The sequence below is a fragment of the Streptomyces sp. NPDC093801 genome (genome assembly GCF_040701585.1).
Lineage (GTDB): Bacteria > Actinomycetota > Actinomycetes > Streptomycetales > Streptomycetaceae > Streptomyces.
On record NZ_JBFBDP010000023.1, the window covers coordinates 57,672 to 161,968 of the forward strand.

A 104,297-nucleotide genomic window follows, 5' to 3' on the forward strand; every position below is an offset into this window, starting at 1 on the left:
CCCGGCAGCAGATGCCGCGCGTGCTGCGCCGGGCCGTACGCGCCGGACACGACACCTCGTTCACGTACATCGTCGGCCTCGACGACCTGGCCGCCATGGAGGACGGCGTCCGCGGCCTCGCCCCGCACATCACCGAGTTCCCGAACCTTCAGGTCTACCAGGCCCACAACCGGATCATGGCCGGGCTCCGCGCCCCCGGCGCCACCGACCTCGCCTTCTACCTTCAGGCCCGCACGGTCCTGGAGGACATCCTCGGCCCCACCGGGCTGCGCCCCAAGGCCTGGGAGTGCTACCGGCCCCTGTGGCACTTCACCTTCGGACCCGAACACCTGGTCGCCGCATGACCGGCCACGCTGATAGGGCGGATCTCCTCTGGCGGGCCCAGGCCTACGTCGCCGCCGCGCAGATCCACCTCCAGGACAACGTGCTGCTGCGCCGCCCGCTCGGCCCAGGGGACGTGAAGGCGCGCCCGGCCGGCCACTGGGGCACCGTGCCGGGGACGGCGTGGGCCCTGGCCCACGTCGCGCTGCTGTCCGGCACCAGCGACATCGACGGCACCGAGCTGGTGGCGCTGCTGGGCGCCGGCCACGCCGGAGTGACGCAGATCGCCGCGGGGTGGCTCACAGGCCACCTTGTCGCCGCCCGTCCGCAGTTCACCCGAGACGAGCAGGGGCTGGTGAACCTGTGCCGGTCCTTCCCCGAGGCGGCCGGCCTTGGCTCCGAGGTCACCCCGGCCCTGCCCGCCGGTGACTTCCTCGGCGGCCGGCTCGGCGGCTGCCTCCCCTTCGCCCAGGGCGCCGCCCTGGCCTCCGGCCCCGGCCGGGTGATCGTGCCGGTCCTCGGCGACGGCGAGTGCGAGACCCCGACCACAGCCGCGGCCTGGCTCGCCGCCCACGCCCTGCCCGGCACCCCGGTGCTGCCGATCGTCCACCTCAACGGCTTCCGCATGGGCGCCCCGAGCCTCCTCGCCGGCCTGGACGAGCAAGCCCTGACCGCGTACGCGGCCGGGCTCGGCTGGCACGCCCGCACCGTCACCGTCCCGGACGACGGGCACGAGGCCTTCCACGCCGAGCTCGCCCAGGGCGTCGCCGACACCCTGGCCGGGCGGCGCACGGTCCTGCTCATGCGGTGCGTCAAGGGCTGGAGCGGCCCCGCCGCCGTGAACGGGCAGCAGGTCCTCGGAACCGCCCGCGCGCACAAGACCCCGCTCACCCGGGCCGCCTCCGACTCCGCCCAGACGTACGCGCTGGAAGCGTGGTTGTCCTCGTACCGGCCCGAGGAGCTGTTCACCGACGGCGGCCACCCCGGCCCCGGCCTTGCCGCAGCCCTGGCCGCAACAGCATGGCCACGCCTGACGGGGCCGCGACGGGCCACGCTGCCGCGCGCCACCGTTCAGCAGCAGCCCGTCTCGTTCGCGGACGCCGTTGCCACCGTGGTCCGCGCCCACGCCCGCGCCGGGGACTTCCGCGTCTTCAGCCCGGACGAGCTCGCCTCCAACCGCCTCTCCGAACTGGCCGGACAGGCATGGACCACCGAGGTCCTCGCCGAGGAGGTCCTGGGCGAGCAGCTCGCCGGATTCAACGCGGCCGGCGGCCGCGGGGTCCTCATCTCCTACGAGGCGTTCGCCCCACTCCTGGCGACCGGACTCATCTCACTGCTCAAGCAGCAGCGCATGCCCGGCGCCGCCCCGCGGCCGAGCTTCAACCTGCTCCTGACCTCCTACGGCTGGCACAACACCTACACCCACGGCGACCCCTCGCTGACGACTACGCTCCTCGCGCTGGAGGACCCGGCCCTACGGGTGCTGACGCCGGCCGACCCGGCCCGGCTGACGGCCGTCCTGGACGACGCCTTCACCAGCACGGGCCAGCTCAACGTGATCGTCGCGGGCAAGCACCCGCTGCCGCCCGTACCCGCCGACACGCTCCGCCAGGAGCTGGACCGCGGGATCGCCGTCTGGCCGCACCTGTCAGACGTCCAGCCGCCGGCCTTGACCGTGCTGGTGTGCGGGGACCTTCCCGCCGCTGTCACCGCCGAGGCACTGCCCCAGATCCGGGCGGAGCTCGGCGTGGCGGTGCGGGTGGTGTCCGTCCTCGACCTGACCGTGCTCGGCGACCCCACCGTGTGGCCCTCCGGCCTCCGCGCCGCCGAGCTGGACGCCCTGCTCGGCGAGGACGCAGCCCTGCTGATCGTCACCCTCGCCCACCCGGCCGCGATCTGGTCCCTCCTGAAGGCACGGCACGCCCGGCCGGTCGAGGTGATCGGCTGGCGCGAGACCGAAGGGCCACGCACCCAGCAGGACCTCGCGGCCGCAGCCGGCATGACCGCCGAGGGCCTGATCGGGGCCGCCGGACGCCTGCTGAAGGCGAGGACGCGATGCGACACCTGGTGATCGACTCCTTCGACTTCACCGATCTCGCCGACCACGCCGGCCCGGGCGACGACACCGTCTTCGTCGCGGTCCGCTCCGGCCGGGCCGCCGGCTGGTACGGGCCCCTCACCGAACCCGTCGCCCGCACCGTCCTCGCCCTGGCCGCCGTCCTCGTCGGCGCCGACGCGACCGACCACGAAGGCATCCAGGACCGCCTGGCCCAGGCGGCACCCCGCTCCCGGGCCGGGTCGTGGGCGGTTGGGGCGCTGGACTGCGCGGCCTGGGATCTGCATGCCCAGGCCGAAGGCTGCCCGGCCGCTGAGCTGCTGACCGGCGAGCCACTGCGGCGCCGGATCACGGCGTACTCATCCTGGCTGACCCGCGACCTTGCCCACCCCGCCACTGCGGACCTGATTCCCGAGGTCAGTGCGCAGGGCTGGGCCTTCACGAAGTGGGGCTTGCGCAACCGCCCGGGCGCGAAGGGGGGAGCGCTTGTCGACCTCCTGCACGCCGCCGCGACCGCCGAGCCGGTCGCGGTCGACGCCGTCGGCACCTGGCCGCAGGCCCTCGCGGCCGAGTTCGCCGCTGCCGCCGACCCGGCGGCGCTGGTGTGGCTGGAGGACCCGGCCCCCACCCATGCCCCTCGCGCCTACGAGCAGCTGCGCACCCTGCCGCTCGCGGTGGGGGAGCGCCTCATCCTGGCCGACGACGCGCCCGCCGTCCTCGCCTGGATCCGGCCGGCCGCGCTCACCCTCGACGTCGTCGGCTGCGGCGGACTCACCGCCGCCCGCCGGATCCTCGCCCGCACCACCACCCCCGTCTTCCCCCACGGCCGCTCCCTGATGCCCGGCCTGCACCTAGCCGCCGCCCGCCCCGACCGTGTCCTGGCCGTCGAGTACCGGCAGCAGTGGGAACCCGGCCGCCAACACCTCTACGCCCACCCCGTCGAACCCGACCGCGGACACCTCACCCTGCCCACCGCCCCAGGCCTGGGCGCCGCCCCGAGGAGCGCACCATGCTGAACCCGCCCCGCGCCCTGCCCGTACGCGGCCGCACCGTCCCCGCCGCCACCGGCCCCCTGCTCCTCCTGGAGGACCGCCTCGAAGGGCACGACACCTTCCTGAGCGGCACCCTCACCCTGGACGGCCACGACATCCCGGTGCGGATCACCACCCTCGACGACAGCACCACCCTCCAGCCCACCCAGCCCCTCCCGGGCAACCTGCCCGAGCAGTGGTCGGCCACGCTCCACCTGCGCCACGGCCAGCGGCCCCGCGAGATCCCCGACGACCTGCGCACCGCCGCCGCCACGGCCGGCCGCGACCTCGACGCGCTGGACGACGCCGAACTGCGCTACGCCCTGACCTTCCTCGGCGAAGCCACCACGCCCACCATCCGCACCGACCGCCTGACCGCGATCGTCACCGGCCTGCCCACCCTCGAAGGAGACCCCGCGTGACCCAACCCGTGAAGCTCATCAGCGTGGACGTCGGCGGCACCATCGGCGAAGCCGACGGCCCCGGCCTCACCATGCAGCTCACCGCCGCCTCCCCCCTCCCCGCCGACCAGGCCCGCGCCGTCATGCGCGGCCGCCTGCACACCCAGCCCGCCATCACCGACGCCCTCGCCGCCGAACTCGCCGACGCCCTCGGCATCCAACCGGCCGACTTCCCCCGCGACATGCCCGCCGCACCGCTCACCCTCTACCCGTACGCGCTCGACGCGCTCCAGCAGCTGGCCGGCATCGCGCCGGTGGTCACCCTGTCCAACGTGACCTGCGTGGACGCCGACACCGAAGGCCTGCGTCAACGCCTCGCGCCCTGGGTCACCGACCTGTTCCCGTCCTGCACCCTCGGCTACGCCAAGCCGGACCCCCGCGCCTTCCTGACCGTCGCCGAACGGCACGGCGTGGCACCGGCCAGCATGATTCACATCGGCGACGACTGGACCTGTGACGTCCTGGGCGCCCTCGACGCCGGCGCGATCCCGGTATGGATCTCCAAAGACCGGCCCATTCCCGACACACCGCCCACCTTCGGGCGGCAGCATGTCCACGTGGCCGCCACCCTCGCCGACGCGGCCGCCCTCATCCGCACCCTCAACACCCCCGAAGGGACCACGTCATGAGCCTGTTCACCGGGACCTCCAGCTACTACCGCCAGTACCGCCCCGGCATCCCCGACGACCTCGCGAACCGCCTCGCCGCCTACGCGCCCGACCGCCGGCCGCGCCGTCACCTGGACGTGGGCACCGGCACTGGGCTGGTCGCCGAAGCCCTCATGCCGTACTTCACCGACATCATCGCCTGCGACAACGACCCCGACATGATCGCCACCGCCGAGGAAGCGCTCCGTCCCAAGGTCCCGCAGGGCACCGCCCTGACGCTGGTCACCTCCTCCGCCGAGGACTTCCGCCCGCCGGCCGGGTGGAAGGCCGACCTGGTCACCATCTGCCGCGCCTTCCACTGGCTCGACCAGGCCCGAGTGCTCGCCCTGCTGGACTCTCAGGTCGCCGAGGGAGGCGCGGTGGCCGTGTTCGCCGACCGCAGCTTCTGGGCCGCCGAGAGTGACTGGAAGGCCGCGGTCAAGCAGGTCATCAAGGACTTCCTCGGCGAGGAGCGCCGCGCGGGCGGCGGCACCTTCCAGCACCACAACCGCCCCTACAGCGAGATCATGGAGGAGTCCCCCTTCAACCAGGTCGAGGAGTTCACCGTCCCGGTCACCAGGACCTGGAACACCGCCGGCATCCTCGGCTACCTGTACTCCACCAGCTTCGCCGCCCCCGCCCTGTTCGGCGCCCGGCTGGAGGAGTTCGAGACCGCCGTGCAGAAGACGCTCCGCGGCTTCTCCGAGGACGACACCTTCCACGAGAGCAACGAGTTCCTCGTCCGCGTCGGACGGCGCAGCGCATGACCGGCCCCGGCGGCGGTCACCGCGAGCTCGACCGCCTGACCGCCGCCGACCTACCCACGCGCGTGCAGGCCGGCTCGGTGCTGTGCCTGCCCGTGGGCTCCACCGAGCAGCACGGCACCCACTTACCGCTGGCCACCGACACCCTGATCGCCGAGGAGTTCACTCGGCAGCTGGTCGCCGCGCACGGCGAGGCCTTCGACCTGTGGCAGCTCCCGGCCGTCCCGTACGGCATCGCACCCGAGCACGCCTGGGCCCCCGGCACCCTGTCGCTGACCATCACCGAGTTCACCTCCCTCCTGCACACCCTCACCGCCCAGTACGTGCGCGCAGCGGGCGCCCGCCACCTGGTCCTAGTCAACGGGCACGGCGGCAACCGCGGCGTCCTCACGGCCCTCGTCTACGAACTGGGCCACGCCCACGACATCAGCGTGTGCGTCCTGCACCCCCTGGCCCTGGCCCACCTCCCCGCCGGTGACCGGCCCGAGATCCACGCCGGCCTCCACGAGACCGCGCTCATGCTCCACCTCGCGCCCAACGCGGTGCACCTCGACCAGCTCGCCGACCACCCGCCGCAGGGCGCCGACGAGATCCGCCGACAGGTCACCGACCGGGGCGTGACCTGGCCCTGGACCTCCGGGGACCCGCGCATCGCCGCCGCCGGGGTCATCGGCAACGACCCACGCACGGCCACCCCCGCCCTCGGCGCCCGCCTCCTGGAGGAGGCCGTGGCCGCCGCTGTCCCCGCTCTGGAAGCCCTCACCGGAAGGAAGAGCCGATGCTCGTGACCGACGACGAGCGCGCCCGGTTCCGGCGCGACGGCATGTTCGTCCGCCCCGGCCTGGCCACCACCCACACCGGCCCGGCCCGCGACCTCATCACCACCTGGTACGCCAAGGACTACGACCCTGACCGGCTGACCGAGTACACCCAGCGCACCTTCGCCCCCGAACACGGGCAACACCCGGCCCTCCTCGACCTCTACACGGTCACCGGCGCCGCCGACATCGCCCGCGGCCTCCTGACCGACCCGGCCCCTGTCACCACCACCCAGGTCCAGATCCGCATCCCCGCCCACCAGCCGGCCGCCGCCCAGCCGGAGAAGACGATGCACGTGGACGGCGTCGGCTGCCCCCACCTCGACCCCGCCGAACTGCGCACCTTCTCCCTCCTCGTCGGCGTCGTCCTCTCCCCGATCACCCGCCCCGACGCCGGCGCCCTCCACTACGTCCCCGGCGGGCACCTGACGATGTCCCGCTGGTTCGCCACCGAATGGGCCCGCGGCATCACCGACCAAGTCCCCCCGGACATCGACACCACCGACGGCGTACCGCTCCTCGCCGACATCGGCGACGTCCTCTTCATGCACCACCTGGTCCCGCACGCCGTCGGCACCAACCACACCACCACGCCCCGGCTGATGGCCTACTTCCGCGTCTCCCACACCCAGCACGCCACACGGCGCCTCGACGCACTGCGCGACCCCTGGCTCGACTACCCGGCCCTGACCACCTGACCAGGAAGGACACCACCATGCAGGTCATCCCGACCACCGACATCGACACCGCCGCAGCCGCCATCGAAGCCGGACGCCTCGTCGTCGTCCCCACCGCCCGCTGGTACATGATCTGCGCCGACGCCGCCAACCCCGACGCCTACAAGGCCATACTCGAAGGCAAGCAGCGCCCCAAGAACAAGCCCCTCGCCCTCGTCGTCCCCGACCAGGACCGGGCCCGCGACCTGCTGCACTTCACCCCCGACGCCGAGCGCCTGGCCGCCGCGTTCTGGCCCGGAGACCTCGCTCTGTTCCTGTCCTGGCGCGACCCGGCCGACGCCGCCCGCTACACCGTCGTCGGCTCACCCGCCCTGACCACCCACGCCCCCGGCCCCCTGGGCGCCCTCGCCCGAGCGGTCCCCGGACTGCTCGCGGCCACCACCGTCAACGTCTCCGGCGACGCCGGGCCCGACGACCGCGGCCCGGCCATCAGCCTCACCGAGGTCGAAGAGTTCCTCACCGGCGCCGACCTCGACGCCGTCGTCATGGACGGCGGCGTCTGCCCGGCGGCCAACCACCTCACCATCGTCGACTGCGCCGACGACCAGACCCACCTCGTCCGCGCCGGCCTCGTCCACCCGCGGGCCGTCGCCTCCGCCCTCGGCCGGGCCCTACCAACTTCGTGACCGCACCACCCGACGGGCGCCTCCCAGGCAGGGAGGCGCCCGTCACCGACAGGACGTGAGCGCCGACAACTCCGCGGCCACCAGCGGATAGGAATCCCGGACGCCAGCTTCGTTGCCGAGCCGGTGCCGCTCCAGACGCAGCGCCCCGAGGTGGCGCACCTCGTACACGTGCCGCCGCCACGCGCCGGCCTCGGTCTCGGCCGTGCGGCGGTAGGAGTCGAAGAACGCCAGGCGGGCATCCTGCTTGGCCCGGGCCATCCGCATCGTCCAGTCCGCCTCCGGATCCCCCCACCAGGTGCGGTCCATGTCCAGGACACCGCAGATCGTGGGGACCGGGGCGGCCGCGAGCATGGTGTTCACCGTCCACAGGTCCCCGGTCAGCAGCCGCGGCACCGCGACCTCGTCCAAGACCTCCGCGCCGGCCAGCGCGGCGTCGGCGGCCTTGCGGAGGTCGGCCGCGTCCAGACCGCAGCTCTCCACGTCCTCGGCGATCAGGTGCAGGGACGTGACGATGGCCTCGCTCCAACGCGTGTGCCCGGGACCGGTGACCGGACCGAACCAGGGCCCGGAGACCGCGTGGACGGCCGCCGTGATCTCCCCCATCTGCCGGAAGAACGCCCCGTGCGTCTCCTTCGGGTAGGACCCGAGGAGTTCCGGCGCCGGGGTGCCGGGCAGGAAGGACTGGATCATCCAGTCCCGGCCGATGACGGTCCGGGTGAAGTCGACTGCCAGGACCCGCGGCATCAGATCGGCGATCGGGGCGAGCCACGGCACCGACGCGTACTCCGCGCGCATCAGCTCCCGCTCGGAGCGGAACTGGCGGCCCGCTACGGGGGCCACCCGCAGGACGACCGGCTCCTCAAGGTCGGCGAGGTCGATGCGGTAGGTCGTGTTGTACATGCCGCCGCCCAACTCCCTCGCGGAACGGACCTTGGCGCCCGGGCCGAAGGCGCGACGGACGACCGCCAGGATCTGGCGCTCGGTCAGACCCTGCTGAAAGGCGTTGGCGGACTGCTTGATGACGTGGAATTGCATGGGACTCCCTTCCGGACTGTGGGGACTCGTCTCAATGAACTCCAGTCACAGGGTGCCGGGCTCCGGGTACGCCGATACGCGCTCCGCCACGTAGGTGCCGTCCGGCAGCACCGCGTCGGTCAACTCGAACTGCTCCGTCTTCCCTGCGGGGCCGGTCCAGGTGACCCGGATGCCGGCGGGGCGGCTGCTGGGCAGGTGCACCGGCTGACCGTCGGCGGCCCGGGCTCCGAGCAGGGTGTAGGTGCGAACCGCTACGGCCTCGCCGGCCGCGATGGCCGGGGCCGTGCCGGGGCCGGCCTGGTTCCGGCGCTGGCGGAGCCAGCCCCAGGCTGCGGTCCCCGCCAGCAGCGTGAGGCCGCCCAGGGTCTCCGCGGTCCAGCCGGTGAGCACGTCGGTGAGCATGGTGGTGTCCTTGTCTCTGTGTGATGACGGGCGGAGCATGAAGAGCCGCGCATTGACGTCGCGTCCTGGGCGGCACAGTGCGGGTGCGGGGGGTTAGCAACGCAACCCCCCTCAGCTCCACGCCATTTGAGCGGACGAGCTCCGAGGTGACCCGGCGGAGGTAGGGGGGCTCTAACGGGGCGCCACCGCTACGTCATGGGGTAGCTCTTTGGCTTCAATTCCGCGGGGAGTCACCGGATGAGGTGAAAGCTCGGTCATAGCCCGGAGAGGCGTCGGTACCTTCCCTGGCATGTCCACTGACACCCCGAGCGCGGCCGATCAGCTGCTGATCGACCACGCGCACCAGCACGGGTTCACCGTGACCGCGAAGATGCTGGAGGTCTGGAGGAGCCGCCGCTTGCTGCCCGGCAATGTCCCCGGCGGAGGCCTGGGCCGCGGCAAGGGCAGCACCTCCACCCCGGCGCCCGATAGCTTCGACCTCGTCCTCGGCCTCGCCCGTCACGCCGGCCGCGGCAAGCGCCCGAACGACGTGGCACTGCTCCTGTTCGGCGAAGAGTTCCCCGTACCCGAGCAGACGGTACGGTCCGCCTTCACCGCCGCGGTGGACACCCTCACCGTCCACGGCGACGGCGACCCGGACACCGACCCGGACCAACGGCTCGACGACCTCGCCGACCACATCGCAGACACCGGCCTGACCGTGACCCTGGTCCCCGCCCGGGCCCGGCGGATCGACGAAGGCATCGCCCGCCTCGCCCGCGCCGCCGGACACACCTGGCCCCCGCCCGAGCTCGCTGCCTTCGACGAGAACCCCGGCCCGTCGACCGCCACGCCCAAGGATGCCGCGCTGACCTCTGCTGCCGCAGTGATCACGGGGACGATGTCCATGGAGGACATCGGCGACATGCTCCGCGCAATGAACCCCACCGCCACGGCCAACCCGATCGCCTCCCTGGTCGAGACCACCCGTAACGACGCTCCCGAGGCTGCCGACGCGGTCCTCACCGAGGACAACCATCTGGCTCTCGGCCCGGTGCGCGATGCCCGCGACCATCTGCGCGACCTGGCCACCACGGCCTCACTGGAGGACCTCGCACGGGCCTGGAAGGCCACGGAGCGCGTACGTCAGTGGGCCCTGGACCTGAGCACACGGGTCGAGGAGGAACTTGCCGCCGGGCACGCGGGCGAGGCCGCCCGCGAGTGGCTGATGAGTCGCTTCACGGCCGCCCCGGCCCTGCTCAGCACGCTGAAGGACCGCGACTGGCCACCAACCCAGCACGCCCTCGACACCTTGATGCTGCTCTACCAGCTCGGGGAGTTCCGGCGGCTCGACCAGCGCATTCCCGGCGGCCAGTGGCACCTCCTCGCCACCGAGGGCATGATGCCGCCACCCGTCCGCGAGCTCATCCAGGACCTCATCAGCCAGAAGGCGGCCGCTGCCCGGTCGGGGGTCGATGTCAGACCGGCCTCGTAGCGTCGAAGGCGAGGCCCCGGACCGGACGGGGCCCCGGAGGACCGAAGGAGCGGGCCATGGGCGAGATCAGCATCGAGCGACAGCACCTTGACCACCTGCTGGCCGACAGCGCGAGCACGTACGGAGCCCCCTACCAGCGGGCCTTCGCCGAACTCGCCACAGCGCACCGAGGCCGGCCCGTCGCCGAGATCCTCCCGCTGCTGCGCCGGGCCGCCGACCAGGCGCTGCTCGGCTTCACGGACGCGGACCTCCGGGAACAGGCGCAGGCGATCAGCACGGGCGAGCCGTACGTCCTGCGCGTCACAGTGGCCTGACCACGACCGTGCCCGTGCAGGAGCTCTCACCACGCGGCGGTCAGGCCTTGCGCCGGGCGCGGCCGGTGTGGGCGAGAGCGTCGGCGAGCTGGTCGTGGTTCATGGACGAGCGGCCCGGGATGCCGGCCGCAGCCGCCTTCTCGTACAGCTCCGCCTTCGTCAGCGCCGCCAGCTCCCGGCCCTTGGCCGCCGACCCGGAGCGCGCCCGCTTCTTCGCGGCCGGCGCCTTCTTTCCGCCGACCGCCCGGGCGCCGGGGGAGGCGGCCTTCTCGCCGGTGTCCTTGGGACTCCGGGCCCGCTCGACGCTGGCGCGCAGGGCCTCCATGAGGTCGACGGCACCGGTCGGCTCCGCCGCCGGTTCGGCCTTCTCCACCGTCTCTCCGGCCGCCTTCGCCTTCACCAGGGCCTCGACCTTCTCGCGGAAGGAGTCGTGGAAGGCCTCCGGATCCCACTCCATGGCCAGGGCGTCGATCAGCTGCATGGCCATCTTCACCTCCGCCGCCGTCGCCTCGACCTTCCTCGGCAGGTCGGGCACCTCGGCGTGCGGATCGCGCAGCTCATCGGCCCAGTGCAGCGTGTGGAGCGTGAGCAGCCCCTCTGCCTCCTCCGCCTTCAAGGCGACCAGGTACTCGCGCCCGCGCATCACGAAGGTGGCGATGCCGGCCTTGTTCGACTCGGCCAAGGCGCGCTCCAGGAGGGCGTAGGGCTTCCCGTACTGGGCTCCCCGGGGCCCGAGGAAGTACGTCTTGTCGAAGAAGACCGGATCGACGGTGTCCAGGTCGACGAAGCCCGCTACGTCGATGGAACGGGACCGGCCGGGAGCGATCTCGTCGAGCTCCTGCGGCTCGACGATCACGTACTCGCCGCCGGTGTCGTAGCCCTTCACGATGTCCGCGAGGTCCACCTCGTCGCTGGTGCGCTCGTTCACACGCCGGTTCCGGATCCGGTCCGCCGTCCCGCGCTGCAGCTGGTGGAAGCGGATCGTGTGGCTGTCCGTCGCCGTGTAGAGACCCACGGGCAGGCTGACGAGCCCGAACCCCAGGACCCCCGTCCACACCGGTCTGGCCATCGCCCGCACCACCCTTCACCGCGGGTCCACCTGGGCGTCTTCCCACCCTGCGCCCCGTCACCCCCACCGGCAACGCCAGCACGGCCCGCCGAGCCGTCGGCCACACGTCCGACGCGGCAGGAAGCCCCGACGGGCGTTGTCAGGGCCCTTCCACCTCGCCGCGCTCCCGTGTCCAGGAGCGCACGGTGCGCTCGCCCTCGGGCCCGTCCGCGACCAGCACTGGTGGAGAGGCGGTATTCCGAACCTGCGCTATTCCTGCCGCTGGGCCTGGTCCCTTCGGGGCTGGGGCACACTGCGTCGGGCCATGGACTGTCCGGCGGCATGGCCCTCGCCGCTGCGCGTCCGGTGACTTTGCCCTAGTCCTCCTCGGAGGGGAGCGAATCCCATTCCGTCCATGCGCCATCGCGCGGCACCATGAACAGCGGACGCGATCGCAGGACTACCCCGACCGGTTGCGCACGCATGACAATCCCGGGATCATCCGGCCCTGCGTGGCCTTCGCACGTGTAGCGAAACTGCACGTCATGCTCCTCGGCATACGCGATCATGTCGCTTTCCAGCTCTTCCATCTCCCTCCCGACCAGCAGGAGGCCGTGGTACGCGACCTGGGGACCCTGCACAGCGTCGCAAGCGACGGCGAACAGACCCGCGTCCTGACTCACGTAGGCCGTGACGGCCGGTGCGGAAGGATCGCCCCCGTGGCGGTGGACTTCGACCTTCCATGTCTGTGAGAAGACCGCGTACTGCCGGCGGCAGTCGCTGACCTTCGCCGGTCCGAGTACCTCAGCCGCCTCGACCACTTCGCTGACGGTCATCCCGAACCGGAGCGGTCCCACTCCGACTGCGGCCGCATACGACCACTCGCCCCGTTCGACGACTCCGAAATCGCCTTCGGTCTTCAATGCCATATCCGCCCCCGAGAACGTCCTGCTATCCATCACCGACGACCTGCTCGAAGGACCGCCTGTCCACGCGATAGCATCACATCCCGCACTGACAGCCGTCGTGTCCATGGCTGGACCTTCAACGGCGCCTCAGGCCGGGACAAGACACCTTTCTGTCAGCAGAAACTCGCCAGTTCCTCGATGCGCACGTCGGCTCGGCTGCCGTAGCGGCCGATGAACCCCCGGAACTTCCTCTCTGCGGTCGCCTCGCTGTCCCAAGTGCCGGTGACGGCGGGGGAGGACGGCGGCCCGAAGCGCAGCCTGACGTGGAACGGCACATGCGGATCATGAGCGGTGCGCTTCCCCGCTGCAAGCCGCGAGACCGAGGACGGCCGCCGCCCGACTCCCTCACCACCCGCGGCGACACCGGCACGCCCTGTTATCGAAAAGATGTTCCGTCCCGGGCGGTATGCGGGTTACTGTCCCTGCACGCAAGATCCCTTCAGGGGGGAGCACCACATGCACGTCATCGAATCCGAAGCCCGCCCTGGGCGTCCGCCCGGTGTCACCCGTCCGGGCCCGGACGGACTCACCGCCCGCCAGGCGGCCATCGTGACCTTTATCGAGCAGACCGTCGCCCGCAAGGGCTACCCGCCCTCGATGCGGGAGATCGGCGAAGGCGTCCGCCTGCGCAGCACGTCCTCCGTCGCACACCAGCTGATGGCCCTGGAGCGCAAAGGCTTCCTCTACCGGGACCCGCACCGTCCCCGTGCCTACCGCGTCCGCAGTGACCAGCACGCCGACATCCCAGACGCCCCGGCCGGCACGCCGCCGGAGGCCGTCCAGGTCCCGCTCGTCGGCCGCATCGCGGCCTGGACGCCGATCCTCGCCGAGGAGTTCGTCGAAGACGTCCTGCCGATGCCGCGGCACCTGGTCGGCGAAGGCCAGCTGTTCGCGTTGAAACTGGAGCGCCGACGGGTTCGTTCCGCTAGCCCGTGCGGGATTCGTGGCTGTTCATGCAGGTCGGAGCCGCGGGCAGACGCTTCACTCGATCGTGTGGGGATCTGACGATTACTCGCAGATTCCAGGATTTCTCTCTGTAATTTGCTTCCTTGTGACGAATTCCGGGACTCGTCGCTTCTCCCTTGTCACGGGCGGCGACGTAGCTGTGGTAGACACTGCCCAGATCGCGATGGAGAACGGCGACCAGCTGTGGTTCGCCCGCCCCCACGCCGCCGGACTGGCCGTCGGACGCCTGCTGCCCGGCACAGCGGCGCTCCAAGGCCGCTTCGCTCTCAAACGCCGCCGCGCCCGGGCCCGGGCCGCATCCGCACCGCAACCGTCCGAGCACCTCCTTGACCCTGCTCAGCTGGAACTCTTTCCGGCTCCACCACGGGACTGGTCCCGTCTGGACACCACCAGGCCGCCCGCCCCCACCTCAGCGGCAGTCGCTCTCGTCGCGGACTTCACCTCGTACATGCGTGGCCGCGGATGGAGCACCCACTCCTTCAACGGCAGCACCCGAACCCTGCGCATCGTGACCGGCCACCTCGGCGCCGATGTTCCCATCCAGGAGAGCGATATTCGAGCCCTGGCCTCCACATACCCAAACCTGCACGGCGCCCGAGTCATCAACTATCTCCGCCTGCGCGGCCTGCTCGACGCCCGCCCGCCCAGCGATCTGTGCACCGCGCGCGCCCGGCACCACGCTACCGCCGTCACACACCCGGCCTTCTCCACCGCCGTACACACGTTCATCGACGTGCTCCTCGGCCAGGGCAGCACCTCCAGCCGAGCCCGCAGCCCCAAGACGGTCGAGAACTACGTGGTCGCCATCCTGGACACGCTCGAGGCCTGGATCGCCGACGGCCTCACCGACCCCCGCGAGGTCACCAAGAAGCACATTGAGGACGCCCTGGACCCGCTCCGCGGCGACAAGGCCCGCCGCCTGCACACCGCGCTGCGCTCCTTCTTCAGAGCCCTCAAGCGCGAACGACTCGTCTTCCGCGATCCTGCCCGAGCCATCTCCCTCAGCAGCACCCGATCCGTGCCGACCGCGCTGCCCTCGGACCGCATCGCCGGCCTCCTCGACCACCTCGACGACCCACGCGACCGTCTCATGGTTGCCCTCGTTGCCATCTACGCCCTCCTCCCCGGACAACTTGTCCACCTCCGGCGAAGCGATCTCGACCGCAGCAGGGGCCGACTGCGCCTGCGCCGGGCGGGACGACTGGATCACGTCATCTATCTCGACGCCTTCACCCTGCGGCTTGTCACCGCGTGGGAACTCCAGCGCCACCGGCGGTGGCCCGACAGCTCCAACCCCCACTTCTTCGTCACCCGCAACACCGCCGTCGACGAATCCGGCCCGTCCATCAGCGCGGGCGTGATCCAGCACCTCTTCCAGTGCGTCGGCCTGCCCGCTGGCCGTCTCCGCGTGGACCGAATCGTCGATGAGGCGCGTCACAGCGCCGACCCGGTCCGGCTGATGGAGCTCTTCGGTCTGTCCAACCTCTCCGCAACCCGCTACGTCTTGTCGGCACACCCAGATAAGAAGCACGACCCCATCACCCCGTGATGTCAGCCCACAGCTGGTCACGGGTAGCGCTGACCAGGGGCTCACGAAGCGCTTGAAGATCACTTCCCGGCTGGGCCGGTGATCATTTCCCGGCCGGGGGATGGATCAGTCCCACCAGAAGTTCCAGCTGTGGGCCCCGGTGATCCGCTCGGCGTACGCGGTCAGCGTGTACGGCCTTCTGCCCTGCCAGACGTTGTCCGGGCAGAAGGCGAAGTGCTCGGCCGCGACCAGGAGGGCGTCTTCCTCGTTCATCGGTGGGGTGGCGACGCTGAGGTGCAGTGTGGAGAAGCCGACCGCGATGACCCGGGCGCCGAATCGGTGCTCCCAGTCGCTGATGACCGCAGAGAACTTGGCGGTGTCGTTGTCGTGATTGAGGGGGCCGCACCAGCCTGCAACAGTGAGGGTATCGGAGCCGGATGCAGCCGCGACCAGTCCCAGCCGGGACTGCGGACGGTCGGCGAGAAACGCCTGGGCGTACTCGGCTGCCAGTTCGTCTGGGTCGGTCGCGGCCGACCGAGTGGGAGCGATGCCGGGCCAGGCTTGCCCGAAGGGGGCCGTGACGGCGAGGCGCCGTTTGGCGTCGAGCATGTCGTCGCCTTCGTCGAGGGCGGTGTATGTCGCCCACCACTCCTCGAGAAGACCAGCCGGATCGTGGATCGCCGGAGAAGACATCCGCTCGGGCATGAGCTCGCCCGATCCCCACGGCCGGAACTCATCATCATTCGGATCCAGCGCGTCAAGCAGCAACGGCCACAGCCCGGAGCGAGTGTGCTCGGCATGTAGCTGAGTCCATAGTCCGGCCGTGGCCGGCCGGTCACTGAGCCATAGGGGCTGCACGTCTCCATCTCCTTCATCGGATGTGATCATCCGGCCGGGCGGGAGCGGGCTCTCAAGGCTCAGTCGGGGTTCAGGGTGCACGGGTGGATGCTAGTTCTGTGGCTCTGCGGGGTCGGACACGCGGTCGCGGAACTGCTGGAACGCATGCCAGCCCGACGTCTGCCCGGCAGTGATCAAGTCGCCTTCGGCACAGTCGATGACCTTGCAGCCCAGAGTTTCGGCAAGCCGGAAGACGGGTGTGAGCACGTCATCGCCGGATCCCCGGATGTGGAGCATGATCGAGTCCACTGGGTCCTCATCGCCGATGTTGAGTTCCATGGACCAGGTGGGTCCGAGTAGCTCTCCCCAGGTCGGGTCCGAGAGATCGGCGTCCGGGGCGGCCTGGGCGACGGCCGCGAGCACGTCGTGGAGGCGGCCGAGCGGGGGCGAGGTGTGATCGACTGGGATCTCTTGGACCGAGGTCACGTTGTCGGGTAGGCGGAGGAGAAGCACATCCCAGCTCATGGCGGCCTTCCGGATGGAGTGAGGTAGTGGTTGCGGTGCGGTCAGATAAGGCTGAGCTGCTCTCCGGGCGGCTGCGGCAGGAGCACCCCCCGCAGGCGGCGGATATTCGCGCGCCAGGGGCCGCCATCCGATTCCGCCCATAGTTCCATCAACTCGGACGGGTCGGTCATGACGCGGTCAAGGGCCTGAAGGGCGAGATCGCGCAAGCCGGTGAGATCAGGAAGCGGCTCTTCCGGCCCATACACGGGATCGGCAGGCTCGCCGCCAGAGCATTGCGCGGCGACGAGGGCGGCCGCAGCAACGGCTTGCTCAGATTCGGGTGCTTCCAGATCGCCCGCGGTGTCGATCACACGGGTGAGGATGCCGCGGACGATGCCTTCACGTTCGCCTGCGGCTGCCTCGTCGAGGTCGTCACAGAAGTCCGCTGCGGTGTCGTTGTCGAAGGGGCCGACATCCCAAGTGCCCATGGTCTCTCCAGATCAATCTTGGTCTTGACCGAGGCAGCCTGACAGAGGCCACTGACAGGAGCAGCCGCGCAGTCCAAGGGATGCCTGCGACCTTCTCCCGTGGTGCCTCATTCAGAGAGGCAGAGCACCCACCCTTATGCGGATCGTCCGCCTCATGGAATGATCGCGGGACCGGTCTGGATTGGGGGGCGTGATGGCAGACGGGGGAGAGCAATACGAAGCGTCGGCGTCCGCTTTGGGCTACCTGTTCCAGTTCGCCAAAGCTCTGCACATGTGCATCGAGCAGTGGATGAGCGCTGGGCCCGACTGGAGCATTGCAGTTGAGGCCGCCGACGATATCGAACAGCACATCGGCTCCGTGACTGACCTTCTTCAGCTCAAACAGCGTGCCGAGGGCGTTCGGTTGACTGATACGTCTAAGGATCTCTGGAAGACCCTCCGGATCTGGGCAGAGGCAGCTACGGCAGGACGCATCGACCTGGAGGAGACGAACCTCTACCTGCTCACCACCGCTGAGCTGCCTGCGGACAGCGTTGGCTACCTCCTTCAGCATCGCACCACGGGGCACCGCGATGAGGAGCGAGCCCTGAAGCAGCTCTGTGCTGCGGCCGAAGCCTCAAAGACCAAGAGCCAAGACCTCCTGAAGTCATTCGCTGCGCTGACCGGCATGGCCAAGCCGCTGCAGAGCGCCTTGCTCGCGCGGATCCAGGTCGTCGGGGGTACCGAGGACATCGCCGACGTCCGTACCGCAATGCTCCGCCTCGCCGCAGTGGCCGCCGGCCACGACGCGGCGAAAGCCTTCTTGAACCGGCTGGAGGGCTGGTTCTACGACCGGGTGATCGAGCAGATGCGTACGCCGGGCGGCAGCCCCGTCACCGGTGTCGAGTTCGACGAGGTGTTCAGCAGCCTCCAGCGGCAGTTTCAGCACGACAACCTGCCGATCGACGGCGACATCACTCGTATGACCGGCGACCCCACGGAACAGGCAGAGAAGATCTTCGTCCGACAACTGGGGCTCATCGGAGTGGGCTCTACACGCATCGGCTTCGCTGTCCGGGACTACGTGCGCGCCTTCGCACAGCGCTCGCGATGGACCAACGAGAACCTGCTACGCCCTGGCGAGATCGGCGAGTACGAGCGCCGACTGGTGGAGGAGTGGGAAGCCCGCTTCGCCGTGATGGAGGAAGAACTCGGCCCCGAGGCCACCGAGGAGCAGAAGAAGGCCGAAGCCAAGCTGATCTACCGATGGGTCGACCAAGAGGCCCGCTTCCAGATTCGCACCGGATGCGACGAGGTCTTCGTGACCAAGGGCTCCTACCACATGCTCGCCGACGAGCGCCGAGTCGGTTGGCACCCCGATTTCGCCGCCCGCCTGATGCGGCTCCTTGAGCCCGTCGAGGTCCTTGGATGAACCTGAGCCGCGAAGAGCGCGCCCTCTACAACCCCGCCTTCACCGCGCTTCTGTGCACCCGTGCCGTCCAAGGCCACGAGCAGCAGTACGGCACCCCCTGCCCGCTGCCCGTGGCCGTCGTGGCAGGGATCATGGCCCTCCAGCCCGCGATCAGGGCGGTACTCCCCAGCACCCTGAACAGCGGCCTGATGAAGTGGCTCGACACGAATGACGCCGTGCGCGTGGCCATGACCCGCAACGCGGCCTCCCTCGCCGCTGTGGTGCGCCCCGGCGTCCTGTTTGCCCTCCAGACCAGGACTCTGAGGGCCACAGAAGAGGGACTCACCCTGGCCCTGGGCCCCACCACCAAGGGGATCAAGGGAGCAACCGATCAGACCATCGCGATCCAGCAAGCCGCCCAGTTCCTCGGGCGCTGGCTGCCCAGCACGGGCAGCCTCAGCACAGTCCTGACCCTTCTCGGAGTCAAACCGTGACGTTCCAAATTAAAGCGGTCACCATCTACGGCAAGAAGCCCGGTGAGATGCGTACCGTCCCCTTCCAGCTCGGCGCCCTCAACATCGTCACGGGTGACTCCCGACGTGGAAAGAGCGCGCTGCTGACGATCATCGACTACTGCCTCGCCAGCTCTGACTACCCCGTCAAAGCGGGCAAGGTCCGTACCTACGTCAGCACCTACGCCATCACCCTCGTCAAGTCCGGCGAGCAGCTCTTCGTAGCTCGTCAGGCGCCCAAGGACAACGCCAAGACCAGCACCACGATGTGTGTGCTCACCCAGGCTCCCGGCAGCCCGCCGCCAGCCTTGGAGGATCTTCGGTTCACGACGCCCGAGGACACCGCCAAGGCCTACTTGAGCGACTTCTGCGGCATCGACAACACCGTCCGCGTGCCAGCCGTCGGCAAGAACACGCTCATAGCCCCGTCCATCCGCCACGCCCTCTTCTTCTGTTTCCAAGCTCAGAACGAAGTCGCTAACCCTGATGTTCTCTTCCACTCGCAGGGCGAGGAGTGGAGACCGAACACCATTCGCGGAGTTGTCCCGTACTTCCTCGGCGCGGTCGATCCCGAGCAGGCACTGCTTCACAACAAGCTCCGCAACCTTCGCCGGGACCTGGCCGACAACGAAGCCAAGCTCGCCGTATCCGCAGACCGAACTCCCGCCAGCGGCCAGGCTCAGGCTCTCCTGACTGAAGCCGTCGAAGTCGGCCTGCTGCCCCCGCAGACCGGCGCGCAGACCGCAGATGATGTTCTCCAGCTCCTCCGTCGTCTCCGCAATGAACTGGCTCACGGCGGCGCGCTGCGGCCTCACGAGACCGGCGGCGACCCCCTTGCAACCCTCCACGCCCGCCGAGCGGACCTGCGCCGAGATTTCGCGCTGGCTCGGGCCCGGATCGCTGACCTCAAGGGTGCCCTCGCTGAGAACGACGAATTTAGCGACCAGGCCATCGAGCAGCGTGCCCGCCTTACCTCCCTCGGCCTCCTCCGGCAGGACGCAGAAGCCGGGGATCTCGACCACTGCCCCGTCTGCGACAGCACCATCCCCTCGGCGAACGACACTATTGCCAGCCTCACACGGGATCTCGCCCTCCTCGACGGCGACCTCGGGGTCATCCGAAACGACACCCCCGCTATCCGCCGGCTCATCGCCGACCAGGAAGACCGCCTGCAAGAGCTCCGTTCAGAACTTGCCCGCAATCAGGAGCAGGTTCAAGAACTCACCACGGGCCTGCGCACGACCCAACAGGAGCCCGATGACCTGCGCCGGGCCGCCATCGTCCAGGGACGCATCAGCCTCTACGTCGATACGATCGCCCAGCAGGCCGCGGCGCCTCGTGTCCTGGACCGCCGTGAGGAACTGCGCGACCAAATCGCGAGGCTGGAGGAACAGCTCAGCGGGAGCACCCAGGACGAGCGTCTCGCCAGCTTCCTCTCCCTGATTAACCAAGACATCAGGGAGAAGGCCAGGAGACTGGACCTGGACTTCGCGGCCTCGCCCATACGGCTCGACCTCAACCGGCTCACGGTTATCGCCGACACCACCGACGGACCCGTCCAGCTCAAGGACATGGGGAGTGCCGAGAATCATCTGGGCTACCACGTTTCCACTCTGCTCAGCCTCCATGAGTGGTTCACCAGGCACCAGAGTCCGGTTCCCCGCATCTTGGTCCTCGACCAACCGTCGCAGGTGTACTTCCCAGCAGAACCGACAGGCGAGGAAGTCCTGCAGACCAACGACCGCACGCATCTGCTGAACACTTACGAGGCCATTCACCGCACGTTGCAGCAACTCGCCGGCAAGATGCAGGTCATCGTCATGGAACACGCCGACCTCGACGACCCAGCCTTCAGCCAGCACGTTGTCGAGCGCTGGCGGTACGGCAACGACTCAGGACTCGTGCCCTCGACCTGGATGGAGCCAGATACCCCGGAGAGCTGATGAGTGGCCGACTACCACCTCGACCGCCCGCCGCAGCGGCGGCGGGCGGTCATGAAATGAATCAAGCGACCGCTGACACGGTGTTCTCGCGAAAGATCTGAGTCCCTACGGCTGTATCAGTGCACATACCCGGGCGCGCGAACTCAGGTCAGACCGCACGCGATCGGGCGCAGTCTGCCATCGGTTCCCTTCCTGAGCCCTCCAAGATTCGGCGAACCCGTCGGATTCCGGTGGTCGGCGACAGCATGATCGAGGCCGCCATCTGCGACGGCGACATCGTCACCGTGCGCAAGGCCGACAGCGCGGACCACGGCGACATCGTCGCCGCCATGCTGGACGGCGAAGCCACCGTCAAGCGCCTGCGCCGCGAGAACGGCCGGGTCTGGCTCATGCCGCACAACGCGGCCCATCAGCCGATCCCCGGCGACGACGCCGTTATCCTCGGCAAGGTAGTCGCCGTCCTGCGCGCGCTCTGAAACCAGAGCGCCCCGCCGCCCATCGGGACGTTTCCCTCGGCACGGCGTCCCCCTACACCAGCCCGGCAGAACGCCGGCACGTACCAGCCTAACGACGGGACCCGACTTGACCCAGATGCCCGGAGCACGCGTGCCGGGACGGACCTGGACGGTCCGCCTCACCGGCCACCCCGACCACACCGTCTCCGTCACCTGCAGCACCGCCGCGTGCCGGATGCCGCCCCGTACGAAGGACGCGGCGAGCATGCGGCGCTTCGCCGCAGAACACGCCAAGGCCCACGGCCGCCTCGCCAGCGCCCGCCCCAACGCCGCCTGCAGCTGCGGCAGCGCCCAGTGCGCCCTCCACGAAGCCCGCGTCCACTGCACCGGCCCCAGCCTCCTGGTCCTCGTCCACAACCCGGCCGTCGGCCAGGTCTGGACACTGGCCGAGGTCTGCCAGACCTGCGCCCAGAACATCCCGCACATCACCATCCTGGCCACGGGCAAGCCCGCACTCCCCAACCCCGCGGCCCCGGCCGTCGAGCAGCCGGTGCATCGCGCCGCGGTGCCGGGCGGATTCTCCTCACCGGAGGCCGCTCCCGATCCGTCACCGGGGCGCCGCCGTCCCCACCGCGCCCAATGGCAGCGCCGCTCGGGAAGCTGAGCCCGCCGGGGCCAGCCGCCGTGCCGCGCAGACGGGCGCTCGGGGCGCGGCTCACGAGGGCTCGGCGTCAGGTTCGGGTCACGCTGTAGCCGGTGTCGTTGAGAGCGGCCGTCCAGACCTCCCGGTTGAACCACTTGGTGATGTCCGGTTGCATCGCCGTGATGGCGGCCATCCGGGCCTGCCAGTCGGCGCCGGTGGGCCGCTTGTCCTGGCAGCCGGTGCAGCCGTCCTCTCCGTGGATGTGCCCGGCCATCCAGGCGTTGACGGCGACGTTGACGATGACGTTGTAGAGATCGCCGCCGCTCTCCTCCAGGGCATCGGGCACGCCTGCGAGGATCAGCGCGAGCTCCGGATTGTCGACCGGAGGCATCGGCGCGCGTCCCACCTGGCCGGGCGCGCTGTCGTCCTCGGCGGCCTGCCGCTGCTGGGCGATGCTGGCCGCGAGACCGGCCGGGTCGAAGTACCGCCAGGCGGACCGTTCCTGAATCCCCAGTTGGGCGGCGACGGCGCGGATGTTCCGCTCGATGGTGTCGGCGACCGTACCCGGGCGGACGGTCACACCCTGGCGGGCCAGCTCGGCCAGCGTGTCGGCGACGGCTTCGTTGAACGCTTTGGTGTTCCTCATGGACGCCATCCTTCAGGAACGCCCACGGCCCCGGGATCCCGATCCATCCTGCTTCATGCTTGGGGAGTGCGAGTTGACCACCCTAGGCATCCGAGGGTCAGCCGCTGCGCGGCCGCCCGAGCGGCCACTGTCCGGTGAACTCCCTGAGCCGGTCGCGCTGGCGGTCCTCCTCCGCGATGACGTCGTTGAGCACGGCCTGATCGACGTGGGGAGCGACGGCGTCGAGGACCAGGCGCTGGAGCTCGGCGGGGTCGAGCGCCTCGACCTCCCACTGCACCGGCTGGGCGGGGTCGAGCCCTTACCGGCGGGCGAACCCGGCCCAGCGCGGGTCGCCGGCCTTCCCCGCAGCGGCGGGCAGGTCGTACGCGCGGACCTGGTCGTGCGTGAGCAGCACGCTCTCCACACGGGTCCAGCAGGCCGTCCGGGCGACCCAGTCCCGCTCGATGTCGGCCCCCGAGGCGTCGAAGTCCCCGACGTTTCTCCGGGGCGCCGCGAGCGTGCAGTTCAAGTTCACGCAGCTCAGAAGCGGTCGCGCTGACGATAGCGCGTGCGACACCTGTGGTGCACGCGGCTGGCTACAGAGTCACCTGATCGCACTGCTATGAGTCCGAGTCGGCGGGTTCGCTGCCGTCCTCATCGGAGTTGTCCTCTTCCCCGGACCCCCTTCGAGCTGGCCCAACATGATCTTCAACAGATCGAGCTGGAAGAGGTACGAAGCCATCGGGCAACCAGGGCGCCTCGAACGAGGTCGTCCAGCCGAGAGGAAGTTCCGGCGCTAGGCTGCCCAGGATGGCCCCCGGATGCCGAAGGCGGTAGTAGCGCTTCAGCATCGCGCCAACCACGTTGAGGGCGGTGTCGAGCTCTTCCCAGGACAGCGAAAGCCCGAGGGTTGCACCATTTCGCTGGCGGTGCAGCAGGATCTTGTTGGTGTACTTGCGGACGGTACCGAACGTCGTTGCAAGGGTGTCGATGTCCGCCTGCACCAGCTGCGCGTCGATGTGGGACTGCCCAGGCCTGGAGAACAGGTCAAAACCCGGCTTAACGCCCGCCTTCAGTTCATCATCCCGCGAGGGGTCCGCGTCAATCGCCGCCTCGTAGCGGACCCGGCTGGCGATCTCCGGGAACTTCACGAGTTCGTCGAGACACCACCGCAGGCTGGACGTATCTGCGCCGGCGTCGCACTCACGCCTGACTCCCGCAACCTGATTCACCACGTAGAGCCTTGTAACCCAGTTGGTCACGATGGTGTTGAGCTCGACTGCAGTCGGCGCCTTCCACATCTCCTCGATCGTCAACCAAACGTGGCGGTTGTGAAAGAGGGTGATGACGTCCCTGTACGAGTCGTCGTATGCCGCGCACCAGCGCTCCCAGCGGGCGTCCAGATCCATAGTCATGCGGCGAGGCTATGGGCCCTCGCTGACCTCTGCGCGCACTTTTGTGCGACTGGAGCAAGGCCGACCAGCAGTGGCCCGTGGCGGTTCACCCGGTGGTCGTGGGAGCAGTGTGGCTGCCACTGCAGGCTCCGAGGGCTGGCCCAGTGCAGAGTTCCATCTTTCGGCCAACCGGCGGAGCAACCACTCCGACCGTCCGCTGTTGTCGGGCTTTTCCCGTGTTGCCGCTTAGCGTGACTCGGGTGGGAATGCAGAGGTACCAAGAGCACCGGCTGATGGACGAGCTGCATGACGCTAGGCGGCTCACGCGCCGACCGCACCCTCCGCCGCTCGTCTACTGCGCCGTCGGCGCGGCGCTGGCACTGGCAACAGCGTCCCTGCTGGCGCTGGTATCGGTCTACGGTGCCAAGACCGTGGGCTCCCGAATCGCCTACGGGGCCAGCGGGCTGGTGGTTGCCATCACAGTTGGCCTCCTGATCACCGGCATCAATCACCGTCGACGCTGCGTCTTCGCGGCCTACGCTGTTGGTCTTCGACTGGCCGCAGCGTTGAATCCGCGCGTCGAGGGGCAGAGGCTGGACCCAAACTTTTGGCCGCACGCTGATGAAGAACTGGATCGGCTTCAGGGATTTCTCGCCCGTTCAGGCGCCTACCGACAAGCCGAGGCGCTAGTCAAGGCTCGCTCGGGAGCAATGGATGGCTAGCGCCTGGCGGTGGTACCTACAGTACGTCGCCGTACCCGTTGCGGGTTCGGTGGCGGTCGTCGTGGGCGCCATCTTCGGGGCCGAACTCAGCCATGACGCGCCGAGCACGCCGGACTGCATGGTTCAGCTGACGCAGGCGACCAGCCTCATCGACAAGCACCCGGAGCTGCAACCTTTCGTGAAGGGCAGCCCAGAGGTTGAAAAGGAGTGTCGCCTCAGCGAGGTGGTCCGTCGGCTGAAGTCTCATCCCTCCAAGTGACCGTCGCACCTGACCTCGACATACGACACTTGCCGACTGCCTCGACAGGCCGTCTACCCTCCGGCTTGGCCCACGGATAAGGTGACCTGCTGATTCATCCCGAAGGTGGGGGCGCGTCGCGTCCGCGGTTGAGCTGGGCCATCAGCTCGCGGTTGGCCCCGCGGGCGGCGGCGCGGTCGTCGTCGCGGTCCTGGAGCGTGAGCTCCAGGTCGACGACCTGCTGTTCGAGGGTGGTGATCCGGGCCTGGAGCTGTTCGGCATCGTCTGGGCCGCCGATGCCGGACTCGCGCCAGACCTGCTCGCCCAGGACCTCGCTGAGGCGGGCTTCGAGACGCCGGATGTGTCCGGCGAGGCGGGCAGTGCGGGCGTCGGCTGCCGCCAGGTCGGCCTGCAACGAGGCTCGGCTGACCGCCGGGCCCCGGTCGCCCGGGACCGTGGGCGGCTCTGCGGCCTGCGCGTGGATCTGCCCGAGCAAGTCGCGGTGGCGGTAGAGGAAGGTGCGGTCGACGCCCGCGCGGCGGGCGATTGCCGCGACGCTGGCCTCAGATCCGTCCTTCGCGGCCTCGGCCAGTGCGGCGAGGACCCGCTGTCGGCGCCGGCCGGTGTCAGCCCGGCGGCCTTCCAGCATGGCCTGGACGGCGGGGTCGGTCGGGGTCATGCGGGGCGCTCCGGTCGTAGGTCGGGCAGAGGCTGGGGAATGCGGGGCATGCCGAGGAAGCCCTGGCGGGTCTTTGTGAGTAGTGCATGGTATAGTTTTCTTGTTGGTCGGTGGTGGCGGCCGGTCAACAAGCCGATTCCACACCTCACTCTCCAGGGAGAGCCATGACCACGTCCGGAACGCAGGTCGCTACCTCCAGCGCAGCAAAGAAGGAGGAAAAGGAGTCCGTAGAGCCGACCGCGAACTTCGCGGGAATCCACGCGGAGATCATCGACGCTCTGAATTTCGCTGAATTCGGAATTGCCCCGAAGGCGCAGCCGCCCGCTCAGCGCGGTGTGCTGATCAAGACCGGCGGCAACCACGTCGTCTTCAGCGCCTACGACTTCGACACCGCGGTGTCGGTCATGGTCCCGGCCGCTACGCCCGCCGGGAAGGGCTCCTCGCTCCTCGACTTCCCGGAGCTGAAGAAGACGCTCGCGGCCATGGTCGCCGGGGAGACGAAGGCGGTGGCTGCCCGGACCCGCGTCTCGCTCGCCGGAGACCTGCTGGCCACCGAACACCTCACGGTGCCCATCACGACGCACGACATCCACGCGTACACTCAGCCGCTGGAGGCCGTGCCCGCCATGGCCACCATGGACGCGCGAACCTTCCTCGCCCAGCTCAACCGCGTACTGCCCACGGCGGGGACCGACGACACGCTGCCCGTGCTCACCGGCATCCAGGTGACGCTGGACGGCGAGACGCTCACCATGGCCGCCACGGACCGCTACCGCTTCGCCGTCGCGGAGGTCCCCGTCACCGCCACCGTGCAGCCGCTGGAGAAGCCGCTGACCGTGCTCATCCCGGCCGCCACCCTCTCCGCCCTGGCCAAGCGGCTGAAGACGCACGAAGGCCCCGTGGGCATCGGTCTCCTCACCGCCGATCGAGCCGAAGGGGAGCCCGTGGTCATCCTGCCCACCGCCCGCGCCACGCTGTCGCTGGGCGCCATCACCATCACGATGCGCTCACTGGACGGCAGTCTCCCCAAGTACGGGAAGTTGTTCCCCAAGGCGTGCGAGACGTCGGTCCGGCTCGACCGCGCCACGACCGTTCGGGCCGTCAAGAAGGCCCAGGGAGTCCTCGCCGCCAAGGGCCTCAAGAACGTCCCCGTCATGTTGGCCTGGGACACCGACGGCAACCTCACGCTCGCCCCTCTGCTGGACACGGCCGAAGGGGATGCCCGTACCAAGGGCATGCCCATCCCGACGACCATCACCCACGGCACCGGCGAAGGTCTGCGCGGTGGCCGCGGCGCCTTCAAGCCGAGCTTCCTGCTGGACGTGCTCGGCACGTTCACCGGCGACACCATCACCCTGCACCTGGATGAGATGAAGGACGGACAGATCAGCAAGCCCGGACTCTTCACCGAGGGCCCCGAAATGGCTGGCCAGGGCTACAGGCACCTGTTGATGCCCGTCCGCCTCTCCTGATCGAACAACCACCCGCGGGGGTGGGGCGCGCCGCCCCACCCCCGCCCCCGGCGGGGAGTGGCACCCCGCCGACCCGAACACGCCCACAGGAGGTACCCCCATGGCCTTGATGCTCGACTGGCGAGGAACCCCGATCACGCACCGCGCCTACGTCCTCTTCCCCCGGAAGTGGGGCCCCAGCGCCCACTCGACCGAGATGGTGGAAGGCGTCGTCCAGAGCTTCAGCCTCACCGGACAGATCACCGTCGACGTCCTTCGAACCTCCCGTCCGCGCGCGACCGGAGGCACCGGCCGCACCCGCTACGCGGTGCCGGCCCACAGCGTGACGGTCGTGCCCGATCCGGCCGGCCTTCGCGCCGGCGACTCGGGTGACGCCGCACCGCCTCCAGCCCCCAGGCGCCTGCCCCAGCCGCGCCCCTTGAGCTCTTGACGGTCGACGGGACGCAGTACGGGCCTTACCCCGGACAGCCCACCACGGCGCCGCGATCCCCGCACGGCACCTACCTGTTCACCGGCGAGACCGCGCAGCGCATCGTCGAAGACCTGCACCGGGACCACTGCGGCCTCACGGCAGCGTTCGAGCACGACGGCACGCTCACGTTCACCTGGGACGCCACCTATCGGGACGAGCCCGGCGCTGAGCGCGTCACCCCGGACGCCCAGGGCCGCTACGCGATCGGCGGACTGTGGCCCTGGGACAACTGGCAGGAGACCGGCGAGGCGACGCCCCAGCCCTGACGCTCCACCCGACCAGACCCCTGCCCGTGGAAGGACGTGTCTCGTTCCGCCACGGGCAGGGCCCGAAGCGGGGCGCGTCCAGCACGCGCCAGCAGCCCGCGGGCGGCCGGGACGCTCCGCAGCTCGCGACGGCCGGCGCGTCGTACACCGGCCTGTCCGACGACGGCTCCGGCCTCACCCGCAGGAGTGAATTCACCCCTCGCGTACGCGGGCGGGGATCTGACGATGCGCCCCCAACTGCCGCTCAAAACATAGCCATTGACAGTAAATGGGATCTTTCGCAATCTTTCGGACGTGGCTCCAGACGGGGGCCCGGAGAGGAGTTCGTGATGGGCAAGCGGGAGTTCTACGACGAGCAGGCAGCGGCCGGCAGGCTCGGAGTCCCGGTGGCCGCCTGGCATTGGGCGGCCGGGTCCGGACTGGTCCCGCCGGCGGACGCGGGGCCGGGGCAGTGGTCGCGGTCAGCGGTCGACGGGGCGGACGCGGAAGGCGTCCGCGCCGCCCTGCGCGGGCCGATGGCCGCGGGGCAGGCGGCGGACCGGCTGACCGAGGCCCTGGGCCAGCCCCTGCCGCGGTGCCGCCCGCGGGTGACAGCTGCAGCGGTCGGCCACCTGGTGAAGGCTGGCTTGCTGGTCTGGCTCGGCGGGGAAGCGGCGTGCCCCGACGTCCATCCGGACCAGCTGGCCGCCCTCGCCCGCCGCCGGGACCTGCCTGCCCTGCTGGACCGCCACGTCCCCTTCGGCCCGGACCAGGCCGCGCTCCGCCTGGGCGTGCGCAGGGTCGACTTCGACCAGGTCGTCAGGCTCGGATGGATCTCCCCGGCGGGCTCCGTGATGATCGACTACAAGTCCCACGGCGGCTTGACCAGGGTCCCCCTCTACTCGGGGGTCGATCTGGCCCTGCTCCCGGTCCTGCGGCCCGGAGTGGACTGGGAAGCGCTGCGCACGGTGCCCGCAGGCCGCCGCTCGCCGCTCGCTGGCCTCGCGCCGGTCGCACCCGGGCGAGACGTGGTGCTGCTGGCAGAGGTGGCGAGGATCGCCCGAGTCGGCCGCGCCGCGGTGGTGAACTGGCGCCGGCGGCACGCCGACTTCCCGGCCCCGGTCGGCGGGACGGACATCCACCCGGAATTCGACCGCAGCGCGGTGGCCACCTGGCTCCTCGACCACGACAAGATCGAGATCCCGTCCCAGATCCCGCCCGCCATGCTGCTCCTCGGCGGCGGCGAAGGCGCGACCAGGCTCCGGCTCGACGGCCCGCTGCTGCTCCTGGCGGACGACGCCCAGGACGAGGACCAGGACGAGGACCAGCTGACGGGCTGGACCACCGAGGACGACGCCGACACGCTGGCCAAGCTCACGGCCGGGGAGTTCGGAGCGTCGCTGCGCAGGCTGGCGGTGCCCGGAGCGGCGCCGCTGGCGGTGCCCGGCGAGGTGCGGCTCATCGACCTGTTCAGGAACGGATCGGGGGGGGGGGGGCTGAAGGTGACCCTGGCGTGGCCGGCCGCCCTCCGGGGCGCCGCCTCAGACAGTCAGGCGGGCGGAGTGGAGCGCCACGGCCTCGCGTACGCGGGATCGGGAGAGGCCTGCCCGTGCAAGCGGCACGCCTGCGGCGGCGTTGTTCCCGTCTCCTGGTGTGCAGAGCGCGGGGCGTCGGTCGAGCCGGTCCTGGAATGGCACCCGGGCGGTGGAATCCGGTGCGCTCACCTGGCTCGCAGCCGGAGCGGTGCCGCCGCAAGCGTTCCGTCCGGGGTCTGATCAGGCTGTGGCCGGGGCCTGGCGGCCCCGGCTCCGGGCAGCGGGTCCCGCTGGTGAGGACACCAGCGGACCAGGTGCCCCAGGAAGCGCACCACGCCCCGAAAGTGATGCATGCATGGTATAGTTATCTCAATGGTTGGTGGTGGCAGCCAACCAAATCCGAAGACACGATCGAGAGGATCTCAGATGACCATGACGACGGATCGGTACGACCCCGCACCCGGCACCGAGTACCCGTTCTCCATCTCGGACATCGCCCGCCTGGCGGTGAAGCTCCTCGGCGACGACTGGCACGCCGAGTCCGGCTACTGGGGCGTTGTCGGCGAGATCACCACCCGGGACGGCGCCCGGTTCATCGTGGGCGTGGACCATGAGGGAGACCTCTACGTCCACGCGGACAAGAACGCCGAGCCGACCTTCCTCATGGAGTACTTCGACTGCACCAGCGCCTTCGACGGCCTGGAAGAGGTCACCAAGCGCGTCGTCGCGGTGATCCTCGACATCGCCTGATTCGCGTTCTCAGGCACGCCCTGGGGCGCCAGGCGCGCCCCAGGGCTGGCTCTTCGAAGGAGCCCCTGATGCGATTCCGATCACGACGACGACGGGGCCGACCCCGCCACGGTCCAGGTGCCCCTGGAGGGTGGCCGTCGCCGTCGAGACGGCCTCGATCGCCCTGAGCTGGGGCGGGGCGGCGAGTATCTGCACGTTCGCTGCGAGACCGTTTACAGCCCGTCGGTGTTCAGCTGGTCCAGATACTTCCTTAGGAACCGGTGCACTTGCTCGTCAGTGGCGACGTCCTCGCTGTCGAAGCGGCTGTCTGCCCACGAGGTGTTCCCGCTGGAACGGATGCGCAACTCCCCGCCCGTGATCCGGTAGTGCCGGTATTCAGAGATGTTGCGCGCCTCATAGCTGGTCTTGCGCTCGAAGCCCTCGTTCATCTCCAGCAGCTGCTGGCGTACTTCCCTCGTCAGGCGCACGGATCCCTCCACCTCTCATAGCAGTGGAGGGATCCTGTCACGGCTCAGGTGCAGCGCCGGCCCTGATGGGTGATTTTGCGGAGACGATGGGCCGGAGACGCGCCCCCGCGGGTACACATGTGGACCAGCTGGTCCCTCAGCCGTGCCTGCCCGTCCACCCGTGCCCGAGGCCACGGCGTTGCGGCGGAGACGGTGTGGCAGCGAGGGCCGCCGCCCGTTCTGGATGGACTTGCCCGCCAGGTCAGCCCTTCTGGGCGGCGAGTCGGCGTACGGCGCGCTTGATCGAGCCAAGCTCTTTCAACACCTGGTCCATCGCGGAGTCCATCAGCATGACCGGGTCGTCAGCGGACCAGAAGCGCACTGCCTGCGCTACCTGATGCTCCCAGAACCCGGCGTCCTCGGCGGCTTCGAAGCCGAGCTGTGAAGCAAGTTCGGCAAAGCCGTCCCCGGGTCGGCCGGTTGCCTTGGCAACGACAAGCGCCGACAGCAGTGGCCGGCCGTGCTGGTGCTCGTAGACGCTGATGTGGCCGAGCTTTGGGTAGAGCCCGTGCATCTGGTTCCGCGACGTGTAGGGGTCCAAGCCATGTGGGTCGACGCGTTGCGCGAATTCCTTGTAGCCGATGCAGGCGGAAAGCGGATCTGCTGGGTCGCCAGCCTGGGCAAGGGAGCGCAGAAGGCGGTGCATGTCGCGTTCGATGGGAGTGAGAGTAAGCACGCGAGCTCCTCGTAGGGAGGGGACCCGTAGGTCCGAATGTCCGTGGACGTAGCGTCCGTAGACGCGCTTTGACGGTAGCTCACGTGAGGCCGACGGCGCTACGCCCCTTGCCCTGGGCACAGTTGGGTGGGCCCAGCTCGACACCGTCGGCATGGTGCGATGCCGAGATAGACGCTAGTGATGTATCTGTGGTATAGTTGTCTTGTTGGTCGGCGGTGGCAGTCGACCGAGACCGGACATGCATCTCTATGAGGAGAGTTCCATGGCGCACCTGATTGAGCAGTTCAGCGACGGTACGGCGGCATTCGTGAGCGCGCAGAAGAGCGCCTGGCACCGGCTGGGCACCGTGACGACGGAGGCCCTGACGGCTGAGGACGCGATGCGTCTGGCCGCGCTGGACCGCTGGAACGTTCGTCTCGTCGGCCTGCACGCGACCGAGGTGACGGCCGAGGGCGCGACGCTGCTGGACGTGCCGAACCATCGTGCGAGCGTCCGTACCCACCCGAAGACCGGGCGCCCCGAGACGCTCGGCGTGGTGGGCCCGGATTATGTGCCGGTCCAGAACGAGGAGCACGCGGAGTTCCTGAACTACCTGGTCGACGAGTCTGGGGCTCACTTCGAGACTGCGGGTTCGCTGCGTGGCGGCCGTCAGGTGTTCCTGACGATGAAGCTGCCGCAGTCGATGACGATCGGCCGGAGCGACGAGGTGGACCTCTACATCGCCGCGTTCAACTCCCACGACGGCTCCAGCGCGTTCCGGATCGTCGTCACCCCTGTGAGGGTGGTGTGCGCCAACACCCTGCGGGCCGGGCTCCGCAACGCGAAGAGCAGCTACACGGTCCGCCACACCTCCGGCGCCCGCGGTCGCATTGCCCAGGCCCGCCAGGCTCTGGGACTCACCTTCAAGTACGCCGAGGAGTTCGAGAAGGCCGCCCAGCGCATGCTGGACGCGGAGATGACCACCCCCATGCTCCGGTCGGTCGTGGAACAGCTGTGGCCTGTCGCCAACGGCGACAGCACCCGGAAGAAGAACAACCAGCTCACCCGCTGGAACACCATCCGGAACCTCTTCGACAACGCGGACACCCAGGCAGGTATCCGGGGAACGGCGTGGGCGGGCTACAACGCGATCACCGAGTACGCCAACCACGTCGCTCCGGCCCGCGGGGCCAGCCCGGAACTGAAGGGCGCGGCCAGGGCCGAGCGGGTGATCACGGGGACCGCTGACGACGTGATGGAGCGAGCCTTCCGCCTCATGGCGGTCTAACCCACCCTGGGGTGGGGCCCAGACCAGGCCCCACCCTAAGGGAACGGGTTGCTACGCAAGAGCGTTCGCTGCCCGGACCTGTATCGCCGTGTGCTTACCGCCGCGGACGCGGCCAGCCCCCATGCCACTTCAGCGCCCCGGCCGCCGCGTCGATCCCTGCTGGCGGGGTCACCGAGTGCCCTCCGACGCATCGCGAAGCGCGTCGTTCTTCAGGTGGGCAGAGCCACTCGGCATCTCACTGCCTTCGCCGCCTCGCGCGACCTGGCGCACCTGCTCGCCCAGGAACCGGTACAGCGACCAGGCCAAACTGGTGTCCGCCGACTTGGGATAGCTCCACGGGTGGCCAACGTTGAAGAGCGCGTCGATGACCTGGACCAGATGGACGCCGGAGATAGCCACGGTCACGGTGTCGTCTTCGTTCAACGCGACCCGGCCGTGCCAGGGGTGGGCGGGGTCGGTCCAGCTGCCGGAGGCGAAGGCGATCCGGGCCAGGGAGTCGGCGGTGTCCTGGTGGCAGGTGACCCGCAGCGTCGAAAGGGTGGCCGCCACATGCTTGGTGTCGACCAGCTCGCGGACGATCACCTGCATGACCTGGTCCGTCTTGGCGTCCTTCTCGGCCTGAGCGTCGGCGGTCTCTCGCGCCTTCGACTCGGCCTCGACCTTCGCCATGGATTCAGACATGGCCTTCGCATCGGCCTCGGCGGTCGCCTTTTCGGCGGCGGCCCGCTCACTGGCCTTGCGCTCGGTGCGGTCCTCCTCACGCCATCGACGCTTCTGCTCCTGGTTGGCTGTCCACTGGTCCAGGATCTGCTTGAGCATGAGGTCTTCTCCTCCGAGCTGCGGTCGGCGGTGATACTGGTCGTGACGATGTTGCGCGGCGTAGTCACCGAGTGCCCGTGTTTTCGGAGAATTGACCCCGACCGTGCATGTTGGTTGACGCAGGCCTCCCCGCCCGCCCGAAGCCGGTCCTGGCCGCGTCCGGGAGGCCGGGATCGCTGGGGTGCGGGGGATCGCCGCCGAGGGCTTGCGGGAGGTCTACCTGAGGGAGCCGGTGTCTCGGATGGCGCGCAGAGCGGCTCGCGCGTATTCCGCAGGAGATGCGTCCGGACAATGTACGGCGGAGATCGCGGCCAGGACGGCGAGGTAGCACGGGTCTTCGTCGACCGTGTCCTCAAGGAGTTCGAAGGCCCGGGAGGCGAGCCGCACCACGCTGGTGTGGGTGGTCTTCCCGCTCTGTCCGTTGAGGTCGTGCTCCACCACGAGCCGCGCGCGGGCGTCGCCGACCTCGACCACGCGCAGCCGCCGGTCCCGGGCCCGCATGTCAGGAGCCATATCCCGGTCCAACTGACCCGTGCTGACGCCCGCCATGATCGATCCCTCCGCTCCATGGAGCCCCGCGCCCCGCCCGCACAGCACCCTAATCCGCCCCGCGGGCCGCGCACACCGCCGGTGACCTCGCAGCGGTACTGCTCGCCTACCGCCTGGAGAGGCTCACGGCCCCGGCCTGGCTCACCCTCTGCCAGCGCACCGACCCCGCCGCCACCGCCGACCTGCTGATCACCACCACGCTGCGCCGCCACGCCGCCGGGACGCGGCCGGAGACCGGCACCCTCCATGCGGCCCGCAATGCCCACGCCCTGTGGGCCGCCCTCAGAGGACCGGATCCGCAGGCCGCGGCCGCCCTCGCGGGCCCGCTCGCCGACATGCTCGCCACCCTCGGCGAGATCGGGCTGCACGACCACGTGCACAGCCGGCCTTCGGCCCTCGCGGCGCCCGCGTAGCGGCCATGGCCCCGCTCGTTGGTGCACAGTTACGGCTTACGCGGCTGCCCTCCGGTGTGGGAGTGGTGTGCACAAACGCACATACACCCATGCACTCACCCACACACTCACCCATGCATGTCCCCATGCAACGACCCATGCAACGAGCGAGCGAGCGATGCAACGAGCGATGCAACGTGGCGACGTTCCCTGTCCTGGATTCGGCAGATGGACAGGTATGTCTCCAGGCCACTCCGGTCCGGTGTCCGGGGTCCAGACGGCGGGGCCGCCCCCGCGCCACTCGATGAGCAGCGCGTCGGCCAGGTCTACGTCGTCGGGGTCGAGGCCGGCCCGGCGCAGGAACTCGAAGATGTCGCCGGGGCCGAGGGCGCGGCCGAGGATTTCGCCGTCCACGCGGACGCGGCGGCCGCCTGGTCGTCGGGCGGGTAGACGATCACGCGCAGGTCGGGGCTCATCCCTCCACCCTGAGGGGTGGCGTTCAGTCGAGCATGCCCAGTGCGGTGTCCGGGCGGCACTGCGGGCACGCGGGCACGCCCTCGGCGAGCGCCCGCCGGGCGGCGTCTACGGTGGCCGCCTTGCAGCGGGTGCGGGTGTCCCAGCACCCGCCGGTGTGGACGCGCACGGCGGGTCGGCCGGTGCCGATCCCGTGCTCGATCAGCCACTCAGGCGGCGTCGGCGCAGGCTTCCGGTCGCCGTGCGCGGCGAGCAGGCGCTCCTCGGTGGCTATCCAGTCCCGGGTGCGCCGCAGGTCCTGAAGCTGGACGCGTTCGAGGAAGCGCAGCTGCTCCAGGCGGGAGGCGCCGGGGGAGTGCTGGTCCATCTCAGGTTCCGTACTGCGCCCGTCGCTCCTCGCGGCAGGTCTCGCAGAGGGGGTTGGCCGGGGCTCCATATCGCGCACAGGTTCGATGGCAGCGTGCGCAGGGGCCGGCCTGGCTGGGCGCCCAGGTCGCCGGTCTGGGGCGGGTGGGGGCGGGCGCGGGGGTGGTCACGAGGGCTCCCTCGGGGGTGCGGAGGATGTCACTCTCATTAGAGCGCATGTTTGAATTTCGGAGCGACCGCGACGCGGCCGGTCTCACCTGTGTGGTGTGACTGAGCGGGATAGTTGGCCCTTGAGCACGCTAGTTGGCCCTTGAGCACGCTAGTTGGCCCCTGAGCGTAATGGTTGGCCCGCAGGGTAGCGGGTGGATCATCCTGATCAGGCTGTTTTCTAGGTTCTGCCGGATTCGCGGTGTTCCGTTCTGTGTCCTGGTGGCATGCCTGATGATGGTTCGGGGTGCGTGTGGTCTCACTGCTGTGGCTTCGATGAGCTGGCGGCGCTGTACACAGTTCCGTGCGGGGAAGCCGCCGACCCGAGACCGGATTGGGCGGGGCGCTGGGCTGTGACCTGGAGTGTCGGCGGATCCGAGGTCATCTGCCCCGTGCGCGAACTCGCCGCGTTCCCCTGGGAGCGTGCCCGGCCTGTCCGATCGTTCTCGTGGCGCCCGGGGCAGCGGCATCGCCCTGGTCTGGCGTTTATGGAGTCGACAGGCCGCGGGCACGGCTTCGAGAGCCTCGCCGAGCGCCGGGCGTTGACCGTCCTGGACTTCTGTGGCCAGGTCCGGGAAGTGCTGTCGCAGCCGTTCAGCTTACGGTTCTTCGACTCGGACCACCGACGGGAGCACGTCCCGGACTTCCTGGTGGCCACTGAGGGATCAACGCTGCTGATCGACGTCCGCCCGGCCCATCTGGTTAAGGAGTCGGACGTCGCCGTGTTCGCCGCTACCGGCCGCGTCGCGGCTTCCGCCGGCTGGCGGTACCTGGTGGTGACGGGCTGGCGGGACGGCGTCGCGGGCACAGTAGAGGCCCTGGCGCGTGTACGTCGTCCGTGTACGGATCCGATGCGCCTGGAGGAGCAGCTGCTCGCGGCGGCGGTCGGCCCTCGGCGTTTCGGGGAACTGGTCGAGGCGACGCCGTGGCCGGTGCCAGCCCGATCCCATCTGTTGCGCTTGTTGTGGCTGCGGCGCCTGGCCTTCGACCTGGTCAGGCCGCTCGAAGACAGCACTTGGATCTATCCGGTGGCGTCATGACAGCCGGAGCGCGTGACCGCCGACCGCTCGTCGAGGAGCTTTCCGAGCATGATCTGGGCAGGGCCCGGGTCCGGCTGGAGCACGTGATGGAGGTCGAGACCGGATTCCGCAGCGCCAGCCGCTGCTGGGCCCGGTCGGACGAGCCCCGGCCCGCTTTCAATCCGGCGACGACCAGCGTCGGGGGACGCCGACGGGCGAAGGTCACCGAGCTCGGCGCGCTGTCGGAAACCGAAGCCGCGCGACTCGGGCTGGAGTCGGTGAGCGAACGCACTCTGAAGCGGATGGCCGCCCGCTACCGGGAGTACGGGCTGGTTGGACTGGCCGACGGACGGTGGACTCGCCAGGCCGGCGGCCATCCGTCAGTGACGGCTGAGGTGGAGGAGGCGATCCGTGCGGTTCACGAGCAGTGTCTGCGCCGGTCGCGGATCAGCATGGCGTCGCGGGAGCGGTTGGTCCACCAGTACGTGCGGGAGGTGTTCCCCGGCCGTGAGGTGCGGGTGCCACACCGGACGACGCTCGCGAGGGTGTGGCGGGAGTGGTTCGGCCCTGGAGGTGCCCGCCAGCGGTACGTACGCTCCGCGGCCGCCGTGCCTGCCCCGACCGGTGCGCTGGTGGTTGCGTCGCGGCCGGGGCAGGTGGTGGTGCTGGACTCGACACCGTTGCCGGTGAAGGTCCTCGACGACGTTTTCGGTACCCCGATCACTGTGCACCTGACGATTGCGCTGGACGCGTACACGCACTCGATCGTGGCGTTCCGGCTGACGCCGGTGGCGGAGTCGTCCATCGAGGTGGCGATGCTGCTGCGGGACGTGCTCTCGCCGCTGCCGATGCGCCCGGGCTGGGGTGAGGACATGGCCTGGCCCTACCCCGGGGTGCCCGCAGCGTTGGTGGCCGACCTGGCTGGCGGGCCGGTGGCGGGGCTGCCGTTCTTTACGCCCGAGGCCATCACCGTCGACCACGGCGCCGCGTTCAAGAACCATCACCTGGTGGAGGTCGCCCGCACGCTCGGAGTGGACGTGCTGCCGGCGCGCGCGATGCGGCCGACGGACAAGGCCGCGTGCGAGCGGGCGTTCGCCGCGATCCAGTCGCTGCTGCTGGAACTCGTGCCGGGCTGGCGCGGCATCGATGTCGCCGACCGTGGCGCCGACCCGGAGGCAGATGCGGCGTGGACGGTGGCGGAGATAGAGCACCTGCTCGCCTCGTGGATCGTCGCGGTCTGGCAGAACCGCCGCCTCGACCAGCACGCCCCCGCCTGGGACCCGTCCGGCCGGCACAGCCCGAACACGCTGTTCGCGGCCGCGGCCGCGCGGGACGGCATCAGCCTGGAGATCCCGCCGCCGCAGCTGTACTACGAGCTGCTGCCGGTGCACTTCGTGAAGGTCGATCCCCGGCGCGGGGTGAAGGTCGGCGGCCTCTGGTACGGCGCGAGGAGCCCGGCCCTGGACCCCTGCCGCGGCGTCCCGGCGCCTCGGGGTGGCCAGCAGACGGGGAAGTGGGCGGTACGCCGGGACCCGCGGGACTGCCGCCAGGTGTTCATCGAGCTCGACGGCGCTTGGCACACGCTCCCGTGGAACGCCCTGCCCGAGGGGGAGACGGTGCCCGCCTTCGGTGACGCCCGGGTGGGCGAGGTCCTCAAGGAGGCGGTTCGGGCTGGGCTGCGCCCCCGTACGGACGCCGAACTGCTGCCCGTGCTGCTGGATCTGCTGGCCGCAGTCACCCCGGTCGAAGCCTGGCCGGGCCGCCCCGACGCGCGGAAGAAGGCAGCCACCCGGGCCCGCGAACTCGCCCGCGCCCGCGCCGCCCTCTCAGACCGGCCCGTCGAGCAGCCCCCGCTGGCTCCGGTCCGACGCGCTGCGCCGGGCCGGGAGGTCGCCGACGCGGTCACGGCCGACCGTGCCCGGCGCCGCCGCGCGGCCGCGGGAGACACACCTCCGGTGCCCGCCCGGGCACTCCGCGACGACGTACGCTCCCGCCTCCTCTACCCGATCGCCAGGCCTCGATCCGACCACGATGAACACGACGGTCAGGACGGCCGCTTGACCGGGGACGCCGGAGGCGGCCCGGCGGGCAGAGAGGAGAAGGGGTGATCGGCGAGATTCCGGTGCGGGACACGCTGGCGGGGTGGGGAGCATGGCGGCTTGCGAGGCATGACTTCACGCCCGCGCCGCGCATGTCCCTGGCCCGGTGGCGGGCTCTGTCCCCAGCGGCGAAGGCTGCCCATGATCTGGCCCGGGCCGCCACGCACGCGAACCTGCCGCTGTTGGGCACACCCATGAGCCGCGCGGTAGACCGGCTGTTGTCGGCGCGGATCCGGCAGAACGCGTTCAAGGCTCGGCCGGCGACCCGGTCCGGGGTGATGGTGTCCGGTGGCGGCTACCAGGGCAAGACCGAGACCGTGTGCGAGATCGCCGCAGCCTTCGAGGACTCGTGGCGGGAGCTGCATTGGACGAATCCCGAGACGGTGCCCGGTACCCGAGATGCGTGGGTGCCGGTTGCTTACGTCCAGACGCCCGTCACCGCGAAACCGAAGAGCACGTGCAAGGCGATCCTCGACTTCTACGGCGCCCTGACGAAGGGGATGGACCTACCCGAGCTCGTCGCCCAGGTGGCGGCTTCGCTTACCGATCACGGCACGAAGGTGCTGATCCTCGACGACATCACCCGGCTGCGGATGCACCGCGCCGACGACCAGGACACCTTGGACCTGATCCGGGCGTTCATGAGCATGCACGTCACCCTTGTCCTGGTCGGCGTCGACATCCCCGGCTCCGGCCTGATGGACGAGGGCCGTCCCGCCGCCGGGGTAGCTGTGAACGACCACCGCCGACGGCCCGTCAATGGGTGGGAGCCGACCCAGACCGCGCGCCGTTTTGACCTCGTCGAACTCGACCGGTTCCGCTACGACACCCCCGAGCAGATCACCGCCTGGACCTCCCACCTAGCCGGAGTCGAGGAGCACCTGCGCCTGCTCAAGGCCCGCCCCGGCATGCTCACCACCCGCACGATGCCCGAGTACCTCTACGCCCGGACCAACGGTGTCGTCGGCCTGCTGGAACGGCTCATAGAGGACAGCTGCACCGAAGCGATCACCAGCGGTACCGAGTGCCTGACCGAACCCCTCCTCGACAGCCTGCCGATCACCCTCACCAGCGTCACTGGCCGCGACGCTCAAGCGGGCGAGGTCCCTGCGGTCCCCTCCCGACCTCGCCGACGCCGCAATGGCGCATTCGATGACCAAGGCCCCACCCCGGCCACCGCATGACCGCACCATTACCCCGAAGCCTGGACCCGGCACCGGGCGAGGTTCTGCCGGGCTATCTCCTACGCCTCGCCCACCGGCTCGCCGTCGCTCCCCGGGACGTCGGCCACCTCTGCGGCCTCACCACAGGCTCGAACCTTCCCGCCCGCCACCTGGTCTGCCTCAACGATGCCCAGGCCCAGCAGGTCGCCGACGTCTGCCGCCTTCACCCCGCCGAAGTCCACGCACTCACCCTCGCCGGGCAAGCCCCCGGTTACACAGCGCTGCGCATCGACGACCCCGGGCGGCACCAGAGCCCCACCAGCATGGCGAACGACGGCTGGGTGCTCACCGCCTTCAGCCGCTACTGCCCCGACTGCCTGACCGAGACAAACCATGTCCCCGGCGGCCCCGTCTGGCAGGGCTCCTGGCGTCTCCCTCACACCTACCTCTGCGAGCGGCACAACCGACTTCTGGCCTGGCAGTGCCCTGCCTGCCAAACGCCAGCCTTCTCCAACGGCTACCGCTCGGACGGAAGATGGCGGCCCACACAACTCATCCCCGCCCCCGGGCTGCGCTTGGATCCCGCCCGCTGCCGCCACCGTACGGGAGGCGGCCGAGTCGTCACCTGCGGACAGCCCCTCGACCAGCGGACCGGACCGGCCCCGCGGCCCACCCCTGCCATGACGCACGCACACCGCCGACTGGCAGAAGCCGCCACAGCCGGGACCGATCAAGAGGTGACGAGCCTGGGGCAGCAGGTGTCAGCCCAGCGCTTCTTCAACGACGTCCGCACAACCGTCTCAGCCATCCGGGGCAGCTGGCCCGTGGCCCGCGAGGTCTTGGCGGATCCCGGGTCGATGGACGCGGTCGCGGCCCACATCGACGCTCTTCGCCGCCCGCACCCCGAGCGCACGGCGGCCCTGGGGGACGGACGGGTGGCACGGACCTTTGGACACCCGCCCGCCGACCCTGTTCCGGCGGCGGCCCTGATGGCCCTCACGGTGGCGATTCTCGACGATCCGAGCGGTTACCACACTCTCGCGCGGCTCCTGTCAGCCCTGCCCGCGACCAGCACCGTCCATATCCGGCTCCGCCAGCACGCCCCACACTGCTCATCCACCATGACCGCGGTCATCGGCAGGAGCATCCGGAGCCCCCAGACGGCAGCTGGCCCGCTCCCTCTTTTCCCTCAGCCCGCAACCCACCGGGGTCGGCTTGACCCCCGCACCATCCCTATTGTCTTGCCTGAGCACTGGGTTGCCCCGCTGGACGAACTCGACGCACCAAGGCGGCAACTGTTGCGTGACGCGCCGATCCGCCTTGTCCAGATGGTCACTGGCTACTCCCGCCGCTCCGCCGCCAGCTACCTCGGATTCCCCCTAGGGTCGCTTCACCCGGCCGCCGACCCGCTTCGCGCTTGGCAGATGCAGCCAGGCAACGCTGAGGCGTACCAAAGTGCCCTTCATCGTGTCGCCGAGATCGCCATCGCCGAAGCTCCAAGGCGATAGGGGAGGGGTCCCGAAGCCCTGAGCGTCGGAGTTGTCCATAACCCCCCGTACTCAGTCACAACTGAGCCTGCCAGTAGGTCCAGTTGAGCAAGGGGGCATGCGGCAAGATGCGGACGTATGACCCTCTCATCGCGTTTCACTCTGCCGGGCCAGGTCTGGGCCGTGGCCACCTCCGATCCCTCCGGGCCGTTGACCGTGACCGGCTACGGCGCGAATCCCCTGGTGACCGTGATCACGAGGGTCGACCTCTCAGGCAAGGTGGCGTGGCAGCGGACCTACCCCGGGACGGGCATGCCGCAATCCCGTCTGTCCACGGAGGGCACGCTGTGGGTCGCCTACCCAGATGGCGACGGCCGGCTGCTGGAAGGTGTGCAGCCGGACGGATCCTCTGGGCCCCGCGTCCGCCCGGAGTGCCGCCCCGACGAGGAGATTGGGGCGTTCGTCCTCCTCGACGACGGGTTCGTCATTTCCTGGGTCAGAGCTTCCCGCCTGGTCCGTGGGGAACGAAGCCAGCCCACATCTGTACCGGGGCCTCGCGTGGCCCGGTACACGCGAGAGGGCGAGTGCCTTTGGTCAACGCAGATCGGCCTCGGTGCGGTGTCGTTCGCGGGTGTGGTGAAAATGGGAGACCGGACCGGATGGGAGACCCAGCCGCGGAGACCTTGGATTCCGGAGGAGATCGGCGTAGACCACTGGGAGCCGCTGCTCGTATCGGCCGATCGGATCGCAGCGAGCTTGACCGATACACGGGGCGGCATCGGGCGGACGTTCTTCCTCGACCTGGACAGCGGCGAGACCGTGTCGGCCACCTCTCCCGCCCCCACGGGCCGAAAGGCGATAGCGGGTCCTGGCCAGTTCCTGATCGGATCGCAGGGCTATGGCGCGTTCACGACCGGCCATTTCGGCCGGGACGGCGCTGAAACCGCGCGCTGGGCCAGCCACGGGGCCATGCTCGTCGACAGGAATGGCAGCGTCAGCGGCCCCGAGCTCGAAAATCGTCTGCCTTCGAGATCACGTTTTCGGCGTCTCGCACCGGACAACAGCCTCGTGGACGGTCCGGCGCTGACGGGCTACTACACGTCCTACCCCGCGATGGACTGCGACGGAACCGCAGTGTTCTGGCGCGACGGCAAGCTACTCGCCGTAGACACGGACCTCGCCGGACACGAGCTGTTCGCGATGGACGACAGCCGAGCGGTCGTTGGTCGTGCGCTACTGCTGAGCGAAGGCAGCGTCGCCATCTCCCTGAACAATGAGGTCATGGTTTTCCGTACACCGCTTGGCCCCCTGGCCGAGGGCCCGTGGCCGTGCGGGGAAGGGAACCTCCAGGGCAATCCTCTGCTGAGCTGAAAATGCTGGCGTTACGCGCGCGGAGTCTGCGACTGAGCATGTAGTTGCCACTGAGCGTTGTAGTTGGCCGGAACCGCGCGAGGGGCGTCCGTGTGACGTCTACGGATCCGGCTGCGTCAGATCCTCGACCGGGCCAGGTACGCACGCGCGCGAAAAGGAGGTGCTGGCTCCGGCCTGCGCAGGCAGGATCTCTAAACATGTCCACCGACGTCAGCGGAATGATCGAATGCCGGCCAGGGGCCCGCCTATGGGGCCCCGACGACGAGGACTCCGTATGGGAGGTCGGCATCGATCTCTTCCTCCTTAACAGGGGCAACGCCTACGACGGCCTGGCCTGCCTCTTCGGAGTCCGAAACTCCTTCGGCTTCCGTCCCGTGGCGGAGGACCGTGGCTTCCCGGACGACGCCTCGGATGGGCTGCGAGGCGAGTTCGCCGGCTACGGCGGCCCCCACGATGTGCACGGGACCACCTGGCTGACCTGGGCTGAGCTGGACACCACGGACTGGCAGGAGACTGACGCCTCAGGCACACGAACCCGCGCCTCAGCCGCAGGGATCGACACCGACTGGGGCCGGGTCTGGAGCGTCATGCGCATCCTCAGTGAGGTCCACGGGGCTGAGAACGTGCGCCTTGTCGTTTGGTTCCACTGATTAGTGGCTGCGTACCGGGTTGGTCAGACTGGCCAACCATCGGCGTGAAGGGATCAGCGCAGCTTTAGAGCGCCGGGCACCTGCCGGTCGAGGATCTCCACCAGCCAGTCGAAGACCGTCAGGCCCTCGCCGGCCCGCGCCGCGGCGAGCTCCCTGGCCACGTGGGAGCGGTTCGTGTGGTGGCAGCGCCCCAGGCGGATCTCCAGTTGGCGGGCTGTCTCCGCATACCCGAGGGCCTGCTGGGAGTAAACATGGTCGTGCCACTCGACTGCGAAGTCATCGTTGTCCGGTGTGCCGAATCCGCCCCTCAGGCAGTCGTTGAAGGCGTCGAGGTTCCGTCCGAAGTAGCCGCCGGGGCCGTTGACCGCCTCCCCCATGACCAGCCAGAAGTCCTCCAGCGAGTGGATCCGCCTGCCATCCAGTACGTAGATCATCGTCACGGCGCGACGTTAGACGATGCCCTTGCATCTGAGCATCGGAGTTGTCTATCCAGGCCATCTATCGTGCTCAGTCACACGCGCGGCCGTGTCGCAGGTCACATCGGCGGGGGTTGCGGGGCTAAGGGGCCGGTGGTGTAGCGCGTGCGCGAAATCTTCCTCCATGTGCTCTGACCTGCTGATTTCTCAAGCTTGCGAGGTTAACCCCTGCGCGTTCCAGAGTGTGGATCGCACCTCCGGCCGGAGGCTGTCATGGGCATGTCTGAAATGGGTGGGGAGCCGGCTGGCGAGGAGTCGGGGCGCGCGCTGGCAGGGCCTTCGTCGGGGGAGTCGGCCCCGCGCCGTAGCCCGTCGGCCGGCCGCCGCCTGGCGGCCGGGCTGGTCAAGGTGCTCGCTGCCGAGGCGGTCGAGGCCGCGTTGTCGGAGTGGGCGCCGGGGTGGGAGGCGGCGGCTGCGGTGGGGGTTCTGGCGGCGGTCGTGCGCGTCGCCCTCCAGCTCCGCCGGGGCCGGGGCGGCCGCCCGCGCAGCTAGCCGCGCAAGGGCGCCCTGGCCGGCCCTCCCGAGGGCCGGCCGGGACGCCGGGAGTGCCACTGCGCGACGGCGCCCCCGCCGGCTGGCCGATGCCGCTGTGGTTCACCCGGCCGGGTGATGTGCGGGCCTCGCGTACGCGTAGGCGACTTGTGCGGTGGGTGTCCAACTCACGCCGAATTCAATGCTCTTGACAACTTTTCATGCAGTTAGTCATGGTTTGCCGCACGGTCCGGTGGTCGGGCCGCCCGGTGTGTGATTGGGGTGTGTTTCGGCATGGGTGTGCGGCGTGAGGTCTACGACGAGTACGAGGCGGCGGGCCGGCTGAAGGTGTCGGTGGCGGCCTGGCGCTGGGCGACGGGTTCGCGCCTGGTCCCGCCGGCGGACGCGGGGCCGGGCCGGTGGTCGCGGGCGGTGATGGAGGCCTGCGACCCCGAGGCCGTCCGCGCGGCCCTGCGGGGCCCGATCGGGGCCGGGGCGGCGGCGGACCGTCTGACCGAGGCCCTGGGGGTGCCGCTGCCGATCCTGCGGCCGAGGGTGACCGCCTCGGCGATCGGCCACCTGGTGAAGGCCGGCCTGCTGGTCTACCTCGGCGGCGAGGCCGAGTTCCCCGACGTCCACCCGGACCAGGTGGCCGCCCTGGCCCGCCGCCGGGACCTGCCCGCCCTCCTCGACCGGCACGTGCCCCTCGGCCCGGACCAGGCCGCGCGCCGGCTCGGGGTTCGTCGTACGGACTTCGATTTGATCACCGGGCGCCTGGGGTGGCTGTCGCCGGTCGGCTCCGTGGACATCGACTACAAGCGGCAGGGCGGGGTGACGACGGTTCCCCTGTACTCCGCCGAGGACGTCGCGCTCCTGGAGGTGGTCCACCCTGCGGTGGACTGGCGGGCCGTGCGCATGGTCGCGGCGGGACGGCGCTCCCCGCTCGCCGCGCTCGAACCGGTCCCCCCGGGTGGGGACCGGTTGTTGTTGGCGGGGGTGGCGCGTATCGCGGGGGTGGGCCGGGCCGCGGTGGTGAACTGGCGCCGCCGCCACCCCGACTTCCCCGCCCCGGTAGCCGGCACGGACGTGCACCCGCAGTTCGACGGCCGCCAGATCGTGGCCTGGCTCCTCACTCACGACAAGATCGAAGTACCTGTCGGGCCGACGGTCGGATCTCTGGTGGTGGCCGGGGCCGACGGCGCCGCGCGCAGTTTCCGCCTTGATGACCCGTGGCTGTCCCTGGCCGAGGACGCGGCCGACACGGACTGCTTGTCGGCGTGGGCTGGCGACGAGGACGCCGACGCCTTGGCTGAACTCGCGGCCGGAGCGTCCGGGGCCACGGTGTCCCGGCTGACCGCGCCCGGTACCGGCCCGCTCGCGGTGCTCGGCGAGGCCCGTCTCACCGAACGCTTCCGTTCGGGGTCGGGCGGCCTGCGGATCAGGGTGGAGTGGCCGGCCCGCCTGCGGGGTGCCGCCTCGGAGCGCCTGGTCGGCGGGGTGGTCCGGCACGGGACGGCGTACGCGGCCCCGGGCGGGAACTGTGGGTGCCGGCGGTTTGACTGCGGCGGGGTGGACCCGGTGGCCTGGTGCCGGGAGCACGGTGACACGGCACAGCCGGTGATTGCTCAGCTGCCCCGAGTGCGAATGGAGCCTTCACGCCAAGGTCTCGAAGTACGGGGGTGCGGGCAAGCTCAGCACTTCTCGTTCGTGTAGCTCGCCAGGTCGCTGATTATCCAGTGACCGTCCACGCGTTCCGCGACGTAGCGGTCGACGGTGGGGGGGTTGCCGGGGAATTTGAACTCGCCCGTGAACTTGTCGATCTTCACATAGTTCGTCGAGTCCTCGCAGTCCCGGATCCTTGCCGTGGGCGGGGCGGAGTCTAGGTCGACGGACTGTACCTTCGGCGACAGAACCGGGCGGCCCTTCATAACGAGGCCTTCCCCCTGAAAGTACGCGATGTTGCGTTGAATGTGCTTCAGGGCCTCGCCTCGGGCGATCGTCTTGATGTCGCCGACGCCGTCCAAGGACCCGGTTGAGTAGATCTTGAGCTCTGCGTCCCGGAACGCCAGGTAGGCGGTCATCGCCTGGTCGCTCGCATCGGTTATGGGATCCGGGGCAACGCGGACCGGCGATGAGGAGCACGACGTCAGTAGGACCGTCGAGCACAGAGCGACGGCATGCCCGGCCAGGCGCTTGCGCAGCACAGTGGAATCCCCCTCCAAAGACGGCCCCGGACCGGGCGCCGTCATCTACTTCGTATGGGTGTTGCATGACCACGATAAGCCCGCGCGCTCTTCGCCCAGAGGTGGAGACCCCGGAGCCTCGACCTCACGGCTGTGTACGGGTCACCGGCCGAGAAGGAAAACGGGTGGCTGGCCACACGAACGATCCGGCCGCCGCCTTCTCCCCGGTGCAGGTCGGTGATCCGACAACCGTGCTGGTCGTTGGTGAGCCAGTCGCCGATGGCGAGCTGACTGGGAACGGCTGGCTTCGGCCTGGCGAGCACGATGCCGTCGTCCAGCCGCACCGTACTCGGCGGTGGCTCAGCTTGTTCTTTATGGTCTGACCTCGAACGATGCCCCGAACGGGATCGCTCGTCCGGGAGTTTGCCGGACGTGGAAACGGCCTTCGTCTGATCATGTGCTCCGACCAAGGACGCACCTGAACTCGACGAAGGCCGTGGGGAATGAGCCTGCTGCACCACGATGTCCGGCGGGAGCCGTTCGCTGAAGCGTCACACTTCCGGGAGGACTTCTTCGGGTGTCTGACCACACGGCGTGACGAATTGTTCGAGCTTGTGGACGCTCTGCTGTGTGCGGATGGGCCGGTTACGGCGCCGGTGGAGCTGACGTTGTTGGCCGAGCACCGCCGTGGGCACGGCGCCCTGTACGACGCCCTCAACCACGGCCGCATCGACATCGACGGGCTGCGACGCACCCTGGCCGCGCTGCCCCAGCCCAAGGCGGCCGACGGGCGGCTCGTCCTGGCCGTGGACGTGACCAACTGGCTGCGGCCGGATGCCGAGTGCAGCGCGGACCGACTGTTCTGCCACACCTTCGGACGCGGCCGGGACCAGCACCTGATGATCCCGGGCTGGCCGTACTCGTTCGTCGCCGCTCTCGAATCGGGCCGCACCTCCTGGTGCCAACTGCTGGACGCCATCCGACTCGGCCCCGAGGACGACGTCGCCGACCTCACCGCCCGCCAGGTCCGCCGGGTGGTGGAGGACCTGGTCGCCGGCGGGCGGTGGTGCGAGGGCAACCCGGACATCCTCATCGTCTTCGACGCCGGTTACGACGCCCCGCGCATGGCCTACCTTCTCAGCGGGCTGCCCGTCGAGATCCTGGGCCGGATGCGCTCGGACCGCGTCATGCGAAGGCCCACACCCACGCAGTTGGAGTACGCCTTGGCTTACTGATCGTTTCAGAATGAATGCGGCCCGTTTTGGGGTTGCTTGGTGTGGTGGTGTGTCATTTCGGGTGGCGGGTTGGTGTGTTGGCGCGGATGAGGGTGTCGTCGGTCGCGGGGTGGGCGAGGGGTTCGGCGGCGGGGCGGAAGCCGGCCAGCACGATGGCGAGGTGGCGGCGCCAGACGCCGGGTACCTGGCCTTCGGTGTCGTCGATGAGGACGCGAAGTGCCAGGAGGCTGGCGTAGACGTCGGTGCGGGTGATCTCTTCGCGGACCCGGCCGGTGTGCTTGGCGCGGGTGAGGAGGTCGTCGACGAGGGCGAGGAGTTCGGCTCGGCGTTCGTCGGCTTCCGGGGGGATGGCTGCCCACAGGCGGGTGAGCCAGCCGTGGCGGACGGCCAGTACCGTGCCGGTGTCCCAGAGTGCCTGTTCCAGGGCTCGGTCGTCCGGCTGCTGTTCGGCGGCGCGGCGGAAGCAGTCGAGGATGGAGTCGAGGATCTCGTCGCTCAGGGCGGCGAGCAGGGATTCCTTGGTGGGGAAGCGGCGGTAGAGGGTGCCCATGCCGACTCCGGCGCGGGCTGCGATCTCTTCGACGCCGGCGTCGGGGCCGAGTTCGGCGAAGACCTCCCACGCGGCCCGCAGCAGCTTCTCCCGGTTCTGTGCCGCGTCGCGGCGCATGGCCTTGGGTTTGGCGGGTGCGGGCCGGTGGGGGGTGGTCATCGCGGGGTCAGGTCCTTGCGCTCGGTCACCGGTTCACCATGGTGAGCCGGGGCGATCCCACATTCTGGTCGCTCCGGCGGCGGCGGGCCGCCGGGATGGCGAAGGCCGCGGCGGCGGCGAGCACGGCGCTGCCGGTCAGGAACCAGAAGGTGCCGGTGTAGCCGGAGTCCTGGGGGAACGGGTGGGTGGCCGTGACCCCGGAGGACAGGATACTGGCGGCCACGGCGCTGCCGATGGCGCCGCCGATGGTGCGGATGTTGGCGTTCATGCCGCTGGCGGCGCCGGTCTGTTCTGCTGGAACGGCCTCGACGACGATGGCGGACATCGCGGAGAACGCCAGGCCGAGGCCCACGCCGATCAGGGCCGAGGCGGCGTAGATCTGCCAGGCGTGGTCGTGCTGCAGGGCGAGCATCGCGAACGGGGCGATGGTGATCAGGCTGCCGGCGATCAGCACGCGCTTGGAGCCGTAGCGGCTGGCGAGCTTGCCGGCCAGCACACCGAGGGCGAACATGCCGCCGGTCATCGGCAGCATGTAGACCCCGGACTGCGTGACGCTCGCGGTGAAGCCGTAGCCGGCGAGGTGCTTCGGGGTCTGGACCAGCTGCGGCAGGAAGGTCATCGAGGTGTACATCCCGATGCCGAAGAGCAGCGCGACCAGGTTGGTGGTCCAGACGGCCGGGATGCGCATCACGCGCATGTCGATCAGTGGGTTGTCCGAGCGCAGCTCGGTCACGATCCAGTAGGCGGCGAAGACCACTGCGGCGGCGAACAGGCCCATGATCCGCAGGGAGCCCCAGCCCCACTTCTGCCCCTCGCTGACGGCGAGCAGCAGGGCCACCAGCCAGACGGAGAGCAGCAGCCCGGCGCGCCAGTCGATCCGGCCGGGGACGCGCACCGGGGACTCGGGGACGAACAGGTAGGTGGCGATCGCGGCGGCGCAGATGAGGATCATCGGCGCCCAGAACAGCCAGTGGTAGTCCAGGTGGTCGACGATCGGTCCGGCCAGGATCAGGCCGAGTCCGGCGCCGACGGCGGTCAGCGCGGCCGTGATGCCGACGGCGCTGCGGACCTTGGCGGGCGGGAACTCGTCGCGGATGATGCCGAACGCCAGCGGCACCACGGCGCCGCCGGTGCCCTGGATGGCCCGCGCGACGATCATCAGGCCGACGGAGTGGGAGGCGCCGGCCAGTGCGGACCCGGCCGCGAGGACGACAAGTGTGACGATCAGCATCCGCTCCTTGCCGACCTTGTCGCCGATCCGGGCCAGGATCGGGGTGGCCACGGAGGCGGACAGCAGGTAGCCGGTCATCAGCCAGGTCGCGGTGCCCTGGGTGGTGTGCAGGTGCTGCATCAGGGTCGGCAGGACCGGGACCACGAGCGACTGCAGCAGCGAGAACGCGCCGACGCCGAGCAACAGCACGGCGAAGGTGAGGTTGTAGTGGGGGCGGGTGCTTGTTCTGGGCATGGGTGTGGGCTCCAGCGGAACACGTAAGCGGAGATTTGATTCCGGATACGAGGCTAGCAGAAGCGGAGATCGGACTCCGCATAGCCGGTTCCGGGCCACCAGGGGCTCATGCCATCCGCAGCCGCCGCAGGCGGATGATGCTGCAGGCGAGTTGGAGCAGGCCCTGGTGTAGGTCGGCCAGATGCTCGTAGCGGATCCGAAGGCGCTTGAACTGGTGGAGCCAGGCAAACGTGCGTTCCACCACCCAGCGGGTACGGCCAAGACCTGAGCCGTGGGCGACGCCCCGGCGGGCGATCAGCGGCTTGATGCCGCGCTTCCACAGCAACCGGCGGTACTTGTCGAAGTCGTAGCCCCGGTCGGCGTACAGACGTCGGGGCCTGCGGCGGGGTCGTCCCTGCCGGCCGCGGATCGGCGGGACGGCGTCCACCAGCGGCAGAAGTTGGGTGACGTCGTGGCGGTTCCCGCCGGTGAGCGTGACCGCGAGCGGGGTTCCATGGCGGTCGACGATCAGATGGTGCTTGGAGCCCGGACGAGCGCGGTCGACGGGTGAAGGGCCGACGTGGTCCCCCCTTTTAGGGCCCGGACGTGGGAACCGTCCACGGCACAGTCATCCAGGTCCAACAGGTCCGCACGACGCAGTTCGGTCAGCAGGGCTGCATGCAGGCGTGGCCAGACACCGGCGTCGGTCCAGTCCCGTAGTCGTCGCCAGGCTGTCACGCCGGAGCAGCCCAAGCTCGCAGGGAGGTCGCGCCAGGCAATGCCGGTTCGGAGCACGTACAGGATGCCGGCAAGGGCCACCCGATCCGGAACGCGCAGTCGCCCTGGGTGCTGGCGGCGTCGTTCGGGAGCGGGCGGCAGCAGTGGAGCGACCCGCTCCCACAGGTCGTCAGGAACAAGATCTGCACGCACGCGGACACACTGTCGACCAAGATCGCAGAGCGCAAGGCGTGCGCCGCAAATCATTCTGAAACGATCAGCTATCCCCAGGGCGGCCGACCGCCGAAGCACGGCAAGGAATTCCGTTTCGCCAAGCCCGAGACCTGGGGCGAACCCGACGCGGCGACCGCCCAGGTCACCGACCGCTACGGCACCGCCCAGGCGATGGCCTGGGATCGTATCCACCCCCGCCTCACCACCCGCTCCGCGTGGATCGACCACGACGGCAAACTACCCATCATCGAGGGGACACTGATCCGGCTGGTAGTCGACCATCTGCCAGGCGGCGGAGACCCGCTGCCGCTCTGGCTGTGGTCCTCCGCCACCGGCATGACCGGCGCCGACGTCGATCTGCGCTGGCAGGCGTTCCTCCGGCGCTTCGACCTGGAGTACACGTTCCGGATGATCAAGCAGACGCTCGGATGGACCCGGCCCAAGCGCCGCACCCCTGCAGCGGCGGACCGGTGGACGTGGCTGATCATCGTCGCGCACACCCAGCTACGGCTCGCCCGGCCGCTCGCCGAGGACGCCCGACGACCCTGGGAACGGCCAGCGGAACCGAACAGAGTCACCCCGGCCCGGGTCCGGCGAGGGTTCAGGAACCTCCGCCCGACCTTGCCCTGTCCGGCCCATGCGCCGAAACCATCACGGCTAGGACCTGGCCGGCCGCTCGGCTCGAAGAACAAGCAGCCCGCCTTCCGCTACGACGTGGGCAAGACCGGCCGACGCCCGGAGACCCTGACCGAACGCGATCGCCATAGACCGTAAGGCAGCGGTTCCGGGCCTGTTGGCTGGGCCGGGCAGAATGCAGCCCTGTGAGCCTCCATTTCGAAGTCGTCTTCACCTGCTTTCTCCAAGGCGGCACCCCCGACACGGTCCTGAACACCCTGCGATGGCACCTCGGAATGACCACTGAGCGCCCGACTGGGCTCGACCCGGACGAGCACACATACCCAGTCCTTGCCCCGGACCCTGACAGCCACCTGCCAGGAGGAGACTTCGCGACCCTGCGGCGTCAGTCCCGCGGTTTCGCGGCTCGTCGCGAGCTCTACGCGTGGGGCCTGTTCAGCCGCAACTACTGGCTCGACGACGAGATGGGCGAGCTCGTCACGATCCTCGACCTGCTCGCACCCCACATCGAGGAACCCGGCTACGGCGGATACTTCCGCGAGGAGTACGACACCGAGCCGACCGTCTTCACCTTCGAGAACGGCACCTATGGACCGCTGAAGCTCTGATCGGATCCGCTGGCTGAGCTGCCGAAGAGGTTAAAGAACAAGCTGAGTACCTGTTCCTGATCCGCCCATGACAGATGCGCCCGCGAGGAGCTTGGCCCTGTCCGGTGGATCATGTGACGACTAGGCTGCAACGATGGAACGCTTAACCGACGTGCCCGAGAGCTTCGACCAGCCTGCAAGTCTGGCCCAGGTGAACGACTACGACAGTTTCGCGGAGGCGTACTCGGCGGAGAACGAGAACAGCCTCGTGAATGCGTACTACGAGCGGCCTGCGATGTTAGCCCTCGCCGGAGACGTGGCCGGCCGGCGGGTCCTGGACGCCGGTTGCGGCTCGGGTCCCCTGTCCGCTGCACTGCGCGACTGTGGTGCGGTCGTCACCGGCATTGACGTCAGCGCCGGGATGCTGGCGCTGGCCCGGCGGCGGCTCGGTGATGACGTAGCCCTGCACGTGGTCGACCTGAGCGCCCCTCTGCCGTTCGCCGATGGTGCGTTCGATGACGTGGTCGCGTCGTTGTTGCTGCACTACTTGGAGGACTGGGGGCCGACGCTTGCCGAGTTGCGGCGAGTGCTCAGGCCCGGGGGCCGGCTGCTCGCGTCGGTGGAGCACCCTTTCGTGGCCTACACGTTCCAGGACCCTCGGCCGGACTACTTCGCGACCACCAGCTATACCTTCGACTGGCCGTTCAACGGGCAGTCCGTGCCGATGAGGTTCTGGCGCAAGCCGCTGCATGCGATGACCGATGCCTTCACCACCGCTGGGTTCCGCCTATCTGGCATCAGCGAGCCGCAGCCTGACCCGGCCGCCCGTGAGCTGTTCCCCGACGACTTCGATGATCTTTCGAACAGGCCCTGCTTCCTGTTCTTCGTCGTCGAGGTACCGCCGTCGGCTTCCGGCTCGGATGAGATGCTGACAGGCCGTAGTACCTATTCCTGAGCCGCGCATGACACGGCGTGCAGTGGCCGGTGACTCACCGAAGACGAGTGGGGCTCTCAGTAGATGATCCATGCCTGCTGGGGAAGGATGTGGTGAGCGTCATCCAGTACGTGCTCAGCGAAGATCACCGGGCGTGTGACCAGGTGATCAGCCATGCGTTGGACGCTGACCACCAACCCGAGGCTCCACGAGCACGGGACCCCGGTCCCCAGGTAACCAAGCTCGAAGTCGTCTTCAGGGAACCGTTCTGCGGCCCGGGCGGTCATCCACCGTTCCACCTCGGAGGGGACGCGGCCCGTCAGAGGCACCCCTTCGGCGAGGACCTGCGGTCCCCGCAGGCCGTCAACAGCAAGTCCCTCGAGCTTCTCGTCGCGACTGTAGAAGAGGACCAGTCCGGACGTCGGGTACTGGCCCACTTCCCTGGCCTGCCGACCGTCACGGAGGTGCGTGGTGATGCACTGCTGGGCCTCTGCTGTCACGTCGGCCAGCACCGCCGATACTTCGTCAGGGTTCATACCGAAGCGCAACGGTCCCACACCCAGATACGGGTCCACGACCCACTGAGGCCGATCGCTCTCGGGCCGTACATCCCATCTGTCATCCATGGGTACACAGTCTGCGGCAGGCCTGCCCGCCTGTGGCCTCAGCCTCTGGGTGGGGCAGCTTCGCGGAGTTCACACCCGCGTCGAGTGCACCCGTCGCGGTCGTTTTGGTGAGGCGGGAGGGATGCGGCTTCGCCCGGAACGAGCCGCGGCAAAGTGGGGGAATGCGACCAGCTGGGGGCGGGGGGTGGCGGTGTCCCGGTCAGTCCCGGGTGTGCTCGCTGGGGGCGGGGCCGTAACCATACGTGCTGCCCGCGGTGAGGCCTCCGACGAACGAGCAGAAGTCACCAGCCAGGACCAGCTCCGTGGCGAGGTCGGTCTCGAACCATGTGACCGAAGGCTCGCCGTCCCGCCCGCAGGTTCGGTAGTCCAGCGCGATCCAGCAGTGCCCGTCGCCGGAGAGCAGCACAAGTGGCGCTGGCATGCCCCACTCGTCGACCAAGTACGGGGTGTCGAGCAACGAAGTCATCCCGTCGCGTCGCCCGATGCCCATCAGGCTCTCGAAGGGGACGTGGTCTTCGCTCCACGAGGTCGGCTGGCTGGTGGGGAAAGCATCGTGCTCAGCAGCCACGATGCCGCCGTTCTGGATCCGCAGAAGGTCAAGCAGGGCCGAGGGCAGCGTCACGCCCAGCGCCCGCTCAGCCTCTCGCACCGTCTCGTTCGTCAGAGGCTGTTGGACGCCGTAATCGCCGTCACCCCAGAACGTCGCCATGACCTCATCGAATCGCGCCATGACACGCAGCCTACGGTTCAGCCGCACTGGCTTCAGCTGCAAGAACACTTCTTAGTCCGGAAAGGCATCCGGACTCACCGAACTCATCGCCCGCGAACTCCGCGCTCGCGGCCGCGAGGTCGTCATCGAGCACCTGCACGTCCGCCTGCCGCGCGTCCTCAAGACGCCCACTGCCCACCCCGAGCAGGAGCCCGCCCGATGATTCGACGCTTGCCAGTCGTCGAGCTGGAATTCACGCACTGCCTTCGGCCGGGCTGGCGTGGACGGCGGCAAGGGCAGGGCGAGCCGTGCGGCCGGCGTGGTTGCCGCGTCGACGGCGGCACGGACCCCCTCGCCGAGCCGCTGCGGCCTCACGGAGGGGATTTCGGGTTGGCTCCGACGGGTTTCCTCACCACGCAGGCAATGCCATCCGCTCAGCTTGATTTTTAACCTCGCTCGTCACCCGACCTGCTGATCTGCGGTGTTTCCCGTGACAGCGGAGGCGGCCGTTCTCCACGCTTCGAGATGTCGAGTAACGAAGCACCAGAGAACGGCCGCTGTGTATGAGTCTGTCTGCTGACCTTTCCGGACGCGAGGCGTTGGGCGTGTTGTCCCGCTTTCGTGTCGAGTTCTACGACTGCCTCTACTCCCGTGCGGATGCGCTCTTCGACTTGACCGACGCGGTGCTGTGCGCGGACGGGCCGGTCAGGTCGCTGGTCGAGCTGACGTTGACGGCCGAGCACCGCCGTGGGCACGGCGCGATGTACGACGCTGTCAATCACGGCTGGCTGGAGCCCGTCCGGTTGCGCCGGCTGCTGGCCTCCACGCCGTTGCCGAGAGCTGCCGACGGGCGGATCGTCCTCGCGGTGGATGTGAGCAACTGGCTGCGGCCTGACGCTCCCACCAGCCCGGACCTGCTGTTCTGCCATGTCTACGGGCGAGGCCGCAGTGCGGACCAGATAATTCCCGGCTGGCCGTACTCCTTCGTCGCAGCCCTGGAAACGGGCCGGACCTCGTGGACCGCGGTACTGGACGCGATCCGTTTGGGCCCGGCCGACGACGCCACCGCGGTCACCGCCGCCCAGCTCCGCGACGTCGTCACCCGGCTCCTGCGGGCAGGCCAGTGGAAGCCGGGCGACCAGGATGTCCTTGTCGTCGTGGATGCCGGCTACGACGTCACCCGCCTCGCCTACGTCCTGGCCGACCTGCCCGTCGAGCTGGTCGGCCGACTGCGCTCGGACCGGGTCATGCTCCGCGACGCCGGCCCACGCCGCTCCACCCCACGCGGCGGGCAGCCCCGCAAGCACGGCGGTGTCCTCACCTTCTCCAAACCCGACTCCTGGCACACACCCGACCACACCACCGCCAGCGCCACCACCCACTACGGCGCGGCCGAGACCCTTGCCTGGGACCGCATGCACCCACGCCTGCAAGCCCGTGGCCCCTGGCTCGGCCACTGCGGTGAACTCCCTTTGATTCACGGCACGTTGATCCGGTTTAAGGTCGAGCATCTCCCTAGTGACCGCGACCCGAAGCCGATCTGGCTCTGGTCCTCCAAGACCGGGATGACGGGCCAGGACATAGACCTGCGGTGGCAGGCGTTCCTTCGGCGCTTCGACCTCGAGCACACCTTCCGCCTCTTCAAGCAGACTCTCGGCTGGACCGTCCCAAAGGTCCGGGACCCGCACACCGCCGATCTGTGGACCTGGCTGATCATCGCCGCCCACACCCAGCTCCGCCTCGCCCGCCCGCTCGCCGAGGACCTCCGCCGTCCCTGGGAACGGCCCGCGGAACCCCGCCGACTCACTCCCGCTCGAGTTCGCCGCGGGTTCCGGCACCTCCGCGCGAAGACCACCCAGCCCGCAGACGTGCCCCAACCATCCCTGCCAGGCCCCGGACGCCCACCCGGATCGAAAAACCGCAGGCCAGCCCCACGATATGAGCCTGGCAAGACAGTGAAACGAGCAGAAACACTCACCGAGCACGTCCGGTTGCAACAACGACGAGGTTAAAGATCAAGCTTAGCGGTGACGACGGCTGCTTCTGAGCTGCCGTGGGATGCGGTCCTCGCTCCGGGGCGTGGGTTGGTGTACGACGTGTTGGCTCGTACAGCGCCTGAGCTGGGCCGGCGGTTACATGGCGAGGGTTTCGGTGCTCCGGCAGCGGACTACCAAACTCCACCACCCCGCCCCCACCAGCCGCATACCGCCCACGCCTGCGCCGCGCAGAGGCGAACACTGGAGCACCGTGCCCGAACGGCACCATCCCGTGATCCAGGCGTACCGGTCCAGGTGCCCCATCCCCAGCATCCTTGGCCAGGCGCCCATGATCGAGTCGAAGGCGTTGTCCGTTGCCTCCTCGGCGTCGGCGTCCGACCCGAGCTGGGTGTACGCGTATCTGCGGTAGCCCTCGTAGCGGTCGGCGCGGAAGGCCCAGTAGGCGATGCGCTCGGCCGGCCTCCACGTGCTCATGACCGCCGGCTGCTCGTCTGGCTCGGGCAGGTCGTCCTCAAGGGTGCCGCGGGTCACCGCTCCACCTCACGGTCGTCACGCTCGGCGGCGGCCTGACGGGCGGCGCCGGCCATGTCGGCGATGCCGATCCGGACCCCCATCGCGAGGACCCTGCGGCAGCACCGGACGGCGTCGGGGCCGAAGACCCTCACGGTCAGCGCGATCTCTACCAACCACGCCGCAGCGCTCTGCTGCACGTGCCCCTCCTACAGAGATGGTCTTGGAAGACACGCCGTACCCCCTCCCCCGGCGCCGAGGCGTCTGCCCCTGAGGCAGCTGCCTCTATGGGGAGATCGCTTGGCGGACCCTGAATCGTGCACGCCAGAACTGATCAATATTCCGATCAGTAGTCGACATGTAACAGTCAGAAACGTCCGAAGTTGTCGCGGATTCGACGCAACCAGGCCCGAGCCTGGGCAGTAGCGTTCTACCGGCGGTAGAATCACTTTCATGAGCAGCGGGAATCCCACCAGCATCAAGACGAGCGAGGCGACGCGGGACCGGCTGCGCCTCCTCGCGAAGGAACGCGGCACGACGATCACCGAGCTCCTGGACGAGCTCGCCCAGAGCCGGCTGACCCGCGCCGAGCAGGAGCAGCGGGCCCTGGAGGCCGCAGCCGAGCTGGGGCTGGAGTACACCGCGCAGGTACAGCAGGCCGGCCAGTCCGCCTGGGACAAGATCCGCGCCCATCAGGGCGGCGCCGCCGCGTGAACCTGACGGCTGTCTTCGACCACACGGCGCTCGTCGCCCTCTACCAGGCCGACCCGTTCTTCACCGGCCTGTACATCGAGTCCTCCCGGGGCACCGGCAGGGTCCTGATCCCGGCCCTGTCCGTCCTCGCCGCCGAGCGCACGGCACCCGGCGCCGGCTCCCACGCCGCCCGTCTGCGGTTCGCCGAGACCGTACCCTTCACCGCGGCCCACGCCCTGGACGCCGCCTCCTGGCCCGCCACCGACTGGGCGGTCACGCATCCGGCAGCCATCGCCTGGCAGGCGGCGAAGTCGGGGGACCCTGTCACGGTGCTCTCGCTGACCCCCAAGGCGTATGAAGGCACCGGGGTCTACCCGCTCGACCCGAGTTAGCGCCTATCGCGGCGCCCCTCTTGGCGTGTGGGCCTGGGCGGGGGCTGTCAGGCGCCGCAGGGGGTGTCGTTGTTACGCAGGCTGTGGGTGGTGTCGTTGAGCTGGTAGGAGCGCAGGTCGTTGATGGTGCCGCCGTCGTGTCCGACGCAGACGTGCCTGCCGAAGTAGTTGTCCTTTTGGTAGACACGGGCGGTGCGGTTGCTGTTGTTGATGACGGAGCTGCCTTTGCCGCGGATGTAGTCCGGCAGGTGCCGTACCGACCCGTCTACGGCGCGTTTGACGTAGGGCTGGCCGTTGAAGTTGATGTCGGGGTAGATGCAGACAAACCCCCGGGGGCACGCGATCTGATCCCGGCCAACAGCGTGGCTGGCTGTTGTGGTTGTGGCGTAGGCGGGTGCGGGGCCCGTCAGTGATGCGGCCAGGATGGTCGGGACGGCGGTGGCAAGAAGCGCGGCCGTCCTCGTGCGGTGCAGAAGCGTCATGGCATGCGCCTGTCCTGGCGGAACGGTTTGCCAATCCGCTTGCCACCGCTGTTCATCCAGATGAGTGAGTCGGCGCTGGCCAGTACGTTCATGGCCCGGTTGGCCCTCGTCAGTCGCCACCGCCGCAGGCCACTCCGTCGAAAGAGCGACGGCGGTTCGAACGGGCCCGCAGGTGATCTTTTGGCTGCGTGAGATCCCGCCCACGGAGGAGACGATCCAGCCCTCGACCGTGCCGCCCAGGCCTGCGTACGCGCGGCCGGCCGCCGCGAAGCTGAAGGATCGCCCCGCCCCCACGTTCAGCTACATCGCTGCGAGCGTGGCTTGCCGTGCAGGAGGTGTTCATCGCGTTGCGCTTCGCGGCGGATCGGGTTGAAAGAGGGGCGCCTCGTCGGCGGTCATGTCCAGGCGGAGGCGGCGGAAGCGTACGGGGTGGCGGTAGACGCCGCCGTGATCGACGGCGGTGTCGGCGCTGACCTCCGCGACGAGGTCCGGGGCGACGAGGGTCACCTGCAGGATGTCCCTGCTGCCCCACGCCGAGCTGAACCGCATGCCCCTCCAGGGGTGTTCCTCCCCGGCCGCGGTCAGGCTGCCCGCGACGAGCCGGGCGGCTTCGGGCCGCAGCGGGCCGGTCCGGCCCACCGGGCGCAGGCGGCCGTGCTGGTCGTGGCGGCCGAGCAGGAGGAGCTGGGGGCGGGCGAAGGTGCCGGTGATGGCGCCGATGACCGCTTCGGTGGTGTCACGCCGCCGCAGTTTGTACCAGCCTCTCGATCCGGGCTGGTAGGGCTGTCGCATGGGCTTGACCACGATCCCTTCGAGGCCGGCGACGGTCCCGCTCCATGTCTCCAGCCACTGCTCGGCCTTCACCAGCTCTGTGGTCATGGGGCACAGCGTCCACGGCGCGCCGAGCCGGTGCGTGGCGAAAAGGCGCTCCAGACGCTGCCGGCGCTGCCAGTAGGGCTGCCGGAGCAGTTCCACGCCGTCCTGCTGCAGGATGTCGAAGGCGATGAAGAACGCGGGCAAAGTGGCTGTGAGGCCGGCGGCGGTGCGGCCGCGGGCGACTGTGCGGCGTTGCAGCCCCTCGAAGGACAGCCGGCCCGCCTCGGTGTCCCAGGCGACGAGCTCCCCGTCGAGGACCAGCCCGCCGGGCAGGCGCTCGGCGGCCGCGAGGAGGTCGGGGAACCGGTCCTGGATCTGGGTGCCCTGCCGGGTCTGGAGCACCGGCGGGCCGCCGGTGAACAGCAGCGCCCGGTAGCCGTCGAATTTCTGCTCGTAGGCGAGCTCGCCCGAGGTGCCGGGGCCGGGGATCGCCTCCACGGCCCGGGCCAGCATCGGCTGTATCGGAGGGCTTAGGACCACCTCGACAGTCCTCCTGCGCCGCTCATGTCCGGGCCGAGGTGAGGGCCTTGACCAGGTCGTCGCGGGACATGTGTGAGCGGCCCGGCAGATTCGCGGCGGCGGCCTTCTTGTAGAGGTCGGCCTTCGTCAGACCGGTCAGGTCCTCCTCGGGCGCCGAGCGGATCCGCTTCTTCGCCGGCGGCTTCCTGCCCGCCCCTTTCGAGGACGTGGAGGCGTGGCCGGAGGCGGTGGCCTTGCCGCCAGTATCCTTCGGGCTGCCGGCCCGCTCGATGCTGGCGCGCAGGGCCTCCATGAGGTCGACGACGCTCGTCGGTTCGGCAGCGGGCTCGGCCTTCTCCACCCTCTCCCCGGCCTTCTTCGCCTCGATGAGAGCGGCGACCTTCTCCTGGAACGTGTCGTGGAACTGCTCCGGGTCCCAATCCATGCTCATGGCGCCGATGAGCTGCTCGGCCATCGTCAGCTCCTCCTCAGACGCCTTCGCCTTGCCCGGCAGGGTGTCGATCTCCTTCTTCGGATCCCGGATCTCGTCCGCCCAGTGCAGCGTGTGCAGGGTGAGCAGCCCGTTCTCGGACTTGAGAGCGACCAGGTACTCGTGCTGGCGCATCACGAAGGTGGCGATCCCGACCCTGCCGGCTTTGGCCAGGGCCTGCTCCAGCAGGCTGTAGACCTTGCTGTACTCCTCGCCGCGCGGGCCGAGGTAGTAGGTCTTGTCGAAGAAGATCGGATCGACGTCCGCGAGGTCGACGAAGCCCTCGATCTCCAGCGAGCGGGAGCGGCCCGGAGCGATCTCGTCGAGCTCCTTCGGCTCGACGAGCACGTACTCGTCACCGGTGTCGAACCCCTTCACGATGTCGTCGAGCTCCACCTCCTTCCCGGTCCGCTCGTTGACCCGGCGGTTGCGGATCCGGTCGGAGGTGCTGCGCTGGAGCTGATGGAAGTGGATCGTGTGGCTGTCGGTGGCCGTGTAGAGGCCGACAGGCAGGCTGACCTTCTCTGAACTAGCGATCGTTATTCAGGGCCTGGGTAAACCGCTGGCAGCTGGGTCGTCCCCGCGTAAGGATGCAGCCATGCGTTATGCCGGCGTCGACCCCGAGCTGATGGAGCTGGTCCGACGATTTGTCACGCCTGGCCGGCGGTACATGCGGCTGGGCGGAAGCTCACTGCGGTTGAGCGGACCTGAGCGCGACTTGTTCGTGAGAGAGCTGGTCCAGGCTGCCGGGGAGATCACTCCCGAGGAACTCGCCATCCTTTTCGAGGGCGGGTGGCGAGAGCGCAGGACTGCCTCCTGGCTGGTTGCCGTGGCCGGGAGGACCGAGTTCCGGAGCCGGATCGGCGACCTGTTGCTGGCCAGCGGAGGCCCTTACCAAGGTTCTCTCTGCATCGCTCTTGCCAGCTTTGGTACCAGCGAGGACGCCGATCTGCTCTGCGAATACCTTGATCGCTACCTGCCTGAACCCGACCTCCGCTGGGACCAAACCTCGGTATTCAGCACCCTGCTTCACCTCGACGCTGTCCTTGGGGCCGAGCGGGCAGCGCCATACCTTGCGCCCGGCGGACTATGGCAACAGTGGACTGCTGCCACGCCGAACGCGGTGCGGGATCCGCAGGAGTACCGGCAGGTCGTAGACCAGCTCTGTTCCTTCGCCAGCGAGTGCGCTGAACTCTTCGCCAGAACGGAACTCAGGTGACCTGACGGCCGGAAGCCGTCTGCTCTGCTCCCCTCTTTCTGGGCGGGGTGAGCCGGGGCCTTGCGCGGCATCCCAAGGTTGATCGCCACTCTGCCCGGCGCGGAGTCGATCTGGTCGATCTTGGATTCGGCGCCGTCGAGGCTGACGCGCAGACCCTCGATCTCTCCGAGCCAGCCTTCGCGCTCGGCTTCTGCAATCCGGTCGAGGAGGTTGTCGCGGATCTCCACCAACCGGCCGCGCTGGGCGGGGTCGGGGCGCAGGAGGGAGCAGCGGACGCAGGCTTCTCTGAACCAAGCAACTCCCGCCGATCGGGAGAGGTGGCCTTCTCGTCCTCGTTCACCAGTCCCGGCCGGCGGTCAGCTCCTCCGCATCTGCGCCCGTGAACCCGTATGCCGACGCAACGAAACAAAACTCGTCACAGATCCACTCACGCGCAACTGTCTCGATCCCGCTCCCTGCCGCCATGAACTCCCTGTCCAGCAGGTTGAACTCCTCCGTCGCAGCCTGGGTGAGGGCATACAAGGTCTCCAGATCTGACGGCTGCTTGGCCTCAATAAGCCCGCACAGCTGCAGCAGGATTGCCTTCCCCCGGTCGACCACGTGATCAGGGAAGTACGGGTCGTCGTACATCGGCTGCAGGAACGCGTGTCCCGCTACCTGCTGGTTTGTGATGGGCATGGCACTTCCCTATCTCGATCTCCGCCAAGAGCTAATGCGCCGATCATGCACAGCGCCACTGACAACGACGCCACCCATGGATGCCAGTGCCCACGCGACCAGGACTTTCACGACAGGCGCTTATCGGGTTGTCGCGCATCGTGAGCGGCGATTTGGTCGAACGTCGGCATGCCGAGGCTGACTGTGGAGGATCGGCGGGCTGCTTCAGCGTCGAGCTGATCCAGCTTGCCCTGCGCGCCGGCGAGGCTGACCTGGAGGCCCTCGACTTCGCCCAGCCATCCTTCCCGCTCCGCCTCAGCGATCCGGGCGATCAGGTTGTCGCGGATGTCAGTCAGCCGTGACCGTTGGGCTGGATCAGGGCGGAGGAGCGAGCATCGGACACAAGCGTGCTCGTGGATGCAGGCGGTGCCGTAGGCGCGGGCGCAGGTGCCGACGGAGAGTTTGCGGCGTTCGAAGTGGCCGAGGAAGTCCTCCCACTCGGCTTCGGTGGGGGTGCGGTACTCCTCGGCGGGGCGCAGGGTGCGGCGGCGGGTGATGAAGGCGCGGTGGGCTTGGATGGTCTCGGTGGGATAGACGGCGTTGTAGCCCATGGTGGTGTTGATGTCGGAATGGCCCACGATGACCTGGGCAATGTGGGGTGGCAGGCCGGAGCGGATGGCGTCGGTGATGAACATCCGCCGGAAGTCGTGGGGTGTGAAGTCCAGGGGCTGGCCGCTGGTGTCGGTGAGACCGGTGAAGTCGAGGACCTCTCCCAGGGCTTTTCGGATCAGCTCCCCGGTCATGCGGGATCGCTCTCCCGCCCAGTCCCACTGGAACAGCAATGGAGCGGGCGGGTTCCAGATGCGCTCCTCGTAGTCGTAGGCGGCCAGCAGGGGGATGGTGCCCGTCTTCGGGTCGCGGACCCGGCGGATGACGGCGGAGAGGACGTCGGCGAGTTCGGGGCTGACCAGCAGGACCCTCTCCTGGTCGGTCTTGGACGGGGCGATCTGGAGAAGGGGGACGATCTCGCCGGTCGTGGGCAGCCGGTACTGGACCAGCCCGTGGTGGCTGGCCTCCAGCATCTCCTCGATGCGGGCGCCCGTGTGGCGGAGGAACTCCACCGCCGCCCAGGCCCAGAACGCGCGGTGCTCGGCGAGGTCGAAGTGGATGAGCTTGCCGGCTGCGTCGCGGGCGCTGTCCCTGCCGTGTTTGGTGCGGACGAAGACGGCGTCGGCCACTGTGAAGGCCGTGCCGCGAGGCACGGCGCGCAGGGCTTCGAGGCAGGCCAGGCGGTGGCGGTGGTGGTCGAGGGCGGCCCGCGCAAAGGTGTCCAGGGCCGGCAGCCGTTCGCGGGTGCGCTGGTCCATGCGGGCCTTGATCCGCTTGGTGCGCTTGCCGTCCAGGGTCTCTGCTTCCTTGATCGGGCACGGGGCTGCCCAGGGTCCCCATCGGGCCGGTTCCTCGGCCGCCCAGCGCGCCACGTCGAGGTAGAGCGCGCGGACGGACATCAGCACCATGGCCCGGTCCGCCCGCTCGACCACCGTCTCCTCCACGGTGCCGTCCCTGCGCCGGCGCCGCTGGATGCGGGTCCGCAGACGCTCCTTCCACGCGGCAGCCACGTCCGGGGGAAGGTCGAGAGAGGCGATGCCGGAATGGTGCCGCTCAAGGTCTGACCAGAAGTTCCTGGTCAGGTGGCGGGCAAGACCGTCCAGTGAGGCGTAGTCCAGCCGGGGGCGGCGCTCTTCCAGGTAGTCGATCAGCAGCCCGCGAATGGGCGCGCACGCCACACCGTGCCGGTCCACCAGCTGCTCGCTGGTGAGCTGGCCGGTGACCCGGCCGAGCAGCCGCAGCGTCGCTGGTGCATCGGTCGGCAGATGGCCGAGCTCGCGCAGCCACGAGTAGAACAGGGTGCTCGCGCCCTCGCTCCGTACGAGTGTGTGGTGCTCGATCGCGTCGCCGACGGTGATGTCCGCGAGGTCTCCGCCCTTGGCGAGGAGGATCCGGGCCAGGGCCCGGCGGGCCTTGCCGCCGCCGAGCTCCTGCCACCGTTTCGGGCCGACATGTGCCTTCAGCTGTGCGTATCCGGCTGGATCGCGAACCTCCTCGACGAAGTCCCGCAGGTGATTGCTGCTGTGGCCGGCCAGCCAGGCCACCGGCAGCCGCAGCACGTCGGATCCGGCCAGGAACAACAGGCCCGACAAGACGGTCGACCGCCGCTTCACCTCGGTGACCGAGGAGACCCAGGTGTGCCCGTGATCGGCCCACTCGCGCGCAGACGCGGATGCGGGGGAGGCTTCCCACCGCTCCTGCCAGCTGCTGCCGGGGAAACCCGTCAGCCAGGTAAGAATCGCGCGTGCTCCCGTGAGCCGGTACCAGCACGTGTTGACGCTCGCCCCCGTGTACGGCGGCAGCTGGAGGGCGGCCAGTACCTCGTCCGCGGACCTGCACGTCATCGGCCACCGTGTTCCCGCCACACGGGCGGGAAACCGGACGCGGGCCTGCTCCAGCGGCCCGCCGGCAGCCTGCGGCGCCGGAAGCCGCTCTCCGGGGCCGGCGACGGGCGAGCCGGCCAGGTGCCGGACGCGGGCCGTCACCAGGATCCTCCGAACAGGTCGTTGAGCGCCTGGGGCCGATACCCGGCCGCCGGTACCGCGGGGATGCGTGCCAGCCGGTCCTGGCGCAGGTGATGGGCCCGTACGGCCTCGACGATCTCGTCGCGCCCGGCCGGTAATGGTGGAGTCGGGTATTGGAACCTGCGGAATAGGTGTGGCTATTCGTCGAGGTACTGGTGTCTGGCATCGGCGGGCGAGACGAAGAGTTGGCCCTCGCGGATCTGCCACTCGGCCGCCCCATCGACCTCGTGGCTGGCAAGGAACAGGCCCCGGATGAGGTCCCCGTCGTCGTCGGAAGCCGGGATCCGGGCGATTTCTCTGAGCTGGTTCATGAACCAGTCCAGGGCCGACTCGCGAATGTCGGCGCCGTAGAAGATGTAGTGGGTCCAGTTGATGTGCTGCCGCGGTGTGCCCCATCCGTTGGAGTAGTGATCGTCGGCGTGGGACGAGATGATCTTTTGGACGGTGACGAGCTGCGTCTCGTCGCACTCCAGCCATCCTCTGACCGATACGTAAACGCCCATCGACATGTCCTTTCTGTAGGCGTCAGTCCTGGTGGGAGAGTCGTCGGCTGACGTCGGCTGCGTAGGTGCCCCAGTCGCCGGCGGCGGCTCGCTGCCATTTGACGGCGACGGTGATGTCGATGCCGAGGGTCCGGGCGAGGACCGCGGCGGGCAGCTCGGTGGCGAGCTGGAACAGGGCGGTCGAGCGGGTCTCGGCGAGTCGGATGTCGAGTTTGCGGAGGCGTTCGCCCATGGCCCAGACGCTGATCGGACGGCCGGGCTGGCCGCCGGGGAACAACCAGGGCGAGTCCGTGCGCGCGAGGACGGCGTGACTGCGGCGAACCGCGACCTGCTGAATGGCCAAGTTCGCGACGAGCTCGGGCAGTTGGACGGGGACGTCGCCGAGTCGGATGCGGACCGCTCCACCGGTCTGCTCGATGTGGTCGACGGTCAGACGGGAGATCGCTGCGGGCCACTGGGCATAGAGGAGCAACAGCAGGCCGGAGAGGCGGTCTTCGGTTCGGATGGTGTCGTCGTGCAGGAGACGGCGGGCTGTGGTCCAGCGGGCCTCGTCGTCCATCGGCCGGGAGGGGCCGTTCCATCTCACGGCCGGGAAGCTGAGGTCTCGGGCGATCTTCTGGGAGAGGGCCCAGCGCACGAAGTTGCCTGCTTCCCGGCGGTGGCGCACGTCGTCGCTGGTCATCCAGCGTTCGAGGTCGATCTGGCGGCAGGTGGCGAGAGTCAGGTCCTGGTCGTCGAACCAGTTGAGGAGGTGGACGGCGGCCCGCAGGTGCTGGCGGACGACGGTGAGCTGGGTGTGCGTGATGTCCCTGCCGCGGCTGCGGCGGCGAAGGCGTCGCAGCAGATGCCAGGTCGCGTATCGGTGCAGGATCTTGCGCCCCTCGACGGTTGCGTGGGAGGTGACGAGATCCTTCACGAGTCGTTCGAGGCGGACCATCTGCTCGTCCCGCTGCGGAATGGCCTCGGTGGCCACGAGCACGCTGCGTATGTGCTCGACGACCTTGCCTTCCGGGAGTTCGTCCAGGGCCTCGTGGGTCAGGGGCCGTCGCCCGGAAGCAAGATCCGACAGGACGGTGGAGACGATGCCCTTGGAGAGCCAGCGCATCGCGGTGCCGGCGCGTTCGCTGCCGTTCAGGGCGTCGTGGAGGGCCTGCAGCTTCGGCGGTATGGCGCCCGAGTCATCGGCCAGGAGATCGTGCAGCCGCTGCTTGAGGGTGCAGCGAGGGCAGGGCCCGGGAGCTCGTAGCCGCTCGGCTTCGCCGCAGGTGGGACAGGGGCGCCAGAGTTCGACGTCCGGTGTCGTGCAGGGACCGCAGATGGGGGTGTCGGCGGTGCCGGAGTGGATGCCGCGGAGCCGTCCGCAGACGGTGCAGTGGGCTCGGCGCCGGTCGCAGCCGCCGCACCGGGGCAGGCCGGTCAGCTTGGAGAGCGTGCAGGGTGCGGTGCGGCCGCAGATCGAACAGGCCAGGATGGGCAGCGGACAGCAGTTGGGGCAGAGGGGACCGTCGGCCGTGCGGGTCTGCACTCGCCGTCGCTCGCCGCAGCTGACGCAGACCTCGGTGTTCGTGGGGTCGGTGACCAGGCAGTTCGGACACAGCGGACGTCCGTGCTCGTCGCGGGTCGCCGGTTCGCGTCGGGCACCACAGCGTGCGCATTCCTCGACACGGGACTTGGCGATGCAGTTGCGGCAGACCCGCTGCCCGTCCAGCGGCTTGTCGATGCGGACGACCCGGTGACACCGGGGACAGGCCGGCCGGACGATCCCGGCGACGCCCGCCTCGTGCAGCAGGTCGATGAACTGCAGGATGGCCCGGTGCGGCGCGAGATAGCCCTCGCCGGTGAGCAGACGGGGGTTGTCCTCCAGAGCCCAAGCCAGCCTCCGCCGGTAGGCGGGGCGGGTGGGCACTGACCGATGGAGGGCTTCGGCGATCACGTCACGGTCGGCGTCCGGGGCGATCGCCGCGATCACCTTGTGGACGACGTCAACGGGATCGCGGTCGTCAGGGTCGGGACACATCGAACAGCGCGGCAGACCTTTGCGGTCCCGGAAGGCCAGACGCCTGGTGTTGCCGCAGGCGGCGCACTCCGCGGTCTCCTGGCCGCAGACCGAGCAGTACCAGTCCTGGCCCTGGCGCTGGAGGGTCCGCAGGTTCTTGCCGCACTCGGCGCAGACCGGTGGCGAGATCGCCGACGCGCCGGCATCGCGGAGTTCGATGAGCAGGTCGCCGATGGCCCGTGGTGCCGGGGACCGACCGTCGGTGAGGATGGCGGGCCGCATCGCCAGGGCCTGCGCGAGGCGGCGGGACTTCGCCCGGCCGCCCGCGACCGCGGTGACCACGGCCGCGATGACGGCGGGCCCGAGTTCCTTCTCGACGTCGGTGATCAGATCGGTCATCAGGCCGATCGGGTCGGTGACGGCGCGGCCGTGATGGTCAGCGGTGGTCACGGCCGGTCAACGCCCCTGATCCTGGCCCGCTTCGGCCGCAGTCCGCCGAGCCCTTCCGCGGGTTCCCCGCCGCCGACTGCGGCCTTCTTCGGCTTCTTCACGGCCCCGGCCACGGTGATGGGCTCGATGAGGTCGTCCATGGTGCAGTCCAGGATGTCGAGCAGAGCCATGAGGATCTTCAGGCTCAGTCGCTCCGGTCGCTCGACGACGAGCCGGTAGACCTGGCTCGACGACAGGGTGATGCCACGTTCGGCGAGCGGCGGGAGGAGGTCGGTGGTGGAGAACATCCCGCGGTCCGCCATGACCTTGCGCAGGTGCCACTGGTAGTCGAGCTTGGCGGCCATCGCCGGATCCCTCCTGTCAGGCCCCGGCGAACGCCGGCGCCAGTGCCTTGTGCAGGGAAGTGTTCATGAAGTCATCGCTGACGTGCGTATAGATGGCCAGGGAGCTGTCGCACTCGTGGCCGACCTGCTGCTGGATGAAGCGCCGGTCCACCCCGTCCTCGGTCAGGTGTGTGACGTACGAATGCCGCAGAGAGTGCGGGACCAACTCCTTCGGCAGCCCGAGCGCGTCCCGGTAGGACTCGAACCGGTCGTTGATCGAGCCGGGCTGAAGACGCCCTCCCCGCTCGGTGATCCACAGAGCCGGGTGATTGGGGAACCCGAAGCGCGGGCGGACGTTCTCGACGTAGTCCGCCACCGCATCGACCGCCCAGTCCATCACCGACAACACGTTCCTCCGACGCGGCGGCTGGCCCTTCTTCGCCTTGCCGTAGCGGACGTTGAGCGTGCCGTACGGGCCAAACTGGCGGGCCTGCGGGTTGCGTCCGAAGTCGACCAGGTCGAGCTTGGAGGTCTCGGTCCGCCGCAGTCCCCAGCCGTAGATGACCTTGAAGAGGGTCGCGTCCCGGTAGGCGGCCAGGGCACCCTTGCGCTTGGCCCGCACCGCTCGGTCGACCTGGTCGTCGGCGTAGTCGAGGAAGAGCTGCAGCTGTTCCCGGGTGAACGGCTTCGCCTCCGGGTCGCCCTCGTAGTCGTTGAGGTGGGCAATGGTGTTCCACTCGTGGCAGACCGCCACCGGGAAGGTGCCGAAGGCTTCCTCGCAGGCCGGCCCCCAGCCGTAGCGGCCGTCGATGAGGAACTCGCTGAACAGGCGGACATCGCCCTGGTAGCTGCGGATTGTGGACGGCGCCAGGTGCTTCTCGCTCGTCAAAGAGAGCGACCACTCGTCCACGTGGGCCGGCGTCCACTGCCACGGGTACTCGTTGGCGAACTCCATGAACCGGCGTATGAGCCGTTCCCGGTCGTCGACCGTCTCGTCCTTCAGGCCCCGCGACTTCTGCTGAGCTCGCCAGCCTCGCAGCATCGCGTCGAACATGGCGTCCTCCGGACGCAGCTGAACGACTCCAGAGACGAGCTCCAGGTGAGCCGACCCGGCCAGGGCCACCTTGCGCTGATGCACCACTCCAGACCATCCCTTCTGGAGGGCAGATCATGCATCAGACGGGATCATCTCCGCAACATGCCTGATCAGGCGGCTAGCTCGTAGGAGCGCTTGAGTCCCTCGGACTCTCCCCGTGACCTGGCGACCTGCGGTTTCTCGCCCGTCTGATGCAACTCCCGAGGGTTTAGGTAGATCTGGGTGGTGCTCAGGTGGGCATGGCCAAGGACCCACTGCACGTCCGTCAACGCCAGCTCCGGGTCCCGGGCCATCCGGTACGCGGCCGTGTGCCGCAGGTCGTGAAGGGTCCAGTTCGCCCCCAGCAGGGCGTTGGCCCGGTTCAGCATCGCGCGGGCGGCGTGATAGTTCAGCGGCCGAAACGGCCGCCGCAGCGTCCACCACAGCGGCGCCGCCGGATCCCGTGGCGTCCCCGCCCGCCACGACTCCTCCTGGTAGAGCCTCAGCCACACGAAAGCGTCTAGGGACGACGGAAGCTGCTGATAGGCCCGCGTGCCCTTCCGGACCACCCCCAGCAGCTGATCACCGGGCAGCGGATCCCGCTGCCGGCTCGTCAACAACTCCTCTGCCCGCGCGCCGTTGGAGACCCAGAACGCCAGCAACGCCCGGTCCCGATTGTGCTTCAGGGCGGCGAACAGCTCGTTGAACCGGTGATCAGGGATCCGCCGCGGCGACCGGGTGGGGACGGACGGCCGGTAGCGGCCACCGCTCGGCACGTGGAATGAGCGCCCCGCACCTGGTGGGCGGCGGCGATTCCGGCCCTCGGGGAACGGGTTGATGATCGGGCCCGTCCCCTCCTCCAGGTGAAAAGCGTAGAACGACCTCAGCACCGCCTCGCTGTGCACCCGCGTCCTGGCCGAGTACATCGCCCCCGGCGCCGCCCGCCCGGATACCGCGTTCGGCACTCCGGCCAGAGGCCGTGCCGGGGGCGGCGTGGAAGCCTCCTCGTGCCGGCGGCGCCAGTGGACGCGGACCGGCTTCGGCGCGACCTGCATCCATCGGGCGAAATCCCGGGCATCCATCCGCGTGACCCGATTCCAGGCCAGCCCCCAGCCCGCCAGGAACCGCCACCAGCGCAGCAGGTCCATCCCGTACGACCGCACCGTCGCCGGTGGTCGTCCGCAGGCTTGGAGTTCAGCGAAGAACATGTCAACCGGCTTCACCGTGGCGCCGTCTGCGTCCAGCAGCACGTACGGCCTCGCCGGGTCCGTTGACTCCACCAACCCACCCGATTCCGGCAGCACGAAGCCGACCAGATCCCGGGCAGTACCACCCGTCTCAAGCATGGCCGGGAAGCTAGCAGAAACCCGCCCTGACCTGCGAATACATGTCCTCTAGTTCAGTCAACGGGACAGCCCAAACGACAGATTTCCGGCCCAGACGGGACGCGCCACGGCCGCCACCTCCTTCACCCAGCCCCTCTTTCCAGTGCACGGCGCCTACCCGGTCTCCACCATCCGATCTGGCCTGGCGCAGGCCGCTCTGCCGAACGGGCTACGAAGCGGAGCGCCGACTTCCCTTCTCTAATCGAACACAATTACGATTCGAGGGTGAACGAAGAGAACCCCTTCCCCCACGACCTCCTCGAGCTCCAGGAGCGCCTCCACCGCGCCCATGCCGAGTACCGTGCCTACCTGGCCACGCTGCCCTGGAGCGGGGAGCCCATGAAGGGGTGGCCGCGGGGTGAGCGGTTCTCACACCGCGGGGACGTGCCGGACAGCCCCGGCTGGAGCGACGAGCAGAAGGCGACGGCCGACCGCATGTGGGCAGAGATCGGGCGCCTGTCGGTCGACGTCAGCGGCCACCCCTACTGGAAGAGCGTGCCCACCGAGAACCTGGTGGCGAGCCGCATGCAGCTGAAGCGGCAGGCCCGCCCAGCTGAATCCCCCGAGGACCCCGAAGCGGCCGAGGCGGCATAGCCAACATGCCGGAACCGCTCCTGCCCCTGCCGCCAGCCCTGGACCAGCTCCTGGTCATACGCCGCTGGCTGGAGCTCACCCTCGCCCGCGTCGACGAGAAGATCAGCGTCGTCCGCGCGGCGGAGGAAGAACGGGCCCGCCGTCGGCCGCTCCCGGAGCCTCCAAACTGGTGGATCGAGTACGGTATCGGCGCCACCCGCCAGCCCGACCGCGTCCACACCGGGGCCTGCAGGATGACCGGCCGGGGCCGGCCGGCCACCCGGGAGTCGGTCCTGGAGGTGCTGCGGACCATGCCGTCGGTCATCGCCTGCCCGCTGTGTCGGCCCGACAGCGAGCTCGGCCTCCTCGACACCTAGCCAAGGGGGCGCATACGAGGCGTGGGCTACTACCGGTCGTGAAGTGCGCATCCCTCGGAGGAGAAGCAGAACGGGTCCTCGGCCATGTGCAGGGTTCCCTGGTAGACCTCATCCCACGCGTCGGCGTCGTACGGGTGGACGATCACGGGCCGCTCGGCGGCCGCGCCCAGGTCCGCCGCCATGATGTAGGGGAAGCGGTGGCGGGCGGCAACGGCCCTGAGGTCTGCACCTGGGGAGAAGGCCACCGAAGGGTTCACCCACACGCGGGCGACACCGTCCACGTCTCCTTCCAGCGCCAGAAATTCGTGCTCAGCGAGCCACGCCACCACCTCCCGCAGGCGCACGACGGTGACATCGAGCTGCTCCGACCACCGAGCGAACTCGAACAGGACCGGCCCGCTGCCCTGCAGCCGGCAGGAAAGGACGGCCAGCACATCCCTGATGGTCCCGTCCTCACCTCCGCGCTTCTTGCCGCTGGCCCGGGCCTGCATGAGGTGAAGAACGCCCGCGGCCCTCGCGGCCGGCCCGCTGATGAAGCCGAAGTCGCACGTGCAGCTGGTCACACCACACCAACGGTCCGGCTACGCCGGAAGCTGCCCTGCGGGAAGGAACCTCACTCGGATGGCGGTGACAGCACGATATTGTGGAGCTTCCTATCTGCGGTTTTGTGATCTGGCAGGAGTATCCGCGTGTCCGAGGACCCCATTGCACACAGCGAGCTCGCTGCCCTGACCCGGCGTTTCGAAGAGGTCGCAGAGAAGCACGACCGCGAGTTCGGGATCATCAAGTCCGACCTCACCGCGGTACGCCTCCAGATCGGCAACCTGGACCAGAAGGTCGACAACCTGGTGAGCACGGTCAGCGGCCTGGAACAGAAGATCGACCGAAACCAGGCCCAGATCGTAGAGCTCCTTACCCAGCTCGTCGGCCAGCGGCCGGACGCCAGCTGATCTTTCCGGGCCCGGTGCCCGGCCCGTACATGGCGACAGCCCCGACCTGCGGGTTCCGGTCGGGGCTGTGGTGTGTCCGGCGTCAGTTTCCGGCTCGGAGGTGTGCCTGCCGGGCCTGGACCAGGCAGCGCCATGCAGAGCGGACGTCGGTTTCGCTCTTGGTCCAGCGGGTGGTCGAGGGCTCCGGAAGGGGGAGGCCGGCCATGAAGTGGGCGATGTCGGTGAAGTAGGCGAAGTCGCCGGTGGCGGTGAGCGTCCGCAGCCGGCTGATGGCGGCGGCCACGTCCTGGTCCTCGCCGCGGACGGCGTGGTGAAAGGCGAGGGCGAGCTCCACGAACCGGTGGAGGAACGGCAGCCCCGCCGTCTCGATGTCGGTCCGCAGATTGTGGGCTCGGGCGGTGACGTCGCCGGTTCCGGCGTCCTTGATCAGGGCGACGACCTGGGCGAGGAGGGTGTTGGAGCGCTGGTCGAGGCCCTCGAGGAGCTGGTGGGCTAGGGCGAGCTCGTCGTCGGCTCGGGTGGGGTCGGTGAAGGAGACGGCGAGGGCGAGGCGGACCTGCATCATGGCGCGTTCGCCGGCGGCGGCGTGGGCCTCGGCTTCGGCGCGGCCGGCTTCGAAGGCGGCGATGGCGGCGGCGGTGTCGCCTTGGGACCAGTGGATGTCGCCGAGGACGCGGTGGTGGCGGCCTTTCCAGCCCAGGGTGGGGACGGCGTCCAGAGCGGTGGGGAAGTCGCCGGCGAGGCGGGCCAGGTTGGCCAGCGCTCGGCGGGCCTTGGGCGCGAGGCGGCCGTCGGCGTCGGCGACCTGCTGCATGCCCCTCCGCGCGTTGGCGTTCTGGCTGAGGTCCTTGTGGGCCTTGGCCCGGTAGTAGAGGGCCATCTCGGTCAGCTCGGCGGGCAGTAGTCCGGTGTCCAGGACGGTGGTGAGGCGGTCGGCGGTGAGCTGGCGGTGTTCGCGTTGGCGGCGGGTGATCGCGGTGAGGAGCTCGGCGACGGCGTCGGCGGGGCTGTCCGGTGCCGGATCCGGCGGGGCGGGGAGGGCGAGGGGTTCCCAGACGGAGTCGTCGGTGTAGACGTAGGCGGCCTCGATGAGCCAGCCCAGGCCGGTCAGGTGGTGGTCGCGGGCCAGGCGCAGGCCCTGGCGCAGGCAGGCCACCAGGAGCATGCGGCTGGGGGCGAGGGCGGCGGCCTTCGTCCACTGGTCGCCGAGGGCGGCCAGGGCGCGGGTAGCGGCCTGGTGCCAGTCAGCAGTGGTCCAGCGATCGTCGCTGTGCTGATCGTCTTGTACGGCGGTGCGGATCGCGCGGTGCCGGTGGTAGGGCCACAGCGCGTAGGGGTTTTCGCTGATCAGGGGGCGTTCGGTCAGGCGGCGGGCGGGGGCTTGGTGGGTGAGGCCGGCGGTCTGGGTGGCGAGGTCGAGGTCGAAGGCGTCCAGCAGGGCGATGCTGCGCAGCAGGTGGCGTTCCTCGGGGGTGAGGTCGGAGAGGGTGCGTGCGAGGAGGGCGGGGAAGGAGCAGTCGAAGTCGGCGGGGGTGGGGCCACAACAGGCCGTCCAAAACAGGCGCCAGCTATCTGCTGTCCTGCCGATGGGCCCTGGTGCGTTCACCAACCGAAGCCTTCGGCTGGCATCCGGAGCTCGCGCTGGCGGTCACCTTCCGAAGGAAGATTTCGGAAACCGCATGTGGCTGAGCCTGCTTCTGACAACATCCAGTCATGCACACGCCGGAGGAGGGGCTCCGCGGCGGAGTGCTGGGACGACCTGTGGTCGGTGGCCTCGACCACCGGGCCGGCGGGCCGGTGCGAGCAGGGTGACGGACCTTGCCATACAAGCGGCAAAGTCGGGGACGGATACAAGGCTGGCGAGGCATCCATCGAGACGGATGCCGTACGAGGAAAAGAGGGCAGCCCGTTGACCGTGGGGATCACCGAGGAGCAGTTGCTCGCGTCGCGGCACGTGCTGGGCGAGCATTCGGCGACTTTGGTCCTCGTGCTGGAGGAAGCGCTCGGCCGGATCCGGGCAGGGCAGGCTGCTCCGGACCTGCTGGCTTCTCGGCTGGAGGAGTGGCGGCAGTTGCGGTCCCGGATCGGCTGCGAGCTCGCCGCCGATGGCCGGGAGTGGGGCGGAGAAGCGGGATTCGCCGAACTCGACGAAATCGTGCTGGCACTGCGGGACGCGGCGGCGCGCGCCGAGGAGTTGCGCAGGCTGGGTGATGATCGCGAGGGGGTTCGCGTCCTGCTGGAGAGGATCGCCCCCGACGCGCCGCACCGCATACCGCTCCAGCAGTCGCTGGCCGTGTTGGAGGCGCGCATCGGTGAGCTTGCGGCGGCATCGGCCGCCGCCGTGGTTTCGTCGGAGGATGTCGCGCCCGACTCTGCCGAGCTCGCTGTTGATGGCGACGAGGGATCCGAGGCGTTGGGGGAGCCCGAGCCGGACCTCGCGTCGGCGGGCAACCGCACCCCTGACGTCGGCCCGGGGCCAGCCGCCGTGGAGGTGACCCCGGTTGCCGTGCTGACCGGCCCCTCGGAAGTGGACCCGCAGCCGGAGACCGAAGCGGACCCGAAGCCGGAGCCTGCCGCGGCACGGCCCCTGGCGGAAGAGCCGGCTGCCGCCTCCACGCCCGCATCGCGGGCGGCGGCGATGCCTTCTGCTCATGGGCAGGAGCTGGACACCGATCCGGTGCTCGAAGCGCGGGCCCTTCCCGAGCCGGGCCGGCCGACCAGTACCAGGCCGCTTGCGCCCGAGGTGCGGGAGCTGCCAGCGCTGCGGAGCGGGATCGGCGCCTCCGGCACCCCGGCAGACACGGCGGACCCGGACCTCGGCCCTGTTCCGCAGCCGCAGCCGCGGCCGTACTTCTTGCCCTGGAAGCCGTTGGCGGCGCCTGCCAGCGGCGAGTCGGCGGTGGCCCGGCTGATCGGCCAGGGGCGGTTCCAGGAGGCCTACTGGACGACCGTCGGCTCGGCGGAGCCGGCGCACCGTGCCGACTGCCTCGCCTTCGCCGAGGCCGCCTTCACCTGCGGTGACGAGGGAGAGGCCGTAGCCGTCATGACCGGCTTCGACCCGGAGATCCAACTGCTCCAGGCCGACCGGCCGGCCCTGGTGCTCGCCGCCGTGGCGTCGCTGCGCGCCGGTCTGCTGGCCGGGTGGCCCAACGACCTCCTGATCCAGACGGACCTCTCCTCCACGGTGCCCGGGAACTGGGGCAAGCTGCTCGAGCGCGCCGTTGACGCTCTGCGCCGCTATCACCGGGTCGACCTCAGTGCGGCCCGCCTGACCACCGACAACATGCTCACCGCGGACCAGCTCTCCGCCGAGGCGGCCGAGCTGCGGGACGCGTTGCGGCGCCAGCGCATCGGCTACACCCGTGCGACCCAGGTCAGAACCCGTCTGATCGACTCGGACCAGCCCCTCGGCAAGGCTCTGGACGGAATCAGCGCCTGGGCGGCCGGCGCCGCCGAGGCTGCCGACCTCGACGAGATCTGGGACCTCTTCCGCAAGCGCGGCTCCGCGGAGCGCATGATTGAGGAGGCCGACGCCGAGATCCGCACGCCGAAGCAGGCAAAGGAACCGATCGAAGCCGCTGCCAAGCGGGCCCTGCTGCGCAGCATCGAGCAGGTCTCCGACCTGTTGTCCCACGCGCGGGCGCTGGCCGCCCCGGCCGTCGATGAACGGGCGGCAGACGCCACCACCGGGCTCCGCCACGCCCTGGACCAGGTACGTCACGAAACGCCTCCACCGGGCATTGAAGGGGCCGCGCTGGTGCGGCTCCGCACGTGGCTGCTGGAGGGCGACCGGTCGTCCAGTGCCGCCGTCCCGGCCAGTGACCCGGACGCTGTGCGCGCAGGCGAGCCGCCCCGGGCGGAGGCCCTGCTCGCCGCGCCGGAGCTTCCCCGGTCTGCCGAAGGAGCACCCCGGCCGGGCGAGGAGGGCTTCGGGGAAGCGGTGGTCGGCCTTTTGGAGCCGGTCGATGCACGCGCGGTGCTGCGCAGGTATCTCGAGCGGGGAGACCTGCACCTGGCCGACGCCCTGGTTGCGGCGCTGGAACAGGACCTCGTCCCCGCCCTCCCGGCAGGCCTGGACGCCGTGCCAAGCGACTGGCGGCAGATCCGCGACCCCGAGTGGGCACGCTGGGGTGCCGTTCACCGCAGTGCCCACGCCACCGCGAGTACTCTCCTCGCCGAACTGCGCACCCAGCAGCTCGACATGCAGACGGAGCGAGAGCTCGTCGGCCGTCTTGAGGAGTTGCGTCGGCCGGTGCCGGAGGGCGCATTCGGCCGGGCCTGTGCCAGCATCGCCGTCCTGGAGGGCGAGATGCGGGCGAAGGTGCAGGAGTACGTGGAGGACCTGCGCGAGACCCTGGCCGCGCTGAACCCCTCACCCGAGGAGTTGCACCGTCTGACTTCGCTGCTCGACGCGGGGGACACGGTCACCGCCGAAGAGTGTCTGGCGCTGCTGCGTGAGGGCAAGCCGCTCCCCGACTGGAGCACCGCGGATTCGGGGGCGGAGCTGAAGCTCTTCACCACCGGCATCGAGCTGCCGGTGGCGCGCAAGGCCGGACCCCAGGGCTACTCGGCCCGGCCGTGGGCCGAGTCCTATCTGGACGGAGAGCCCCTGACGGAGGGCGCTCGCAGCGGGCTGGACTCGTGGGACGCCTTGTGCCGGCCCGGCACCAGGGGCTCGGAGTGGCAGCGGCACATCCCGTCGGTCCTGCGCGTGCTGGGCCTGGAATGCCTGCAAACGCCCGTTCGGGACCAGCAGCGAGAGGTGCGCGGCGTGCTGCGGCTCACCGCCCGGGCGCGGGCGAGCGAGACGGCTCCCGGCTACGTGGCGGCCCTGGGGTCGGCCGCGTCTTCATACACGATCCTCGTCGTCTCCGACGAACAGCGCGGCCGCAGTCCGCTGGAGTTGCTGGACGGCAGCGACTCCGGGGCCTGCCTGATCCTCTACCTGTATCCGCTGGGCCTCAACGGCCGCCGGGAGATGGCCGCCCGCGCACGCATCGCCCCCAAGCAGGCGCTGGTGGTGGACCCGGCTGTGTTCGGCTGGGTGGCGGCGCGGTCCCCACGCTCCTTCCGGGCCACCCAGCGGGTCACCCTGCCCTGGACGGCGTACAACCCGTACACGCCCTTCGTGGCCGGGCTCGTCCCGCCGGAGGTCTTCTACGGCCGGCAGGAGGAGATCGCCGCGGTCACCGACCCGCTCGGCGCGCTGTTCTTGTACGGCGGCCGCCAGTTGGGCAAGTCCGCCCTCCTGCGCAAGGTACAGGCGTCCTTTCCGGGCACCCTCGGCCACAAGGCCATCTACGTCGACCTCAAGGCGCGTGGGGTGGGTGAGGCCGAGCCGGCCGAGCACATCTGGGCGGTGCTGGAGGACGAGCTGAAGCGTGTGGGCGTACTGGGCGAGTCGGTGGACTGCGCCCACACCCCGGACGTGCTGCTCGCCGCAGTGGAGAAGTGGCTGGGGGAGAGCCCTGACAGGCGGGTGCTGGTGCTCGCCGACGAGGCGGATGCCTTCCTGACCGCCGACTCCAAGGCCGTGCGCGGGCGGGGCGGGGAGGCCACGTTCTCCAACGTGCTCCGGCTCAAGGGCCTCATGGACCGCACCGACCGCCGCTTCAAGATCGTCTTCGCAGGGCTGCACCAGGTCCAGCGCTTCAGCCACCTGTCCAACGTGCCCCTGACGCACGGCGGCCCGGACGTCCTGATCAGCACACTGAAGCCGGCCGAGGCCCAGCGCCTGGTCGTCGAACCGATGGCTGCCTTCGGGTACCGCTTTGAGCGGCCCGAGCTGGTCTGGCGGGTGCTCGCCGCGACCAACTACCAGGCCTGTCTCGTGCAGATCTTCTGCGAGCAGCTCGTCGCCGCCCTGCGGGCAAAGTCGCTCACCTCAGCACAGTGGCCGATCACGGTGACCGACGACGACGTGCGGTCCGTGACCGGATCCGCACAGGTCCACCGCCACATCGCCGAGCGGCTGCGGATCACCATCAACCTCGAGGACCGCTACCGGGTCCTCGCTCTGGTGATCGCGCTGCGCAGCCAGGAGGACCGGTACCGGCACGGCTACGACGCCGACGAGCTTCTGAGGGCGGCGAAGGCACGCTGGCGGGAGGGGTTCAGCTCGCTCACCGCGAGCGACGTGAGGATCTACCTGGACGAGATGGTCGGCCTGGGCCTGCTCATACAGCTGGCCGACGCGCGGCTGTACGCCGTCCGCAGCCCGAACGTCGTCAGCATGCTGGGCACCCGGGAGGACCTCGAGCTCGAGCTGCGCCAGACCGAATTCGACCTTCCCTACGACTACAACCCGCGCTTCTCGAGACGCTTCGTCACCCCGGACCGCGAGGGCATTGCCCGCTACAGTCCGCTCACGGAGCACCAGCTGCACCTGGTGACGGCGCCCGGGGTGGCCGCGGTGTGCCTGACCGCAGCCCACGGGCCGGCGCTCGTGACGCGCGCTGTGAAGTCGTACTCCACCGCGCGCGGACTGGACTTCAGGGAGGCGGCCCCCGGCGCCGCGCCGCAGACTCTGGCGCGGGACGCGGACGGCCGCCCCTTCCTGATCCTGGCCGATCTCAGGGGCCGTGGGTCCGCCGAAGTTGCCGGGTGGGTGAAGGCCCTGCACGCGCAGACCTCCCAGCCGGAGGGGGCCCATCAGGCGGCTGTCCTGCTGGTGGAGCCGGGTGAGCTCGGGCAGAAGGACGAGCTGATCACCTGTGTCGTGCGTCCCGAACGGTGGACCGCGGACAGCCTCCGCGCCTGGCCGGAGTGCCCGTTCGACACCCCGGACAAGCGGCGGCGGGTCATCGAACTCACCGGTGGCTGGCCCCACCTGCTGGAGCGGACCGTGCACCGCATCACCCGGGAGGGCTCCACTCTCGAAGCGGCCCTGGAGGACGCCCGGGACTTCATCAGTCTGCGCGACTTCGCGCGTGTCCACCTGCAGCGGGTGGGGCTCGACACCCCTCTCATCGAGGTGCTGACCGAGTGGAGCCGGTACGTGGAGCCGGGGGAGGGGTGCGCCTACGCCGACATCGCGTCGGTCACCGGGCTGCAGCTCCAGGACGTGGGATCGCTCGTGGAGCGACTGATCGACCACGGTGTGCTAGATGACGGAGCAGAAGGCTGCTCCCTGGACCGGATCACCTTCCGGGCGCTCCAGGTCCTGTCGGACCCGGCGTGACCGCGGTGTCGTGGGCGCTGTCGGAGAACTCGGTGACCACGTTGCCGGGGGTGCGATTGTGGATGCGCCGGCTACTGGGCGACCTGCGGTCGGGAAAGAGCTGTCTCTGCCTGTTCCCACACGCCCAGCTGACCGGTGCACCCGTCGCTGTCGAAGCTCTGCTGGACGAGCTGCTGCACGAACTGGCGGACTTCGTCCTCGTCCCCGCACCCAGCGACGACACAGCACCCGGCGGCTTCATACCGGCCACCACGCTCCCCGTGCCCCCGCAGCCGTGGGACAGCATGGACCCGATCCTGGATTACGACGACGGCCTGTCCGCATTCTCCTCCATGCGAAAAAGCCGTGCGGAGATTCCGCAGGCCCGCTCAGCCTCGGCACCCGCCGCACGGCGGGAGGAAACCGGCTTCCACACGCTGGCCGACCGGATCGTCAAGGAAATCGGGGACTGGGCCTACGACGACCGCGGACGCACCGGGATCGAGGGACTACTCGATCGCCTGACCAGCCCCGAGAGCAGCTCCGGTGCGAGCCGGGTAATCGTGGTGCGCGGCTGGCAGGAGCCCGTCCCGACCGCCGGGACCGACCTGCTGCGACGGCTGTCCGCCACAGTCAAGGCGTCCGGACTGCCTCCGGGCCAGCGCCCGCGGCTGCTGGTACTGGCCACACCTGTGGACATGCCCGCGGAACTGCCCGAGCAGATTGCACGCGAGGACGTCGGCGTGCACTGGTGGTGGGGTGCCCTCGGCCGACTCGACACCGCCACGGTGGTCGCCATGGCCCGGCCCCACCCATCCGGCCCGGCCGCCCAGCACCAGCTCCTCGAAGCGGTGGCCCAGGCCACTGTGGTCGAAGTCTGCGGACCCTTCCTCGACCTGGCAGCCCGGCTAGCGGTCGAATGGGATGGGCTCCCGGACAGCCTTCCCGCCCAGTTGCAGCAGCTCACGGCCGGGGCCTCGGCCGACCGGCCTCCCCTGCCGATTCCACCAAAGAGGGAGCCACCCGCCGCTCTGCTCCATCCGAACGCCTCCCTGCGTCCCGAATGGAACCGGGGCACGCTCGAGCGGTGGGACGGACGGCTACGCCGACGCCCGGACGGCGGAGCCGGACAGGAACACAGCGTGCGCACCCGCATCTGGCTCGCGCAGAACCACGCGCTGCTGCCCCTGCTCGACGAGGCCCGCGAGCAGTTCACCGAGGTCATCGGCACCCAGTCACGCATCTCCGCAACCGAGCTCGCCGACCTCTACGGCCGACGGGCCGGGATGGAACTCGGTGCGATGTGGCATGCGTACGTGCAAGGCCACGTTCGGCTCACCCGACGAGAGGCCGACAGACTACGCACCCTGTGGGCATCCCGGAACAAACTCGCCCACCGCACCGCACTCGACAACACCGCCCTGGCGACGCTCATCCACGTGCTGTGCTCCTGAGGCCACAGCAGGCGAGTCCGGAGACACGCCGGAAACCGGGAGCTGTCCTGCCAGGTGTTCTTCGAGTCCGCCGTCGTCGCCGACGAAGCTGGCAGTACTGGCGTCCCCCGAACACCTGGTCTTGCCGAATCCGGCCAGTGCAGCGCGTTACCGCCAATCCCCGGTGATCTCCTCACAGTGCCGCTGGCCTCCCGCTACACAAGAGCTTGGGGGCTGTCGTTGGCTGCCCCTGACGTGTCAGACGGGGGGACGGGACGCTTTGCTCTCGATCAATGTGGCGGTGCTCCTGGCAGTCATCGTCTTCTTGCGGCTGCGTCGGCGGACCGAATCCCGCAGCCGCTTCGACGAGAAGATGACCGTGGTCATCGTCCTGGCACTGGGCATCATCCTGGCTCCCACCGCCCTCGGCCAGAGCATCGCCAGCTTCCTGGGGCAGCTGGCGAGCGGCGTCACGCAGGCCGGCCAATGAGCCAGCGTACCCGCATAGGTCGGGCAGCGCCCGCCGGCGGGCACTGCGGACCACGGACCTGCGGAACGGGGAAGTGATGGCAGCACGTCGACTGCGTCGGCGCTTGAAGAAGCGGACCCGCAAGCGGTTGCAGGTCTGGGGTGCGGCGGCGGTGGTGATCGCTGTCTTGTGGATCGCCGGTAACTGGTCGCGTGTGTGGCCGGTCCTGGTGGCCGTACTCACCACGGCAGTGCTGGGCGGGGCCAGCTGGGCGCTGCTGCGGGCGCACCACCGGGCGGTAGGCCAGGACCTCGCGTGGCGGGCACAGGAGGAGGCTCGTGCGCGCGAGTTGTCCATGGCCCAGGTCGACGCCCTGACGTGGCAAGAGTTCGAGGTCTACGTCGCGGAGCTGTGCCGGCGGGACGGCTGCAGAGGGGTCGTCGTCAGCGGCAAGAGCGGCGACCTGGGCGCGGATGTCGTCGGCTACCTGGCCGACGGCCGCAAGCTGGTCATCCAGTGCAAGAAGTACGCGGTGCATCGAAGCGTGTCCTCGCAGGACATGCAGAAGTTCGTCGGCACCGCCCGCCTCGAGCACGGAGCGGACGTTGCCCTGTTCGTCACCACCTGCCGCGCGTTCACGAAAGGCGCGCTGGGCCTGGCGCTGCGCCAGGACATCGTGGCCCTGCACCGCGACCTGCTGGGCTCCTGGGTCAAGGGCGCTCACCTGGAGAGCCTGATCCCGCTCAACGGCAGCGGCGGCGGCACCAGGCAGCGCCGCTGACGGGCCGCTGCGGACCCGGGAGAGCGCCTTGATGGCTACCGCCGCGCGTCGGCCACAGCCAGGTCGCGCCGCCGTCCGGGGTGGACCCGCACGTGCCCACGGTGGAACGGCAGACGAAGGTGATGGGCGAGCAGCGTCGGTGTTCAGCGGGGCAACGGCGTGACCTGCTGGGGGTGGAGAGCGGTGAGTCGTGCGGTCTCGTCGTCGCAGAAGGCCTGGACCTCGCGGGCGCGCCGGCTCATGACGAACTCGCCCACGGAGACGCAGAGGTCCATACGGCGGATGCAGATGCCGATCATGAAGGGTCCGTTCTGGGCCCGGTACATGCGGACTCCGTAGTAGCCCTCCTGGCAGTCGCGCGGGTTGTTGAACGTGCAGCCGGTGCAGGTGTCGGGGAGGCGGACGGGGCGGATGTTCTTGGCGTAGCGGGTACGTTCGTCGGAGGTTCCGGCGGTGATGATGTGGCGGACGGGCACGGCGTCCAGGGTGGCCAGGGTTTCGTGAATGGCCTGCCGCGAGGTGTGTTCGGTCTCCAGGTTGACGAGGAAAGCGGTCGTGCTGCGAAGGCTCGGTCCGACTTCGCCGACGTCGATCTCGTACCTACGCCTCACCCCCTCCCGGTCACGACGCCGCTGGCAGTGGGCCACTGGTACCCACGCCCTGCTGCTCGGCAGCCGCCGGCCATCCCGCAGGGCCCGCCCGGGGTTCACGGCTGGCCCGGGCCGGGCGGGCTCATGTGCTCCGGGCCCGACCGATCCACGCGTCGTAGATGGGTTGAGCCCGTGCGATCGCCGCGAGTTCGGCGCGCAGATCGCGGCCGGCCGGGCTGGGTGCGGCGCCAGCCGGATGGGGGTCGGCCTCGAGCTCGTCGAGGAGGGCCTCGGCTTCGTCGATCTGGCGCTGGTAGTCGGCTTCCCGCTCGTCGTGCAGCTGCTGCTCGTACCAGTCGCGTTCGGGCTCGGCGAGCCAGGGCCGCGCGGCTTCGTCGCGGTACCGGCGCTCGGCGGCCCACTCGGCCTCCGCGCAGCCGTAGCGGAACGGCCGGGGCGGGCCGTCGAGTATCCGGCGGTGGCCGGCCAGGAGCGCGGCGGTGGCCGCCTCGCCGGCCTCGCAGGCGGCGGCGAACGCGGCGAGCTGGCCGGCGGTGGGCATCGGGGCGCCGGACAGGAGTCGGTGCAGGGTGCTGCGGGAGAGCCCGGGCCCGGCTCGGTCGGCGAGGGCCCGCAGGCTGGTGTGGGGAGCGGTGGCGCGCACGCGGTTCATGGCGCGGACGAGTCCGGCCGGGGTGGTGAAGGCGCCGGGGACGTACGGGGCGGGCCGGCGTGGTGGCGGGTTGACGGCGCGGTCGGCGGCCGCCCAGAGCCGCTCGGCCTTCTTCTGGTCGGCGCCGGCGCCGCGGGCGAAGGCCAGGGTGGTGGGCAGGGTGGAGAGCCGGCCATCGAGGGCCTGGCGCAGGGTGTACTCGGAGACCTTGTACTCGGGCCGGCCGTCGCCCCGGGCGCGCCGGGCGAGGCTGTAGAAGGTCAGGTTCCCCTTCGCCGCGCGCAGCCAGCCGCGGAGGGTGGCGAGTTCGGCCGGTTCGGCACCGGGGCGGGAGCGGGTGGTGCGGTCGGATGCGCGGTTCACGGGCGGGTACTGGTGAGCGCGTGGAGGACGGCGAGCAGCCGGCCGCCGGCGCGGCCGGGCAGCAGCACCAGGAGGGTGCTGGCGGCGAGGGTGGTCAGGAGGGCGGGGACAGGCCGCTCCAGAACGGCGAGGACGGTCACCGCGGTGATGACGGAGATGACGATGGCCGCCTCGGCCGCGCCCAGGCGCCCGCGGGCTGCCGGCGAGTTCGGGCCGGCGGCCGCGGGCGGCGCGGCGGCCTCGGGGGCGGGCGGGGGAGTGGTCATTGCGACGCCTCCGTAGGGGAGTTGGGGTGGGCCAGCGGGCCCGGTGGAGCTCTGATCGTGGCAGGGCGAGGGCCCCGGCGCGAGCTTCCGTTCGCGCCGGCACTGGCCGACGTGGGCTTCGGCAGCGCAGTGATTTCCCAGGTCAGATACAGGAAACGAGAGAGGGCTGTCCCAGCCCGCCGGGAGGTCTCCCGCCCGCCCGCAGGCCGCAGCGGGCCGGTTTCCCGTGCGCGCTGCGGTGGTTGTACTGGCCAGCCCGGACCCGGTGTGTCCGCCGCCACCTGCTGCGCCGCGCACCGGAGCTGGCCGACCGGCCGCCTTCCCCGCCCCGCAGCGGGCCGAGCCCTGACCGAAGAACGGGGCCACCGCCCGGTTGCCGGCCGGCCCCCGGCCGCGCTCGCGGAGCAGGGGCTGCCGGCGGGGCTCGCGTGGCGCCCTTGTCGGAGTGCAGAGGGCTGGACTCCAGGGTGTGGCTGGCTGTGGGCAAGGGGCGCGTAGCCAGCCGGGGCGCGCCCTGTTCCGGGTGGTGCCTGGCTCGTACCGTGCTGGGGGAGGTGGCGATGAGGGTGTGAGCCCGGGTGGCCGGTCTTGTGCGGGGCCGGGGGCGCGGTGTCGCGGGCGTGCCTCCCGTTCCGTAGCCGCAGCCGCCGGCCGCCCCCGCCCCGAGCCCCCGACCTGGCTCCGGAGCCGGGCGGGAGGCCGACCTTGTCCCGCCCGCCCGACCTGAGCCCGGTTCCCGGGTCGGCGGGGACGGCGTGCCTGCTGGAGGTGGCCGGTGGGTGGCGGACGTCGGGGTGCTGAGTCCGCCGGCACGGCGCGCGGGCGGTTCCGGTGCCGGTGGTCCCGGCCGCACGGTGGCGGGCGAGGCGTGATGCGGATCTGGTGTAGGCGCGGATGTCGAACGCTGAGCGGGGCCCGGCTGCGCCAGCAGCACCCGGACTGCGATCTGTGCCAGCGCCGTCCTCCGGAGGCCGTCGACCACGACGCGGTCACGGGCCGGGTGCGCGGGGTGGTGTGCGGGAGCTGCAATAGCTGGCTTGGGACGATGGAGAGTGCGCTGCGGGTGCCGCGGCGGCTGATGCAGACCCAGGCGGCGTACTTGCATTGGCGGTTCGAGGCCGGGGGCGCGCCGGAGCTGACCCGCTACAGGGAGAGCTCTCGTACCTGGGCATGAGCTCGGCCGCAGTACGCCGAGGGCCTGCGCCGGCTGCGCGGGCTCCTTCCGCTCCCGTACGTGTACTGGACCGCCTGGAGTGAGGAGGGGCCGCCGGTCTCCCGCAGCACGCAGTGGACGAAGATCGGGCCCCTGGTGGATATCGAGGAGGCGGACCGCCACCACCGCCTGCGCACCGCTGCAGCACCTCGTCTCGTGGTGTGGGCCACCTTCGAGCCCGACGACGGGGTGAACAGCCTCTTCCCGCGCGGCCTGGCCAAGCCCTTCACCGGCACCGCCCGCGCCCAGTACGCCCTCCCTGAGCCCCAAAAACGGATGCCGCCGCGCCCGGCCTGACCGCCGCCCGGTGGCGGCCGGGCTGGCGGTCCCGCTCCGGCCGGCCCCCCGCCGTTATGGGCCGGGGTTGGTGAACCTCGGTGCGGTGCGGGGCGCGGCGGTGATACTGCGATGACCGGGGCAAACGGGAGCGAGGAGCGGGTGGTGGGAGAGGAGATCGCGCATCCGGCGCTGGCCGGCGGCCCTTGGCCGGTGATCGGCGTACGAGTGCGTCGTGAGGGCCGGACCCTGCGGGCGGGTTCCTGGCGGCCAGCCCCGCATGCCGTGCTGGAGGACGTCCTGCTGCCCTGCACATGGCCGGAATTGGAGGGCCTCGCGCAGATCTCCACGGGCTTGTCCCGGGCCCGGGTGTTCGTACGCGACCTCGGCGGCGCTGGGCCGGACCGGCGCCTGGTGCTGTGCCTGCGAGGAGCACCCTGGGCCGTACGGGTTGGTCAACCGACAGAATGCGCTGAGCTGCGGGCTCACGAGAGTGCGGGGGAGTCAGTTCCCAGATGGACCAAGATCTCTTCCCGCCCCGCTGGTCAGCGCCTGGTTACTCCGCGCTGGGGGTGACTGCGATACGGAAGAGCAGGTGGCGAGCCTTGCGACGAACAGCCTCAAGGCGACCGGCCACGACCAGTGCCTTGAGAGAGCACCGCACCTCCGTCAGCGACGGGTGTGCGAATGCTGCCTGGATGTCCTTGGCTCGCCAGAGGCGGTGGGGCTCCTGGGCCATCAGGAGCAAGACCTTCTCCGTGTCCAGCTCGACGGCGGTCTCGCCGGGGGCGGCGTCCGTCGGGGCTTCCTGTCGTGACGCCCGGATAGCGGGGTGTGAGACAGGCGAGGCGGCGAGCCCTTGCCACAGCTCGGCGATCTCCTCGATCTCGCGAGCGGACTCCAGGAGAGTCTCGTAGTGGAGTGCCTCTGCGGTGGCGTGGGCGTGCCGGCGGCTCCAATCCGCCTTCAAGGATCCGAGATCGGAAATGGGGGGCGAGGTCGTTCCTTGGTCTGAAATTGCCACACGCCCGACGCTAGCGCCACCGACGAGGCCGTCCAAGGTTGTAGCTGAGCAGTCCCTCTAATCGGTGATGCTCAGCCGCACCCACGCCAACCACGGCGACGACCTCACGGCAGACATAAGGGACAGGAACGCAACCCAGCCATGGGACCCGTGCCCCGCCTACACAGGTCCGCCCAGAAGACAGGCACCAGAGGGACCGTGATCGCAGTATCCAGCGCCGCGGGCTTGGCCGCCGGTCCCCACTCATAGGCACGTAAACACTGCCTCTACTTCAAACGGACCGGTCGTCGTGGAGGGCCACGAGGAGCCATTCGAGCCAGCCGCAGTGTCGGACCTCCAGGGCAAAGGAGTACGGGTGCGGATCCCTTTCGCCAGGAGTTCGGTGATGGGGAAGACGATGTCCTCCGCGAGCCGCAGCAGCGGGAAATCCGGCTCCGGAGTGGACCCCGTGCAGTTGGCGGCCTAGCTCCGGCCGCCCATCAGGTCGGTGGGCACCTCGCCGGATGTGCTGGTCGCGTACTGACACGAAAGCGAGAGACTGCAGGCGGTTGTGAGGAAATCCGAGAGGGCCTCGTATGGCTGTTGACAGGGAAAGCTTTGGGCGGCGATTCCCTGGAGTGCCTTGCTGCCGACGCAGGACGGCGTCGGTAGCAAGGCCTCAGGCGGACGCGGTGGTACCCGCTTTGAGTCGGGGTCAGTCGAGGACGTCGGGGATCGGGGCGGTGTTGCTGCGCTGGAGGGCGGTCTTGGAGCCGGCGGCCGGGCCGAGGGCCCAGTCTGAGAGGGCCATGGAGTCCATGTAGCGTTCCTCGTCGTTCAGCAGGACACCGATGATGGTCTTGCCGTTGCGGGTGACGGAGAAGACGAGGCACTTGCCGGAGGCGGTGGTGGTGCCGGTCTTGACGCCGAGCGCGCCCGGGTATCCGTAGCCGGTCGGTCGCGGCTGGATCAGGAGGTTGGTGTTGCTCCAGGCGGCGACGGCGGCGGTGCCGCCGGTGCTGTACGTGGTGGTCTTCACCAGGTTCTGGAACAGGGGACTGGTCATCGCTTGCCGGGTGAGCGTCGCGAGGTCGCGCGGGCTGGAGAGGTTGTTGCCGGTTGACGAGATGCCGTCGAAGGAGTCGAAGACGGTGTTGGCCATGCCGAGTTCCTTGGCCTTGGCGTTCATCTTCGCGATGAAGTCCGCCGTACGGGCCGCCATGGTCGTGCCTGTGCCGAAGGTGTCCGCGAGGGCGTACGCGGCGTCGCAGCCAGACGGCAGCATCATCCCATACAGCAGCTGACGTACCGTCGGAGTCGCACCCGCCTTGAGCTGGGCCGAGCTCGCCCCCTGGACGTAGACATAGTCCAGGTACTCCTGCTTGACGGTGACCTTCCGGTCGAGATCGAGACCAGGCAGGGAGGTCACAACCACGGCGGTCATGATCTTCGTGGTACTCGCCATCGGGCGCTTGGTGTCGGCGTCCTTGGCCATGAGCGTGGCCCCGTTGGTGCCGTCGATCACGATCGCGCCGGCTGCGGTGAGCGTCGGGACGGGCGCGGCCTGGGCGGGAGCCGTGGCCGCGAGCAGGGCACCGGCGGCGATGGTCACCGCGAGCGCGCCCCTGGCGCGCCGCATCAGGTTGGAGATCACTTCAGTCCTTGATCGTGTTGAAGAACCCCGGATGGGAGGCGCCAGGGAGGCGCCTCCCATCCGGGGGATCGCATGACCGGATTCCGCCGTCGGCGTCAGCCGGAGCGGCCGGAATCGGGTGGGGGGTGTGCGAACAGGACGGCGGTCCCGTCGCTCGGCCCACCGCCGCACGACCGGGAGTGTCCCGACCACGTGCGACGGCGGGTCAGTGAGTCAGAGCTGGACGCCTACGCCCTCGAAGGTGCCGTTGCCCCTGCCGCGGTGGAAGGACATCTTGTTGCCCTTCCAGCTGACGATGTCGATCTTGCCGTCGCCGTCGACGTCACCGGTGACGATCTTCAGGTCGGTCCAGGTGCCGGCCGCAGCCAGACCGCCGGAGTCCAGGGTCCCGGCGGCGTTGCCGGTCCAGCGGACCAGGGCGCCGTTCTCCCAGACGCCGACGACGTCGTCACGGCCGTCGCCGTTGAAGTCACCGGTGCCGAGGATGATGACGCTGTTGAAGGAGGTGTCGGGCCAGATCTTCTTGCCGCCGTTGAAGTCGAGCTGACCATTCGTACCCACCTTGTACGCGTACAGATCGCCGTTGGGGCGGGTCGCGAGGACCCCGTCCTTCGGGCTGGCGGGGTCGAGCTTGTAGCGGGTGAGGTGCTTGAGCTGGGCCCAGGTGGCGTTCTGGGGGCTGAGGGTGACCGTGGTGTTGAAGGTGCCGTCGCCCTTGCCGGCGTGCAGCAGGATACGGTCGCTCTCCCAGACGGCGGCGATGTCGCGCTTCCCGTCGCCGTTGAAGTCGCCGGCGAAGATCCGCTGCACCGTCTTCCACACACCCGGGGTTCCGACGGCCGTCGGGGTCGGCTCGAAGGTGCCCTCGGCCCGGCCCCGGTAGACCTGGAGGGTGCCGTTCTTGTCGACGGCGGCCAGGTCGGCCTTACCGTCCCCGTTGAAGTCCGCAAGCGCCCGCTGGTCGGTCAGGTTGGCGGTGTCGGGACCCGGCACGGTGACGTTGTCCTTGAGCCACTGCCCGAGGTCGTCGACGCGTACTGCGCGGGCCCCCCTGCGGGTCTCACCTGCGGGGCCGCCGAGGCAGGAGCCGAGCCAGGAGCCGGTAGTCAGCGCGACCACCTCGTGCCGGCCCGCGTTGTCCCGCGTGAGCGGCCCGCCCGCATCGCCCTGGCACAGCGCCGAATCACCGGCGGGCTCGAGGTCGACGACCGCGTCGGCGGTGGTGGCGGTGACGTTGAACTGCCCGGTGTTGAGCACACCCGGAACCCAGTTGCTCGCGGTACGCCCGAAACCGGTGCTGTACAGGGCCTGCCCGGCGGCGGGCGCCTGACTGGACAGCAGCGCCGGGGCGACATTGGCGACCGGCGTGCTCAGCTTGAGCAGGGCGACGTTGCGCTCAGGGTGGACGACCACGTCGGTGGCTTCGACGACGGCGCCGGCGGTGCCCGCATTCAGATCCGCACGGCCGACGGTGACGGTGGTCTTGTCCTGGAGCTTGCCGCTGGCGGGCCGGCCACTGGTGGCCGACACGCAGTTGGCCGCCGTAAGCACGTAGCTCTTGTCGACCAGGACACCCGAACAGCCTTTGAGGTGATCACCGAAGACGATGTTCGCGGTGAAGGCGCGACTTCCGTCGGTCACCGGTGAGCCGGACAAGGACGAGGCGGGGGTTGCGGTGAGCAGGATCGCGGTGGCTGCGGCGATCGCGGCGGAACCCGCGACCCGCGGGTGACGGGAACGATGGGAAGGCATCAAGAAACGTCTTTCAGGAGAGTCCGTGTGTGGCCTACGTGGCCGCGGTCGTTGTTGACGACCCGCCTGGACCGGAGTTGGTGACCGATCAGCCGGTGACGGGGAGTTCGACGACGGGCGATCGGGCCAGGCTGAGCCTGAGATTCAGCCGGGGCCGCAGTACGTTGACCGCGCGGCTGTGCACATCTGGACCGGGTCGTGTGCTACCCGTGTGGTGCGCCGGACGGGAGTCAATGAATGTGTCTTTCTTCGGGATGATGCGAGTGGGCGAGTCTGCAAGCAGATCCGTCGGATTCCAGGCCGTTATCCGGTGACACGGATCTCGACCAGAACACTGCGAGCACCGCCGATCACGCCCTCACCGACGCTCGCGTAGCTGTCCTTAGCGACACTGACGGTTTTGGTCACGCCTTCGGCCGTGAGGTCGGCGCTCAGAGCGCGGCTCCCCGAGTCGATGGCGAAGACGCGCGCAAGCTCAAGGGAAAGTTGACCAGTATTCGAGTTGGCGGTGAAGCAGTAGATGGGCTTTCTGTTGCCCTCCGCATAGCTGTAGACGCGGATCTGCTTCAGATTGTTGTCACAGTCGGCAAGGGTGATCTTGCCGTCGCCGCGAACCAGCTTGATGCCTTGGCTTGCGAGGATCTGGTCGGCATTCGGGTAGGCGAAATCCTCTACTGCTGACGGCATCTGGGGCTCATCAGCCCTCGGGGTGGCGAGGCTGTCCGCTGAGGCGGTGGCGTAGGCGCCAAGGGCGCCGAGCGCGACGATGGTCATGCCTGTAACAGTCAATCGGCGGGCACGAGAGAGCACCGGGCGAGGTCCTTCCAGAGGCAGCCCGACAGTGTCGGGTAGGACGAGACATCCGGACCAGCCCCAGATCTGGGGTCCAGTAAAGATGCAGAAGCAAAACTCACCTTGATTTTTAAGGTTGTCAATGGGGGTTCGAGTCAGCAGGCTTCGCGTGGCTGAATGCCGCCGTCTGATGGCCGAACGGGAGCGGTGAGATATTTGGCCAGTTCAAGGCCACTTTGAGGCGCTCACGCGCGCAACTCTCTCCACCTGTGCGAAGATCCCGGCGCCAGGGTCTCGTTTATTCGCGTACGGAAAGAGCGGAATCAAATGTTCCCTCTTGGTATCTGGCACCCTGCGTGTCGCGGAGATCCCGGCATGCCAACGGATGACGGAGATGAGCTGACCTTGAAACGAAGAGTGTCCCGCCACGAGGCACGAGACCGAGCGTGTCGGGCCTTATACGGACTGGGCTGCGCTGCTGTGCCGCTCACGGTGCTCGCTGGGCTCCTAGGTGCCGCACCGATCGTGTCTGCAGTGGAGGTACCGAAATCAGCTGTGACGGTTCCGGGCTATGTCGTCCCGCCGACGGAGCGCGGGCGGGTCGTCGAGCTCTGGAAGTCGGGTGGCCCCGGGGTCAAGGCAGCGGCGGAAGCTGCCTTGACCGGTACCGACGAGGAGGTCAGGAAGTTCCTGGACCAGGCGGCAGGTATCAGTGCCCAGGACGACCGGGTCGCTACCGCACAACTGGCGAGTGTCGGCGGGAGCGGCGTCCAGGAAGCTGCCCGCAAGGCCCTGGCCGGTACTCCGGCCGAAGTGAAGGCCTTCCTGAACGACGGCTGGAAGGCCCCGTTCGAGCAAGATCAGCGGGTCAAGGTGGCGCAAGTCATCGCCACCGCCGGGCCCAACGTGACGGACAAGGGGCGTGCCGCTCTCCAGGGTGATGTCGAGGACGTCAAAGCGTTCCTCGACCAAGGCCAGTACCTTGAGCGGGAGCAGGACGAGCGGATCCAGGTTGCCCAGATCCTGAGCACCGGCGGCGAGAACGTACGGGCGGCCGGCCGGGAGGCCTTGCGCGGCAACGCCGATGCGATCCGGGACTTCCTCGAGGTCGGGCAGCACATCGCCCGGTCCAGGGACCAGGAGCAGGCCACCATCGCCCAGCTCCTCGAACAGACACGTGAGGCCGGCCGACAGGCGACCGCCGAGACGACAGCCGCCACCGAGGCGTCCGCCCGGGCCGTCACCTCCGCCAAACTGGCGAAGGAAGCAGCGCAGAAGGCCGCAGCCGAGACCGAAGCAGCCCGGGGCGACTCCCTGCGAGCGGCTGCCGCCGCCGGCCGGGCGGCACAGTACACACGACAGGCCGCCTCCGCCGCCCAACAGGCCATCGCTTCCGCTCGCGCAGCCACCAATGCTGCCCGCATCGCGGCGAACGCCGCTGCCCAGGCGGCTTCCGCGGCAGCCGGCGCGGAGAGGGCAGCGAGCCGCGCCCGCAACGCTGCGGCGGATGCCGCGAGCGATGCGAGCAAGGCGGGCGACGCCCGCCGAGCGGCCGAGGAAGCCCGCGCGGCCATGCGGATGGTGCGCGAAATCGGTCAGGTCTCCCAACAGGCGGAGGCCTCTGCGAACGCTGCGGGCGATGCCGCCCAGGCGGCGTTGAGCGCAGGCGCTAACGCCCTCGAAACCGTGGACGCCGCCGAGTCGGCCGGTGCCTTCGCCGACCAAGCAGGCGTGAGTTCCGCTGAGGCCCGCGCCGCCGCAGCGCAGGCCCGCCGGCACGCGAACGAATCCAACAGGGCAGCCCAGGCGGCGGTGTCCTTGGCACGCAAGGCAGCAGGAGCCGCCCGCCAGGCACGCGACGCGGCCAACGCGGCAGCCACCCACGCAGATAACGCGGCCGCAGCTGCCGACGAGGCCGCGGAACATGCGGGTGACGCTGCCAACGCGGCAGCACAGTCCGCCAACCATGCCAAGGCTGCAACGGACGCTGCCAATGCCGCGACGGACGCCATCGAGAAGGCGAAGGCGGTCTACGCGCTCGCGCGCGAGATCGAAGGCGAAGAACTCCAGGGCCGTACCAACGCCGGCATCGAGAGGGCCCGAGACCTCAAGGCGGAGGAAGACGAACGCAAGACCGCCGCAACCCAAGCGGTTCAGGAGACGAAGAACCTGGAGGCGGAGGCGAAACAGCTTGCCGACGACGCCGCCAAACCTGAAGCCGATGCCAAGGCCATAGCCGCCCGCGCACGCAAGACCGCCCTGCAGACAGCCAAGACGGGTGGTGAATGGAGCCAGGTCGCAGCGGAGATCGCGCTCGCCGGAAACGACGCTGACATCACATCCTACGCCCGCACCGGTTGGGCAAAGGCCGAGGAGCAGGACCGACGAGCTCAGGTTGGAGAGGTGGCCGAGGGCAGCCCTGTCGCCCCGATCCGGGCGGCCGCAGAGCAGGCCCTCAAGGGCGACGCCAATGCCATCACAGCCTTCCTCAAGACCGGCCGCTACCAAGCCGGAGCGGAAGAGTTCCGTGTCATCATCGCCCAGCTCATTGCAAATGCGGGACCTAACACCAGTCAAGCCGGCATGGCAGCACTGAACTCAGGCAGCCTCGAAAAATATGTCGACTTCATCCACACCGGATACAACAACGCGCGCACCCAGGACGAGCGCATCCGCGCGGCCCAGCTCGCGGACAGCGGCGGCCCGGAACTGAAGTCCGCCGCTCGAATCGCACTCGACGGCCCCGATAACAGACTGCACACGTTTATCCAGGAAGGCCAGCACGCAGCCCAGCAAGCAGACCTGCTCTCCCTGACCCATCAGCAACGAGTCCAGCAGCTCGTAGCCGAGGGCGCCCGGATCGCGGCCACAGCACAGGAGGAAGCAGCCAACGCGCGCAAGGCCGCCGCGATCGCGAGCAACGCGGCCGCTCAGGCCAACGACTACGCCAACCAGGCTGCGGCGTCAGCTGCTGATGCGAACCGCTACAAGGACCAGGCTGCCAAGTCAGCACGTGAAGCCGAGTCCTCCGCAGCCCGAGCCGCAGAATCCGCGAAGACCGCACGTGCCGCGGCCTCCCAGGCTAATCAGGCCGCGCACGACGCATCTCTGTCTGCGACGGACGCTGCCATCTCGGCGAAAATGGCGCGTACTTCCGCGGAGACGGCTTGGGCCTCTGCTGCCCACGCCCGTGATTCCTACTTGGCCGCTAACAACGACGCAGTAGGAGCCGCTCGCGAGGCAGAGAAGGCCCGCGCCGATGCCATCGACTACCAACAGGTGCGAGCGGAAGAATATCGCCGTTGGCTGAATGACCCAGTTACGCAAGCGAACAAGAAGGCGGCAGACCTTTATCGCTGCGGAATGATGGACCCGGACTGTTCGATGCACAAGAATCCAGTCCGCTGGTGCATGCAGCATGAACTTCAGTGCATCACGCTGCCGCAATTTCTCGACGCCCTGAAGCCTCTGGAGGAGAGGACGAAATATATAGCAAAGGAGTTCCTGGGGCTCAGCCAGTTCTACAACTGCCTTGAAAAGCTTGACATGCAGGCATGTGTCGAGCTCACCAAGGACTCGATTATGAGTTCCAAGATGCGACTTATGCGTGCCGGGTCTAAGATCCTCATGCAGGCGATCAAGGGGTGTCGCAAGTGCTTCCTGGCTGGCACTCCAGTCCTCATGGCTGACGGTTCCACTCGAAACATCGAGGAAGTCCGGGTTGGCGATCTGGTCCTTTCTGCAGACCCCTCCAGCGGGATGAAGGCGGCGAAAAAGGTAACCCGCGAGATCGTCACTGAAGGCGACAAGGATTTCAATGAGCTGGAAATCGTAAGCCCAAGCGGCCCGGAAAAAATTGTCGCCACCAACGAGCACCCATTCTGGAGCCCCTCAGAGAATGGGTGGATCGAAGCGGGCCAAATCAAGCCCGGAACAACGCTGCTCTCTGATAAAAATCTGGCCGTACGAGTCTCCGCCAACCGCGCCTACCAGCAGCGCGCCCGTACGTATAACTTCACAGTCGAAGGGCTACACACCTATTATGCCTTCGCGGGAGGAACGCCCCTTCTCGTCCATAACGCCGATTGCGGCTGGCTCGAAAACGAACGCGACTACGATGTGTACCACCCGGAGACCGGAAACCGCATAACAGACATCGATCACATCGAGAAAGGAGTACTTTGGGAAGAAAAGAGTGCCTTCTATGGGGATGCAGATTGGATAGAGAAGCAGGTTGATAAGAAGTTGGGGAAGTATCTGGAAGCTCGACGTTACCTGGAAGGGTACGAACAGGCACCCATTGGGTTCCGCATGACTGCCACAAGTGTCGATCCACGGTTCCGATCTGCTCTGGAAGCGCATTTCGATCAGCTTAGGCGAGACAATCCCGGCCTCGATTTGCGTCTGGAGTTTGCCGAATGAGTTACACTTTCGAGATCGATGGGGAATGCGTATGGGACCCATCTCTGCGAACTGGACAGTGGTACCTAGCGTCTGCAGAAGCGGCGGCGGCATTCCTCGGCTGTCAGACCGGCCTGACTCCGCGGGAAGACGGCACTTGCACTGTGAATTTTGCGACCTTTAGGGTTTACGTAGACACCGTGCTGCAATTCTATTCTTCGACGCGGCATCCGGTTCAGCACGCCCTCACTCGGGGGCTCCTGCTAACTTCGCTCGTGATCCTTGAGCGCGGAGGGGGTGCCATTACTCCTCGATCCCCCAGGGAAGAAGAGGTGATCTCGGCTGCAGTGGAATTCTCGCGTGCAATGTAGTCTTTCTCGCCGTCTCCTGCCTGAGACCGTCTCATCAACGACGCCGTTACCTCAGGATTCCCGGCATTCCGGGCGAAAATCAAGCATGCCGTCGTTGACGTCTATGGTCACCGCAGCAGCGCGCAAGTAGCCCATGCAGGGCCGATCCCAGATTCGCCGGGCCGGCCCTGCATTGCTTCTGCCATTGACGGGCACCGTGTTCCGAGAGTCGACTCAGAGAGGAGGCTCACATTCCGCTCGAAGAATGGAACAGGGGAAATCTTGGAATCATCCGTGAATCGAAATCCTGCAAATGTGCGTCTGCCTGACATGAGGGCAGAAGTGGTTGGGGCGGTTCGTGCACTCTCGGACCCCGAGTATCAGAGGCTAGTGTGGATTGAGTGCAAGTATCCCAGTGAGGGATATTTCGAGGCCCTCACTATCAATGTGAATATTCTCGATGACGCTGCGGTGCTCGACCATCCGCATACGACCATCGGATACACCCTTGCGTCGGAAGAAGAAGCCGAGGCCATGGGTCGGTTGGCGGAATGCCTCGATATCGTTCTGCGCTCCACTGGCGAGGGGGCGGCTGATCAGCAAATCATCGCCGACCCCCTGTGGGCAAACGTGGTAGACGCAGCGAGATCTGCTCTGCACCTCCTGACCCGTCACGGATAGTTGGATGTCAGTGGCCCTGGACGGCTTATGTCCGGGCCACTGACATTTCCTTATGAGTTCGTGCGCGAGATGGGTGATCATGCGCCCCAATCCACACAGGCCTTGAGCCATGTTCGCCGATGCCATCGACAGCGCGTCAGCGTTGCTGGTGCCCTGGGCGGGGCCGACGCTGGGGGCGGTGGCGGGCTCTCATATGGCCGACGGATGGCGTGCGTGACGCCTTCCTCGACACCATGAACCCCGCGCAGTCGGCGAGTTCAGGCCCGAGGGTGATGCAACCGTCCGGGATCCAGCCGTTCACGTATCCCTCCAGGAACGCGGCGAGCTCACCGGCTCCCGAATGTCCGACAGCTTCCGCGGCCTCTTCGTGCGGCAGCCAGGATGTCACCGCTCCTGGAATCGCCAGCCGCGATCTGGCGGCGTCGGCGTGGGCGGTGAAGAGCCGTACTACGGGCCGTGCCGTGCAGTCTCTGCCACGGTGTGAGGTGCGTCCGGTCGGCCGGTGACCGCGCCGAACCGCAGGCATCCGGGCGGGGCGATTGCGACCGCGAGGCGCACGGCCGCGTGTGTGCAGGGCTCACCTTGGTCGCGGCGCAGCGCGGGCAGAGCCCAGGCTGTGCCGGCGGGCGGGGACGGCTTCAGAAGCAGCACGCGGTGGCGCTGGTCGAAGCAGACGAGGAACACGTCAGGCGACATCGCCAGGGTATGCCTGCACATGCGGGTGAGAGTAGAAGGCCCCATTCGGCTCCGCACGCTGTGAAAGTGCGCACCCGCCCGGCAGAGGCTGCCCAGGCCGTGGGTCACATGCGATCTCACGGCGACCGCAGTGCGCCAGCTGTGTTCGGCAATAGCCGTGTGACGTGCGTTGACTGCGCCTGAGGCCGGGGTTGCAGGCGACTGGGAACCGTCTCGGGCAGTGGATGAGAGCGGCCATCACTCATCAGGGTGGCGTATTGGTCCGTGTGCGCTGTGAAGTGTGCGCACGGCTCTAGGGTATCCGCCATGGACAGCATCAGCCTGGACTGGGAAGCGGCTGTTGCGGATCCCCGGGGCGCCGTCGAGTTGCTTATGCGTGTCGAGGAGGACGCCGTCGACTTCCTCGCGCGCGTGCGTCTGCTGCGCACGAAGCTGGAGGTGCTCGTCGAGCGGCCCTGGGTTTTCCCGGGCCAGCGCGGCCCCCATCCGGGAGACGACGAGCACGACGACGCGGCCGATTGCTCGCCGCGCAGTGGCCCGGAGCCGTGTGAGGTCAGCCCGCAGGCCTCCAGCGAAGAGGCACAGCCTGCCGGATCCGGTCTGCGGGTGCCGTATCGGCTGCGGGTACTGGAGGTCACCGCCGCGGATCCGGAGCGGGAGTGGCGGCTCCATGAGATCTCCGAAGCGACCGGGCAGTCCAACCAGCGCAGTCTGCGCGTGCTGGTCGAACAACTCGTCGGCAAGGGACTCCTGAGCAAACGAACCGTCAAACCCAGGTACGTGCTCTACCGCGCCGCTCCCGCCCACACGGAGGAGGCGCCCACGAACTGAACCCGGCACGCCGGCATGAGGCGGGGCCGCCGCCAACTCTCACATCAGCGGCGGCCCCAAACGGCCCCTGGCCCCGGCGAACACCATCTCCACGGCGGTCCGGCCCGCAGCCCTCGCGGGCGGCGGACCGGACCGGTCAACGCGGCCCGGCCGTTTCCGGCACCCTAACGCGAACATGGCGCCAGGTGGCCCGGTTCTGCCGTGCCGTCATCCCATCGGGTGGCCGCCGTCGGCGGATCCACCCTGTCGAGGACGGCCACCATGCCTTCACCCGCATCCCCACCACGCCGCGGGCTCGCACGTTCACACGCCCCGGCCCGGCCACAGGTCGCAGTCCAGGGCCCGCTCCAGGCTCGCGACGGTCAGCAGATCGGGCCAGACCCTGCCAGCCAGGACATTGGCGATCGTCAGCCGGCTGACACCGCTGCGCCGCGACAGCTCCGCCACCGACCAGCCGGCGTTCTTCAAGGCCAGAGCGAGCGCGAGCGCCAGCGCCTGGGCGACCTTGGCCCCGTGATGGTCAGTCATGACAGCAGTGGGCCACGCGCCGACTTGTACGTATCCACACGGACTGACGAAGCGGCTGTCTCCTCGGGGCACGTACCCCAGTCTCACCCATCCGGATCTCCCGGGTCGCCGAGCGCCTCCCAGCACCCAGCATGGTATTGCAATGGCACCCCTCCAGGGGTGTTCGTCTGGAGGATGCTGATGGAGCGTCGCATCGCGCAGTACCGGCCCAGCAACCGGCCCCCGGCGTGGGAACGTGTCGCGGACGAGGTCCGTAACACAATCGCCCGCGCGGCTCCCACCACCACCTACCGGGCCCGCGACCTCCTCACCGCGCTGACCCGGATCGCGGTCTTCGCCGACCAGCAAGGGCACCCTGTTGATGCCCGCCTGTGGCTGGACCCGGCGATGGTCGAGCACTTCACGGCGATCGGCTGCACCGATGTCGGCGAAGCCTCCCGGGCGAACTACCGGGCTGCTCTGACCACGATCAGGACCGCCGTGTTCGGCCCCGACCTGCCGGGCGGACGGCCCATCCCGCTCTCCGGGTCCGACCCCTCCCAGCCCTACACCCCCCACCAGAAGGCAGACCTGTGGGCGTGGGCGGGCGGGCAGTCCACCGCCGAACTACGCCGAGGACTGATCCTGTTGCTCGCCCTGGGGCTCGGGTGCGGCCTCGACACCCACGAGATCATCCCCCTGCGCGGCCCGGATGTGCGGACCCTGGAGGACGGGGCCACCGTGGTAGCCGTCCGCGGGAACCGCTCCCGCCTGGTGATCTGCTCCCGCCCTTTCGAGCGCACCCTGGCCGAAGCCGCCGCGCACGCGGGAACCAGCTACCTCTTCCGCCCCGCCAGCTTCGCCCGCAAGAGCAACACCGTCACCGACCTCGTCTACCGCGCGGCCCACGACCCGCGAGTGCCCCGCCTGGTCATGGGCCGCTGCCGCGCCACCTGGCTCATCGAGCGCATGGACGCATGCATCCCGCTGCCTGTGCTGCTGGCCAGCGCAGGCCTCGACTCCCTCCACGCCCTCTCCCGCCTCCTGCCCTTCCTCAAAAGCGCCAGCGCCGACCAGGCCCGCACCATCCTCAGGGAGATGCCGTGATCCCCGACCGCCACCACCCACCGACGCCGCGCTGCCAGGCAAGCGACCTGGCCTGGCTCGCGCAGCCGCACGTGCGCCGCCACACGGTCAAGCCGGCCGAGTTCACCCGCGCCCGCCGCTTCGTGGAACGCTCCGGGATCGTCCCCCTGGTCCGGACAGCCCAGCAGGCCATCCGCAAGTCACCGGCCGGCCGCACCCGCACCGTCACCCTCGACGCCCTGTTCACCGCTATGACGCTGGCCTCCTGGCGCAACAACGGCCGCGTGACCCTGACCGAAGCCGCCGGCATCCTCGCCCATCAGCTCACACCCGCGGCCCGCGCGCAGCTCGCCCTCCCCGCCTGGCCCGACACCGCCGACGGCTTCGAAGCCGCCTACCTCGCCGTCCGTCGCGCCTTCCACCGGGCCGAAGCCGTCATGAACCCCTCGCCCCTGCCCACACGGCGCCTGCCACGTGCCGAGGCCTTCCGCCTGGAGCAGGAAGCCGACCCGGATCAGCTCGCCGCGCGCCGCCACCTGCTCGTGGAGGTCACCAACCGGATCGTCGAGGCCTCTCTCGCCCCGGCAAGGCCGTTCATCGAGAAGGTGTGGGACGGCTCGGCCTCCGTGGACGCCACGCCGATCCGTACCTTCTCGCGAGGCGTCTCCACCAGCGCTCCCAGTACCGCCACCGACCCCGATGCAGCCTGGTACGTCCGCGAAGGCAGCCATCGCGACCCCGCTGACTCCCCGGATCCCACCACTGCGGGCACCGGCAAGAAGACGAAGAAGGCCAAGCGCCACCTCTACGGCTACGAGGCCACCCTCGTCGTCACCGGCGAGACCTCCATCACACCCCTCGGAGGCGCCCCCGCACCCGCATCCGACGGGGATGCCGACCGGCACCTGCCCGCCCTCGTCCTGGCCTTCACCGTCCACAAACCCGGCCACGACCCCGCAGGCAACGCCGTCACCGCTCTCCGCGATGTCCACCGCCGCGGCTACAAGGCGGGCTGGCTGGCCGCAGACCGCGCCTACAACGCGGCCCTGCCCGAAACCTTCCACGCCCCCGTCCGCGACCTGGGATACCGCCCCGTCTGGGACTACCGCATCGACCAGCTCGGCATCCAGGGCAGCCACGCCGGCGCACTCCTCGTCGACGGCACCTGGTACTGCCCCAACCTTCCCCAGGCCCTCATCACCGTCACCTCGGACCTCCTCGAGAAGAAGATCGACAAAGTCACCTGGCGGTCCCGCGTCAACGCCCGAGCCGCCTTCCGCCTACGGCCCAAGGCCGCCCCCGACCACCGCGGCGCACGCCGGATGCTCTGCCCCGCCGCAGGCACCCACCCCACCGTCGCCTGCCCCATCAAACGCCGCAGCCTCGGCCGCGACGCCCGGCTTCCCGCCATCGACGTCATGCCCACCCCCACGGGCCCGCCCGAGGTCTGCCGACGGGAGTCGCTCACCTTCGCCCGCAACATCGGCATCCGCTACTGGCAAGAACTCGACCACGGCCTCGCTCCCTGGACCCACCACTACTTCCGCTTGCGCAACCGCGTCGAGCACTTCAACGGTTACGCCAAGGACCACGAAGCCATCGAACGAAGCCGCACCCGCCGCATCCGCGGCATTGCCGCGCAGTCCCTCCTCCTCGCCTTCCAGATCGCCCACGCCAACCAGCGCAAACTTGCCAGCTGGCTCGCCACCCTCCCCAGCGACGGCCAGCCAGCCCGCCGCCGCCCCTCCAACCGCCACAAGCGCAAGAACCCCAGCGGCTGGACCCCCAAGGGCTACCTCCCCGAAACGACCCCCGACCCCTGATCCGCCCCACCTCCTGCACCCCACCTGACCAGCACAAAAACATCTGGCCCCCTGCGAACCGCAGGGGGCCAGATCACGTTCACGCACAACAACAGAGCCGGTCAAAGCGACATACTGTCGCTTTGACCGGCTCCATTTGGTCGGTTGACCGGGTTGAGGGGCCGATGGCCGCCGCGGCCGAGGTCCTGGCGGCCCGGGCCCGCGCCGCCGCGCTGCGTGTCGCCGCGGTGCACCGGGAGGCCGGCCGCGCCGAGGACGCCCAGCTGTGGCGGGCGCGGGCCCGCGGGCTGCTGAAGGAGGGCAGGGCCCCGCGCCGCGGCCGGAGTGCGCGCGGCCTCGGCCGGGCTGCCGGGCCTGGGCCGGCGTTCCTGAGCCGGCCGCCCATACGCTGCTGACCGGACGGCGGGATCTACCCGGACGCTGGGGGAGACCGACGTCGCCGGGCGAGTAGGCGCGACCCCGGCGAAGAACCGGCCCAGCCCGCCAGGTGCAGGCGGACTGACCGCGGCTCCCTGTCGGCACTCCGTGGGAAGGGGGCCGCAACGCGTGCGCCGGGGGCGCGGATCGCACCTGTGCGCGCCGTCGACCTGCCGGGTTCGGGCCATCCCGCTCGGGCTCGGTCCGTACGGTGGCCCGGTGGCATAGAAACACCCGCCTCAGGCGACGGACTTCTCCCGGATCCAGGCGGCCGCAGCGGCGCTGGACTGCCCTACCGGGCTGCTCCCCGCGGCGGTCGCGGCGTTCATTGGCGCCCCCGAGCCGGCACCGGGCCCGGCCCGGGACCTGCTGGCCGCGGGCTTCGCGGTCGTCGACCGGGTGCCGAGGCGCGAGATCGGGACGGGGGACTTTGCGGCCGCAGCCGAGGACTGGCCGCGCTGTCGGTCACCGTGCCGGCGACGCCGTGGCAGACGGCGACCCTGGTGTGGACCTGCTGCGCCCGCTCAACGCACACCAGCGGGAGGTAGCGGCCGACCTGGACGTCGAGATGGGCGCGCTGATCCGCCGCCTGCACCACGGCGACCTCCCGGACGCCCGGCAGGATCTGGAGCCAGTGGCCGGGCGGGCGGGGCGGACGCTGGGCGAGGCACTGGCCGCGGCCCCGGACTGGACCACGGCCCTGCGCGTGTGGACGCTCGCCGTGCCCGAACTCGCCGCCCAGGCCCGGCCTCCTGGCCGCTGATATTCGAGGAAGCCAGCCCTGCACGGGCGCGGTTGTGGAGATCCTCGCGCGCGCCGCGGACGGCCTCCTGCGCCTCTCCTCCTGCGCCTCTCCCGCTGCGCCCCGGCGCCGCTGGAATGGTCCGCCGCCGGCGGGGGCCTACCTGCAGGCCGGCCCGTGTCCGGCTCTGCGCACGGCCTCCAGGCGGACCCGTGGCCGGTAAAGGCGCAGCGGCCGCTGCTGCCGGGCTGGGACCGGCCGGTGTGGCCCTGCGAGACGACCGACGGGGCGCCTGGTGAGGGGTGGACGGCGGGAGGTGAGCTGGCTGCTGCCCGACGGCACGTTCCAGGGCAGGCGGGATACAGCGCGATCGAGCCGTCCCTGGCGATGGCGAAGTTCGCCGCCGAGCAGCCCCTCGCCGAGCTCCTGGCGGGCGCCTCCGGGCTGCGGCAGAGCTTCACCGGCCGGCTGCTGGTCCCCACTCCCGCCCACCGGCCGGGGCCGATCCGGCGCTGCGGGTGGTCACCTTGCGCTCGCTGCTGAGGGGCATGGACCGGGCCAGTGGCGACGACGAGGCGGAGGCGCCGACCCGGGTCCAGGCGTGGGAGCGGATCGCAGAGGGCATCAGCCTGCCGACGCCCCGCCGCCCCGAGCCCGCCGGCGCCGGCGCCGGCGACCGCACCCTTCAGCAGCTGCTCGGGTTCCTTGCCGCCCAGGCCGTGGTGCTCACCCCGCCCGCGCTGCCCTACCTGGCCGGAGTCGACCACCACGCCGGCCCGCTGGCCATGTACCTGCGACACGCCGCGGTCTGCGCCGCGCGATGGAGCCGGCCACCGCCGAGGAGGCCCAACAGCTCGAGGCCGATCTGGGGACGCTGCTCCCGGGCACCGCGTGGCCCGACCTGCTGGACCCGGTGGTGCTGGAGCGGTTCCTCAGCTCCGGTGGGTAGGCGCGGTGCCCCGCGGCCGTTGGCCAGGTGTGCGGTGGGATGTGTGGCTCACGGACAGGCGCGGTGAGAAGGCTCGAGGGCCCGTGCCGCGGTTTGTAGCCCATGTCGGCCTAGCCCGGACCACCCACCAGGCACGTACGAGGAGCTCCTCGTGCTGGAAGCTGAGCGCCGACCGGGCCTTCGACAAAGACGTCCTCGACCCCGCCGCGCATCGGCGAGCAGCGCCTGGCGCGCGCCGGTCGGCCGCAGCCACCGGCCCTCGGGGCCGAGCTCGTTGGTATACAGGACTTGCCCATCGCGCCGGACCACCAGGACGCGGTCGGCCAGGTGGTCGGCCTCGACGTCGGCGAGGGCCGAGGGTAAGGCGGCCGCGCAGGCGTCGTGGTTGTCCCAGCCGACGTACCGGGGGCGGCCCTCGTCGGCCAGGCGCAGGTAGCGGTCCACGACACCGAGCTGGGAGACGGCCTCCGGCACGGCCAGGGCCACGACCTCAACCCGGTAGCTGGCCGCGCGGTAGGCACCCGCCGAAGCCAGCCACCCGGCCGGATCCGCGAGGGCCTCCTCAGCCACCACGTCGTAGCGGGCCGCCCGGGCCCGGGCTTCAACCTCGGCCTGCCACCCATAGGTCTGCCACCCATAGGTCTGCCACCCATAGGTCTGCCACCCATAGGTCTGCCGCCGTACTCGCACCCCGGCTGTCCGTACGTCCCGCGCCAGGAAGTGCTGGTAGTCGGGGTGGATGGCTTCGTAAGCGTCCCGCTCCACCCGCACCGCACCGCCTCGCTGCTCGAGAGCGGCGTGCACGAGGTCCATCACCAGCGTCTTGCCGCTGCTGGCCTGCCCGGCCACGAAAAACCACCACCGGCTGGCCCAGTTCGACGCGGTCGACGCCTTGATCGCGTCCCGCTCCACACTCCCGCCGCCGGAACGCAAGCGTCTGCGTGCCGCCCACGGTCTGACGATCGGCGAGGTCGCCACCGCACTGAAGGTGCGCCGCGCCACAGTGTCCGGCTGGGAGTCCGGCAAGACCGAGACCCGACCGCCGGAACGGGACGCATACGCGCGACTGCTGAAGCGGCTTGCCGAGCTCTACCCCGCGCCCAAGGAGCCGGCTGCCCCGGTGCCCGCCACGTTCACCAGCGCGTCGGACCTAGGGCCTGTGTGATGTCGTGATCAGTTCCTGGGTTCTGCCCTCGTCGCGAGGTGGAACCCGGTAGGACTGTGGCCGTGACACGCAGGCAACT

At 69.5% G+C, this 104,297-nt stretch carries 106 protein-coding genes and 6 pseudogenes (1 of these 112 only partly in view); 64 read left to right on the forward strand and 48 right to left on the reverse strand.

Features of this window, described 5'->3' with window-relative positions:
- The 9 genes in view from AB0469_RS25940 to AB0469_RS25980 are tightly spaced (at most 17 nt apart) and all read left to right on the forward strand, a layout consistent with a single transcriptional unit that may run on beyond the window.
- Positions 1–344: the end of a hypothetical protein gene (locus tag AB0469_RS25940; protein WP_366453842.1), read on the forward strand. Its footprint begins 700 nt before the window's first position; the window shows 344 of its 1,044 coding nt (coding positions 701–1,044); its start codon lies off the left edge, out of view; the stop codon is at positions 342–344.
- Positions 341–2,392, forward strand: a complete 2,052-nt coding sequence (locus tag AB0469_RS25945) for a hypothetical protein (protein WP_366453843.1) — start codon at positions 341–343, stop codon at positions 2,390–2,392. The genes AB0469_RS25940 and AB0469_RS25945 overlap by 4 nt, the downstream gene beginning before the upstream one ends.
- Positions 2,377–3,393 (forward strand): enolase C-terminal domain-like protein, encoded by a 1,017-nt coding sequence (locus AB0469_RS25950; RefSeq protein WP_366453844.1) that lies wholly within the window; start codon positions 2,377–2,379, stop codon positions 3,391–3,393. Before AB0469_RS25945 ends, AB0469_RS25950 begins: the two co-directional genes overlap by 16 nt.
- Positions 3,387–3,830 carry a hypothetical protein gene (locus AB0469_RS25955; RefSeq protein ID WP_366453845.1) on the forward strand — a complete coding sequence of 148 codons (444 nt, stop codon included), beginning with the start codon at positions 3,387–3,389 and terminating at the stop codon, positions 3,828–3,830. Before AB0469_RS25950 ends, AB0469_RS25955 begins: the two co-directional genes overlap by 7 nt.
- Complete coding sequence (locus AB0469_RS25960) at positions 3,827–4,498, forward strand: HAD family hydrolase (RefSeq protein WP_366453846.1); 672 nt, start codon at positions 3,827–3,829, stop codon at positions 4,496–4,498. The genes AB0469_RS25955 and AB0469_RS25960 overlap by 4 nt, the downstream gene beginning before the upstream one ends.
- Positions 4,495–5,283 carry a class I SAM-dependent methyltransferase gene (locus AB0469_RS25965; protein WP_366453847.1) on the forward strand — a complete coding sequence of 263 codons (789 nt, stop codon included), beginning with the start codon at positions 4,495–4,497 and terminating at the stop codon, positions 5,281–5,283. The genes AB0469_RS25960 and AB0469_RS25965 overlap by 4 nt, the downstream gene beginning before the upstream one ends.
- Positions 5,280–6,068, forward strand: a complete 789-nt coding sequence (locus tag AB0469_RS25970) for a creatininase family protein (protein WP_366453848.1) — start codon at positions 5,280–5,282, stop codon at positions 6,066–6,068. The genes AB0469_RS25965 and AB0469_RS25970 overlap by 4 nt, the downstream gene beginning before the upstream one ends.
- Positions 6,059–6,796, forward strand: a complete 738-nt coding sequence (locus AB0469_RS25975; RefSeq protein WP_366453849.1) for a phytanoyl-CoA dioxygenase family protein — start codon at positions 6,059–6,061, stop codon at positions 6,794–6,796. Before AB0469_RS25970 ends, AB0469_RS25975 begins: the two co-directional genes overlap by 10 nt.
- A 17-nt stretch (positions 6,797–6,813) precedes the next feature.
- The gene (locus AB0469_RS25980; protein ID WP_366453850.1) at positions 6,814–7,461 is read left to right on the forward strand and encodes a Sua5/YciO/YrdC/YwlC family protein; all 648 of its coding nucleotides are present in this window, start codon (positions 6,814–6,816) and stop codon (positions 7,459–7,461) included.
- Between the two features lie 42 nt (positions 7,462–7,503).
- Here AB0469_RS25980 and AB0469_RS25985 read toward each other — a convergent pair whose 3' ends face one another.
- Together AB0469_RS25985 and AB0469_RS25990 are read right to left on the reverse strand one after the other, a co-directional pair.
- A complete protein-coding gene (locus AB0469_RS25985; protein WP_366453851.1) occupies positions 7,504–8,496 on the reverse strand; it encodes an aminoglycoside phosphotransferase family protein in 993 nt (330 codons plus the stop codon).
- Positions 8,497–8,541: 45 nt separating this feature from the next.
- Positions 8,542–8,898 (reverse strand): hypothetical protein, encoded by a 357-nt coding sequence (locus tag AB0469_RS25990; protein WP_366453852.1) that lies wholly within the window; start codon positions 8,896–8,898, stop codon positions 8,542–8,544.
- A 289-nt stretch (positions 8,899–9,187) separates the two neighbouring features.
- Here AB0469_RS25990 and AB0469_RS25995 point away from each other — a divergent pair, with 289 nt between their 5' ends.
- Together AB0469_RS25995 and AB0469_RS26000 are read left to right on the forward strand one after the other, a co-directional pair.
- The gene (locus tag AB0469_RS25995; RefSeq protein WP_366453853.1) at positions 9,188–10,372 is read left to right on the forward strand and encodes a hypothetical protein; all 1,185 of its coding nucleotides are present in this window, start codon (positions 9,188–9,190) and stop codon (positions 10,370–10,372) included.
- Positions 10,373–10,428: 56 nt separating this feature from the next.
- Positions 10,429–10,686 (forward strand): hypothetical protein, encoded by a 258-nt coding sequence (locus tag AB0469_RS26000; protein WP_366453854.1) that lies wholly within the window; start codon positions 10,429–10,431, stop codon positions 10,684–10,686.
- A gap of 40 nt (positions 10,687–10,726) precedes the next feature.
- Here the strand turns inward: AB0469_RS26000 and AB0469_RS26005 are convergent, their stop codons facing one another.
- The 3 genes from AB0469_RS26005 to AB0469_RS26015 form a co-directional block, all read right to left on the reverse strand.
- Positions 10,727–11,755, reverse strand: a complete 1,029-nt coding sequence (locus AB0469_RS26005) for a Ku protein (RefSeq protein ID WP_366453855.1) — start codon at positions 11,753–11,755, stop codon at positions 10,727–10,729.
- Between the two features lie 356 nt (positions 11,756–12,111).
- On the reverse strand, positions 12,112–12,663 hold the full coding sequence (locus tag AB0469_RS26010) for a hypothetical protein (protein ID WP_366453856.1): 552 nt from the start codon (positions 12,661–12,663) through the stop codon (positions 12,112–12,114).
- Between the two features lie 152 nt (positions 12,664–12,815).
- Positions 12,816–12,977 carry a hypothetical protein gene (locus AB0469_RS26015; protein WP_366453857.1) on the reverse strand — a complete coding sequence of 54 codons (162 nt, stop codon included), beginning with the start codon at positions 12,975–12,977 and terminating at the stop codon, positions 12,816–12,818.
- 181 nt (positions 12,978–13,158) lie between these two features.
- Here AB0469_RS26015 and lexA point away from each other — a divergent pair.
- Positions 13,159–13,605: pseudogene (lexA, locus tag AB0469_RS26020) on the forward strand (transcriptional repressor LexA); the annotation flags it as partial.
- Between the two features lie 202 nt (positions 13,606–13,807).
- A complete protein-coding gene (locus AB0469_RS26025; RefSeq protein WP_366453858.1) occupies positions 13,808–15,217 on the forward strand; it encodes a hypothetical protein in 1,410 nt (469 codons plus the stop codon).
- Between the two features lie 105 nt (positions 15,218–15,322).
- Here AB0469_RS26025 and AB0469_RS26030 read toward each other — a convergent pair whose 3' ends face one another.
- From AB0469_RS26030 to AB0469_RS26040, 3 genes are read right to left on the reverse strand one after another with little or no spacing between them, the layout of a single operon-like run.
- Complete coding sequence (locus AB0469_RS26030) at positions 15,323–16,135, reverse strand: DUF4253 domain-containing protein (protein ID WP_366453859.1); 813 nt, start codon at positions 16,133–16,135, stop codon at positions 15,323–15,325.
- Positions 16,136–16,144: 9 nt separating this feature from the next.
- Complete coding sequence (locus tag AB0469_RS26035; RefSeq protein ID WP_366453860.1) at positions 16,145–16,558, reverse strand: hypothetical protein; 414 nt, start codon at positions 16,556–16,558, stop codon at positions 16,145–16,147.
- A 41-nt stretch (positions 16,559–16,599) separates the two neighbouring features.
- Positions 16,600–17,025 (reverse strand): DUF4259 domain-containing protein, encoded by a 426-nt coding sequence (locus AB0469_RS26040; protein WP_366453861.1) that lies wholly within the window; start codon positions 17,023–17,025, stop codon positions 16,600–16,602.
- Positions 17,026–17,218: 193 nt separating this feature from the next.
- Here AB0469_RS26040 and AB0469_RS26045 point away from each other — a divergent pair, with 193 nt between their 5' ends.
- The 5 genes and pseudogenes from AB0469_RS26045 (at position 17,219) to AB0469_RS26065 (ending at position 21,989) form a co-directional block, all read left to right on the forward strand.
- Positions 17,219–18,436: an ABC-three component system protein gene (locus AB0469_RS26045; protein ID WP_351816481.1), complete on the forward strand. Its 1,218-nt coding sequence runs from the start codon at positions 17,219–17,221 to the stop codon at positions 18,434–18,436.
- Positions 18,433–18,909: a three component ABC system middle component gene (locus AB0469_RS26050; protein ID WP_366453862.1), complete on the forward strand. Its 477-nt coding sequence runs from the start codon at positions 18,433–18,435 to the stop codon at positions 18,907–18,909. The genes AB0469_RS26045 and AB0469_RS26050 overlap by 4 nt, the downstream gene beginning before the upstream one ends.
- Positions 18,906–20,870, forward strand: coding sequence for a DUF3732 domain-containing protein (locus tag AB0469_RS26055; RefSeq protein ID WP_366453863.1), 1,965 nt, complete (start codon positions 18,906–18,908; stop codon positions 20,868–20,870). The genes AB0469_RS26050 and AB0469_RS26055 overlap by 4 nt, the downstream gene beginning before the upstream one ends.
- Positions 20,871–21,094: 224 nt before the next feature.
- Positions 21,095–21,346, forward strand: a pseudogene (locus AB0469_RS26060) (S24 family peptidase); the annotation flags it as partial.
- 130 nt (positions 21,347–21,476) lie between these two features.
- Entirely contained in the window at positions 21,477–21,989 is a 513-nt protein-coding gene (locus AB0469_RS26065) for a hypothetical protein (protein ID WP_366453864.1), read from the forward strand.
- 67 nt (positions 21,990–22,056) lie between these two features.
- Here AB0469_RS26065 and AB0469_RS26070 read toward each other — a convergent pair whose 3' ends face one another.
- From AB0469_RS26070 to AB0469_RS26085, 4 genes are all read right to left on the reverse strand, one after another.
- Complete coding sequence (locus tag AB0469_RS26070) at positions 22,057–22,614, reverse strand: hypothetical protein (protein WP_366453865.1); 558 nt, start codon at positions 22,612–22,614, stop codon at positions 22,057–22,059.
- Between the two features lie 97 nt (positions 22,615–22,711).
- Positions 22,712–22,891 (reverse strand): hypothetical protein, encoded by a 180-nt coding sequence (locus AB0469_RS26075; protein WP_366453866.1) that lies wholly within the window; start codon positions 22,889–22,891, stop codon positions 22,712–22,714.
- A 21-nt stretch (positions 22,892–22,912) separates the two neighbouring features.
- Entirely contained in the window at positions 22,913–23,122 is a 210-nt protein-coding gene (locus AB0469_RS26080) for a hypothetical protein (protein ID WP_366453867.1), read from the reverse strand.
- 91 nt (positions 23,123–23,213) lie between these two features.
- Positions 23,214–24,008 carry a hypothetical protein gene (locus tag AB0469_RS26085; protein ID WP_366453868.1) on the reverse strand — a complete coding sequence of 265 codons (795 nt, stop codon included), beginning with the start codon at positions 24,006–24,008 and terminating at the stop codon, positions 23,214–23,216.
- Positions 24,009–24,280: 272 nt separating this feature from the next.
- On the opposite strand from AB0469_RS26085, the gene AB0469_RS26090 reads away from it, so the two are divergent.
- Entirely contained in the window at positions 24,281–24,709 is a 429-nt protein-coding gene (locus AB0469_RS26090) for a hypothetical protein (RefSeq protein WP_366453869.1), read from the forward strand.
- The gene (locus AB0469_RS26095) at positions 24,702–24,968 is read left to right on the forward strand and encodes a hypothetical protein (RefSeq protein ID WP_366453870.1); all 267 of its coding nucleotides are present in this window, start codon (positions 24,702–24,704) and stop codon (positions 24,966–24,968) included. The genes AB0469_RS26090 and AB0469_RS26095 overlap by 8 nt, the downstream gene beginning before the upstream one ends.
- Before the next feature lie 94 nt (positions 24,969–25,062).
- Here AB0469_RS26095 and AB0469_RS26100 read toward each other — a convergent pair whose 3' ends face one another.
- On the reverse strand, positions 25,063–25,626 hold the full coding sequence (locus tag AB0469_RS26100) for a hypothetical protein (RefSeq protein WP_366453871.1): 564 nt from the start codon (positions 25,624–25,626) through the stop codon (positions 25,063–25,065).
- A gap of 164 nt (positions 25,627–25,790) precedes the next feature.
- On the opposite strand from AB0469_RS26100, the gene AB0469_RS26105 reads away from it, so the two are divergent.
- The 5 genes from AB0469_RS26105 to AB0469_RS26125 all read left to right on the forward strand — a co-directional run bounded on the left by AB0469_RS26105 (position 25,791) and on the right by AB0469_RS26125 (position 30,100).
- Positions 25,791–27,098 (forward strand): DNA polymerase III subunit beta, encoded by a 1,308-nt coding sequence (locus AB0469_RS26105; protein WP_366453872.1) that lies wholly within the window; start codon positions 25,791–25,793, stop codon positions 27,096–27,098.
- 100 nt (positions 27,099–27,198) lie between these two features.
- The gene (locus tag AB0469_RS26110) at positions 27,199–27,528 is read left to right on the forward strand and encodes a hypothetical protein (protein WP_366453873.1); all 330 of its coding nucleotides are present in this window, start codon (positions 27,199–27,201) and stop codon (positions 27,526–27,528) included.
- Positions 27,525–27,836 carry a hypothetical protein gene (locus tag AB0469_RS26115; RefSeq protein ID WP_366453874.1) on the forward strand — a complete coding sequence of 104 codons (312 nt, stop codon included), beginning with the start codon at positions 27,525–27,527 and terminating at the stop codon, positions 27,834–27,836. Before AB0469_RS26110 ends, AB0469_RS26115 begins: the two co-directional genes overlap by 4 nt.
- Before the next feature lie 329 nt (positions 27,837–28,165).
- Positions 28,166–29,590 carry a hypothetical protein gene (locus AB0469_RS26120; RefSeq protein ID WP_366453947.1) on the forward strand — a complete coding sequence of 475 codons (1,425 nt, stop codon included), beginning with the start codon at positions 28,166–28,168 and terminating at the stop codon, positions 29,588–29,590.
- A gap of 186 nt (positions 29,591–29,776) precedes the next feature.
- Positions 29,777–30,100: a hypothetical protein gene (locus AB0469_RS26125; RefSeq protein ID WP_366453875.1), complete on the forward strand. Its 324-nt coding sequence runs from the start codon at positions 29,777–29,779 to the stop codon at positions 30,098–30,100.
- Positions 30,101–30,312: 212 nt separating this feature from the next.
- Here AB0469_RS26125 and AB0469_RS26130 read toward each other — a convergent pair whose 3' ends face one another.
- On the reverse strand, positions 30,313–30,567 hold the full coding sequence (locus tag AB0469_RS26130) for a hypothetical protein (protein ID WP_136214607.1): 255 nt from the start codon (positions 30,565–30,567) through the stop codon (positions 30,313–30,315).
- Between the two features lie 241 nt (positions 30,568–30,808).
- Positions 30,809–31,282, reverse strand: coding sequence for a hypothetical protein (locus AB0469_RS26135; RefSeq protein ID WP_366453876.1), 474 nt, complete (start codon positions 31,280–31,282; stop codon positions 30,809–30,811).
- A gap of 262 nt (positions 31,283–31,544) precedes the next feature.
- Between AB0469_RS26135 and AB0469_RS26140 the strand changes: the two genes are divergently transcribed.
- A complete protein-coding gene (locus AB0469_RS26140) occupies positions 31,545–32,549 on the forward strand; it encodes a DUF932 domain-containing protein (RefSeq protein WP_366453878.1) in 1,005 nt (334 codons plus the stop codon).
- 168 nt (positions 32,550–32,717) lie between these two features.
- Here the strand turns inward: AB0469_RS26140 and AB0469_RS26145 are convergent, their stop codons facing one another.
- Entirely contained in the window at positions 32,718–33,368 is a 651-nt protein-coding gene (locus AB0469_RS26145; protein WP_366453879.1) for a hypothetical protein, read from the reverse strand.
- Positions 33,369–33,584: 216 nt separating this feature from the next.
- Complete coding sequence (locus AB0469_RS26150) at positions 33,585–33,917, reverse strand: DUF6354 family protein (RefSeq protein ID WP_366453880.1); 333 nt, start codon at positions 33,915–33,917, stop codon at positions 33,585–33,587.
- Positions 33,918–34,537: 620 nt separating this feature from the next.
- Here AB0469_RS26150 and AB0469_RS26155 point away from each other — a divergent pair.
- Positions 34,538–34,759 carry a hypothetical protein gene (locus AB0469_RS26155; protein WP_366453881.1) on the forward strand — a complete coding sequence of 74 codons (222 nt, stop codon included), beginning with the start codon at positions 34,538–34,540 and terminating at the stop codon, positions 34,757–34,759.
- 49 nt (positions 34,760–34,808) lie between these two features.
- On the opposite strand, the gene AB0469_RS26160 is transcribed toward AB0469_RS26155, so the two are convergent.
- Positions 34,809–35,150, reverse strand: a complete 342-nt coding sequence (locus AB0469_RS26160) for a DUF6233 domain-containing protein (protein WP_366453882.1) — start codon at positions 35,148–35,150, stop codon at positions 34,809–34,811.
- A 598-nt stretch (positions 35,151–35,748) separates the two neighbouring features.
- Here AB0469_RS26160 and AB0469_RS26165 point away from each other — a divergent pair.
- The 6 genes from AB0469_RS26165 (at position 35,749) to AB0469_RS26190 (ending at position 43,145) form a co-directional block, all read left to right on the forward strand.
- A complete protein-coding gene (locus tag AB0469_RS26165; protein ID WP_366453883.1) occupies positions 35,749–36,396 on the forward strand; it encodes a TnsA-like heteromeric transposase endonuclease subunit in 648 nt (215 codons plus the stop codon).
- Positions 36,393–38,483 carry a transposase gene (locus AB0469_RS26170; RefSeq protein ID WP_366453884.1) on the forward strand — a complete coding sequence of 697 codons (2,091 nt, stop codon included), beginning with the start codon at positions 36,393–36,395 and terminating at the stop codon, positions 38,481–38,483. Before AB0469_RS26165 ends, AB0469_RS26170 begins: the two co-directional genes overlap by 4 nt.
- On the forward strand, positions 38,480–39,658 hold the full coding sequence (locus AB0469_RS26175; protein WP_366453885.1) for a TniB family NTP-binding protein: 1,179 nt from the start codon (positions 38,480–38,482) through the stop codon (positions 39,656–39,658). Before AB0469_RS26170 ends, AB0469_RS26175 begins: the two co-directional genes overlap by 4 nt.
- A complete protein-coding gene (locus tag AB0469_RS26180) occupies positions 39,655–41,145 on the forward strand; it encodes a TniQ family protein (protein WP_366453887.1) in 1,491 nt (496 codons plus the stop codon). The genes AB0469_RS26175 and AB0469_RS26180 overlap by 4 nt, the downstream gene beginning before the upstream one ends.
- Before the next feature lie 117 nt (positions 41,146–41,262).
- On the forward strand, positions 41,263–42,495 hold the full coding sequence (locus tag AB0469_RS26185) for a hypothetical protein (RefSeq protein ID WP_366453888.1): 1,233 nt from the start codon (positions 41,263–41,265) through the stop codon (positions 42,493–42,495).
- 197 nt (positions 42,496–42,692) lie between these two features.
- The gene (locus AB0469_RS26190; protein ID WP_366453889.1) at positions 42,693–43,145 is read left to right on the forward strand and encodes a hypothetical protein; all 453 of its coding nucleotides are present in this window, start codon (positions 42,693–42,695) and stop codon (positions 43,143–43,145) included.
- 53 nt (positions 43,146–43,198) lie between these two features.
- Here the strand turns inward: AB0469_RS26190 and AB0469_RS26195 are convergent, their stop codons facing one another.
- Positions 43,199–43,585 (reverse strand): barstar family protein, encoded by a 387-nt coding sequence (locus AB0469_RS26195; RefSeq protein WP_366453890.1) that lies wholly within the window; start codon positions 43,583–43,585, stop codon positions 43,199–43,201.
- 249 nt (positions 43,586–43,834) lie between these two features.
- Here AB0469_RS26195 and AB0469_RS26200 point away from each other — a divergent pair, with 249 nt between their 5' ends.
- On the forward strand, positions 43,835–44,113 hold the full coding sequence (locus AB0469_RS26200) for a hypothetical protein (protein WP_366453891.1): 279 nt from the start codon (positions 43,835–43,837) through the stop codon (positions 44,111–44,113).
- Positions 44,114–44,386: 273 nt separating this feature from the next.
- Entirely contained in the window at positions 44,387–45,805 is a 1,419-nt protein-coding gene (locus AB0469_RS26205) for a hypothetical protein (protein WP_366453948.1), read from the forward strand.
- Here the strand turns inward: AB0469_RS26205 and AB0469_RS26210 are convergent.
- A complete protein-coding gene (locus AB0469_RS26210; RefSeq protein ID WP_366453892.1) occupies positions 45,784–46,173 on the reverse strand; it encodes a hypothetical protein in 390 nt (129 codons plus the stop codon). The two genes, AB0469_RS26205 and AB0469_RS26210, sit on opposite strands and share 22 nt — an antisense overlap.
- Before the next feature lie 287 nt (positions 46,174–46,460).
- Here AB0469_RS26210 and AB0469_RS26215 point away from each other — a divergent pair, with 287 nt between their 5' ends.
- Positions 46,461–46,658 (forward strand): hypothetical protein, encoded by a 198-nt coding sequence (locus AB0469_RS26215; RefSeq protein ID WP_366453893.1) that lies wholly within the window; start codon positions 46,461–46,463, stop codon positions 46,656–46,658.
- Between the two features lie 120 nt (positions 46,659–46,778).
- Positions 46,779–47,507, forward strand: a pseudogene (locus AB0469_RS26220) (transposase); the annotation flags it as partial.
- Between the two features lie 55 nt (positions 47,508–47,562).
- On the opposite strand, the gene AB0469_RS26225 reads toward AB0469_RS26220, so the two are convergent.
- The 3 genes from AB0469_RS26225 to AB0469_RS26235 all read right to left on the reverse strand — a co-directional run bounded on the left by AB0469_RS26225 (position 47,563) and on the right by AB0469_RS26235 (position 50,593).
- Positions 47,563–48,219, reverse strand: a complete 657-nt coding sequence (locus tag AB0469_RS26225; protein WP_366453894.1) for a helix-turn-helix domain-containing protein — start codon at positions 48,217–48,219, stop codon at positions 47,563–47,565.
- Between the two features lie 25 nt (positions 48,220–48,244).
- Positions 48,245–49,684 (reverse strand): MFS transporter, encoded by a 1,440-nt coding sequence (locus tag AB0469_RS26230; RefSeq protein WP_366453895.1) that lies wholly within the window; start codon positions 49,682–49,684, stop codon positions 48,245–48,247.
- Between the two features lie 106 nt (positions 49,685–49,790).
- A protein-coding gene (locus AB0469_RS26235) for an IS5 family transposase (protein ID WP_366453896.1) occupies positions 49,791–50,593 on the reverse strand; the annotation gives its coding sequence in 2 pieces (ribosomal slippage) (positions 49,791–50,254 and positions 50,254–50,593; 804 coding nt in all).
- A gap of 63 nt (positions 50,594–50,656) precedes the next feature.
- On the opposite strand from AB0469_RS26235, the pseudogene AB0469_RS26240 reads away from it, so the two are divergent.
- From AB0469_RS26240 to AB0469_RS26250, 3 genes and pseudogenes are all read left to right on the forward strand, one after another.
- Positions 50,657–51,388 (forward strand): annotated as a pseudogene (locus tag AB0469_RS26240) (transposase); the annotation flags it as partial.
- 47 nt (positions 51,389–51,435) lie between these two features.
- The gene (locus AB0469_RS26245) at positions 51,436–51,858 is read left to right on the forward strand and encodes a hypothetical protein (RefSeq protein ID WP_366453897.1); all 423 of its coding nucleotides are present in this window, start codon (positions 51,436–51,438) and stop codon (positions 51,856–51,858) included.
- Positions 51,859–51,991: 133 nt separating this feature from the next.
- Positions 51,992–52,792 (forward strand): class I SAM-dependent methyltransferase, encoded by an 801-nt coding sequence (locus AB0469_RS26250; protein WP_366453898.1) that lies wholly within the window; start codon positions 51,992–51,994, stop codon positions 52,790–52,792.
- A 56-nt stretch (positions 52,793–52,848) separates the two neighbouring features.
- Here the strand turns inward: AB0469_RS26250 and AB0469_RS26255 are convergent, their stop codons facing one another.
- Together AB0469_RS26255 and AB0469_RS26260 are read right to left on the reverse strand one after the other, a co-directional pair.
- Positions 52,849–53,397: a hypothetical protein gene (locus AB0469_RS26255; RefSeq protein ID WP_366453899.1), complete on the reverse strand. Its 549-nt coding sequence runs from the start codon at positions 53,395–53,397 to the stop codon at positions 52,849–52,851.
- Positions 53,398–53,596: 199 nt separating this feature from the next.
- Positions 53,597–54,127: an SMI1/KNR4 family protein gene (locus AB0469_RS26260; protein WP_366453900.1), complete on the reverse strand. Its 531-nt coding sequence runs from the start codon at positions 54,125–54,127 to the stop codon at positions 53,597–53,599.
- A 542-nt stretch (positions 54,128–54,669) separates the two neighbouring features.
- On the opposite strand from AB0469_RS26260, the gene AB0469_RS26265 reads away from it, so the two are divergent.
- The gene (locus AB0469_RS26265) at positions 54,670–56,118 is read left to right on the forward strand and encodes an NF041680 family putative transposase (protein WP_366453901.1); all 1,449 of its coding nucleotides are present in this window, start codon (positions 54,670–54,672) and stop codon (positions 56,116–56,118) included.
- A gap of 120 nt (positions 56,119–56,238) precedes the next feature.
- Here AB0469_RS26265 and AB0469_RS26270 read toward each other — a convergent pair whose 3' ends face one another.
- Both AB0469_RS26270 and AB0469_RS26275 read right to left on the reverse strand, forming a co-directional pair.
- On the reverse strand, positions 56,239–56,634 hold the full coding sequence (locus tag AB0469_RS26270; RefSeq protein WP_366453902.1) for a hypothetical protein: 396 nt from the start codon (positions 56,632–56,634) through the stop codon (positions 56,239–56,241).
- The gene (locus AB0469_RS26275; RefSeq protein WP_366453903.1) at positions 56,631–56,813 is read right to left on the reverse strand and encodes a hypothetical protein; all 183 of its coding nucleotides are present in this window, start codon (positions 56,811–56,813) and stop codon (positions 56,631–56,633) included. The genes AB0469_RS26270 and AB0469_RS26275 overlap by 4 nt, the downstream gene beginning before the upstream one ends.
- 253 nt (positions 56,814–57,066) lie before the next feature.
- Between AB0469_RS26275 and AB0469_RS26280 the strand changes: the two genes are divergently transcribed.
- Positions 57,067–57,327 carry a hypothetical protein gene (locus tag AB0469_RS26280; RefSeq protein ID WP_366453904.1) on the forward strand — a complete coding sequence of 87 codons (261 nt, stop codon included), beginning with the start codon at positions 57,067–57,069 and terminating at the stop codon, positions 57,325–57,327.
- The gene (locus tag AB0469_RS26285; protein ID WP_366453906.1) at positions 57,324–57,698 is read left to right on the forward strand and encodes a PIN domain-containing protein; all 375 of its coding nucleotides are present in this window, start codon (positions 57,324–57,326) and stop codon (positions 57,696–57,698) included. Before AB0469_RS26280 ends, AB0469_RS26285 begins: the two co-directional genes overlap by 4 nt.
- A gap of 47 nt (positions 57,699–57,745) precedes the next feature.
- On the opposite strand, the gene AB0469_RS26290 is transcribed toward AB0469_RS26285, so the two are convergent.
- From AB0469_RS26290 to AB0469_RS26300, 3 genes are all read right to left on the reverse strand, one after another.
- Positions 57,746–58,180 (reverse strand): peptidase inhibitor family I36 protein, encoded by a 435-nt coding sequence (locus tag AB0469_RS26290; protein WP_366453907.1) that lies wholly within the window; start codon positions 58,178–58,180, stop codon positions 57,746–57,748.
- 339 nt (positions 58,181–58,519) lie between these two features.
- Entirely contained in the window at positions 58,520–59,509 is a 990-nt protein-coding gene (locus AB0469_RS26295; protein WP_366453908.1) for an ATP-dependent DNA ligase, read from the reverse strand.
- Between the two features lie 49 nt (positions 59,510–59,558).
- On the reverse strand, positions 59,559–60,548 hold the full coding sequence (locus tag AB0469_RS26300) for a Ku protein (protein WP_366453946.1): 990 nt from the start codon (positions 60,546–60,548) through the stop codon (positions 59,559–59,561).
- A gap of 55 nt (positions 60,549–60,603) precedes the next feature.
- On the opposite strand from AB0469_RS26300, the gene AB0469_RS26305 reads away from it, so the two are divergent.
- Positions 60,604–61,224 carry a DUF6000 family protein gene (locus AB0469_RS26305; RefSeq protein WP_366453909.1) on the forward strand — a complete coding sequence of 207 codons (621 nt, stop codon included), beginning with the start codon at positions 60,604–60,606 and terminating at the stop codon, positions 61,222–61,224.
- 336 nt (positions 61,225–61,560) lie between these two features.
- Here the strand turns inward: AB0469_RS26305 and AB0469_RS26310 are convergent, their stop codons facing one another.
- The 7 genes from AB0469_RS26310 to AB0469_RS26340 form a co-directional block, all read right to left on the reverse strand.
- On the reverse strand, positions 61,561–61,902 hold the full coding sequence (locus tag AB0469_RS26310) for a DUF5713 family protein (protein ID WP_366453910.1): 342 nt from the start codon (positions 61,900–61,902) through the stop codon (positions 61,561–61,563).
- A 107-nt stretch (positions 61,903–62,009) separates the two neighbouring features.
- Complete coding sequence (locus AB0469_RS26315; protein ID WP_366453911.1) at positions 62,010–64,334, reverse strand: site-specific integrase; 2,325 nt, start codon at positions 64,332–64,334, stop codon at positions 62,010–62,012.
- Positions 64,335–64,651: 317 nt separating this feature from the next.
- Positions 64,652–65,023: a hypothetical protein gene (locus AB0469_RS26320; RefSeq protein WP_366453912.1), complete on the reverse strand. Its 372-nt coding sequence runs from the start codon at positions 65,021–65,023 to the stop codon at positions 64,652–64,654.
- A gap of 16 nt (positions 65,024–65,039) precedes the next feature.
- A complete protein-coding gene (locus AB0469_RS26325) occupies positions 65,040–67,463 on the reverse strand; it encodes a site-specific integrase (RefSeq protein WP_366453913.1) in 2,424 nt (807 codons plus the stop codon).
- The gene (locus AB0469_RS26330; protein WP_366453914.1) at positions 67,460–67,807 is read right to left on the reverse strand and encodes a helix-turn-helix transcriptional regulator; all 348 of its coding nucleotides are present in this window, start codon (positions 67,805–67,807) and stop codon (positions 67,460–67,462) included. Before AB0469_RS26330 ends, AB0469_RS26325 begins: the two co-directional genes overlap by 4 nt.
- A gap of 16 nt (positions 67,808–67,823) precedes the next feature.
- Positions 67,824–68,927 carry a tyrosine-type recombinase/integrase gene (locus AB0469_RS26335; RefSeq protein ID WP_366453915.1) on the reverse strand — a complete coding sequence of 368 codons (1,104 nt, stop codon included), beginning with the start codon at positions 68,925–68,927 and terminating at the stop codon, positions 67,824–67,826.
- 65 nt (positions 68,928–68,992) lie between these two features.
- On the reverse strand, positions 68,993–70,207 hold the full coding sequence (locus tag AB0469_RS26340) for a site-specific integrase (RefSeq protein WP_366453916.1): 1,215 nt from the start codon (positions 70,205–70,207) through the stop codon (positions 68,993–68,995).
- A gap of 264 nt (positions 70,208–70,471) precedes the next feature.
- Here AB0469_RS26340 and AB0469_RS26345 point away from each other — a divergent pair, with 264 nt between their 5' ends.
- Positions 70,472–70,840, forward strand: coding sequence for a hypothetical protein (locus tag AB0469_RS26345; RefSeq protein ID WP_366453917.1), 369 nt, complete (start codon positions 70,472–70,474; stop codon positions 70,838–70,840).
- 5 nt (positions 70,841–70,845) lie between these two features.
- Positions 70,846–71,196 carry a DUF6233 domain-containing protein gene (locus AB0469_RS26350; RefSeq protein WP_366453918.1) on the forward strand — a complete coding sequence of 117 codons (351 nt, stop codon included), beginning with the start codon at positions 70,846–70,848 and terminating at the stop codon, positions 71,194–71,196.
- 29 nt (positions 71,197–71,225) lie between these two features.
- On the opposite strand, the gene AB0469_RS26355 is transcribed toward AB0469_RS26350, so the two are convergent.
- A complete protein-coding gene (locus tag AB0469_RS26355; RefSeq protein ID WP_366453919.1) occupies positions 71,226–71,759 on the reverse strand; it encodes a hypothetical protein in 534 nt (177 codons plus the stop codon).
- 126 nt (positions 71,760–71,885) lie between these two features.
- On the opposite strand from AB0469_RS26355, the gene AB0469_RS26360 reads away from it, so the two are divergent.
- Complete coding sequence (locus AB0469_RS26360; RefSeq protein ID WP_042814511.1) at positions 71,886–72,146, forward strand: hypothetical protein; 261 nt, start codon at positions 71,886–71,888, stop codon at positions 72,144–72,146.
- Between the two features lie 82 nt (positions 72,147–72,228).
- Here the strand turns inward: AB0469_RS26360 and AB0469_RS26365 are convergent, their stop codons facing one another.
- Entirely contained in the window at positions 72,229–73,752 is a 1,524-nt protein-coding gene (locus AB0469_RS26365) for a hypothetical protein (RefSeq protein WP_366453920.1), read from the reverse strand.
- A 162-nt stretch (positions 73,753–73,914) separates the two neighbouring features.
- Between AB0469_RS26365 and AB0469_RS26370 the strand changes: the two genes are divergently transcribed.
- The 4 genes from AB0469_RS26370 (at position 73,915) to AB0469_RS26385 (ending at position 81,988) form a co-directional block, all read left to right on the forward strand.
- On the forward strand, positions 73,915–79,326 hold the full coding sequence (locus tag AB0469_RS26370) for a hypothetical protein (protein ID WP_366453921.1): 5,412 nt from the start codon (positions 73,915–73,917) through the stop codon (positions 79,324–79,326).
- Positions 79,323–80,759, forward strand: coding sequence for a hypothetical protein (locus AB0469_RS26375; RefSeq protein WP_366453922.1), 1,437 nt, complete (start codon positions 79,323–79,325; stop codon positions 80,757–80,759). Before AB0469_RS26370 ends, AB0469_RS26375 begins: the two co-directional genes overlap by 4 nt.
- Positions 80,760–81,018: 259 nt before the next feature.
- Positions 81,019–81,228 carry a hypothetical protein gene (locus tag AB0469_RS26380; RefSeq protein ID WP_366453923.1) on the forward strand — a complete coding sequence of 70 codons (210 nt, stop codon included), beginning with the start codon at positions 81,019–81,021 and terminating at the stop codon, positions 81,226–81,228.
- Between the two features lie 76 nt (positions 81,229–81,304).
- Entirely contained in the window at positions 81,305–81,988 is a 684-nt protein-coding gene (locus AB0469_RS26385) for a restriction endonuclease (protein ID WP_366453924.1), read from the forward strand.
- Between the two features lie 143 nt (positions 81,989–82,131).
- Here the strand turns inward: AB0469_RS26385 and AB0469_RS26390 are convergent.
- From AB0469_RS26390 to AB0469_RS26400, 3 genes and pseudogenes are all read right to left on the reverse strand, one after another.
- Positions 82,132–82,533: pseudogene (locus AB0469_RS26390) on the reverse strand (radical SAM protein); the annotation flags it as partial.
- A gap of 187 nt (positions 82,534–82,720) precedes the next feature.
- Positions 82,721–83,614 carry a helix-turn-helix domain-containing protein gene (locus tag AB0469_RS26395; protein WP_366453925.1) on the reverse strand — a complete coding sequence of 298 codons (894 nt, stop codon included), beginning with the start codon at positions 83,612–83,614 and terminating at the stop codon, positions 82,721–82,723.
- A complete protein-coding gene (locus tag AB0469_RS26400) occupies positions 83,611–83,880 on the reverse strand; it encodes a hypothetical protein (protein ID WP_366453926.1) in 270 nt (89 codons plus the stop codon). The genes AB0469_RS26395 and AB0469_RS26400 overlap by 4 nt, the downstream gene beginning before the upstream one ends.
- Before the next feature lie 871 nt (positions 83,881–84,751).
- Between AB0469_RS26400 and AB0469_RS26405 the strand changes: the two genes are divergently transcribed.
- A complete protein-coding gene (locus AB0469_RS26405; protein ID WP_366453927.1) occupies positions 84,752–85,054 on the forward strand; it encodes an endonuclease domain-containing protein in 303 nt (100 codons plus the stop codon).
- A gap of 60 nt (positions 85,055–85,114) precedes the next feature.
- A complete protein-coding gene (locus AB0469_RS26410; RefSeq protein ID WP_366453928.1) occupies positions 85,115–85,390 on the forward strand; it encodes a hypothetical protein in 276 nt (91 codons plus the stop codon).
- Positions 85,391–85,925: 535 nt separating this feature from the next.
- Here AB0469_RS26410 and AB0469_RS26415 read toward each other — a convergent pair.
- From AB0469_RS26415 to AB0469_RS26430, 4 genes are all read right to left on the reverse strand, one after another.
- Positions 85,926–86,393 (reverse strand): hypothetical protein, encoded by a 468-nt coding sequence (locus tag AB0469_RS26415; protein ID WP_366453929.1) that lies wholly within the window; start codon positions 86,391–86,393, stop codon positions 85,926–85,928.
- Positions 86,394–87,087: 694 nt separating this feature from the next.
- Entirely contained in the window at positions 87,088–88,026 is a 939-nt protein-coding gene (locus AB0469_RS26420; RefSeq protein ID WP_366453930.1) for a serine hydrolase, read from the reverse strand.
- Between the two features lie 213 nt (positions 88,027–88,239).
- The gene (locus tag AB0469_RS26425) at positions 88,240–89,778 is read right to left on the reverse strand and encodes an FG-GAP-like repeat-containing protein (protein WP_366453931.1); all 1,539 of its coding nucleotides are present in this window, start codon (positions 89,776–89,778) and stop codon (positions 88,240–88,242) included.
- A gap of 303 nt (positions 89,779–90,081) precedes the next feature.
- Positions 90,082–90,552, reverse strand: coding sequence for a hypothetical protein (locus AB0469_RS26430; RefSeq protein ID WP_366453932.1), 471 nt, complete (start codon positions 90,550–90,552; stop codon positions 90,082–90,084).
- A 543-nt stretch (positions 90,553–91,095) separates the two neighbouring features.
- On the opposite strand from AB0469_RS26430, the gene AB0469_RS26435 reads away from it, so the two are divergent.
- From AB0469_RS26435 to AB0469_RS26450, 4 genes are all read left to right on the forward strand, one after another.
- Positions 91,096–94,992, forward strand: a complete 3,897-nt coding sequence (locus tag AB0469_RS26435) for a polymorphic toxin-type HINT domain-containing protein (RefSeq protein WP_366453933.1) — start codon at positions 91,096–91,098, stop codon at positions 94,990–94,992.
- Complete coding sequence (locus AB0469_RS26440) at positions 94,989–95,342, forward strand: DUF6086 family protein (RefSeq protein WP_366453934.1); 354 nt, start codon at positions 94,989–94,991, stop codon at positions 95,340–95,342. Before AB0469_RS26435 ends, AB0469_RS26440 begins: the two co-directional genes overlap by 4 nt.
- A gap of 294 nt (positions 95,343–95,636) precedes the next feature.
- Positions 95,637–96,002, forward strand: coding sequence for a hypothetical protein (locus AB0469_RS26445; RefSeq protein ID WP_366453935.1), 366 nt, complete (start codon positions 95,637–95,639; stop codon positions 96,000–96,002).
- A gap of 1,002 nt (positions 96,003–97,004) precedes the next feature.
- Positions 97,005–97,529, forward strand: coding sequence for a hypothetical protein (locus AB0469_RS26450; RefSeq protein ID WP_366453937.1), 525 nt, complete (start codon positions 97,005–97,007; stop codon positions 97,527–97,529).
- Positions 97,530–97,832: 303 nt separating this feature from the next.
- On the opposite strand, the gene AB0469_RS26455 is transcribed toward AB0469_RS26450, so the two are convergent.
- Positions 97,833–98,057, reverse strand: coding sequence for a helix-turn-helix transcriptional regulator (locus AB0469_RS26455; RefSeq protein WP_366453938.1), 225 nt, complete (start codon positions 98,055–98,057; stop codon positions 97,833–97,835).
- A gap of 180 nt (positions 98,058–98,237) precedes the next feature.
- Between AB0469_RS26455 and AB0469_RS26460 the strand changes: the two genes are divergently transcribed.
- From AB0469_RS26460 to AB0469_RS26485, 6 genes are all read left to right on the forward strand, one after another.
- Positions 98,238–99,143 (forward strand): hypothetical protein, encoded by a 906-nt coding sequence (locus AB0469_RS26460; protein ID WP_366453939.1) that lies wholly within the window; start codon positions 98,238–98,240, stop codon positions 99,141–99,143.
- Positions 99,140–100,945 carry a hypothetical protein gene (locus AB0469_RS26465; RefSeq protein ID WP_366453940.1) on the forward strand — a complete coding sequence of 602 codons (1,806 nt, stop codon included), beginning with the start codon at positions 99,140–99,142 and terminating at the stop codon, positions 100,943–100,945. The genes AB0469_RS26460 and AB0469_RS26465 overlap by 4 nt, the downstream gene beginning before the upstream one ends.
- A 122-nt stretch (positions 100,946–101,067) precedes the next feature.
- Positions 101,068–101,340: a hypothetical protein gene (locus AB0469_RS26470; RefSeq protein WP_366453941.1), complete on the forward strand. Its 273-nt coding sequence runs from the start codon at positions 101,068–101,070 to the stop codon at positions 101,338–101,340.
- A gap of 506 nt (positions 101,341–101,846) precedes the next feature.
- Positions 101,847–102,125, forward strand: a complete 279-nt coding sequence (locus AB0469_RS26475) for a hypothetical protein (protein WP_366453942.1) — start codon at positions 101,847–101,849, stop codon at positions 102,123–102,125.
- 156 nt (positions 102,126–102,281) lie between these two features.
- Complete coding sequence (locus AB0469_RS26480; RefSeq protein ID WP_366453943.1) at positions 102,282–102,647, forward strand: hypothetical protein; 366 nt, start codon at positions 102,282–102,284, stop codon at positions 102,645–102,647.
- A 277-nt stretch (positions 102,648–102,924) separates the two neighbouring features.
- Positions 102,925–103,053: a hypothetical protein gene (locus AB0469_RS26485; protein ID WP_366453944.1), complete on the forward strand. Its 129-nt coding sequence runs from the start codon at positions 102,925–102,927 to the stop codon at positions 103,051–103,053.
- A 48-nt stretch (positions 103,054–103,101) separates the two neighbouring features.
- On the opposite strand, the gene AB0469_RS26490 is transcribed toward AB0469_RS26485, so the two are convergent.
- Positions 103,102–103,857, reverse strand: coding sequence for a zeta toxin family protein (locus AB0469_RS26490; protein WP_366453945.1), 756 nt, complete (start codon positions 103,855–103,857; stop codon positions 103,102–103,104).
- 61 nt (positions 103,858–103,918) lie between these two features.
- Here AB0469_RS26490 and AB0469_RS26495 point away from each other — a divergent pair.
- A pseudogene (locus AB0469_RS26495) lies at positions 103,919–104,152 on the forward strand (helix-turn-helix transcriptional regulator); the annotation flags it as partial.
- Between the last annotated feature and the right edge of the window lie 145 nt (positions 104,153–104,297).

Bases quoted from the DNA above. Each gene is read 5' to 3' on its own strand.
- AB0469_RS25945 (WP_366453843.1), top strand. From the start codon at position 341: ATGACCGGCCACGCTGATAGGGCGGATCTCCTCTGGCGGGCCCAGGCC.
- AB0469_RS25950 (WP_366453844.1), top strand. From the start codon at position 2,377: ATGCGACACCTGGTGATCGACTCCTTCGACTTCACCGATCTCGCCGAC.
- AB0469_RS25955 (WP_366453845.1), top strand. From the start codon at position 3,387: ATGCTGAACCCGCCCCGCGCCCTGCCCGTACGCGGCCGCACCGTCCCC.
- AB0469_RS25965 (WP_366453847.1), top strand. From the start codon at position 4,495: ATGAGCCTGTTCACCGGGACCTCCAGCTACTACCGCCAGTACCGCCCC.
- AB0469_RS25970 (WP_366453848.1), top strand. From the start codon at position 5,280: ATGACCGGCCCCGGCGGCGGTCACCGCGAGCTCGACCGCCTGACCGCC.
- AB0469_RS25975 (WP_366453849.1), top strand. From the start codon at position 6,059: ATGCTCGTGACCGACGACGAGCGCGCCCGGTTCCGGCGCGACGGCATG.
- AB0469_RS25980 (WP_366453850.1), top strand. From the start codon at position 6,814: ATGCAGGTCATCCCGACCACCGACATCGACACCGCCGCAGCCGCCATC.
- AB0469_RS25985 (WP_366453851.1), bottom strand. From the start codon at position 8,496: ATGCAATTCCACGTCATCAAGCAGTCCGCCAACGCCTTTCAGCAGGGT.
- AB0469_RS25990 (WP_366453852.1), bottom strand. From the start codon at position 8,898: ATGCTCACCGACGTGCTCACCGGCTGGACCGCGGAGACCCTGGGCGGC.
- AB0469_RS25995 (WP_366453853.1), top strand. From the start codon at position 9,188: ATGTCCACTGACACCCCGAGCGCGGCCGATCAGCTGCTGATCGACCAC.
- AB0469_RS26000 (WP_366453854.1), top strand. From the start codon at position 10,429: ATGGGCGAGATCAGCATCGAGCGACAGCACCTTGACCACCTGCTGGCC.
- AB0469_RS26005 (WP_366453855.1), bottom strand. From the start codon at position 11,755: ATGGCCAGACCGGTGTGGACGGGGGTCCTGGGGTTCGGGCTCGTCAGC.
- AB0469_RS26010 (WP_366453856.1), bottom strand. From the start codon at position 12,663: ATGGCATTGAAGACCGAAGGCGATTTCGGAGTCGTCGAACGGGGCGAG.
- AB0469_RS26035 (WP_366453860.1), bottom strand. From the start codon at position 16,558: ATGAGCTGGGATGTGCTTCTCCTCCGCCTACCCGACAACGTGACCTCG.
- AB0469_RS26040 (WP_366453861.1), bottom strand. From the start codon at position 17,025: ATGGGCACTTGGGATGTCGGCCCCTTCGACAACGACACCGCAGCGGAC.
- AB0469_RS26045 (WP_351816481.1), top strand. From the start codon at position 17,219: ATGGCAGACGGGGGAGAGCAATACGAAGCGTCGGCGTCCGCTTTGGGC.
- AB0469_RS26050 (WP_366453862.1), top strand. From the start codon at position 18,433: ATGAACCTGAGCCGCGAAGAGCGCGCCCTCTACAACCCCGCCTTCACC.
- AB0469_RS26070 (WP_366453865.1), bottom strand. From the start codon at position 22,614: ATGAGGAACACCAAAGCGTTCAACGAAGCCGTCGCCGACACGCTGGCC.
- AB0469_RS26085 (WP_366453868.1), bottom strand. From the start codon at position 24,008: ATGACTATGGATCTGGACGCCCGCTGGGAGCGCTGGTGCGCGGCATAC.
- AB0469_RS26090 (WP_366453869.1), top strand. From the start codon at position 24,281: ATGGACGAGCTGCATGACGCTAGGCGGCTCACGCGCCGACCGCACCCT.
- AB0469_RS26095 (WP_366453870.1), top strand. From the start codon at position 24,702: ATGGCTAGCGCCTGGCGGTGGTACCTACAGTACGTCGCCGTACCCGTT.
- AB0469_RS26100 (WP_366453871.1), bottom strand. From the start codon at position 25,626: ATGACCCCGACCGACCCCGCCGTCCAGGCCATGCTGGAAGGCCGCCGG.
- AB0469_RS26105 (WP_366453872.1), top strand. From the start codon at position 25,791: ATGACCACGTCCGGAACGCAGGTCGCTACCTCCAGCGCAGCAAAGAAG.
- AB0469_RS26110 (WP_366453873.1), top strand. From the start codon at position 27,199: ATGGCCTTGATGCTCGACTGGCGAGGAACCCCGATCACGCACCGCGCC.
- AB0469_RS26120 (WP_366453947.1), top strand. From the start codon at position 28,166: ATGGGCAAGCGGGAGTTCTACGACGAGCAGGCAGCGGCCGGCAGGCTC.
- AB0469_RS26125 (WP_366453875.1), top strand. From the start codon at position 29,777: ATGACCATGACGACGGATCGGTACGACCCCGCACCCGGCACCGAGTAC.
- AB0469_RS26140 (WP_366453878.1), top strand. From the start codon at position 31,545: ATGGCGCACCTGATTGAGCAGTTCAGCGACGGTACGGCGGCATTCGTG.
- AB0469_RS26145 (WP_366453879.1), bottom strand. From the start codon at position 33,368: ATGCTCAAGCAGATCCTGGACCAGTGGACAGCCAACCAGGAGCAGAAG.
- AB0469_RS26150 (WP_366453880.1), bottom strand. From the start codon at position 33,917: ATGGCGGGCGTCAGCACGGGTCAGTTGGACCGGGATATGGCTCCTGAC.
- AB0469_RS26155 (WP_366453881.1), top strand. From the start codon at position 34,538: ATGGACAGGTATGTCTCCAGGCCACTCCGGTCCGGTGTCCGGGGTCCA.
- AB0469_RS26160 (WP_366453882.1), bottom strand. From the start codon at position 35,150: ATGGACCAGCACTCCCCCGGCGCCTCCCGCCTGGAGCAGCTGCGCTTC.
- AB0469_RS26170 (WP_366453884.1), top strand. From the start codon at position 36,393: ATGACAGCCGGAGCGCGTGACCGCCGACCGCTCGTCGAGGAGCTTTCC.
- AB0469_RS26180 (WP_366453887.1), top strand. From the start codon at position 39,655: ATGACCGCACCATTACCCCGAAGCCTGGACCCGGCACCGGGCGAGGTT.
- AB0469_RS26185 (WP_366453888.1), top strand. From the start codon at position 41,263: ATGACCCTCTCATCGCGTTTCACTCTGCCGGGCCAGGTCTGGGCCGTG.
- AB0469_RS26190 (WP_366453889.1), top strand. From the start codon at position 42,693: ATGTCCACCGACGTCAGCGGAATGATCGAATGCCGGCCAGGGGCCCGC.
- AB0469_RS26200 (WP_366453891.1), top strand. From the start codon at position 43,835: ATGGGCATGTCTGAAATGGGTGGGGAGCCGGCTGGCGAGGAGTCGGGG.
- AB0469_RS26205 (WP_366453948.1), top strand. From the start codon at position 44,387: ATGGGTGTGCGGCGTGAGGTCTACGACGAGTACGAGGCGGCGGGCCGG.
- AB0469_RS26210 (WP_366453892.1), bottom strand. From the start codon at position 46,173: ATGACCGCCTACCTGGCGTTCCGGGACGCAGAGCTCAAGATCTACTCA.
- AB0469_RS26225 (WP_366453894.1), bottom strand. From the start codon at position 48,219: ATGACCACCCCCCACCGGCCCGCACCCGCCAAACCCAAGGCCATGCGC.
- AB0469_RS26230 (WP_366453895.1), bottom strand. From the start codon at position 49,684: ATGCCCAGAACAAGCACCCGCCCCCACTACAACCTCACCTTCGCCGTG.
- AB0469_RS26250 (WP_366453898.1), top strand. From the start codon at position 51,992: ATGGAACGCTTAACCGACGTGCCCGAGAGCTTCGACCAGCCTGCAAGT.
- AB0469_RS26255 (WP_366453899.1), bottom strand. From the start codon at position 53,397: ATGGATGACAGATGGGATGTACGGCCCGAGAGCGATCGGCCTCAGTGG.
- AB0469_RS26260 (WP_366453900.1), bottom strand. From the start codon at position 54,127: ATGGCGCGATTCGATGAGGTCATGGCGACGTTCTGGGGTGACGGCGAT.
- AB0469_RS26265 (WP_366453901.1), top strand. From the start codon at position 54,670: ATGAGTCTGTCTGCTGACCTTTCCGGACGCGAGGCGTTGGGCGTGTTG.
- AB0469_RS26280 (WP_366453904.1), top strand. From the start codon at position 57,067: ATGAGCAGCGGGAATCCCACCAGCATCAAGACGAGCGAGGCGACGCGG.
- AB0469_RS26290 (WP_366453907.1), bottom strand. From the start codon at position 58,180: ATGACGCTTCTGCACCGCACGAGGACGGCCGCGCTTCTTGCCACCGCC.
- AB0469_RS26295 (WP_366453908.1), bottom strand. From the start codon at position 59,509: ATGCTGGCCCGGGCCGTGGAGGCGATCCCCGGCCCCGGCACCTCGGGC.
- AB0469_RS26305 (WP_366453909.1), top strand. From the start codon at position 60,604: ATGCGTTATGCCGGCGTCGACCCCGAGCTGATGGAGCTGGTCCGACGA.
- AB0469_RS26310 (WP_366453910.1), bottom strand. From the start codon at position 61,902: ATGCCCATCACAAACCAGCAGGTAGCGGGACACGCGTTCCTGCAGCCG.
- AB0469_RS26315 (WP_366453911.1), bottom strand. From the start codon at position 64,334: ATGACGTGCAGGTCCGCGGACGAGGTACTGGCCGCCCTCCAGCTGCCG.
- AB0469_RS26320 (WP_366453912.1), bottom strand. From the start codon at position 65,023: ATGTCGATGGGCGTTTACGTATCGGTCAGAGGATGGCTGGAGTGCGAC.
- AB0469_RS26330 (WP_366453914.1), bottom strand. From the start codon at position 67,807: ATGGCCGCCAAGCTCGACTACCAGTGGCACCTGCGCAAGGTCATGGCG.
- AB0469_RS26340 (WP_366453916.1), bottom strand. From the start codon at position 70,207: ATGCTTGAGACGGGTGGTACTGCCCGGGATCTGGTCGGCTTCGTGCTG.
- AB0469_RS26350 (WP_366453918.1), top strand. From the start codon at position 70,846: ATGCCGGAACCGCTCCTGCCCCTGCCGCCAGCCCTGGACCAGCTCCTG.
- AB0469_RS26385 (WP_366453924.1), top strand. From the start codon at position 81,305: ATGGCAGCACGTCGACTGCGTCGGCGCTTGAAGAAGCGGACCCGCAAG.
- AB0469_RS26400 (WP_366453926.1), bottom strand. From the start codon at position 83,880: ATGACCACTCCCCCGCCCGCCCCCGAGGCCGCCGCGCCGCCCGCGGCC.
- AB0469_RS26405 (WP_366453927.1), top strand. From the start codon at position 84,752: ATGCGGATCTGGTGTAGGCGCGGATGTCGAACGCTGAGCGGGGCCCGG.
- AB0469_RS26425 (WP_366453931.1), bottom strand. From the start codon at position 89,778: ATGCCTTCCCATCGTTCCCGTCACCCGCGGGTCGCGGGTTCCGCCGCG.
- AB0469_RS26430 (WP_366453932.1), bottom strand. From the start codon at position 90,552: ATGACCATCGTCGCGCTCGGCGCCCTTGGCGCCTACGCCACCGCCTCA.
- AB0469_RS26440 (WP_366453934.1), top strand. From the start codon at position 94,989: ATGAGTTACACTTTCGAGATCGATGGGGAATGCGTATGGGACCCATCT.
- AB0469_RS26450 (WP_366453937.1), top strand. From the start codon at position 97,005: ATGGACAGCATCAGCCTGGACTGGGAAGCGGCTGTTGCGGATCCCCGG.
- AB0469_RS26455 (WP_366453938.1), bottom strand. From the start codon at position 98,057: ATGACTGACCATCACGGGGCCAAGGTCGCCCAGGCGCTGGCGCTCGCG.
- AB0469_RS26460 (WP_366453939.1), top strand. From the start codon at position 98,238: ATGGAGCGTCGCATCGCGCAGTACCGGCCCAGCAACCGGCCCCCGGCG.
- AB0469_RS26485 (WP_366453944.1), top strand. From the start codon at position 102,925: ATGGAGCCGGCCACCGCCGAGGAGGCCCAACAGCTCGAGGCCGATCTG.